The sequence below is a fragment of the Blautia sp. HCP3S3_H10_2 genome (assembly GCF_052122375.1).
Taxonomy (GTDB): domain Bacteria; phylum Bacillota; class Clostridia; order Lachnospirales; family Lachnospiraceae; genus Blautia_A.
Map to the genome: position 1 here is coordinate 1 of NZ_JBQKCL010000008.1, position 115,343 is coordinate 115,343.

A 115,343-nucleotide genomic window follows, 5' to 3' on the forward strand; every position below is an offset into this window, starting at 1 on the left:
GGTGGGCTTCCTCCGATCATCAAGCGCCAGAGATACTATCAATCTTTGGACCTGGCTGCATAGTCAGTGATATCTTTGAGATAAATGTGTCAACCAATATTGACAATATCACTCCTTCCGTAATTGCAGCCCTGTGAGCCGTACCAAAGGTCTGCCAAGGCACTCATGGTCTTTGGCTTTTTCTTGTTAATCTGCTCTAAAAACCTTGGGTCTACCGTTCTGCAATATCTGTCCAGTCGGTAATGGTCAAGGTCAAGTGCCTTTGCAATGAGGTCTTCGTGGCTCGCCATGATGTTTGCTAGGTTTCTCATGGTCTGTGGTGTATGCCCCTTTGCTCCAATGTGAATGTGTACCCCGCATCTTCTTGTTGCATCACTCTTTGCCCCGGCGTGTCGAAGCTGTCTAATTAACTCCTGCAAGGTTTCCATGTCTGCGTAGGTAAGAATCGGTGTTACCAGTTCGCATTTTTCGCTGTCGCATCCGGCAATGCTTACATCCCTTTGAAATTTCCATTCTCTTCCCTGTTCGTCCCAAGCTGACCAAGTGTAGTATCCGTTCCTTCCGGCTGTGTTTTCGTAGCGTCCTGTTCCGAAGAACTTTGCCGCAATTCTCGCTGCCTTTTCTCTTGTGATGCTGTTCATTTCGACCTCAACTCCGATGGTCTGCTTTTTCATTTCTGCAATCTGGTTTGTGATTTTCTCGTTCATTCTATGTACCTCCTGAAAAGTATTCGTTTTTCGTTGTGTACATATATCACTCTAAAGCACATAAATTGGAATACCACTACTGGACAAAGATACACACCTTTTATTGTGTATCTTTCCAGCGGTTTTCTACTCTTCCCCATCCGTGCAGACAGCCTTTCCCATCGCAAGTTCCGCCACAATCTTGGCATATCGTTCCTGCTCACTGCCTTCGGAACCCGCCATTGCTTTCATATAAAATTCCAAAGCATCCTCCCGGCTGTCCCATTCTTCCTCATCGTTATAGCAGATGACTTTCACGGTATTCAGTTTTCTACAGGAATCCTCTCCGTAAACAACCCCAAGGCTGCATCCATTATCCCAATGCACATGAATGGTACCTGTGTCATCCACTTCCTTAACAGTTCCCTTTGTGCCACTTGGAATATCTCTGTATGGGTCATTCATGGAAATGAGTTCTACCCTTGAACCCGCCGGGTACTGTTCCTTTACCTTATTTACAATATCTCTTGGTGGGAAAAACATTACTGCTCGCCCCCTTTCTTCGCCCCTGCTTTAAATGCTGCCGAGCCATCAAGTTTTGAAAGAAGGATTTTTCTGTCTGCCTTGAACTCATCACCGATGAACCCAAGCCTTAAAAGGAAACATCTGAATGCATATTTCTCATTCTCATTTTCCTTTGGCTTTGCAGTAACTCTCTTCTGCTTTTTACTCATCTCACAAATGGCTGATATGAATTTAGTGTAGGCAAGTGCCTCTTCCGGCTTTACCTCTTCAAACCAAGGGAAGTTTACAACCTCGTCTTTTTCTTCAATGTGAACATTCTCGATTCCCAAGGCTTTCTTTATCAGTTCGCCTTTTGCTTCAAGCAGGCTTATTAAGTTTCCCATGTCCACTTTTTCAAGTGGTATGGAAACCGTAAGTCCAAGGCTCTCGCCCGTTTCTGCCCCTTTATTCGGCTCACTGTGGGGTTGTTCTGCCCCCACTTCGTTGCTGTCCCATTCTGCCGGGCTGACCCCTGTTGCCAAAACACAGGCATCAACAATCGGTGCAACCTCATCAAGGTCATCAAAATCTCCGAATTCCAATTCGCCATTCTTTCCTACCGTAAAGTTCCCAATTTCGTAGGCGCAGGAAGGAACTCCGAGGTATTTTGCCTTGCCCCCGATTTCCTTCTCGATTGCTTGAACCATAGCCTTTCGTTTGTCCTTTGTTACATTGAAATGTAGTACCATGTTTTGTACCTCCTTATGATTTTTTGGTATGTACATATATCACTCTGAAGGCACATAATAGCAAGCAAAAAAATATATAAAATTTAATTACTGTGTGATATAATTTTTGTAGTTGTGTTTTTAAGGAGGAAGATATTATGTCTATTATCAATCAACCTTTCCAAGGTCAACTCGGTGACATTCTAATTTCGGAGTTAAAAAACGGTTATACAAATTTTACTATTTTCTCTGCATTTGCAAAGAATAGCGGAGTTTTAAGATTAAAAGAATCTATTGAGAACTTCAAGTCAAGTGGGGGATACGTCAAAGCATTTATCGGTATAGATCTAGATGGAACTTCGTATGAAGCATTGCTTAATCTATTTTCACTATGCAATGAACTGTACGTTATTCATTCTGAAAACTTTTCAACAACATACCATAGCAAGATTTATTTATTGGAAGACTCGTCTACCGCTTGGTGTGCTATTGGTTCAAACAACCTGACTGGTGGCGGTCTTTGGACCAACTTTGAAAGTTGTTCAATCCAATCATATGATTCATCGACTGGAAAAAACGAGTTAGAAAACATTTATTCAATAATAGAAAAATATTCTGATACAGACTATTCGTGCTCTACCAAAATAAATTCCATTGATGACATTAACACATTATTAGAGGCAAATTATATATCCAAAGAAGTATCTCAGAAAATTGAGAATATCAGCAAAAGAGTATCCCAGAAGAAAAGGCAAAAGAAAAACAGCTTATTCGGATCTGAGAAGGTTACTATTCCAACAATAATAACCACTCAAAAACCTCATAAGCCGCTTAATAAATCATCTACTCCTGATATCGACTACATAATTACTCCCACCACTGAAAATGTACCTGCTTTTACCAATGAACAATTTTGGTTTGAAATGCGAAAATCAACAGGGGGGTCAAGAAATATCCTAGATTTATCAAAACTTGGACAGATAGAATCCGGTTCTGTCAAAGGAACTCCTTATGAATATTCTGATCCAGCACGAATGTATGGTGGTATAAAATTCTTTGATATTGACCCAGAAGATACTTCAAGACAAAAAAATATCACCATCAACTATCTCGGAAAGGATTATTATCCATCAACAATCAAATTTGCTCCAGATAACGGAAGTTGGAGAATCCAATTAAAAGGTGCTCCAAATGATGATTCTGAAGAATTATCAAAATACGGAAATCGAGGTGATTTCGTTCATAAAATACTTGTATTCGAAAAAATCAACACCGATTATTATGTTCTCTCTCTTTTAGATGAAAGCGAACTTGATCGTGTAAAATCCCTTAGCCGTGTATGGGCACGTAATGGTAGTGGTGCTACTTCAAAAGCATATGGCATGCTCTAAGTTTATCCCAAGGAGGTTGATGCTTTAAAAAAAGCTTCAACTTCCTTTTCTGAATAGTACTTACTAAAAGTATGCAATATATTCTTAAATCTTTCTTCATTTAATCCATACAAAAGTGCTACTAATCTATCTATTTCTGCAATTATTTGTTTTCTAGTAATTTTTCTCTTTATCGGATAAATACTCACATCCGCAAAAAAGTTATCCAGTCTTTGGTCGCTTGCATATAACATTCTTATTCGAGAATTAATATGCTTTTCAATTGTTGCTTTTTCTCCCATATAGACCAACTCTTTTTCAAATGATTTTGTACCCGGAATAGGAATCTGTTTAATTATTGTCTGCGTCAAATCAAGCCCCGCCATTTTTAATCTTACAATATAATCAAATACTACTGAATTAAATAATGCTAGTATGTGTAGCATTTCCTTCTTAGGCAATTGCAAAATTTGAATAGACTGACATGTTGGAATCAACGGAAGAACAGTTGCAAGCATTGTTCTTCTATTGGTAGCTGATGTCAAACTTCTCCAAGCAATCACACCTTCATCATTAAAATTTCTAGATAAATTATTCCAAACTTCTTCTTTTATAAAATAACGAGATTCTGGATACTCTTTGCCCTCTATGTCACAAATCATTTTAGCTGAAGCTTTGTTTTTATACTTATCGCTTTCATTCATCCCTGAAAATGTAGCATATTTAGCGGTATATAGCTCAATAAACTTTCCCTCATATATAGGAATATAGCCATTATCATTCTGTTTAATTATACTCTCCGAATGATTTGTCAAATGAACCAGTCTACCAAATTTACATTCTGGATAACGCATTCCGAATGTATCATATTTTTCATAAATGCTAACTAGAAATTCTAATTCTTCGTTATGACATATATTTGGAATCATTCCCGTTTCAGGATTAAGTTTATTCAATAAATCATATGACAATTCTATTTTTTCTCTATCAACAAATTTTTCATATCGTTCAATATTTAATGCTATGCTAAGATTTTTTGTATTGTTCTTTTTCAAGAAAATGACTGAAAATTCTTCACGAGAATCAATATTGAAAATCTTATTCCGATTTGTAAACATGTATACTTCATACAAATCTTTATTTTTTGTCATATCCCTAAAAAAAGCACTGTACACGGGCATCTTGAGAAGTGACGATTTGACTATCAATCCAATAATACCGCTGTTGCAAACCACATTTCGACATAATTCTGTAAAAATCGCATATGTATTTAACTCACCACAGCTTGATTCGCAAAAGCATTCCTCTTTTTTTATTAATCGCTTTGCCTTTTCGTAATCATCAATAAAACAATTATAAAAAAACTTATTCGTTTCTGAAATGTTCTGAATATATTTTTCTCGCCCTGCTTTTGATCCAATTTCTTGATTTTCTACATAATGCATTAAAAACTTCTTTTCTTCAAATCTAATCTTTTCCCAAGGTGGATTTCCAAGGGCAATCATTACATTGTCGTGTGATACAACACCCATTTCCAATGAATAAAATCTTCCTACCTCTGCCCTCTTAAATTTTTCTAATGGCTCTATATCATTTTTTGTAATCAATAATGGATTTCCTAATAAAATTTTATATCCCGAACTTTCTTCAAAACGCAATCTGTGTCTAGTTATCATTATTGCAATCGGATCTACATCATATCCGTAAATATCTGCACTTATCCCTTTTTGTCTGCATATTCGACATGCTGCAACCAAAAATGCTCCACCACCACAAGAATAATCAGCTATCTTTAACTCATTTACTTCTTCTCTAATATTATTTTCAAGATATTCCTCAATTGCTTTTTGAGTAATCTCATATGCAAATTCTTCTTGAGTATAGTATGAACCCAATATATCTCTATTGTTCTTTCCACCCTCGAATTTCACTTCACCATCCATAATAGAAAAATCTGTTGCTATATAACTTTGGTATAAGCAGTTTATATCAAATGCGTCATAATCATTGATAATAGATAATACCTCAGAAATAAATTCATACGAACCCGGTATTTTCAAGACATAGCACAATATTGATTCTTCAATAATATCATTCATTCCAATAATATTTTCTATTTCATTTGCAGCACAATCAGATTTAATCTCATGTGCGCAAAGAGTCATAAATGCTAAATATGAATATTCAAAATATTTTTTTCTAATATCTTCCCATTCTTCTATATCAATTGTTTTATTCATATATTTAGCAACCAAATTATGCAACTTTGCTGTCATACTTATGAATCACCCCATTTTCATATTGTAGATAAGGAACACCTTTAAATATCTCACTGTGTACTTTATTAAACGATTCCTGTATCCATTTACTATAATCAAAGTCTTTCCCAAACCTATCCATCAAATCAGATACCAATTCAGTTATTGCACATTCAGAAATTAGCACACCATTATCTGTGTTATAATCCAGTTTATATAAAACCATATTATGCAAAATCATATCCATATATTTATTTAATACTCTTTTCATTTCAAACGGCTTTTCCTGTATTTTTTTTACAACCACTTCCGGATTAACTCCTAAATCTTTAGCAACATATTCAAGGACTCCATCGCTTCCTAATGAATTTTTTGATGCTCTTGTTCTCTTTAAGCAGCAAGCCGCATCTATTAGTTTTTCTAGATATTTATCAAGTTTATCGATATCTATTTCCTGCGTTCTATCAATCAAATATGCACATTCACCAACACTATCTTGAAGATGCTTTTCTTCCTCTTCAGAAAGCCCATACTCCTTAAAAATGAATTGGTCTATTTTACTTTCAACTTCTAATTTTAGAAGTTCATTTATCAGATCATCATTAAACATTCGCCAAGCATCATTAAGCAAGTTACCACTAATATTTTGTATATATGTGGACTCATACTCTATATTATTAGGTCTTGTCGATAACATTTTCCTTTTTAGCTCAATACATAATCGTGCTTCTTTTTCAAGAACAACTGAAGAATAAATATTATCATTAACAGGAATTTGTCCAATATATCCGGCCGCTATTGTAAGTTTTGGAGACATCATTCTCACATAATATGCCGCTATTCTTGAATTCAAGAAAGCTAAATGTGCATATTCGTTTCCTTTAACAACTCTAATTCCCGGACCAGACGCAATAAAAATCTGATTATCCAGCAAAACTCTAACATTTAACCCTGCTGTTCCTGTATCACTAAATACCATTTGAGTATCACCAAAATATTTTACATTTCGTAACGCAGACCCCTTTTGAGACTTAATGTACTCGCCTTCCTTTCCCCATTTGACTACACTATCATTTAATCCCTGCCATCTGCAGTAACCGCCCCCATTACTTACAGCAACCCAATCTGTTTCACCAAAATGTTCCCAAAAATAACCCACAAGTTCTTTAGCATTACCTGTCGATGTTCCTTGCATTGGAACTGCAACATTCCGATACGGTTGCTTATTTGCTCCCATTACATTTAAGGTTCCTTTACCAGAAAAATCGTAACCATTCGGTCCATCTAACATATCTTGCCCAATATACAATCTACCTTCATTACTAATTAGCTTATCAATTTTTTCTTTTAATAAAAATGAAGATAAATTTAGTATTTCAACTTTATTATCTGACCTATATTTATTCGAAAATACAATAAGAGAAACATTTGACTTTTCTCCACTAAGGTCAAAAAAAGCACCAGAACCTAGATTCGCTATTTTTTGAATATTGTATTGCGTTGAGAAATAATTTCTTATTTCTTTAAATGACTTCAAATGCATCCATGAATTTTGAGATACTATTCCACATACACCGGTTGGTTTCAACAGATTGTGTATTGCTACCATAAACGAAACGCATGTATCACAGTTTGCATCAGGATAATTTTTTTTCAAAAATTCTTTTTCTTCTTGACGCATTCCCTTTATGGTTGCAAATGGTGGATTAGTTATTATTGCATCTGCATTTGAAAGTGCATCATCCATCCCCAACTCATTTCCATTTACAAGATTAACCACAACACGATTATCTTTTGCTAGGGAACCACAAATCGTATCTTCACTTTTTGTAACAAAGATATTAGGACAAATCTGCTCCCATAATTCATTTGTAACATCGATATTAGCTCGTTTCATTATAGATATTGCTCTTAATCTAATATTCACAATTGCTATTCTGGCAATTGACTTATCAATATCATATCCGTACAATCTACTTGTATTTAAAATAATTTCATCAACATTTATTTTTTCGCCTAAACAGTCACACAAATAATCTAAACATTCCACTAAGAAATTTCCACCACCTGCACATGGATCAACAATCTTTTTAGTCCTTTCATAATCGACAACATTTCCAACAAGGTAATCTATCATGTATTTTTCAGTAAAAAATTGAGTTTGACTATATATATTCCCATCAATAATTTTATTAGTATATTGATACGCCCAAGATAGAATATTATTAATATCTGGAGCATCACAGAATTTCTCTATAAATTCAGCTACAATTTCCTTTAATGAAAAATCTAAAGAAATTTCTTTCTCTTTCCCAGAAATATCTTTATAAATTATTTTATACATTTCATCTGTTTCTTTATCACCCAAATAAAATTCGAACAATGAATAAGCTATTGTAGCCAAAACCACACTCTTTTTGTCATCCTCATTTATATAAAGTCTCTCCGTAATGTTATACAATTTCTTAAGTACTTTTTTTAATTCCCGGCGTACTTCAGACACACTCTCTGTATTAGACTTTATTGGTGATTTTGTTCTAGCATCATTCGGTCTTTTTGCATCTGCAGGAATTACCCACATATTACCAATCATCTTTGCTCCTTCTATTCGTCCTTCTTTACACAAAATCTGTATTCTTCTCTTACTTATATTCCATTTATTAGAAAACTCTTGTACTGGTAAATAGTCCATAATTGATTCTCCCTTCATTTATTTTATTTTAATCTCATTCACGAATATTATCAAGCATTTTCTCATCATTTTGTCATCCATTTTATATTCTCACCCCCCACCAATTATCCATAGTTGTTCTTCAACACCATCCCTCCAACAGGAACATCATTGAACATATATGTTCGGGGCAAGGCAAAAGAAAAAGACCAACAGCAGCACTTCAAATTACTACCATTGGTCTTAAACCCCTTAATTTCTAGACATTTCTGCCTTTGCCTATTTTACCCTTGACATCAACACCACAGTCTCGACATGAACCGTTTCACAAAACTGGTCCACACTACAGCTCCGCCTGATCTCATATCCAGCTGCCAGAAATGCCGGAAGGTCTCTTGCCAGGCTAGTTGGTTTGCAGGAAATATACACAATATTTTCCACTCCATATGCCAGAATCTTCGGCAGTGCCTTGGGATGGATTCCGTCACGTGGAGGGTCCAAAATGATCATATCCGGCTTCTCCGTAAGGTCATCCAGCACTTTTAGCACATCTCCCGCGATAAACCGGCAATTGTCCAGGCCGTTAAGTGCCGCATTTACTTTCGCTGCCTCTACCGCTTCTTCTACGATTTCCACACCGATCACTTCTTTCGCTACAGATGCAAGAAGCTGGGCAATCGTCCCAGTGCCGCTATAAAGATCGAACACTTCTTTCTCCTTAGTGTCTCCGATGTAATCACGTACAATGGAATACAGCACCTCTGCTGCCAGGGAATTCGGCTGGAAGAAAGAAAATGTACTGATCTTGAAGCGCAGGCCAAGCAGTGTTTCGTAGAAATAATCCTGGCCGTAAAGAAGTCTGGTCTCATCGCTTTGCACCACGTCTGACAGGGAATCGTTGATAATATGCAGGATTCCCACAATCTTACCTTCCAGTGGCAGCGCAAGCAGTCTGGAAACAAGAGGTGCATAGTCATACTCTGCCTGGCTGGTGGTGATCACATGTACCAGTATCTCCCCTGAGGTTACTCCTCTTCGAAGAAGCAGGTGGCGCAGATACCCGGTATGCTGCATTTTCTTATAATGCACAGCACCAAGTTCTGTAAAAAAATCCAGCACACAGGAAAGAATGGCTGTCATGTCCGGATGCACCAGCTTACAGTCAGAAGCAGTGAGAACATCATATGTGCTTCCCTTCTTATGAAGTCCAAGAGACAATGGACCATCCTTGTACTCATCCCCGAAGGAAAATTCCATCTTATTGCGGTATCCAAATTCAACAGGGCTTCCATGGATTCCCTCCCAGTGAAGGTCCACATCCTCCCCTACTGCACTCTGCAGCAGGCTTTTCACCTGATTTTCTTTCATCTTCAGCTGCTCTTCATAGGACATGGTCTGGTACATACAGCCGCCACAGGCCGGGAAAATATTGCATACAGGCTCCCGCACTTCCAACGGCGATTTTTCAAGAACCTCCAGAAGTCTTCCCTCTGCCCTGCCAGAACGCTTCTTGTTGATCATAAACCGTACCTTCTGTCCAGGTATTCCATTCTTTACAATTACTTTCTCTCCATCTATATTTACATATCCCTTATTGGGAAAATCGACTTTTTCTATAATTCCTTCGTAAATCTCACCTTTTTTCATTTTCCAGCTTTCTCCATTTTCTACATACTATGATTCCAACAGATTTTCCTATTATATAAGAAAGAATCCTGCTTTGCAGGATTCTCCGCCTGCGGCGGGTCGCTCCATGCGACATCTACCGCTCCGCCGCAGTGCGATCCTGCCCGGCAGGGCTTTTTATGTAATAGGAGATTCCGACGGAATTTCCTATTACATAAAAAATAAGGTATACGGGAGAGCATAACCGCTGCATGCCCGTATACCTTCACATCCATTATTTATTCACTTATTTCTCTTCTTCGTCCTCGAAATAGTCATCGTAATCATCATCGAAGTCTTCCTCGAAATCCTCGAGATAGTCCGGTGCAAAGAAGCGATATACTGCAAATGCGATTCCTGCAACAGCAGCTACAGCGCCAATGATAGCCAGTACCCAGAGGACTGTATTCTTCTGCTTCTCATCTTCTTTTTTCTTAAGTAATGATAATAATTCCTCGAGCTTATCCATTTTAATGTTCATATGATACCATCCTCTCTTTCATACAGATTGCAGATACACAGCTTCCTCTATGCTATAGAACTGTGTTCTGCCATCAACGTCACTGCTGCTTCCGGCTCAGTAACTTTGTGCATGACCGGCACTTTCAGTAGTACCCATCAAGTTTATTTATTATACCACTTTTACAAGTATTTTGCCATACCTATTATCTATATTTTATAGAAATATATGCAATTGATTGCCGTTCACTCCATAACCAGTAACTGCAATTGCTCGAAGCCAATCGACTTTCATTTATGGCAATGTCTGCGTAAGCAGATATGTCCGTTTAGAAAATTCTGCTTTTTAGATCAGATTTTTTTCAGCTTCGCAAAGCTTGCAAACATCTTCTTCACACCGACCTTATCGAATTCCACCGTAACCTCATAGTCACGGCCGCCTTCTACAATCTCCTTCACGATTCCCACGCCGAATTTGATATGACGTACCGTATCCCCTACTTCGTAATCCAGGGAACTCGCCTTTGTCACTTTAAATTCCTTTGGTTTATAGTTCCGGCTCTGAAGGATTTCTTTCATCCTGGAATACTTCGCTGGTGCCGGAATCAGATCCTCGGCCTTTGGCTTTTTCTCCTGGATCGTATGTCCTAAATCCACCAGTTCCCTTGGAATCTCTCTTACGAACCGGGAAACCTTGTTATACTGGGTCTCGCCGCGGATCATTCTCTGCTGTGCACAGGTCAGGGTAAGATCCTTCATCGCCCTGGTAATTCCCACGTAGCAAAGCCTTCTCTCCTCCTCCAATTCCCCGTCATCGCCATAACTGATGGTCATATGGCTGGGGAAAATGCCATCTTCCATTCCCACCATAAACACTTTTGGGAATTCCAGACCCTTGGCACTATGTAATGTCATAAGAAGTACATAATCCTGTTCCGGATCTACTGTGTCAATGTCAGCAACCAAAGCTACTTCCTCCAGAAAGCATGAAAGTGTAGCTGGCTGATTCTGCTCTTCCATGGCTTCCTGATAGGCCACTGTCTTGGAAATCAACTCGTCGATATTCTCAATTCTGGCTCGGGATTCCTCCGTGTCCTCTGCCTCTAACTCTGCCACATAACCAGTAGAGTCGATCACCTCCTGCAGGATTTCTTCAACTGTCAGCACAGCCGCCTTGCTCTTTAATGTCTGGATAAAAGTAACAAAACCATCGATCTTAGACAAACTTCTGCCAATGGAAGGAACCTCCTCTGCCACACGAAGCGCTTCATACAGACTGATTCCCATATTGTCTGCATAATCCTGTACACGTCCAAGTGTAGTAGCTCCGATGCCGCGTTTGGGCACATTGATGATTCTCTGTACCGCCAGGTCATCCCTTGCATTATCAATTGTCTTAAGATAGCACAGAAGGTCCTTGATCTCCTTGCGGGCGTAGAAGTTCACACCTCCTACAAGCTTATACGGGATATTTGCCGCGATAAATTTCTCCTCAAAAATACGGGACTGGGCATTGGTGCGGTAAAGGATCGCGCAATCCCGGTAACTTCCAAGCCCTTCCCTCTTCAGCTTACTGATCTCCCCGGCTACATATTCAGCCTCCTCATAAGCATTAAAAAACTGGCGGAAATGTACCTTATTTCCCTCTTCATTCTCCGTCCAGAGTGTTTTCGCCTTACGCTCTGTATTGTTGGCGATCACCTGGTTGGCAGCACTCAGAATATTCTTCGTAGACCGGTAATTCTGCTCCAGGCGGATAACCTTTGCATCTGGAAAAACACGCTCAAATCCAAGGATATTCCCGATATTCGCCCCGCGGAATTTATAAATGGACTGGTCATCATCACCTACTACACAAAGATTCTGATAGCGCTGTGCCAGAAGGCTGATAAACTTAAACTGGGCGGTATTGGTGTCCTGATATTCGTCCACCATGATATATTTAAAACGCTCCTGGTAATACTCCAGCACTGCGCCGCAGTTCTGAAAAAGCTCTACTGTTTTTACGATCAGGTCATCAAAATCCAGGGCGTTATTTTTACGCAAAGCAGCCTGGTATTCCCGGTAAACAGCTGCCACTTTCTTCATATTATAATCACCGGCAGCCTTCATTTCCATGTCATCCGGTGTCAGCAGCTCATCCTTGGCATGGGAAATCTGGGCAAGAAGGGAACGCTCTTTATAAACCTTGGTATCAATATTCAGCTTCCTGCACACATCCTTCATCACCGACTTCTGGTCATCCGTATCATAAATGGTAAAATTGGTATCATATCCCAGATTGTCAATGTGACGTCTCAGAATCCGTACACATGCTGAATGAAAGGTAGACACCCAGATACTCTCAGAACCAAATCCCACCAGCTTGTCCACACGTTCCCGCATCTCCTGGGCTGCCTTATTGGTAAAAGTAATGGCCAGGATATTCCATGGATTTACCCCCATCTCCTCCATCAGATAAGCGATTCTATGGGTCAGTACCCTGGTCTTACCTGACCCGGCACCTGCCAGTATCAGAACAGGACCCTCTGTCTGCGCTACAGCTTCCCTCTGGGGAGGATTTAACGTATCATATATGCTCATTTAGGTTCTCCTTTATTGATTCTGTCCTTCATTATACATGAAATCAGCGTCTGCCACAACCCCATACTGCTCAAAAAAGCAAACATAGATTCGATTATCCAGGAAACTTTTCCCACAAACTTTTTGCAAACTAAAAAAAAACAGTTTACAAGTAGTTTTAAAAACTATATAATAGGGAGCAGAGGTGATAAAATGACAGCTGATGATAAATCCGTATTAAAAGGCATTCTGGAGCATATTTCCGGAATGGATTATATAAAACCTGAAGATCTTCCCAATATCGACCTGTACATGGACCAGGTCACTACATTCATGGAAGACCAGCTTGCTTCTACCAAGCGCTATGAGAAAGATAAGATCCTGACGAAGACCATGATCAACAATTATGCCAAGAACAACCTTCTCCCATCCCCTGAGAAGAAGCGTTATTCCAAGGATCATCTTCTCATGCTGATCTTTATCTATTATTTTAAGAATATTTTGTCTATCACAGACATCCAGAAGCTTCTTGGCCCTATCACGGAGAAATATTTCAAGGGTGAACCAGGTAAAGATATGACTTATGTATATAATGAAGTTTTTGGCATGGAGAACCGTAAGATTGACCAGTTGATCAAGAATCTTCTGAAGGACTACCGTTTCTCCAGTGCCACCTTCCAGGATGCTGATGAAGAGGATCAGGAATTTCTGAAGCGATTCAGTTTCATCTGCCTGATGAGCTTTGACGTATATATCAAAAAGATGATCATTGAGAAAATGATCGATGACATTTCTCCTGAGGAGAATCCCCCCAGAAAAAATAAAGACAAATAAGATTGCACTACAAAACCCGCGGAATCTTTTTCTTCATGATTCCACGGGTTTTCTTTCGTACATGTAGATTCAATTTTCTCTGCCGGTTATCTGGCCAGCTTTATTCATCCTTCTGATCCAGTGGACGATTCTGCTCTTTCTTCTCTTCCATTCTCTTAAATACCATATCATAGCCGTCATTTCCATAATTCAGGGAACGGTTTACACGGCTGATGGTCGCTGTAGAAGCTCCGGTCTTCTCAGAGATGTCAAGATAAGTTCTCTTATCCATCAGCATCTTGGCAACCTCGAATCTCTGGGATAAGGAAAGAAGCTCGTTAATGGTACACACATCTTCAAAGAAAGTGTAGCACTCTTCTTTATCCTTCAGGCAAAGTATGGCCTCAAAAAGATGGTCAACTGCCTCAGTTCTGATATTTTTACTCATTTCGCTACTCCTTTTTCTATATTTAATTCTCGCTATGTTCTTTTTCAATGATTACTATTTTAACACGGTAATGTGTGATAAGCAAGCTATTTCTGGAAATATTTTTTGTGGAACATTTATACTTTTCCATTTTCAAATTGCTTTTTTTCCATAAATTCGTTATACTATGTGTTAAGTTTATAGACGGACGGATGTTCTTACGGCAGGCAGAACTGTTTACGCGCTCCTCCCCCCATACCGTCTCCAAGATCAAACAGAAAAGAGGAATTTTTAATGGATCGTTTCTTTAGCATGGACAACAAATTTTTCACTTTTATGAGCAGAATTGCAGATCTTATCATTCTGAATATCCTTTGCATCATCTGCTGCATTCCAGTAGTAACCATCGGACCTTCCATTGTTGCCATGTTCTATGTCACACTGAAGATGGTACGCAATGAAGAAGCTTACATCGTACGGGGATTTTTCAAATCCTTTAAGCAGAACCTGAAACAGGGTATTGTGATCAACCTGATCATGCTTGCAGCAGGACTCCTGTTATTTCTTGACATTAGCATCTGCCGCAATACACCAGGCACTTTGGGTAAAGTTCTTATGGTGCTGTTTATGATGATCCTGGTGGTTTACCTGATGATCTTCCTGTACATCTATCCGGTACTCGCTAAATTTTACAATACCATCAAGAACACCTTTACCAATGCTTTTTTAATGTCCATCCGTCATCTTCCCTATACAGCCCTTATGATTCTGGTGACCGCTGCACCGGTTCTTGTGTTTTTCATTCCAAGCGCCCAGGTACAGTCTATGGTGATCCTTCTTCTGGTGCTGATCGGATTTTCCGGAATTGCTTACATCAATTCCAATTTCTTTGTAAAAATTTTCGACAAATACATTCCAGAAGAGACTTCAGAGCCGGATCCGGAATGTGTGGTAGACCATACTCATGATAATGGTAGTTCCGCTTCATGATGACAAACTGGAATGGAAAGCCCTATCATTCCCTGGACTATATGTTAAGAGAACGCTTCGGGGAAAAAGTTTATAAAGTTACCTTAAACGGCGGCATGAGCTGTCCGAACCGTGATGGCACCATCGGACATGGAGGCTGTATTTTCTGCAGTGAGGGCGGCAGTGGGGATTTCGCAGCAAACGCAGCTCTCTCCATTACGGAGCAGATTGACAGTCAGATTGCCACACTGTCTGCCAAACGGCCAATCCACAAATATATCGCCTATTTTCAGGCATATACCAATACTTATGCCCCTGTTCCTTATCTGGAAAAAATTTTCCAGGAGGCTGTCTCCCACCCGTCTATCGTAGCTCTTTCCATTGGCACAAGGCCCGATTGTCTGGGAGATGATGTGGTAGAACTTCTCTCACGGTTAAATAAACAAAAGCCTGTCTGGATTGAACTTGGACTGCAGACCATCCACGAATCCACTGCTGCTTACATCCGGAGAGGATATCCCCTTACCTGCTTTGAAGATTCCCTTAAGAAACTACGCAGGGCAGGCATTGAAGTCGTAGTTCATACCATTCTTGGGCTTCCAGGAGAGAACACAGATGATATACTGGCTACTATGGATTACCTAAATCACCAGGATATTCAGGGAATCAAGCTGCAGCTACTCCATGTCCTTAAAGGCACAGATCTTGCATATGATTACCTCGCCGGGAAATTTAGGGTTCTGGAACGGGATGAATATATTGATCTTGTTGTCAACTGCCTGGAGCATCTGAACCCTTCTATCGTAATTCACCGGGTCACAGGCGATGGCCCCAAAGAGCTGCTTATCGCCCCTTTATGGGCCAGCAGAAAAAGAGAAGTTCTGAATCTTCTTCACCACAGACTGAAAGAGCGCCAGAGTTTTCAAGGCAAAGCACTCATTTAATTTCACCAGAAAGGAGGCTGGAAAATGTCTACACCATTTACTGTTTACAAACTGATCATCCTATATATGCTTCGCAATTCATCTTCTCCCATCACCAATTCAGAGATTTCCGAATTTATCCTGGATCGTGAATACACCAATTATTTCCATTTGCAGCAGGCTCTTTCCGAGCTTGAGGAAACAGAATTAATTGAGAAGCGTACCATTTCCAATACTTCCTATTATTATCTTACCGAGGATGGCAGAAATACACTCACCTATTTTGAAAATGATATCTCCCAGGATATCCGTTCAGAGGTTCTGCAATACCTTGCCAAAAGAGGGGCCTCTACAAAGAATCAGGTGAAAGCACCAGCCGACTATTACATCAACAATCAGGGCGAATATGTGGTTCATCTTCAGCTTTTACAGAAAGGCGCATCTGTGATTGATCTCTCCCTTTCTGCACCATCCCTTTCCGCAGCGAAAGCGATGTGTAAGCAATGGCCGAAGAAATACGAAGAAATTTATGCAAAAATAATGGAGGGGCTTTTATAAGCCTCTCCATTATTTTTGCATAAACTCCATATATTCTTTCAATTTCTTCTCATATCCCATATCAGACAGCTCATAAAATTTCTCTCCCTGGATTTCATCCGGCAGATATTGCTGCTTCACATAATGATTGGGATAATCATGGGCATACTTATAACCGATTCCATGCCCCAGTTTCTCATGACCTCCATAGTGCGCATCCTGAAGATGGACCGGAACCGTTGTCTTTGTCCTTTTTACACTGTCCATAGCTGCAAAAATGGCATTTACTGCTGCATTGCTCTTAGGGGCACATGCCATATAAGTAGCAGCCTGGGAAAGAATGATCTGGGATTCCGGCATACCCACCCGCTCTACAGCCTGTGCCGCGGCGGCAGCCACCATCAGCGCCTGAGGATCTGCATTTCCAATGTCCTCAGAAGCAAGGATCATAATACGTCTGGCAATGAATTTCACATCTTCCCCTGCATATAACATTTTCGCCAGGTAATAGACGGCAGCATCCGGGTCAGAACCGCGCATGCTCTTAATAAATGCAGAAATGATATCGTAATGGTTATCTCCATTCTTATCGTAACGCACAACACGCTTCTGAATGCACTCAGATGCCACATCCAGGGTAATATGGATCTTGCCATCAGAATCTCTGGGTGTGGTAAGAATGCCCAGTTCTATGGCATTTAAGGCGCTTCTCGCATCTCCTCCTGCCATATCTGCAAGAAACTCCAGTGCATCCTCGTCCAGAACTGCGTTATAGCTTCCCATGCCTTTTTCCTTATCATTTACTGCCCGCAGGATCAGTTCTTTGATTTCCGGAATCTCCAGTGCCTTCAATTCAAACACAATAGAGCGGGAAAGAAGCGCTCCATTTACCTCAAAATATGGGTTCTCTGTAGTCGCTCCAATAAGTATGATCGTGCCATCCTCCACAAATGGCAGCAGATAGTCCTGCTGGCCTTTGTTAAAACGGTGAATCTCATCAATAAACAGGATGGTCTTTTTCCCATACATGCCAAGGGCGTTCTGAGCCTGCTTAACCACTTCCTCCATATCCTTCTTACCTGCTACGGTGGCATTAATCTGGGTAAAATCAGCACTTGTGGTATTAGCGATCACCTTGGCAAGAGTAGTCTTACCAGTTCCAGGAGGACCATAAAAAATAACAGAGGTCAGTTTATCTGCCTTGATCGCCCTGTAAAGCAATTTATCCTTTCCAACTATATGCTGCTGTCCTACCACCTCTTCCAGCCTGGTAGGGCGAAGCCGGGATGCAAGTGGGGATTCATTTTCCATTGTTTTCGATTTCGCATATTCAAACAGATCCATGTAATATTCTCCAATTTCTGATTATAAATCACGGTACATTACTGTGAAAGTTGTCTGCCGTACATTTGTTCTAATTATAATCCATCTGGCCGGATTAAGCAAGTTAATATGTATATTGCATTACTGTTCACTGGTAGCATTCCGCGAGGTGTTTTTTGTGACCAAAGGTCACAGAAAACCCGAGAGTTGCGGCGCGAAATCATGCGAATGCATGATTTCTGTGCATCGCGAAGCGTGTTGCTGTGAACGGAGTAAACAGTAACTATATTGCCTTCACGGCAGTATCAGTTCATCCACTGTCACAAATTCGTACCCCTTTGCAGTCAGCAGATCCACGATCTGAAGTGCCGCCTCCACAGAGCTCTGATAAGCATCATGCATCAAAATCACAGCCCCATCTTTCACTTCTGCTTTTGCGATTTTCAAAATAGATTCCACATTCTTGCTTTTCCAGTCCAATGTGTCCACGTCCCACAAAACCGGGAACATCTCCACGCAAAAATCCAGGTTTTTCACCCATGCTCCATAAGGCGGTCGAAGCCACTGAGGGTACACACCTGTTATTTCGTAAATCTCCTGATTGGCAGCTTCAATTTCTTCCAGTGCTTTTTCCTTTGGGATTTTGTCCAATTCCACATGATTGTATGTGTGATTTCCGATCAGATGCCCCTCTTCCTGTATCTGCTTCACCAGTTCTTCGTTTCCTTCAATATTCTTTCCCATAAGGAAAAAAGTGGCGTGGACACCGCGTTCTCTCAGCCCTTCCAGAAGCTGTGGCGTATATTTACTGCTAGGACCATCATCAAAGGTCAGCGCTACTCGTTTTTTCTCTTTGAAGTTGTTCTCTTTACAATTTATTTCTTCAAGGTCCTCCTCTTCATTTTCTTTTCCCTCTATATCTTTCATTCCTATTCCTTTAATATCTATAATCTTCTTATTGTCCTTTTCATAATCTGATGTATTACTTATTTTATCAGTCTTCTCTTCTATCTGACTTTGCACTGTCACCCTCTGCGCATTTCCATTCTTCACAAGAGATATACACAATCCTATAAGAACAAGAACTTCCGCCCCAATAACCAGATGTCTTATTTTCTCTTTCATATCCTCGCCACCTGACATCTGTCCTTCCAGATAATATATGTCTCTGCCATAAAAAAAAGCACTGATGATCTCACATGAAATCACCAATGCTCATTTTATTTAGCCATTAATTCTGAACATGTTTGAGAAATGTTTTCCTCCAAACAGTCGGTTATTTTTTTAGCATATTCAGCTGATACTCAATCTCTTCAATACATTTATCATATCCAAGCTTACTGCTATCCAGGCACAGATCATACTGGGTGGCGTCTTTCCACTCCTGTCCTGTAAATCTGCGGCAGTACTCATCTTTACGCTTGTCATCCTTCTGAAGAAATTTCTCAATTTCCTTTGTGCTCATACTCAGCTTTTCTGCTGCTTTCTCCATTCTGAAATCCCAGTTAGCATGAATAAATACGCGAAGTACATTTGGATAATCCTTCAAAATATAGTTGGAACATCTTCCAATGATCACGCAGGATTCCTTCTCAGCCAACTGACGGATGATCTTAGCCTGGTAATTAAACAGATTCTCATCTGAGGTAAAATCCTTGCTCTGAGGCGGAATCAGCTCCCCATTATAAATACCATTTTTTCCAAAAAGCGGCTTCTTGACACTGGAATACTCGTCAACTCTTCCAAAAAGAGTTTCATGGATTCCACTTTCCTCTGACGCCATGCGGATAATATCCTTGTCGTAATATCCAATTCCTAATTTTTTCGCAAGCATTTCACCCACGGTACGTCCACCGCTTCCGTATTGTCTTGCAATTGTAATTACGAAATTATCCATATCTCTCCTCCTTATTACACTGGTCAGCTTCCAAACTCATTGTTGTTTTCCTCTGTAAACAGCAGGTTGAACGTCTCTGACCAGATTATTCTCCCAGATAAGCCTTCTGTACAGCCTCATCATTAAGCAGATCACTGGCTTTGCCGCTCATTGTGATCTTACCTGTTTCAAGCACATAAGCGCGGTCTGCAATGGAAAGTGCTTTCTTCGCATTCTGCTCTACCAGAAGTACGGTAGTACCACTCTCACTTACCACACGGATAATATCGAAAATTTCATTTACAAAGATCGGAGAAAGACCCATAGATGGCTCATCCATCACGATCAGTCTCGGTTTACTCATAAGGGCACGTCCCATGGCAAGCATCTGCTGCTCTCCACCGGAAAGTGTACCGGCACGCTGCCCCTTACGTTCTTCCAGACGCGGGAATCTCTTATATACTCCTGCAAGGCTTTCCTGAATCTCAGCCTTATCCTTCCTTGTATAGGCTCCCATGATCAGGTTTTCATATACGCTCAGATCTGCGAAAACACGACGTCCCTCCGGAACATGCGCAATTCCCATCTCAACGATCTTATGTGCCGGAACCTTGGTAATATTTTTTCCTTCGAATACAACAGAGCCCTCTTTTGCAGAAAGAAGTCCTGTAAGAGTCTGCAGCGTAGTGGTTTTTCCTGCACCGTTGGCGCCGATCAGAGCAATAACCTCGCCCTGGTTTACCTCAAAGGAGATTCCTTTTAAAGCCTGGATCACACCGTAATATACGTGTAAATCTTTTACTTCCAACATTGCCATTTCTAATTTCCTCCTTATTCGCCCAGATATGCAGTAACAACGGCCGGGTCTTTAAGAACCTTGGCTGTCTCGCCCTGACAGAGAACCTGTCCAAAATTCAATACAGTCAATTCCTCACAAATACCACCAACCAGCTTCATATCATGCTCGATCAGCAGGATCGTCATGTTAAAATGGTCTCTTACAAAGCGGATGGTATCCATCAATTCCTGTGTCTCATTAGGGTTCATGCCGGCTGCCGGCTCATCCAGAAGAAGGAGCTTCGGATCTGTGGCAAGAGCTCTGGCAATTTCCAGTTTACGCTGTTTACCATAAGGAAGATTGCCTGCAAGAAGATTTGCTTCCTGATCAAGATTAAATACTTTCAGGATCTCGGCTGCACGCTCATTCATCTCTTTTTCCACTTTAAAATATTTCGGAAGTCTTAAGATTCCGGTAAGAGTGGAATATTTATAATGGTTATGCAGACCTGCCTTAACATTATCCAGCACCGTCATGTCTTTAAACAAACGAATATTCTGGAATGTTCGTGCAATTCCTGCTTTATTGATGTCTATAATACTTTTGCCTGTAATATCCTGCCCATCCAGCCTGATAATTCCCTCTGTAGGTTTATAGACACCTGTGAGAAGGTTGAATACGGTTGTTTTACCGGCACCATTCGGTCCGATCAGTCCGTACAGCTCACCTTTTTCGATTTTCAAATGAAAATTATCTACAGCGTGAAGACCGCCAAACTGGATAGAAAGATTATTTACCTCTAACATTGCCATAATTAAGCCGCCTCCTTTTCTTTGCCATGACCTTTGATTTTTTCAGCAATACGGCTTCTGAAATCTCTTGCTGCCGGAGCCCAGTTGAAAAGCATCATTGCGATCATAACTATCGCATAGATCAGCATACGGTATGTGGAGAAGCCACGAAGCAGCTCAGGAAGTGCGTAAAGCACGATTGTTGCAAGAATGCTTCCGCGAAGATTTCCCATACCGCCAAGGATTACATAGACCAGAATGGTAATGGACATATTGTAATCGAAAATGGACACCTTCAGCATGGAAAGGTTATGGGCATAAAGCACACCTGCCACACCTGCGATTGCTGCAGAGATTGTAAATGCAAGCAGTTTATTCTTTGTTACATTGATACCGATGGATTCAGCAGCGATCCGGTTGTCACGGGTAGAAGTGATCGCACGGCCACTTCTGGAGTTTACCAGATTCTGGATAATAAACAGTACAATAAGGATCAGAACTACACCGATCAGGAAAAAGTAATCTTTAATATCTTTATACAATGTTGCAGTTCCCGCAACACCAAGAGCACCTTTAATGATCTGCTTTCCGCCTGGATCCAGATGAAGATTGGCAGCACTTGTTGCAACGTGGAGACCTTTGTCATCTACACCCACATACAGGATGTTGATCAGGTTCTTGATGATCTCTCCAAATGCCAGAGTTACGATAGCCAGGTAGTCGCCGCGAAGTCTCAGTACCGGAATACCAATGAGCACACCAAAGACAGCTGCAACAGCAGCTCCTACTACAAATGCCAGGATCAGTCTTGGCACAGAAGGAAGTATATCACTGGTAACATGGGAAAACAGAGCACTGGAATAAGCTCCAACACACATGAAGCCTGCATGTCCAAGACTCAGCTCTCCTGAATAACCAACTACAAGGTTCAGGGAAAGAGAGGCAATCGTATATACACAGATTGGTACCAGAAGGCCGGTAAGCAGTCTGGACAGGTTTCCAGTTGAGGAAAGCGCCTGCACTACTACAAAAATCGCGATCACCATCGCATAAGTAATAAAGTTGTTCTTTGTTGTTTTGTTCATATTCTTTTTCATATCGGCCACCTCATACTTTCTCCTGAATGTTCTTGCCGAACAATCCAGATGGTTTTACAAGCAGCACGACAATCAGGACTGCAAATACGATAGCATCTGCAACCTGGGAAGAAATATATGCCTTACTGAAAATTTCAATGATCCCCAGAAGAATTCCACCTACCATCGCTCCTGGAATAGAGCCGATACCACCAAATACTGCAGCTACGAATGCCTTAATACCAGGCATGGCACCTGTATAAGGAGTCAGGGTAGGATAAGCAGAGCAAAGAAGAAGTCCTGCAATTGCAGCAAGTCCGGAACCGATTGCGAAGGTAAGGGAAATGGTTGCATTTACATTGACACCCATTAGCTGTGCAGCGTCACGGTCCTCAGAAACAGCCTGCATGGCACGTCCCGGTTTGGTTTTCTTAACAAACAGCTGAAGTCCGACCATGATGATAACACAGGCAAGGATCGTCACAATGGTAACTCCTTTGATCGTAAGCTGACCGCCAAACAGTTCCAGGGATGGAACATTGATAACCGGCACGAAGCTCTTTGCGTCAGCACCGAAGATCAGAAGTGCCAGGTTCTGTAAAAGGTAACTGACACCAATGGCCGTAATCAGAACTGCCAGATTCGAAGAAGCTTTACGAAGAGGTCTGTAAGCAACCGCTTCGATCACAACACCAGCAACTGTACAGATCACAACGGAGAGTATGATTGCCAGGATTGGGGACATATTTGCTTTGGTAACTGCGGTAAGGATTACAAATGCTCCAACCATGATAACATCACCATGTGCAAAGTTCAGCATTTTAGCAATACCATATACCATTGTATAGCCAAGGGCGATGATCGCATAGATACTGCCCAGGCTGATACCATCTTTTAAATAGGATATAAAACTCATAATGCACCTCTTAACTGGATTTCTCTTTTTCCATGAGCGTGTTTGAAAATTCATTCCCGCCTTTTTCGCTGCAAAATTGACAAAAACAAATGCAGCTTGCAGGTTCAGGTTCATAACTGTTTTAAATCAGAAAAAGCGGAAGTAAATTTTCAGACACGCTCCAGTTATCTTGTAATTGCTTGCTGTCCATACTGGGAACAGCGATTATTTCTATAGTTGCAAAGAAGGAGACGGACCCACAGGTAACCGTCTCCCCTTTGCTAACGGCCATCCCCTGCGCAATCAGGGAAATGGTTAAGACCTTGCCGCTATCCCGGCATATTGTCCTATATTCGTAACTGTTCAAGGCTAACCTCTAAAACACCTCGTTCTGAACAATTACCTATATTCTTATAAGATTACTCCATAGAAGCGTAAACGCCATCTTTGATCACATAAGCTTTCGGAGCTTTATCGCACTCGCCGTCCTCTGTCCATTTTGCTTCTCCTGTAAGACCATCAAGAGTGATGTTCAGCATAGAAGCGGACATTGCTGCGCTGATGTCCTCATTGGACATATCCGGTGTGATACCAGCGTCATCTGCTGCTGCTTTCATAGCGTAAAGTACGTCATATGCATCTGCTGCGAACTGGTTTGGTGTCTCACCGTTGTTTGCATCGCCATATGCTTTTACGAAGTTTACAGTTGCCTCATCCTCACCTGTTGCAGAGAATGGTGTCAGAAGCATAACACCTTCTGCAAGAGAGGTATCGAAATTCTCAACGTTCAGGATACCATCCATACCGTCAACACCGAAGATCTTTATGTCAAGACCAAGGTCATGAGCCTGCTGAAGGATCAGAGCGTTGTCAGAGTAGTAGTTTGGAAGGAACAGAAGCTCTGCACCGCTGTCTTTAATCTTGCCAAGCTGTACGGAAAAGTCTGTGTTGTTGTCTGTGGTGTAAGCTTCATCAGCTACAACCTCAAGGCCGTAATCACCGCAAGCTGCAACGAATGCGTCATGTACACCTGAGTTGTAGTCTGCCATGGAATCGTAAAGAGTTGCTACTTTAGTAGCAAGTCCTTTCTCGGAAATGTACTCAGCAGATTTGGTTCCCTGCATTGGGTCTGTGAAGCACATACGGAACTCATTGTCACCAGCTGTGATGCTGTCTACTGCTGTTGCGGATGGTGTGAAGAGGAATGTGCTCTCTGCTGCCTCTGCACCTACTGCGATACAAGCACCGGAAGTAACGGTACCGCAAAGCATCTGCATTCCTTTGTCAAGAAGGTCGTTGTAAGCGTTAACTGCTTTTTCCGGATCTCCCTGATCATCACCAGCGTCAAGGATCTCTACCTGATATCCATTGAATCCGCCGTTTGCATTGATCTCATCTGCTGCGATCTTAGCTGCATTGTATACACCAGTACCATACTGTGCATAATCTCCTGTCATAGGTCCAATGACACCAATCTTGAAGGTTTCCTCGCTCTCTGCAAATACAGAAACAGGTGTTACTGTGGATACTGCCATTGCTGCGGCTGCAGTAATGCTGAGTACTTTTTTCAGATTTCTCATAATAAATCTCCTCCTTAATTTATGTAAGAGTTTCTGTCATCTCGCCCTCTCACCGTGTCTACCACACTGAGGTAATAGAAAAGCCCACTGGTGGTTTCCCAGCCGGCTTTGGCTTCCATAACTTCTTCTCTTTACTACTTTAATGTTAAGATTATAGCATCCTGTTTTTTTGATTGCAATAGAAAATTTTATAGTTTTTTAAGAATTACAGAAAAAATTTCCGTTACTATGTCCAAATTTTCCTGTTTTTGTTATTTCTGCGGCGTACAAGCGTGCGCTATAGGACGCACTGCAATTCTATTATCATATTTTATATTGTAAATAGAGTGTATTTCAATTTAGTCCAATAAGGCTCTAACCCCCCAAATGCAAGTTCCTGTTGAACGCTTTTATGTAAAAAAATAGGAGATGGTTTCCCATCTCCCATACTTTATCTCTTATTTCGCAAAAATTAAGCGATTGCTTTCTTAGCGATCTCAGCAAGTGCTGCGAATCCCTGAGCATCGTTTACAGCCATCTCAGCAAGCATCTTTCTGTTGATGTCGATGTTTGCAACTTTAAGGCCGTGCATCATTTTGCTGTAGGATAATCCGTTCATTCTTGCAGCAGCGTTGATACGTGCGATCCAAAGCTGTCTAAACTGACGTTTCTTCTGCTTTCTTCCAGCGTAGGAGCTGGTAAGTGCACGCATAACAGACTGTTTTGCTACTCTATACTGTTTGGAACGAGCTCCTCTGTAGCCCTTTGCCAGTTTTAATACACGATTATGTTTCTTCTTTGCGTTTAATCCGCCTTTAATTCTTGCCATTTCTTATTTTCCTCCTGTTCGTCTTCTTCTATGCTATATCTTATAAATACGGTAATGCTTTCTTCATGCTCTTAACATTAGTAGAATCAACAACAGTAGCTTTTCTAAGATTTCTCTTTCTCTTCTGAGATTTCTTTGTTAAGATATGGCTCTTGTAAGCTTTATTTCTTACTAATTTTCCTGTTCCTGTTTTTTTGAAGCGCTTTGCTGCTGCTCTACAAGTTTTAATTTTTGGCATTGTAATTTCCTCCTTAATATCGTATCTATTTAATGTCCCTCATCCAGCCTGACGCCCCCGCAGGGTGTCTCTCCAAATGAATGCAACATCCTAGTGTTTCTGTGCTAAAAACATTGTCATGCTTCTGCCTTCTACCTTAGGTGCCTTCTCAACTACGGCAATGTCCTTCAGCATGTCGGCAAAATCATCCAGAACGTGCTTGCTGCTTGACATATGCGCCATCTCTCTTCCGCGGAAACGAAGAGTAACCTTTACTCTGTCGCCCTTGGTAAGGAACTTACGCGCTGCCCCAGCCTTTGTGTTCAGGTCATTGGTATCAATATTTGGTGAAAGACGCACTTCTTTGACATCGATGGTCTTCTGCTTTTTCTTGGCTTCTTTTTCTTTTCTGGCAAGCTCATAACGGTATTTCCCATAATCAATGATCTTACATACCGGTGGCTTCGCCTGTGGGGCAATCTTTACTAAATCAAGCTCTGCCTCCTGAGCCTTGTCCATAGCTTCTCTTGCGGACATGATTCCAAGCTGTTCTCCGTCCGGACCAATTAAGCGTACCTCTTTGTCTCTGATTTGTTCGTTAATCATTAAATTGCTAATTGTCGTGCACCTCCATACCTGATAGATGATCTGTTCTGATCCAGCCTCAAACCGCCGGACTCTCATTCCCCTTCGCAGGAAATTCCCGCCTCATACATGACACCGCCATCCTGTAACATAAAAAAAGTGCGGACAGAATCCACACTTCTCCTATTACACCCGCGAACTAAATCACGCGCTGCTGTGCAATATGAACCCGAGCCGCATCCAAACGTGCGCTGAGGTGAGAGTGAACTCTGCTTTCTTTTCATCACGTACTGTTACATACTACCACTCCTTTTTCCAAAAGTCAATACACTTTTTTATTTTTTTATTCCCATCTCACTCATCCTTTCTCCTCCCGCCCTCCATCCCCAGAAACAGCGCAGCGCATTTCGTCCACTCCCCCATTTTTATTTTTTCCTCCCAGTTGCCACTCCCTGGCGTCCCCCTCAAAAAAAATTAAAATTCCCATACATATTTTTCATCCCCCCTGGAAACCCTAAAACTGTTTCATAACACGAAACGCCAACCGAAATTTCACAATCCCAGTCAGGAGGTAAAAAAAATGACAATCCTAAAATGTTCCGCAACAACCTGTCTCTACAACGAAGACATGCTCTGCTCCAGAGGTGAAATTGATGTAATGGGTGAAAGCGCACGAAAAGCTGACGAAACATCCTGTGGAAGTTTCCGTGAAAAAAGTGAAAGCGCCATGAACAGCGCCAAAAATGGATGCGGATGTGAAACCATCCAGATTGACTGTAAAGCCCACAACTGTACCTACAATGAACACTGCAAATGTACAGCTGCTGCCATTGATGTAGCCGGAAGCGGTGCCAAAGCTTGTTCCGAAACAAAATGCGACACCTTTGAATGCCAGTGTTAAAAAAGAATACGCCTTTTATGTAATAAGAAATTCCAACAAATTTCCTATTGCGCAAAACAGCCTCCGCATCATACCTGCGGAGGCTGTTAATTATTTCTTCATTATCTATTTCTTAAGAAATCCGGGATCTGGATATCTTTCTTCTGCACTGTACTGGATGGTGTCTTCGCTGTGAATGGTGTAGCATTCATAGTCGGCATGCTGAAAGATGGCATGTTCAGATTCACACCGCCAGTTGTTGTAGAAGCTGGTCTCTTATTTGCAAATACAGAATTGCTTGCCTTATTTCCAAACGGGTTCGCTGCCTGTGCATTGTCAGAAAGACCGGTAGCAATAACTGTGATTCTTGCATAATCAGCAACAGAATCGTCATACATAGCACCAAAGATGATGTTTGCATCCTCTCCGGTAAGCTCCTGTACATAGCTTGCAGCATCATTAGCATCCATAAGGGAAATATCACCAGAAATGTTAATGATAACATGTGTAGCACCCTTGATCGTAGTTTCAAGCAGCGGTGAGGATACAGCCTGCTGAACAGCTTCCATAGCCTTATCATCGCCTCTTGCTTCACCAATACCAATATGTGCAATACCTTTATCAGTCATGACAGTCTGTACATCAGCAAAGTCAAGGTTGATAAGAGCTGGCAGATTGATCAGGTCGGTAATACCCTGAACTGCCTGCTGAAGAACCTCGTCTGCCTTTCTCAGTGCCTCTGGCATAGTGGTACGACGGTCAACGATCTCCAGTAATTTATCATTCGGGATCACGATCAGTGTATCAACAGATTTCTTCAGATTCTCAATACCAGCAAGTGCATTATTCATACGTGTCTTAGCTTCAAAACGGAAAGGTTTGGTCACAACACCTACAGTGAGGATACCCATTTCCTTAGCAGCTGCTGCGATAACCGGTGCAGCACCTGTACCAGTTCCACCACCCATACCGCAGGTAACAAATACCATGTCAGCACCTTCAATGATCTGCTTAACTTCCTCAATGCTCTCTTCTGCTGCTTTCTGTCCAACCTCAGGCTGTGCTCCTGCACCAAGACCTTTGGTAATCTTCTCACCGATCTGAAGTACAGTTGGAGCTTTGCACAGAGTCAGAGCCTGCTTATCTGTATTAACTCCTACAAACTCTACCCCGCCGATGGCTTCTTCAACCATTCTGTTTACTGCGTTATTTCCGGCGCCGCCTACTCCGATTACAATAATCTTCGCAGAGGATTCCGCCTCATTTGACATTATCTCTAACAATGTACTTCCTCCTTTATTTCTACCTTATATCCTTTATCTTTAATTTCAGCAAATATATACCAAGCTGCATATAGCTATATCATATATTTTTTTTATGAATTTATCAACCACTAATTTTGTTTTTTTTAGACTTTTTTCTCGAAATCTGCGGTTATTTCCTTAATATTCCTCTTCATCACCGCTATAATCTTCTTCATTATAGTCTTCTTCCTGGGTATCGCTGTAATCTTCCGTATAATCTGTGGTATCTCCTTCGTCGCCCCCATCACTGTTTTCATTTGGATTTGGGCCTACATAGTTTCCATCTTTATCCAGCTGGCCATAGCCGGTGTAGCTTCCATCTTCCATGTAACCACCAAGCCAGCTGCCATTTGCAGCGATACTCTCCTCCGTAGGTTTCGGACCCACATAGTTCAGGTTCTCATCATATTCGCCCTCGCCTGTATAGTCCCCTTCCTCGTCATAACCGCCATGCCAGTTTGCAAGTGCATTCTCATAAGCCGCTGCCGTATCCACGCTCTGTATGATTCCATCTTCTCCAAGATCCTGCTCGAATGTAATGGTCTTGGAATTATCATTTACATTTTCCAGGTGAAGAATTCCTTTTTTGCCGGAAAGCTTGGGCAAAATAGCGCTGACACGTGTCATCTTATCCTCCAGATACTCGTCCTTGCCAAGCATAACCTTCACATCTCCATAAGTAAGCGTAATCTGATAATTGGCGTCAAATTCAATATGATCCGGTATGGCATTGTTTTTTTGGAAAATAGTAGACAACGCCACAGCCGTAGTAAGGACAGAGCTTCCCTTGATCGGAAGTTTCTCACCTTTGATCACGTGACTTACTTCAATGCCGTCAAAAAAAGGCACCAGCTCATCCCTGTTCTTAGAACTTTCAATAAATGTCCCATTCCGGTCAAAATAGACATAACTGTCCAGATAGGGAATACAGCCGACTGCTTTTTTCTCCCGCACGCTGACACAGATACTATTGTGAGAAAGGCTTGTGATATTGAATCCTTCCACAAAAGGCACATCCTGCACATCAACCCTGGAATGGAGCAAAACTGCAAGAACAGAATTATCCGTAAATGCCCCCTGCAAGGCCATTGTCTTTATTTCCTCATCCGAATAGCGGGTGGTTCCCATTACCTCCACATTCGTCACATGAAAATAAGAAAAGAAAAAGACCAGGCCTGCAAGCAGAACTGCCCCCAGGGCACCCCAGATTGCTTTCTTATGTTTTCTATAGATCAGCTTCATTTTCAGTGATTTCATATATTATTATTCCTGCATCCTTTTTACTGCTGCTCCCAGCATATTAAGATCCTGGCAGATATGTTCGTAGCCCCTTTGTACATAAGAATAGCCATCCAGTATGGTAACACCTCCTGCCGCAAGTCCCCCAAGAATAAGTGCTGCGCCGCCTCTTAATTCCCAGGCCTTTACAGTCGTTCCATGAAGTTCCTTTCCTCCATAAACCAAGGCTTTCCTTCCCTGAATCCGGATATCTGCCCCCATCTTTACCATCTGCTGTGCTGCCTTAAAACGGTCTTCAAAAACATTTTCACAGATACAGCTTCTCCCTTTTACCGTAGTAAGAACTGCCATCACGGGGGACTGAAGGTCTGTGGGAAATTCCGGATAGGCGCCAGTCTTTAGCATTGGGGCCGGGCTTTGAACATTTTCTCCATCGACTATTAGTTTACCACTGTTACCTTTATATTGTCCACCCATTTTCCGATATACTTCCAGAAAGGAATCCAATTCCCCATCCGGGAAATTTTCCAGGGTGATCCGGCTTCTGGTTATGGCGGCAGCACAAATATATGTGCCCGCTACAATACGGTCTGGCGGAACCTGCATGCAGCCTCCATTTAACCTTCCAACACCATGAATTTTTATTTTTCCGGTTCCATCTCCATGGATTTTTGCTCCCATAGACCTAAGATACCTGCAAAGCCATACAATTTCCGGCTCACGGGCACAATTTTCCAATACTGTTTTCCCATCTGCCAGTACAGCTCCAAGAATCCCCTGCTGGGTAGCTCCTACACTCTTTTTTGGAAAAGAAACAACGGTTCCTTTCATTTTGGAGCATTCTGCTGTCAAAATCCCCTCTTCCTCCGTAATCACAGCTCCCAGATTCCGAAGTACCAGAAGATGCAGGTCAATAGGTCTTTTTCCGATCACACAGCCACCAGGATAACCCAGGCTTCCTTTCCCATTTCTTGCAAGAAGTGCTCCCAATAAGATCACTGAAGAGCGCATTTTCCCTGTAAATAAAAAAGGGACTGACCATTTTGTGGCATTTGTACAATCCATGTACAGATCATGGTCTTCCCACCAGGTCACGGCTCCCAGATTCCGGAGGATTTCTTCCATGCAAAAAACGTCTGCGATCCGCGGACAGCCTTTGAGTACACTGACTCCCTCGTGTAAAAGAGATGCCGCCATCATGGGCAGTGCTGCATTCTTGGATCCCTGTATGGAGATACTTCCCTTCAGCTGGTGTCCCCCTTCAATGTATATCCGGTCATTCAAGCCATTCACTCCTAAAGGGCCTCTTACTTTTTATTATATGCATTTTTGCCCTTTGCTGTCATTCACTTCCCATTTTTTACTGCTCAGCTGCCAGGCACGAATTAAACAGCAACTGATCATTCCATTACCATCCTCCTGCTCACGCTAAGCGCCAGCCCCATTTCCCCAAGGAGAAAAACAACAGACGTTCCTCCATAGCTGATAAAAGGAAGGGTGATTCCTGTATTTGGAATGGTATTGGTTACCACTGCAATATTCAGAAGCACCTGGATTGCCATATGACTCATGATCCCGCTGCAGATCAGGGTTCCCGCCAGGTCCCTGCAATGCAGGGCGATCACCATCAGCCGCCAGATCAGAAGACCGAATATGAATATGAGCAAAAAAGCCCCTGTCATCCCAAGTTCCTCGCAGATAATAGAAAAAACCATATCATTCTGGGCTTCTGGAACAAATCCCAGCTTCTGTAAACTGCTGCCCAAACCTCTGCCAAATATTCCACCGCTTCCAATAGCATAAAGTCCCTGAATGGTCTGAAACCCTTTTTCATATTTTTCCGGATCACGCCAGATTGCCAGACGCTCGAGACGATAACTTTCTGCTGCCAGAAACACAGTGATCACAGCTACCGCAGCCGCTCCCATCCCGATAAATCTGGCATATCCGGGATCGGATACAAAAATCAAAACCACACCGATTCCAAGAATAATGATCGCAGTACTTAAATTATTGGAGCCAACCAGCCCTACCACAGGGAGCAGAGTCATCATCGTCCTGCACATAAACCAGAATCCGGCTGTCATTTTCCTGCTTTTTGTGATCTGCCAGGTGAGAAACAGAATCACGGCAGCCTTGGCAAATTCTGATGGCTGAAAAGACAACGGTCCAAAATTCAGCCATCTTTTGGAACCATTGATTTCCTGTCCCACAAATAAAACTGCTGTGGAAAGTCCCATGGACAAAAGATAGGCAGCTGGTGCCAGCCGTACAAAAAAATGATAGTCCGTCTCTCCAACAACATACATGGCAAGAAGCCCCAGTGATGTAGCAAACAACTGTTTCTTAAAATAATAGGCAGAGTCGCCGAAGCGTACCCTGCCATTATATTCACTGATGGAAAACAGCATGATCAGTCCAAATACTGCCAGAAGCAGCACAAGGATCAATAAAACCGTGTCTGTTTTCGTTTCTTTATTTTTCCCACGGATCATAAAGGTCTGCCCCTGACATTTCCTGCCTTGGTTAAAGCATATGCCCGATCTGGCGGTTCTATGAACAGAATCTACAGGGCCCTTACATACTCCTTAAACATCTCACCTCTCTGCTCATAGTTATCAAACTGTCCCCAGCTTGCGCATGCAGGAGATAAAAGAACGGCATCGCCAGAGTTTGCCTTCTGGGCGCACACCTGTACTGCCTCTTTCAGGTCTTCGCAGAGAATGATATCATGGAATCCGTTTTTCTCAGCTGCTGCCTTGATTTTTTCTTTTGTCTGACCAATCAGAACCAGGTATCTTACTTTACCGTCAAAAGCCTGGATCCACTCATCATAGCTGGATTCCTTATCATATCCTCCGCCAATAAGAAGAGTCGGACGGTTCATTGCCTGGATTCCCTTGATCGCAGCATCCGGATTGGTTCCTTTGGAATCGTTATAATATGCAACTCCATTTTTCTCTGTTACATATTCGATTCTGTGCTCCACAGCAGTAAATTCGCAAATGCTCTTACGGATGCTGTCCATACCAACACCTGCATAATAAGCCATGGCAACAGCAGCCATTACATTCTCAAAGTTATGGGTACCAAGAAGCTTCAGCTCCCCAGTCTTCACAACCGGAATCTCCTCTGTCTCTGTGCGGAGGATGATCTGGTCGCCTTCCAGGAAAATACCCTTTTCCAGTCTTCTTGCACTGGAAAAATAAACGACTTTTGGAACAATGTTCTTACCAAATTCCCGAAGCACCTCATCCTCATAATTCAATACACACACATCATCCGGGCCCTGGTTACTGGTGATCAGCTCTTTCACACGGATATATTCTGCCATTGTGTGATGGCGGTTCAGATGATCCTCTGTGATATTTAAGATCGCGCTTACCTTCGGTGCAAATTTCCAGATTGTCTCAAGCTGGAAGCTGCTGATCTCGGCAACTGTGATAGTCTCATCTGTCATCTCCAATGCCTTGGAGGTATAAGGAGTTCCAATATTTCCCACAACAAATACAGATGGACGAGCGTCCTTCATAATCTTACCCAGGAGAGCTGTTGTGGTAGTTTTTCCATTTGTTCCGGTAATTGCAAGAACTTCGCCCTTGCCAGTCTGATAAGCAAGCTCAACTTCTCCCCATACCGGAAGTCCCTGCTCATAAAAGCTCTTCACGATCGGAAGATCGGTAGGAACACCAGGACTTAACACTACCAGGTCAAGACTTTCCTGCACTTCCTGCGGCAGTTCTCCGGCATAAATCGGAAGTTCATAGTTTCCGTTAATTTTATGTAATACACTTTCTTTATCAAGATCTGCTTTTCCGTCGTAAAGCACCGGGCAGGCACCAACTGCATTCAGAAGGTCAGCAGCACCGATACCACTTTTCCCGGCTCCGAAAACCAGAACTTTCTTTCCATTTAATTCCATGATTTATTTCCTCCTTAATGCCTTACAGGGCCAAAAGGCCAACCAGGCACATAATTGCAGTTACAATGGTAAATACTGCAACCACACGGGCTTCTGACCATCCACAAAGCTCAAAATGATGATGGATGGGAGCCATTTTGAAAATACGTTTGCCATGTGTAGCTTTAAAGTATGTTACCTGGATCATAACGGACAGCACCTCAACCAGGTAGATCAGTCCTACGATCAGGATAAACAGCGGCATCTGCAGCATATAGGCCACACCAGCCACGAATCCGCCTAATGCCAGGGATCCTGTATCTCCCATAAATACACTTGCTGGATATACATTATAAAGTAAAAATCCCATCAGGCCACCGATAACCGCGCAGGTAACCGGCTCAATCCCAGACTGGGTTCCAATGGATACGACCGTGAAAAATACTGCTACGATCAATGTAACACTGGTGGCAAGACCGTCTACCCCATCGGTAAAGTTCACGCCATTGACTGTTCCGATCACGGCGAAAAACAGTACCGGTACTGCCAGCCAACCAAGGTTCAGATAATGTCCGCTCCAGAACGGGATGCGCATGGTCAGTGATACATCTGTGTATTTCAGCAGATAGAACGTAAAAATACCGGTTACCACTACCTGAAGCAGAAATTTCTGCCAGGGAAGAAGTCCGTCAGATCTGCGGAGCACTACCTTCAGATAATCATCCAGAAAACCGATCAGTCCGAATCCCAGTGTCAGAAACAGCACTGGAATGATCTTGGGGTAATCTTTTACATAAAACAATGATGTAATAATCGTGGATATCAGAAAGATCACGCCGCCCATGGTCGGGGTTCCGGCTTTTTTCAGATGGGACTGTACGCCCTCTGTCCTCTCTGTCTGTCCCATTTTTAGCTTACGCAAAAAAGGGATGATAACAGGTCCTAATACAGCACTGATTGCAAAAGAAATCAGCACCGGGATCACAATATGAAATTCCATCCTCACACCTCTTTAACTCTTTCGTTTTTTCTTTTTAGTATAAAGCTTTTCCCCTTATTTATCAACCCATAGGTTTGTTTTCGTCAGATTTCCCCGCTGGCAATGACCGCCTCAAAAATATTTTTTATAACTGGTGCGGCAATAGTCCCTCCATAATACACTCCCTGTGGATCGTGAATGATGCAAAGTCCAAGGATCTGTGGATTTTCTGCCGGCATAAAGCCTAAAAAAGAGGAAATATAGCGATTGGCACTTCTGGGCAAGGTCTGGGAAGTAGCAGTTTTTCCCCCAACGGTATGTCCCTCAATCTGCGCATTTCTACCGGAGCCTTCTGATACTACTTTTTCCAGAATTCCTCTTACCGTTTCCGATGTTTTTTCGGAAACAATGCCCTCTTCTACCGGATATTCCAGCTTTCTTGCGCTGGTACCATCGTGACTTAAAACAGACACCCCAAAATGAGGCGTGATCCTCCTGCCACCATTGATCAAAGAACTGACAGTGGCTGCCAGCTGGATTGGTGTGATCTGAAAAGACTGTCCAAATGCTACCGTTGCCAGCTCTACCTCGCCCATATTCTCCATCTTATGCATGATCGTCCCTGCCTCCCCGGGCAGATCCACACCGGTCTTTTTCAACAGCCCAAACTGTTGGAAATAGTGATAATATTTTTCCACGCCAAGACGTAATCCTACCTCGATAAAAACCGGATTGCATGAATTCTGTGCTCCCTCCACAAAGCTTTGGGATCCATGTCCCGTGCGCCTTGCGCAGTGAATCCTTCTGTCCTCCACCAGCTTATAGCCAGGACAATAAAACCGGTCATTTACAGTTACCACGCCAGCCTCCAGCCCTGCAGACATGGTTATGATCTTAAATGTGGAGCCCGGCTCATATGTATCATTCAGACAGGGATTTCTCCACATCTGATTCAGCAGATCCTGTTTTTCCTTTTCACTCATCTTTGCTGTATCCACATCTGTATTAAGGGTAAAGGGATCGTTCAGATCAAACTCCGGCACGTTCACACACACATAAATTTCCCCGTTCTGGGGATTCATAAGCAGAATGGAAACCCTCTTTGCCTGTTTTTCCTCCATCACTTTCAAGGCTGCCTGCTGGGCATACTGCTGCAGATCTGCATCCAGGCTTATTTTCAGATTTTCACCAGGTACAGGATCTTCTCTGGTTTCTCCGATCTGGTCAATTTCTACCCCTCTGGCATCTGTTGTGGTCAGAATTTTCCCTGCCTGCCCTTTCAGGATCTCCTCATATTTTACTTCCAGGCCAATAATCCCCTGGTTATCACCTCCTGTAAATCCAAGCACCTTGGAGGCCAGTGAACCATAGGGATAATACCTTTTATAGTCTTCATCTACTTTCACGCCATCCAATCCATATTCCCGTATCTCATCTCCCACAGATTTTTCCACATTTGTTTTAATTTTTTCAATAGAAGATACTTTTTCCACTCTTTTTCGGATTGTCGCGGTATCCATTCCCAATTCCTTAGCCAAAACCGCAATTACTTTTTCCGGATCTTTTATCTGGCTGTGTATGACAGAAATGGTACATACGGTTTTGTTGTCTGCCAGAACCCGTCCTTTTGCATCCAGAATCTGCCCTCTTGCAGCTTTGATCGCACGCTCTCTTTCATGGAGATCCTGCGCCTTCTGGTAATAGTAATCGGATTTGAAGCCCATAAGATAAACCAGTCTTCCTGCAAGTCCCAGAAGCATCAACGCACAGACCAGAAATACCAGCCAGATTTTTTTCCTGTGAAAAGTCATGGTTTTTTTCATAAAAAAATCCCCATCTGAAATTATCATAATAATATATGCGGATGCCAGGGACAAAAGGTCAAAAAACTGTTCGTACTTGCACGATAAAACTTTTGCCCCTGACATCCTATGATAATTTCAGGTAAGGTTATATGTTATATTATGTGGAACTGGCAGATTGTAAGAGTGCTTCCTGGCTTTTTAATCAAGCCCGGCCTCCTCATTTGTCAAACCTTCACTTTCCATATTGTTATCCTCGATCGGATTGGTATTGTCCTCTGGCGGTCCTGGAACATTCGTATCAGAAACTGCCTCCGGCAAAGTGTCCCCAGCTGATCCGCTGTAAGAATCACCTAATCCGTCCAGATTGGAGGATTTGACATAATTGCCATTTTCATCTACCTGATAACTTCCATCACTGTTCAGAAGATATCCGTTTTCATCAATTCGGTTTCCATCCCAGTCAATACGGTTGCCATCGCCATCCACCAGATTTCCATTCTCATCAATCTGGCTGTCGGACACAGTATTTACATGTCCATTGAAATTCTCCCACAGCTCTGTCGTCGGAATTGTTCCATCTGTAGATTCATCCGGCTGGATGTTCATATATGGAAGAAGCTCGGAAAGAATCGCCTGTGCCACATACTGGGGATAAATACTGCTGGCCTGATCCTCAACATGCGGCTCATCAATTACTACATAGATCAGAACCTGTGGATCCTCAACCGGCGCAAATCCGATAAAAGAAACTACATATTTTCCATTTCCACGTGGAAATTTCTCAGCTGTTCCTGTTTTACCGCCTGAGCTGTATCCCTGTACCTTGGATGTCATACTGGTACCCTGCTCCACACTGGCCTGCATATAGCTTCGGATATCTGCCGAAATGCTGGAAGAAATCGTCTGCTTCTGCAGCAATGGATTGATTGTCTTCACAGTTGCTCCACTTGCGTCTTTAATTTTTGTCACAAGATGAGGCTGATAGTAATACCCACCGTTGATGACCGAACACATGGCATTGATTTCCTGGATCATGGTGCAGCTGAAGCCCTGTCCAAATGCGGAACATGCAAGCTCTGTTTCTTTCATAGTCTCTTTGGTATGCATGATACCATAGCCTTCATTTGGAAGATCGATTCCTGTACGGCTACCGAAATTAAATGTACTCTGTGCTTTCAGGAAATTTTCCACTCCCATTTTCGCACCGATCTGCATCATGGCATCATTACAGGAATTGGCGATTACTTCTGCCAGTGTTTCTGTTCCATGTCCATAGATATTTGCACACTTAATGGTAGTCATGTTTCCTGGCACACCAAAGTTCTGGAAACCATCACAGTAGAAAGTATCGCTTGTGGAAATTTTCCCCTGCTCAAGTGCCGCTGCCATAACAATAGGCTTTACTACAGAACCTGGTTCATAAATATCCGTAACGCAGAAATTATTCCACATGGCACTCAGTGCATCCATCGTCTCGCTGTCATTCATTGCGGCGATCTCATCTGAAGAATATAAAGAAGAAAGATCACGGGGATCATTCAGATCGTACCGGTCTCCTCCATCCATTGCAAGAATTTCCCCGGTTGAAGGATCCTCTACGATTACTCCGATATTTTTTGCACCTGTAGATTCCTTAAAAGCATTTACCCATTTCTCCACGATCTGCTGGGTTCCAAGATCAAGACTTATCTCCAGGCTGTTTCCATCCGTCGCTTCAATGATGGTCTGTTCTACGTTGGAATCATCATTGAAATATCCATACTGGCGGCCGTCCGTTCCTGTCAGACTGCTGTTATAATAGCCTTCCAGTCCATAATCTGCGGTATCTCTGGAAAAGGTGAACCCAAGGGTATCGCAGGCCAGCTCATTGTACGGATAAACTCTGAGATAGTCCTCTTCAAACCAGATGCCTTGTATATTGTTCTTTTCTTTAATCTCTTCCGGTGTCATCATTGTATCTTCAGGTACACTGCAGTAATCCTCAAATGCCTTTTTTTCATCCATGGAAACCTGCTTCTTTACCACCTGGTACTGACTTTCTTTTGTTTTCTCAGAAGTGAGCCGTGTACGAAGGTCGCCTTCATCCAATCCAAATATTTCCACCAGTGCTTTTACCGTAGGATCAATGTAATCTTCATCCGAGTTTACTGCTTTACAATCCAGTACAACATTATACACCTTGTTGCTGGTTGCCAGAACATTTCCATTCCGGTCATAAATGGTGCCGCGTTTTGCTGGCATGGTGCGGTTCTCATATTTCTGCTGGGCCTGGCTCAGCACCTGTTTCTTGTATTTTTCACCGCTGTGCAGATTGTAATAGGTTACAACTGCCAATAAAACGACTAAAGCTCCCAATACTATCAGAAATAGTATTGACAGCTTGTTTTTCATAATGTGATTTATTTTTTTTATTGGTTTTCTTTTCTTTTTTCTCTCTGAAGTACTCAATCAAACACCTGCCTTCTCTGGAGTGTGTTTAAAAAAGGCTTTCTGCAAGATGTGCGTCATAATTTGTGAGAGATTTTGTCCGATTGAGGGAGGCGTAGTGGGCTACGCCGACTGAAAGAGGGCAAAAACTCCCGCAAAATAGGACGTGCAGATTGCAGGAATGATTTTTCAAACACGCTCTAACCTTACTTTCCGGTTACGTCCTGATACTGCCTTACATAGCTGCCGCCTTCTGTAGTATAGGTTTCCGTCTGCTGGTTGCTTGGATATTTCATGCCCAGACGTCCGATGGCAATCTTTCTGATTCTTTCAAGATCAATGTTTGAAGTCACCTGACTCTCGTAAGCGTCATTGTCTTCTTTTAATTCTGCCAGCTGGGTTTCAAGAGAAGCCAGCTGATTTCTTTTACTTGTGCATTCCGTCTTCAGTCTCAGATAATTAATACTGCAAAACACGATCACAATACCAAGTGCAGCCAGGAATATAGCAAAGTTACGGTTCATATTGCTGGCCTTGGCGCGGTTTCTGCGAGTTTCCCGGCTAAGAGGCTTACTCTGCCGTGTCACCTGCTGCCTGGGCGTAAATTCTGGTTTTGCATTTTTCTTCCGAGCCGAATGCTCTGGCTGACGATATTCACGTTTCTGTGGAACTTCCTGGATCTTCCGGACAGTATTACCGTCAACATACGTATTTTGTGAACGTCTTCCGGACGTAGTATGAGTATGTCTGCCTGTCTCCGCCATTTTTTACCCTTCTTTTAAAATTTTCGTAACTGTTCAGAGCCAACCTCCAAAATGCGACCCATTTCGTCAGTGTGGCGTATACGCCAAATGGATTTTTGTACAAAAGTATTCGTTCATGCAAGCATGACTCACACTTTTGTACGAAAATCCGCTTGGCTCTGAACAGTTACAAATTTTCTTTCAAATATTCTAAGTTTAGCGCTCTTAGAACGCGGGTTCTCTTCCATTTCTGCATCACTTGGAAGGATCGGCTTCCTTGTGATCACTCTCCCCTTGGATTTCTTCCCGCACACACACACCGGAAAATCCGGCGGACACGTACACGGGTTCTCATTCTTTCGGAAGATCGTCTTAACAATCCTGTCCTCCAAAGAATGGAACGTAATAATACACAGTCTTCCACCGTCATCTAAAAGATCAATCATCCCGTCAAGGGAATCACGAAGTACATCCAGTTCTTTGTTCAGCTCAATCCGGATAGCCTGGAAAGTACGCTTGGCAGGATGACCTCCTGCTGCCTGTATTTTCATGGGAATTGATTCCCGGATGATCTGTGTAAGCTGGCCTGTAGTCCTGATCGGTGCCTGCTGTCTTGCTGCTACAATATGCTTCGCAATATTTTTAGCAAATTTATCTTCACCGTAATCGCGGATAATGCGATACAGTTCTCTTTCTTCATAACCATTAACAATGTCACTGGCGGTCTGCGTCTGTCTCTGATCCATGCGCATATCAAGAGGTGCATCTACACGGTAAGTAAAGCCACGCTCTTCATTATCCAGCTGATATGAGGATACTCCCAGATCCAGAACAATGCCGTCAACCTTATGGATTCCCCTTGCGGCAAGCTCCTGCACCATGTAACAATAATTGCTGCGAATGATTGTCACCTGGTCAAAGGCGGCAAGCCGTTCACTCGCAGCAATTATCGCATCCTGGTCTTGATCTATACCAATAAATCTCCCCTTGGCAGAAAGTTTCCTGCATACCTCTATGGCATGTCCTGCGCCGCCCAAAGTGCCATCCACATAGATTCCATCCGGCTTGATATTAAGCCCGCCAACGGTCTCGTCCAGTAATACAGATTTGTGTTTGAATTCCATTTCCGTCTCCTGTTGGATTATCGCTTATTCTATGCTCAGATGACGATTCCCATGTTCTCCATGCTCTGGGCAATACTGTCCATATCGTCATAATCGCAATTCTCGCTCCATTTCTCTTTGCTCCAGACTTCTACTCTGTTCAGATTACCTGCCAGAATAACATCCTTCTCCAGACCAGCGAACTCACGTAACGTCTGTGGTACGAGAATTCTCCCCTGCTTATCCAGTTCACATGTTGTTGCGCCTGCAACAAAAAATCGCGAAAAGGCTCTAGCGTCTTTGTTTGTAAGTGGTAATGCACGGAGCTTCTCTTCAAAGGCTTCCCATTCATCCATAGGATAAAGATAGAGACAACCATCAAGCCCTCTGGTCAGAACGAATTCTTCTCCTAAGGGTTCCCTGAATTTCGCCGGGATGATCAGACGCCCCTTCGCGTCGATCGTATGATTGTACTCGCCCATGAACATAAAACTCACCTACTCTCGTGAGATACAAGTCTCCCCCTCGTATCTCATGATGGGAAACAAATGGAAGTTCTGCCACTTCGTCCCCATTTGTCACCACTTTTCTCCACTTCCTACCACTTATGAAATCATTCTAACCCATTTGCTCCTAAATTACAAGTGGGAAATTATGAATTAAGTTACATAATTCTGTTACAAACTCCTTACAGTCGCTTAGAAATAGGGGGCTGGAGCCAAAAAACATTTTTTATTCGAAAAGCTTTTATATTTTTTTAGTTTTGAAAGCGTCAAAAAAGCGTCACTTAGTGGGGACTGTTCCCACCGAAGTGACGCTTTTTGAATATTTTTCTTTTTAACAGTTTTTAGCCCAGTTTCACATATCTGGCAATCATAGAATCAATCTTCCTGCTGACCGGCAGGTTTTTTCGCAAATCGCCGCGGCTTGCTATACAGCCATTCATCATCTTCTGAAAATGATGGATTCTTTGCAGCAGAAGCTGTTTCTTCAGAAGCATGATCAATGCTTTCCACTGTTTTTTCAGACTCCTCATTTTCCGCCAGATTTTCATCCTGCGAAGCGTTTTCCAGACTTCCTTTTTCCAATTTTTCATCTGGTTCTTCTTTACTTGAAGGAGCAGCTTCGCTTTTTTCCTCTGGAATTTCCTCTGACCTATCCAGTTCTTCCAGATTGCTGTTTTCTTCAGCGGAAGAATCTTCACCTTCTTCTGAATTCTCTTCGGAATTTTCTCCCGGATTGTCTCCCGGATTGTCTCCCGGATTTTCTTCATAAAATGCTGCATTTCCGGAATATGCCTCTGGTACTTCGCCTGATTTTTCATCCGCAAAAGCCCTCTCCAGCCTGATTCTGTCTCTGTACTCTTCTGCTTCAGCCTCCCTGGCAGCTCTTTCCTGTGCTTCATAGTCCTGTTCTCTCCTGCGTCTGCGCCTTGCAGCCCGCTTTTTCGCCATCGTTCCCTCAACGGCAGCAACCAGTGCGCAAATCAGAAACAATGCTGCTGAGATCAACTGGGAAACTCCTACAGAAGTACCCGGAATCAGCAACTTATCAGTCCTGAGATACTCGATCACAAATCGTCCCAGTCCATATCCAGCCAGATATCTGAGAAATACTTCTCCCTGAAAACGCTTTTTGCGTTTCCACACAAGCATGAGCAGGAATAAAAGCAGACACCAGAGACTTTCATACAGAAATGCCGGATGCACCTGAATATAAGAGATACCTCCTATGGTCTCCAGATTTTCCCGCATGGCAGAAGTCACTTCACTGGAACGTACAGCGGATAACGGAAGCTGCATAGCAAATATACTGTTTGTATACTCTCCGAAAGATTCCCTGTTAAAGAAATCTCCCCACCTTCCTATTATCTGCGCAATGATGATTCCCATGCTGGCAGTATCTGCCATCTGCATAAAAGACTTCCTGCGCACGCCGCAGTAAATAGCAGCTCCCAGAATTCCACCAAACAATCCTCCATAAAAGGAAAGACCACCATTTCTGATATTAAAGATCTGGGCAATATTCCCTTTATAAAGATTCCAGGAACAAAAAACGTACAGCAATCTGGCTCCTGCTACACCAAAAAGCAAAGAAACGATCATCATTTCCAGATAGCTGTCTTTCTCCTCACCGCAGCGTTTCGCTTCCAGGATCACAAATCCCATCCCCAGAAGCATTCCCAGAGCTATTATAAGGCCAAAAAATGTAATTTCAAATCCAAAAATTTGAATGGATTTTCCCACATAATCCAGGTTTATTCCCAGATTTGGAAACTGAATTGACATTTATGTTCTCCTTTTTCTCTCCGATCCGTATCGTTGAGCAGTATCGTCATAGGTTATTATAGGTTGTAAAAAGTTATCAGACATTAAATCTGAACAGGATCACATCTCCATCCTGGACTACGTACTCCTTACCTTCCATTCTGACCAGTCCTTTTTCTCTTGCCCCTGCATAAGAGCCGCAATCCAGAAGATCCTGGTAATTCACTACCTCTGCTTTAATGAAACCACGCTCGAAATCAGAATGGATCTTACCGGCAGCCTGAGGTGCCTTCGTTCCAATCTTAATGGTCCATGCTCTTGTCTCATCTTCTCCGGATGTAAGGAAGCTCATAAGTCCAAGCAGATGATAGCTTGCCTTTACCAGTTTCTCAAGACCGGATTCCTTCAGTCCCAGATCCTCCAGGAACATTTTCCGCTCGTCCTCATCCAGTTCGGAAATCTCTTCCTCAATCTGTGCACAGATTACAAAAATCTCACTGTTCTGCTCTGCTGCATATTTTCTTACAGCCTGTACATGTGAATTGCTGGCGCCGTCATCAGCCAGATCATCCTCTGCTACATTGGCAGCATAAATTACCGGCTTCTGTGTCAGCAGATTATAGGTTCCCATCCAGGCTTCCTCATCCTCATTTTCCAGCTCCATTGTGATAGCCATCTTGCCATCTTCCAGCCATTTCTTAATTTTCTGAAGGAAATCAAGCTCTTTGGCTGCCTCTTTATCCATACGTGCAGTTTTGGTAACCTTGGCAATTCTTCTCTCAAGGATCTCCAGATCAGAGAAAATCAGCTCCAGGTTGATGGTCTCAATGTCACGGATCGGGTCAATGCTTCCATCTACATGGATAACATTGGTATCCTCGAAGCAACGCACTACGTGAACGATTGCATCTACCTCACGGATATTGGCAAGAAACTGGTTACCAAGGCCCTCACCTTTGGAAGCTCCCTTAACCAGTCCCGCAATATCAACAAACTCTATAACAGCCGGTGTCACTTTCTTGGAATGGTAGAAATCCCCAAGCAGTGCCAGTCTCTCATCCGGCACTGTAACAACTCCCACGTTCGGGTCAATCGTACAGAATGGGTAGTTTGCAGATTCTGCGCCAGCCTTTGTCAGAGAGTTGAAAAGTGTACTTTTTCCTACATTTGGTAAACCAACGATACCTAATTTCATTTTAAATATATCCTCCTTATGTTTCTTCCGAAACATGTATTTCTACAGTAATGGGCACTTGTCTCATTTTCACTTTGCCCCATACCTATAAATCATACCACACACCGTTTGAAAAGTAAATTCTTATGTTTCCGTAAATATTGTAGAGTTCGCATTCACAGCAGCACTACGAATTTCCTTCCATTAAATAATAACTTCTGTATAGATATTTCCAATTATAAAATCATTTCTTCCTTTTCGCTTTATTTTATAAAGCATCTCATCTGCCGCATGCAGAAAATCCCAGTTCTTATTGCCCTGCCTTGGAATATCATAACAGACACCCTGGGAAAGAGTAACACAATCAGCTGTTTGGGAATATTCATGCCTGATATTCAGTTTCATTACCTCCTGCCGGAGGCCTGCCACCTTTTTGCCTACTTCCTCAAGACTCATATCGTGGTATAAAATGATAAATTCATCCCCGCCATATCTTGCACAGAAAATATGCTCATCTTCCATGCCGCGGATCAGCTCAGCCACCCTGCAGATACATTCATCGCCTGCCAGATGTCCGTAATTATCATTAAATTCTTTGAAATAATCAACATCCAGGATTTCAAATGCCAGCGGCGCCTGTCTCTTTAGACAGTCCTCCAGAAGTTTTTCTGAATAATCATTCAGACGGTAACGGTTAGCCAGCTTCGTCAGCGGGTCTGTTTCAGATTTTATGCGAAGCTCCTGTTCAAGAAGCTCCATCTGTTTGCGCCGTTCATTCTCCCGCTCCAGGCAGTTTCTCACATAAAGCATGTTTGCGATCATACTCTGGCTGTCTTTTTCCATCAGCTCTGTCAATTCATAAAAATGGATTCCCTCTACAGCAGCTTCCTTTTCCATGCCGTTTTTCTCATAATACTTCATCTTCAAAGAACTAAGCTTTCTCTGAATATTGGCAATCTCTGTATTTTTTGCAGCAGACTCCAGACGACTGATAATTTCCGGCAGTACATCATTTCTGCCAATCGTCAGAAGAACATTACAAAAATGGTACAGATCATCAAAAATTTCCATTATCGGCATATCCGATTGAATCCGCTGTCTGATTTCCTCTATGTAATGATTCGTCAGTTTAACATCACCACAGGCATGAAAAAATTCCACTTTCATGCAATCCACATATACATAATCTTCATCGTCATAATGAGGCATACATTCAATATCCAGTTTTTCCATAAACATACGGGTCTTGTCAAGATTTCCCCGATGCATATAACAGGCCGCAAGATTGGTATAGATCATGGTTTTTCGCGGAGTGTACTGGCCTGGCTCATTTCCATATAGCTTAAGCGCCCTTTCAAAATAATCAAGGGCCTCAAAGTACAGACTGTTCTCCTGATATAAGACTCCCAGATTCACATAAAAGCTGCCGATGATATCATCCAGCTTATATTGTTTGCAGTAATTGATCCCGTTGAGATAATAATCCATTCCAACAGAAATATTTCCCTTGGCAATAGACATAATCGCCATAAGATTATAAGAACGGGCTACAAGGCTCCACTGTTTTGTCTCATTCAGATATCCAAGTGCTTCCGCAATATTATGGAACATCTCTTCCGATTTGTTCAAAATGTAGTAGGACAGTCCTATGTGAAAATAAACATATCCCAAAAGAGCTTTATCCTTTGTTTCTTCCGCAATTCTTTTCAGTTCTTCACAGTATTCCAGTGATTTTTCTGTATTCTTCATACGGGTCGCACCAATCTGCTCTTTTAGCTGTACAATTCTTAACTCCGCGTCCTCTTTTCCCATAAGCCCCTCCTGACTTCCGCCAATTTTTATCTGTAATCTATTTCAGATCCCGCGACATAATCATCATAAGACTGCCTTTTTCATAAATTATCTCTGCCTGCTCCTCTGAAATTTCATTGCTGACAGTAAGCCCGCAGTCCTCAATCCTCAGGCAATACTCATTTAACGGATACTTGAATCCTTTCAGTGTAAGTCCTTCTACCTGACCGCCCACTGGGAAAAAGGATACATATTTTCCGAATTGTTTCTCCCTTTGAAGCAGCTTGCCGCTTGGTACCAGACAGATATAGTTCTGCTCATCTGCAAGTGCAATCTGAACCCCTTTTAATTTACCGAGAGTCAGGATTCCAAGATTTCCCAGAAAATGATCCAGTCTTCCGCCAGTTGCACCAAGTATGAGAATATTTTTTGCCCCCTCTTTTATTGCCAGATTTACTGCTGACTGGGTATCTGTGTCATCCTTTTCGGGAACAAGCTGTACGATTCTGGTATCCGCAAGGCTCTCCAGATAGGTCTTTCCTTCTCTGGACATACTGTCGAAATCTCCATCCACAAGATCCGGAACCAGCCCAGTCTCCCTGAAAAAGTCCATTCCCCTATCGGCAGCCATTAAAAACAGGCTTTTCTCTTTTCTCTCTTCTTTTATCTTATTAATAAAATCGAGGGCAAAATCTTTCTGGATCATGCCCCCGCTTACGATTACTGTATCTATCATGCTATCTCTCACTCGATTCTGTCGCCGATCTCTTCGATTTTTTTCTCAATATGACGGACATTTGCTGCGATATCTCCTCCAAATACCCAGGATCCTGCAACAAAAATATTTGCTCCTGCTTTCATAACTGTTTCCAGGGTACTGTCATTGATTCCACCGTCAACCTCAATATCCACATTCAGATTCTCTTTCTCGATCAGTTCTCTCAGCTCCTGAATCTTCTCTGTACACTCATCCATATATTTCTGTCCGCCAAATCCAGGCTGAACAGTCATGATCAGGACCATATCCACATCTTCAAGCATATGGCTGATATCATTTACCGGAGTAGCCGGCTTAATGGAAACTCCAACCTTCACTCCTGCATCCTTGATACGATCTATGGTTCTTTCCAGGTCTTCACATGCTTCTGCATGAACAGTGATAGAATCTGCCCCGCAATTTACAAAGTCCTGGATGTATCTTTCTGGCTCTGTCACCATAAGATGAACATCGAAAAACATCTTGGATTCTTTACGGATTGATTTGATCACCGGCATTCCAAAAGAAATGCTTGGAACAAAATCACCATCCATAACATCAATATGGAGCCATTTAACACCTTCGTTTTCAAGAATTTTAATCTGTTCGCCCAGGCGGTTAAAATCCGCTGATAAAATGGAAGGGCATAGCTGATACATAATTTTAGTATCTCCTTTTCTCTTTTAATTCCTCATATAATGCCAGATAGTCATCATAACGCAGCTGGCTGATTTTACCTTCTGCCAGTGCTTCCTTCACAGCACAGTCCGGTTCATGGATATGCATACATCCCTGGAAGCGGCACTGTGGTTCATATTTCACAAATTCCGGGAAATAATCCCGAAGCTCTTCTTCCTCCATATCTGTAAGATATAGAGAAGAAAATCCCGGAGTATCCACCAGAAAAGTATCCTTTTCCACTGGAATCACCTGGGAATGTCTGGTGGTGTGCTTTCCCCGTTTCAGCTTCTTGCTGATCTCACCGGTCTCCATCTGCACTTCACCCTGCATACAGTTGGTAATGGATGATTTCCCCACACCGGAAGGTCCTGCAACTACCGTTGTCTTCCCTCTCAGGATCTGGCGTATCTCGTCCATTCCCTCTCCTTCATAGGTACTGGAAAGTACAACATGATATCCACAGCCTGTATAAATCCCATACAGCTTTTCCAGTTCTTCTTTCTCTCCAAGATCTTTCTTGTTAAAACAAATGACAACCGGAATCCCCTGCTGTTCCATCATAATCAGAAAACGATCCAGAAGAAGAAAATTCGGCTTGGGATTTTCCATGGCAAATATCACAAACGCCTGGTCTACATTGGCGACGGCTGGCCGGATCAGGGAATTCTGACGGGGAAGAATGGCAGTCACACTGCCTTCCTTCTCCTCCTCATCCAGAACTGTAATTTCCACATTATCTCCTACCAGCGGCTTGAAATTGTCCTTCCGGAAAATCCCCTTTGCCTTACATTCGTAAATATTGCCGTCTTCTGCATAAATGTAATAAAAACCAGCAATTCCTTTAATGATCTTTCCCTGCATGGATCACTCTGCTTTCTCAAAAGTAAGCGGATAATGCCCAAGCTCCTGATAGCTTCCATCAGACTGCTGCTCGGACAGATATAAAGTTCCCTCTGCAACTCCAGGTGCTCCTGTAATATCCAGCTGATATGGGAATGTAAGCTGCTGTCCTTCCACGATTGAACTTGCCTTTGGCTCACCGTTTACTTCCTGGACCAGTTCCAGTCTGATAAGTCCACCGGTATATCCGGTAGGTGTATTCAGTCTCTGTGTACATTTCCATACTTCACCATTCGCTGCTGCCACAGAAGTATCTGCAGCAGAACTCTGTACCTGTGACTCATCTGTACTTTCTGACACGGAAGGATCCTGGTTACCACTACTTACGGTAAGTGTGATGGTATCCTGGTCCGGATCCCCATATACCGGATTGTCATCTGTAAATCCAACCGGATCCTGGGAAATAACAGTGCCTTCCGCTACATCTGTGCTCATCTGCATTTCCACATTGATATTAATGAATTTGCCAAGTTTGGCAATAGCCTCATTTTTCTCTAATCCGGTTACATCCGGGATCTGTACACTGTCACCATAGTTAATGCCACGGCTGATTGTAAGAGTAACCGTATCTCCAGCTTTTACAGTGCTTCCTGCAACCGGATCTGTATCCAGTACACAGCCGATATCTACTAAAGAACTATCATCCGGATATATTTTATTAATCTGAACGGTCACACCCTGACTTTCCAGTGTTTCCTGTGCTGTTGCACCATTTTGTCCAAACAGATCTGGCATCGTGATCTGCTCAGAGCCTTTACTTACATAATAATTGATTGTAGAATTTTTCGCGATCTGTGTTCCCTTTACAGGATCCTGGGAAGAAATCTTACCTTTTTCCTGTGTGGAAGCTTCTTCGCCTTTATAGCTCATTCCAATATTTAAGGAAGCACAAAGTTCCTGAGCCTCTGCCTCAGTTTTACCGATCAGGTCTGGTGCAGATACCATACTGTCGTCCTCACTGCTCTGTGTGGTATCTGTATTCTGTGCCTGCTGTTCCTGCTGATCCGAAGTTGTATCTTTCGATCCGCCGATCAGGCCTGCAGCTCTTCCCACTACCAGAATCACTGCGATCAGAACGACTGCTCCAACGATCAGTGCCACAATACTTCCAGCTACACTGACGCCTCTTTTCTGTTTCCTGATACGTCTCTCCCTGTCTTCGCGCTCTCTGTCACGTTCCCGGCTCTTTCGTGAACGCTCAGGCTTCTCATCCTCGTCATCATAGCCGTAATCGTCATCATCATAATTTGTCTCATTCAGTTCTTTTTCAAGAGCCTCAATGTCCGGCTTGATGGTCTGCTTTGGAGTATGTTTGATCTCCCCAAGCTCTTCATCCGAAATGACAACTGTCTTGGCATCTGTATCTACAGAATTAAGTTTTACGAAATCTCCCTGAGGGTCAATGAGAGAATGCTTCAGATCTGCGATCACATCCTCCATCTTATTGTATCTGCGGTCTACACTCTTCTGGGTACATTTCAGAATGATCTGCTCCAGGCTGTATGGAAGATCCGGAGAATATACACTCGGTGGTACCATCTCTTCCTGGAGATGTTTGATTGCGATGGCAACCGTGGTATCTCCATCAAATGGAACACGTCCTGTTACCATCTCATATAAAGTAATACCAAGTGAATAGATATCACTCTTTTCATCGCTGTATCCGCCTCTTACCTGCTCTGGTGAGCTGTAATGCACAGATCCCATAACATTGGAACTGATCGTATTAGAAGAAGCAGCTCTGGCAATTCCAAAATCGGTCACTTTTACCTTTCCATCTGTGGAAATGATAATATTCTGAGGCTTCACATCGCGGTGCACAATCCCATGGCTATGTGCAGCTTCCAGTCCCATGGATACCTGAATGGCAATGCTGGTAGCCTCCTTCACGGAAAGCTTACCTTTCTTGGAGATATACTCTTTCAGAGTGATTCCCTCGATCAGCTCCATTACAATGTAATAGACACCTTCATCATCCCCTACATCAAATACATTTACAATATTCGGATGGGTAAGGCCGGCTGCCGCCTGCGCTTCACTTCTGAATTTCTTTACAAAAGTTGCATCTTCCCTGAATTCCGGCTTCAGAACCTTAACCGCCACAAAACGATTCAGTTTATGGTCCATTGCCTTATATACGTCCGCCATTCCGCCGGTACCGATTTTACTTACAATTTCATAGCGCTCTGCTATGATCATACCTGTCTTTAACATGTTTCCACCTCATTCGTGAATGGTTCTATCAATATGATCGCAATGTTATCCTTGCCGCCGTTATTGTTGGCTTCCTGTATGAGAGTATCTCCCTTCCAGGTGATATCCTCATCAGAATTCAATATGATTTCTTCCATTTTTTTATCTTCCACCATATTACTGAGACCGTCAGAACACATCAGGATCGTACTGCCTGGTTCCAGACGCATATCAAAGAAATCCACATCTACAGTTTTCTCCGCCCCCAGAGCTCTGGTGATAATGTTCTTATCCGGATGGTTTCTCGCCTGCTCAGCAGTGATCTCACCCATTCTTACCATTTCCTGAACCAGTGAATGATCTCTGGTAACCTGCCGCAGTTGTTTATCAACCACATATAATCTGCTGTCTCCCACATTGGCAACATAAGCATACTGGCCTACAATAGTGGCTACCACCATGGTAGTTCCCATTCCACGAAGCTTCTCATCCTTCTGTGCCTGTTCTATGATCTCTGTGTTCGCAGTCTCAATGGCATGACGGATTACCTTTACAGGATTATAATCCGTATCCTCCCGTATTTCATCTACCAGTATCCTGACAGCATGAGAGGAGGCGTAATCGCCGGCATTGTGTCCTCCCATTCCATCGGCAACAGCAAAAAGATTCGGGAGATTTCCAACCGGGTCCTGGGAAGCGAACACATAATCCTGGTTCATCTTCCGCTTCATTCCTATATTCGTAGCTGAATATACCCTCATGTCACTTCTCGCTTTCTGTCCTCTTCGTGATGCTGTTTTCCTAAGCAGCATCCTTTTCGTTACTGCGGATCGTAACTTTTTTCCATATAGCTTTTTCTCAATTGTCCACAGGCACCGTCTATATCACTGCCCATTTCCCTTCTAATAGTAACATTAATTCCGCATTTTTCAAGTTTTATTTTAAAATTCTCCACTGCCTGGTGTGTCGAACGCCTGTAAGAACGCTCCTTGATTGGATTTACGGGAATCAGATTTACATGGCAGTTAATATCGTGTATCCTGCTGCTAAGCTCCTTTGCATCTTCATCACTGTCATTCACACCAGCCACAAGACTATATTCAAAAGTAATTCTTCTGCCAGTTTCCCGGAAATACTCTCGGCATGCATCCAGAACTTCATCCATACTGTACCGCTGTGCAATTGGCATAAGTTCCCGCCGCTTTTCATCATTTGGCGCATGCAGGGATAATGCAAGGGTGATCTGCAGCTTTTCCTTTGCAAGCTGGTAAATTTTCGGAACGATTCCGCAGGTCGAAACGGTGATATTCCTCTGGCTGATATTAAGGCCGCCTTCATCTGAAAGGAGATGCACAAAACGTACAATATTATCATAGTTATCCATAGGCTCACCGGTTCCCATTACCACAACATTGGATACTCTCTCTCCTGTTATGCTCTGGATCCGGTAAATCTGATCCAGCATTTCAGAAGGAAGAAGATTTCTGGTCCAGCCCCCAATTGTGGAAGCACAGAAGCGGCACCCCATTTTACATCCCACCTGTGAGGAAATACACACGGAATTTCCGTGTTTATAACGCATCAGCACGCTTTCTATCACGTTTCCATCCGAGAGACGAAACAGATATTTTCTTGTGCCATCAATGGCGGAAATCTGTTCATCTACCATTTCCAGGGCTGTGGTGGGATAATCCTTCAGTTTTTCCTTTAATTTTCCTGGTATATTTCCCATCTCATCGTAAGATGTTACCAGATGTTCATGAAGCCAGCTGTAAATCTGCTTTGCGCGGAAAGGCTTTTCCCCTAATCCGGTCATCAGTTCTTTCAGCTCTTCTTTATTCATTGACTTAATATCTGTCATATTTTTATTTCCTATTTTTCTGAAATTTCCTATTTTCTTCTGAATTTTGCAATAAAGAATCCGTCTGTCTTATGTACTCCCGGAAGAAGCTGCAGATATCCAAGTGCTGTAGTCTCTGAATGAAGCTCTTCTGGAAGATAAGGATCCAGACTTTCCAGCTTAAACGGATAATTATTCAGAAACCACATCATATTCTCTTCATTTTCCTCTTTTGCGATCGTACAGGTGCTGAATACAAGCTCGCCTCTTGGCTTCACATAATTGGCTGCACGATCCAAGATCGTCCTCTGTAAGATCACAATTTCGTCCTGCTTCTGGGGTGTCACGCGATATTTGATCTCCGGTTTCTTACCGATCACTCCATACCCGGAACAGGGCACATCTGCGATCACAATATCTGCCAGCAGCTCTGAATCCTGGTCAAAAACAGTTGCATCCTGAACTCTGGCCTGTACATTAATCGAATTGGTACGCTGGATATTCTCCTCAATAAGATTCACCTTATACTGGCTTACATCTCTTGCATCTACAGTGCCAAAGCCTTCCATCTTGTCTCCCATATGAAGGCTTTTCCCACCAGGTGCTGCACACACATCAATGACATAATCCCCTTTTTTCGGATTCGCCACTTCCGCAACCAGCATGGAGCTCACATCCTGAACCACAATCTGGCCTTTGATAAATGCATCCAGGGCAAGAATATGGTTAAAATCTGAAATGCTGTATGCATAAGGAAGATATGGTGCAGGTTCCACCTGGACCCCCTGGCTTTCAAGGCTCTTCACAATGTCTTCTTTGGAATTCAGATAGGTACGGCAGCGGATAGTAAGAGGATGCTCCGTAAGAAAATCTGCAAGGATTTTCTCTGTGGTTTCCTCACCATATGCCTCCAGCCATCTATTCACCAGCACCTCAGGCATGGAATATTTTACAGAAAGATACTTCAGCAGGTCATCCTCTTTTTTTGGGAATTGTACCTTGTCCATTTCCCGCACAATTGTCCTAAGGACACCATTTACAAATGGCTTAAGATTATAAAAGCCCTTTCTTTGTGCCAGCTTCACGGCCTCATTACACACCGCACTGTCCGGCACGCTATCCATATATTTCAGCTGGTACACAGCACTTCTTAATATTTCCCGGATCGCAGGCTTCATTTTATCCACCGTTACCTTGGAAAAAGAATTGATGATATAATCAATCTGAATCCGGTATTCCAATGTTCCCTCACACACACGGGTAATAAATGCCCGATCCTGTTTCGGAAGGAACTGGTATTTGGAAAGGGCATTCCGGATAGCCACATGGCTATGCTCCCCCTCTTCAATTTCAAGCAAAATTTCCAGGATCATCTCCCTGGAATTAATTCCATTAATCATCCCGTCTTCTACCTCCGGAAAGTATGATCAGTCTCAAAAGCTGTAAAATAGAGGACGCCAGGGCAGCTACATAAGTAAGGGCAGCTGCTGTAAGGACTTTCTTCGCCCCTGCATTTTCTTCATGACTTAAGATTCCGGTGCTTTCCAGCATTTTTAAGGCTCTGGAAGAAGCATTAAATTCCACCGGAAGTGTTACCAGCTGAAACAGAACTGCAAGTGAAAACAACACAATTCCTGCAGTCGTAAGTGCTGGAATGGACATGATCAGCCCCAGTATAAAAATAGGCCAGGAAAGAGAAGAACCGATATTTGCCAGCGGAACGATCGCAGAACGGATATTCAGCGGTGCATAGTTTATATTGTGCTGGATCGCATGCCCGCATTCATGGGCTGCCACACACACAGCAGCCACTGAAGTTCTTCCGTACACATCCTGGGAAAGTGCCAGTTTTTTAGTTCTTGGATCATAGTGGTCTGTAAGACTTCCGGAAATCGGAACAATTGTCACATCATAAATTCCGGTAGCACTTAAAATCCTCTGGGCGGTCTGCGCTCCTGTAAGTCCGGAATGACTGCGTACCTGCTGGTAACGGGCAAAAGTGCTTTTCATCTTTCCAGATGCCGCAAGGGCCAGCAACATTCCAATAATCAGCAAAACATAAGTAGGATCAAAATAAAATCCATAAGGATATCCATACCCGTATCCGTACATACGATCACTCCTTTTTGTCCGTAAATCTGCTTCCGGTTTCTATATGGCATCCGCGAAGGAATGCATCTGCATCCATTCTCTTCTTTCCCTCCAGCTGTACCTGGGAAAGTACCAGAATACCCTCACTGCAAGCCACATAAATTCCTTTTTTGTCTGTTTTCACAACCGTTCCGGGCTCTGCTGACTGCACCTCCAGATTTTCCAGGTCTTCGCTGCCAGCTACAAAGCTCTCCCACACCTTCAGTGTCTTCCCATTCCAGAAAGTAAAAGCGCTTGGCCACGGATTTAATCCCCGTACCAGTCTTTCCAGCTCCACTGCTGATTTCTGGAAATTCATAAGTCCCATCTGTTTGGTGATCATGCCAGCATAAGGAGTCGGACTTTCTTCCGGCTGCTTTTCATAAACAGCTGTACCGTCAAAAATACGGGGCAGAGTCTCAATGAGAAGCTTCGCTCCAGCCTCCGCCAGTTTATCAAAAAGACTTCCCCCTGTCTCATCTGCTGCAAGAGGTACCACGATTTTGGAAATCATATCTCCAGTATCAAGGCCTGTGCCCATCCTCATGATCGTTACCCCGGATTCCTTTTCCCCGTCAATAACAGCCTGCTGGATAGGAGCCGCACCGCGGTATTTCGGAAGCAGAGAGGCATGGATATTAATACAGCCATACTTTGGAAGCTCCAGAATACTCTTCGGGATGATCTGGCCAAAAGCGGCCACAACAATAATATCCGGATTCAATGCTTTCAGGGTTTCCTGAAATTCCGGCTCCCGCACCTTCACCGGCTGATAAACGTCAAAGCCATGCCGGATAGCCTCTTCCTTTACAGGCGTCGGCAGCATGGTTTTTCCACGGCCCTTTGGTTTATCCGGCTGTGTCACAACGCCTGCGACTTCATACCCGGCTTCTGCCAGGGCTCGAAGAGGGTTTACCGCAAAATCCGGTGTTCCCATATAAACAATTTTCATTTAATCTTCTTCCTCCTCGTTATCGTAGCTTACATGATGTAATTCCCCCTCAACCAGGCGGGTATACATTTTTCCATCCAGATGATCGATCTCATGGCAGAATGCGCGGGCAAGAAGACCCTCTCCTTCATAGATCTGCTCTTTCATATCCATATCAAGAGCTTTCACTTTTACATAATTGGGACGGGTAACCTGACCGGACATTCCCGGAACACTTAAGCATCCCTCTTCACCAGTCTGCTCTCCGGAGGTCATAAGGATTTCCGGATTGATCAGGATCAGCGGACCATCTCCGACATCAATCACTACGATTCTCTTTAAAATACCAACCTGAGGAGCTGCAAGACCAACTCCGCATGCATCATACATAGTTTCCAGCATATCTCCTACCAGATCCTTGGTACGCTTATCGATTTTCTCTACTGGTCTGCAGACCTTCTCCAAAACGGAATCTCCCTCTGTTCTGATTGTTCTAAGTGCCATTTTTTCGTTATCTCCTTTTATCTTTTCTCTTTGATGATGTCAGGGGCAAAAGCTTTATCCCGCAAACAGGAACAGCTTTCTGACTTTTTGCCCTGTCATCATTTTGATCATGAAAAATCAAATTGTATATTTACCTTTCTGAAGCCGGAATTAATCTCAATGTATTTCTCCATCCTGTCCTTGATCCAGACAAGCAAGTCATAGTTCCCATGCTTCAAGTAGATTACTCTTCTGTATACGTCCTTTACTTTTCCCACAGACGCCGGGGCCGGACCGATCATGTGAAGATCTTTCCCCCCATAAAGCTTACCTGTAAACAGACTAAGGTAATGCATCGCCGTCTCAAGAAGCTTCTCATCTTCTGACGCCCCAAGTACTGCCATCATATGAGCTGCCGGTGGATAATCCATCAGAAGACGGTATCCCATTTCCTCTTCGTAAAATGCTTCGTAATCCTGCTTTGCTGCAGTCTGGATGCTGTAATGCTCCGGATTGTAGGTCTGGATCAGAGCATGACCTTTCTTTCTTCCTCTTCCGGAACGACCTACCGCCTGTGTAAGCAGCTGGAAAGTCCGCTCCCCGCTGTGGTAATCATCGGCATTCAGGGATAAATCTGCCGCAATAACTCCCACAAGGGTTACATCTGGAAAATCATGTCCCTTAACGATCATCTGGGTTCCAATAAGAATATCTGCCTCATGTCTGGAAAAAGCGGACAAAATCTTTTCATAGCTTCCTTTTGCCCTGGTAGTGTCATAATCCATCCTAAGGATCTTCGCCCCTGGAAATTCTTTCTCCACCACCTGCTGGATCTGCTGGGTTCCTGCTTTGAATCCTCCAATATAAGGGGAGGAGCAGACAGGGCATTTATCTGGCTTCACAGTTTCATATCCGCAGTAATGACAGATTAGTCTCCTGCCGTTATGCTCACTTAAAGACACATCACAATGCGGGCATTTCATCACATGTCCGCAGGACCGGCAGGATACAAATCCTGCATAACCGCGACGGTTCAGAAACAGCATAGCCTGCTCTCCCTTTTCCAGACATTTTCCCATATCCGCTTTCAGTTCCAGGCTTAGGGCCAGGCGGTTCCCTTTCTTTAATTGTTCCCTCATATCAATAATTGATACTTCTGGAAGAGGCCGTTCTTCAAACCGCGCTTCTAGTTTCACCAGCGCATATTCTCCTTCTTTCGCCCGGTAATAGGCTTCCATGGAAGGTGTAGCAGAACCAAGCACTACCTTCGCACCTTCCATCCTGGCTCTGTGAATGGCCGTCTCCCTTGCGTGGTACCTGGGACTGTTTTCGCTTTTATAAGAAGCTTCATGTTCCTCATCAATAATGATCAGTCCCAGCTTTCCAAAGGGCGTAAAAAGTGCTGAACGGGGACCTACCATCACCTGAAGTTCCCCCTGCTTTGCCCTTTTGAACTGGTCATACCGTTCTCCCTGGGAAAGCCTGGAATTGATCACAGATACCTTGTCTCCAAAGCGGCCATAAAACCGCCTTACCATCTGGTAAGTCAGGGCAATTTCCGGAATCAGCACGATTGCCTGTTTTCCTTCCTTTATTACCCTGTCGATCAATTCCATGTATACCTGGGTTTTTCCGCTGCCCGTAACTCCATGGAGAAGAACCGGTCTAGGATCATTCCTTTCCCATTCTGATAAGATCTGTACTACCGCTTCCTGCTGCGGCTGGCTTAAAGTGTCCAAAGCCGCATGGGGAATGCTCTCCGCATCCTGTATCGCACTTCTGTATATCACATCCGTATCAACAGAAGCAATCTTCTGTTCTTCAAAATATTTCAGGACAGAAGCCGTAGTCCCAAGCTCTTTTCCCGCCCAGGCTGTCTCCAGTTTCCCATCTTCTTTCTGCAAAAGCGCTTCCAAAAGACGGATACGTGCCTTATAACGGGTCTGTTTCATATCTTGCAGAAGTTTTTCCCCATCCTCCCTGGAAATAAGAAGGGTTATCCACCGTTTCTCCTGGGCTTTCATCTTTTTTTGGATGGGAAGCACTGTTCTCAGCGCCTGGATCATGGTGGAACCATAGTGCTCTTTCATCCACCCCGCCAGGGCGATCAATCGGGATTCTGTAGTTTCCTGGTCATTTTCAATTCCTGCAATGGATTTTATCTGAATTCCTGTCACCTTGGGTTCCCCGGAAATCCCAGTCACATACCCCTTGCGCAAATGATTTCCACGCCCAAACGGAATGGAAACCACCATTCCCACCTGAATCTGATCCTTCAGATTTTCCGGAACCAGATACTGGAAACTTTTGTCCAGCTTCTCGTGGGAAATATCTACAATAATATCTGCATATGTCATGTTTTACTTTCCAGCAAGAATATCTGCGATCAGCACACGCTCATCCATGGGATATTTCCTGCCTTTGATTTCCTGGTAATCCTCATGACCCTTTCCGGCAAGCACTACAATATCCCCAGGCTCTCCATGGTGAATCGCATAGGCGATTGCTTCCTTGCGGTCTGGAATTTCCACATATTTGCCCTCTGTTTTTGCCATGCCCACTTTAATATCATCAATGATTGCCTGTGGCTCCTCATCTCGCGGATTATCAGATGTAATGATCGTAAGATCCGCCAGACGTCCGGAAACTTCTCCCATCTCATAACGGCGGAGTCTGGAACGGTTTCCGCCGCAGCCAAACAGACATACCAATCTGTGTGGATGATACTCCCGCAAAGTGGTAAGAAGGCTCTCCAGTGCCATTGCATTATGTGCATAGTCAATCATCAAAGTAAACTCATCGGATACCTTCACCATCTCAATACGGCCTTTCACTTTCGCCACCTTTAAAGCTTTCAGGATATTCTCCTGGGAAACCTTGAAGTGGCGGCAGATTGCAATTGCTGTAAGAGAGTTATAGATACTGAATTTGCCTGGAATGTCGATTTCCACAGGGAAATCCATAAGACCCTTCAAATGATAGGAAATTCCAAGATAGCCCTTTCCACCTATCAGCTTAGCATCCTCTGCACGAAGATCTGCTTCTTTGGAAAAGCCATAAGTCTCAAGAGTACAGGTATGTCCTTCAATAATTCTGTCAAAATGCTCATCATCCCGGTTTACAATGCCCACACGGCACTGTTTCAACAGCATGGATTTGCAGGCCAGATAATGGTCAAAATCCTTATGTTCATTAGGACCGATGTGATCTGGCTCAATATTTGTAAAAATTCCAAAATCAAATACAAATCCCTGGGTACGGTAAAGCATCAGTCCCTGGGAAGAAACCTCCATCACCACGCAGTCACAGCCAGCTTCCACCATTTCGTGGAAATACTCCTGTACCACATAGGATTCCGGAGTCGTATTAGAAGCCGGAATCACCTTATCTCCAATGATCGCCTCGATGGTTCCGATCAGTCCAACCTTGTATCCGGCATTTTCCAAAATGGATTTTACCATATAAGTGGTCGTGGTCTTACCTTTGGTTCCTGTAATTCCAATGGTTTTCAGCTTCTCTGCCGGATGTCCGAACCATGCTGCTGCAATAAATGCCATGGCATATCTGGTATCTGCAACTTTAATCACAGTAACATCAGAAGGTGCAGAAGCATCCTCCTCTACAACCAGAACTTTTGCCCCCTTGGCTACCACATCCGGAATAAATTTATGACCATCTACAACAGCGCCTCTGATACAAATGAACAGCGAACCTTCTGTTACTTTTCTGGAATCATAAACAACACCAGTGACTTCCTGCTCTGTGCTACCCTGTACGCAGGTGTATTCTAACTTCTCTAATAAGGATGATAATTTCATAAATATATGCCTCCTTTTACAACAACGCATACTCTTTTATAGAATAGCACACACAGAATTTCTTTTCAATCTTTCCTTCTAAAAAACATACGTCTGGCTGACAGTGCAGAAAGGAAAAAGGAAAGCAGGATCAGCACCTGAAACACCTCTTTATGTGAACAGTCTCCTGTTTTCACGGATGTAACAGAGGTGCCTATGCTGCCATCACTGCCGGATTTTCCTGTACCGTCTCCCACATTTTCTGTCTTTTGGGATTCGACCCTGACAGTTGCCTGATCCCGCACTGCACTTTCTTCTCCGGTCTCATCTGTCACTACGATAATCTGATTAACCAGATCCTGGTCTTCAAGTTCCTTTGGAAGTACAACCTTTGCTTTTAAATTCACACAACCGCCTGGAACGATTTCCGGAATCTTCGCCTGGGTCTTACTCCTATTCAGAGTGACCCCCTCCTGTTCCAGAAAAGTGGCAGTTACACCTGCAAGTCCGAAACGTTCTGTAGTGATCACAGAATGAAGGGTCTGTTCCCCGGTATTGTGAATGCTGATCTGATAGGTTATGGTATCTCCCGGGCTGGCACTTTCACAGTCCGCCGTTTTCTTCACGGAAAAAGAGGCTTTAAGCGGATGGATCACCAGCTGTGTACTGGATGATTTTTCGATTAAAACGGGATTTTCCGTTTGGGCCGCAACTGCCAGTTTCAGGTCACCGTTCTTCGTTACTGCCGGGTCCAGATAAAAAGTAACCTTTCTTTTTTCTCCTGCTGACAGACTTTCTAACACCGCACTATCCCCGGAAATTTCCAGACCAGGCTCTTTTTCCCACACAGGTACTGCTTCCATTTCTTCTGTTTCTTCAACCTCTTCCACTTGTGCTTTCAGGGAAATCCCATAAACCGGGACTTGTCCACAGTTTATCAGATCTACATCCATATAGATCCGTTCTCCAGCTCGGTGTGTCTCTTCCCGCGGATTCATCTCAACATTAAAATCCATATCAGCCGCTGGTATTTCCAATGTCTTCGAAGATGATCTGCATAAAATCTCCTTTTCATTTCCACACTTTTTCACAATATAGATGCCGCCTCCATTTTCCTCGTTCCAGGCATCATTAACATGCAGGATATCCTGGCAGACCGGGACCGTTCTGTTTTGAGCCGGAAACCGGTATTCTTCCCGCAATGTAACTGGAATAACCAGCTGTTTTCCCGCCTCACCAGGATTGATCTTCCATCTGAATCCGGTAATCGTGCTCGATCGTCCATCTGCAGTATTTACAGGAAGCTCCTCTTTCAGACAACCCTCTGGCATTACCAGTGTAGCATCTGGCTGGAAATATTCCGAAAGCCACACTACTAATTCATAGGATATGGGAACCGATATATTTCCCCCCTCAGGCGCTTCCAGGGAAGCAATTTCCTCTATATAATCAGAAAATCCATTCTGTAAATCTACCGCATCTCCAGCTGTGTTTCCAATGCTTTCTCTTTCTGTATTGGAGGGTTCACTTTCCCATACAAGTGTCTCCAGTCCATATGCATTTACCGAAACCTCTGCCTTAAATTGCTCCATTTCTTTCCATGCCGCCTCATGAGCGACCTCTACTGACCCATTTCCAGCTTGTGCCCCATACGCCACCACAGGCTGTGCTGTACATCCAGCCAGAATCCCAGCCTGGGCAAGCAGTCCTGTGCCTGCCGCCAGTATCTTTTTCCATATTCTGTTTTTCATCCTTCTTCTCCTTTCTGACACAATTATCCAAATGAACATGTCTGCTGATGCAGAACTCGCCATAAATGAAAGTCGATTGCTCCTGGCTTCCCATCCATTAGCGCTTGTAAAAAATCACTGGCATTCCATAGGCACCACACCTTTCTTTCTGAAGCGGTTCTGTTTCAGACAGTGCCTTTCAGGCCAGATTCTTTTCCATAATCCGCAACAATCGTCAAAAAACGCATAATACGCCTGGTTATGTAGTTACTTCCAAAACGGACATGTCTGCTTACGCAGACATCACCATGAATGAAAGTCGATTGCGACCCGCCATTGACGCTCCCGCAATCGCCACCTGTATTCGTAATCCGGGCTATCGCCCTACTTACTCATACAGTCTAGCCTGTGCGATATCCATAAATCCACCATGCAAGCATGGTGAATTCATGGCTGCCGCACAGGACTTTCATAGTAAAAAATGGGTTATCTTGCGTCGAACCGACGCTGTAGAAATTCTTTCCTGCAGAACGCAGAAATAAGATAGGCTTACTTTACCATATCCTGACTTTAAATGCAAGAAACTGTCGGATTTTATTTTCATTTCATATTTTTTCGATTTCTTTAAGATTCTGGACACAGTTCCCTCACAAATTACCGATATAATGATTCTCGGATAGATGAAAAACCACTCTCTATCTCCCCCCTCAAAAAATATAGGAAATAAGCCATCTGCCCACGCAGGTGGCTTTTCCTGTTTGAATCCAAAGAATCTATTGCAATTCCAGCTTTTACCTTTTATAATGAAAGATATTACTTAAGGATGTCCGGGGGAAGCCAATTATCTCTGATATCCCACATTATATTTGACAGAAACGAGGTATCTCCTATGAGTGAAAAAATCGTAGTAGTTGCATTAGGCCACAAAGCTCTCGGTACCACACTCCCAGAGCAGAAGGTAGCCACTAAAGCCGCAGCAAAGGCAATCGCGGATCTTGTTGAAGATGGTGCCAAGGTGGTGATCTCCCACAGCAATGGTCCACAGATTGGCATGATCCACACTGCAATGAATGAATTTGGAAAGGCACACCCGGATTACACATTCGCCCCTATGTCCGTCTGCTCTGCAATGAGCCAGGGTTACATTGGTTATGACCTTCAGAATTCCATCCGCGCCGAATTCATCAGCCGCGGAATTTACAAGCCGGTTGCTACTGTTCTGACACAGTCAGTTATTGATCCCTATGATGACGCATTTGCAGATCCTGAGAAAATCATCGGACGTGTCCTTACTGAAGAAGAAGCCGAAGCAGAAGAAGAGAAAGGTAACTTTGTTACCAAGCTTCCAGAAGGTGGTTACAGACGTATCGTGGCAGCGCCTAAACCTCAGAAAATCGTAGAACTTGAAACTGTACGTGCGCTTCTTAATGCAGACCAGGTTGTAATCGCAGCTGGCGGCGGCGGAATCCCGGTGCTTGAACAGGGCATTAACCTGCACGGTGCCAGTGCCATCATCGAGAAGGATCTTGCAGCAGGACTTCTTGCAGAGGAGCTGAATGCAGATACTCTTCTGATCCTTACAAGTGTAGAAAATGTATGCCTGAATCTTGGCACAGCCGATGAGCAGAAGCTTAGCACCCTTACCACTGCTGATGCGAAGAAATACATTGCTGAGAATCAGTTTGCTTCCGGATCCATGCTTCCGAAGATCGAAGCAGGTATCTCATTTGTAGAAAAAGGCGAGGGACGCACCACTGTTATCACAGATATCGCCCACGCGAAACAGGGTTATGAAGGAAAGACAGGAACCGTTCTCTGCTAATCTTTCTCTCATATAACTTCATACACCTTTTATCTGCAGTAAACAAGTCTGCCCTTGCAGACATTGCGATAAACAAGAAAAGGAACCTTAGACGGGGCGGCTTTTCCCAGCTCGCTCCATCTGGTTCCTTTTTCTTATATCCTGTAATGTTCTTTTCTTTTTCCAATACGGAATTTCCCGTACAGTTTCCAGATTCCCCACACGATTCCATAACAAATGGAAAACTGTATCACATACATGATAAAAATAACCGGAGGGGAGATATTCTCTTCTTTAATCTGGACATCTGCTGTATCTGCAAGAGCCTGTATCTGCGTCTCATCTGACACTGAACTCTTCAGGGAATACCACTGGCTGCCCTGCTCCTGCTCATCATAGATCAGCACTACATAGGAGCCGTTTATGCATTCCATATCATCTACCAGCTTATCCTGTACATACTTTTCCAGTTCTTCCATGGTCACCACGTCAGACGGGTGCATGGATTTCCAGGAAATCCAGGTAAATACAATGGCAATAACAGCGATCGTCCCTGCCACCAATATCCACTTTTTGCTTTTTCCAGATTTTTTCTTCTCTTCTGTCATATCCAGGCTGTATCCTTTCTAAAATGAAAGTCGATTGCGACCCGCCTATGGCGCTCCCGCAATCAACCACTGTATTCGTAATCCGGGCTGCCGCCCTACTTACTCATACAGTCTAGCCTGTGCAATATCCATAAATCCATCATGCAAGCATGCTGGATTCATGGCTGCTTCACAGGACTTTCATAGTAATTTAGGCTGTTTAAATGGGCTTTTTGCAAAATAAGACGTACAGATTGCAGGAATGTTTTTTCAAACAGTCTATAGTTAATCCTATCTTGTAATAAGCTGTAAAACACAGTCCTCGGACTGCGCATCAATCACTCCGATAAAGTCTCCATCCTTTAAGGTGACCTTGCGTTCATCTCCCGCTGTTACAGTAATACTTCCACTTTCCCCATTATCTCCCACGATCATGAAGCTTACATAGCCATCTTCACAAGAGGCAACATAATGTCCAGGCTGAATCGTTCCTGAACCGTCTGTACTAACTTCCAGCACTTCTCCTATTTTCATTTCGTAAGCAGCCGAAGATGCAGCAGAATCTTCAATTCCCTGCTGGATCGCAGGCAGGATATCATACTCTAACGAATCGCGGATCTCAGGCAGGCTTGTACCGATAAATCCAAGTAGAATGAGCCAGATCAGCCAGGATTTCTTCTTTTTCGCCTTTTTCTGGGTATAAACACCGCCATTACTGGTTAACTGCTTATACCCACTGCTTGTCTTCTGCGTCTTGGCGCTCTGACCAGCATAGCTTCCACTCTTCACATTTCCCTTATTATAAGCACTTTCACCAGCAGCGCTCTTTGCCTTGCTACCCGTCTTAGATCCGCTGCCTGCATTTCCCACCTTTTTATCTCCAAGCGGGATCTCTTCCTGCCGCATGATTGCCCTGGCTTTACTGGTAGCATGACGGTAATGGTCACTTCTGTTCTCATTCAGATGATACAAGGTTTCGTCATTTCTGTATGGCATTCCGCACAGCTTACATCTGCCATTTACAACAGGCCCGTCACAGACCTGGCAACGTTTTCTCTCCATAGACTTCCTCCTGGTTATCTGTTTTCCCTTCTTTACACACGCACTGAGGGGAAAAGCCCCTGCTTTCTTTATATTTCATTGTAACTTTTTTATATATTTCTTGCAAGGTGTAAATTGCCAACTTGGAAAATACCTGTTATAATAAACCGAGATTACCAAAATCAACAAGGAGGATTCCCATGGAACAATTAAAAATTCCGATGGGCTATCATGCAGACCTTAATCTCCATGATACTCAGGTAGCAATTAAAACTGTTAAAGACTTTTTCCAGCAGACACTTGCACAGAAGCTGAACCTTCTGCGTGTTTCCGCTCCTATATTTGTAGACCCAAGTTCCGGCCTCAATGATAACTTAAACGGCGTGGAGCGTCCGGTAAGCTTTGACATCAAAGGCATGGAAGGCGATGCTGAGATCGTACACTCCCTTGCCAAATGGAAGCGTTATGCACTGAAGAAATACGGTTTTTCCGAAGGGGAAGGCTTATATACCGATATGGTTGCCATCCGCCGCGACGAGGACGTGGATAACATCCACTCCATTTATGTGGACCAGTGGGACTGGGAGAAGATCATCTCCAAGGAAGACCGCAATGTAGAGACTCTTATCAATACAGTCCGTGCCATCTACAGCGTTCTTCGCAAGACTGAGAAATACATGGCAGTCCAGTACGACTACATAGAAGAAATTCTTCCAAGAGAGATCGCATTTGTTTCCACAGAAGAACTTGTAGACATGTATCCAGACCTTACTCCTAAGGAAAGAGAATACAAAATTGTCAAAGAAAAAGGTGCCGTTTTCCTTATGCAGGTCGGTAAAATGCTTTCAAACGGAGAGCGCCACGACGGACGTGCCCCGGACTATGATGACTGGGAATTAAACGGTGATATCCTGGTATACTATCCGGTACTGGATATTGCTCTTGAGCTTTCCTCCATGGGTATCCGTGTAGACGAGACAGCACTTGACAAACAGCTGACAGAGGCTGGCTGTGATGACAGAAGAGATCTGCCATTCCAGAAGGCCATCCTGAACAAAGAGCTTCCATACACCATCGGCGGTGGTATCGGACAGTCCCGTATCTGTATGTTCTTCCTCAGAAAAGCCCACATCGGAGAGGTACACGTTTCTCTCTGGCCAAAGGAAATGCAGGAAGAAGCTGCCAAAGGCGGTATTCCGCTTCTGTAAAAAAGAAACGAGGGATCAAATTGAATATACTTTTTTTCTTAACACCGAAAAGCGATATTGCTTACATTTTCGAGAATGACACCTTAAGACAGACCCTTGAGAAAATGGAACACCGGAAATTTTCCTGCATTCCCATGCTGAATCCGGATGGAAAATATGTGGGCACTATTTCCGAGGGTGACCTTCTCTGGGGAATGAAGAACCTGAATATTACCGATATGAAAGCAGCCGAGGAAGTTCCCATTATGGCAATCACCCGCAGAGCCACCTACAAGCCAGTCCATGTAGACTGCGATATGGAGGATCTTCTGGACCGTGCCATCAATCAGAACTTTGTGCCGGTCATTGATGACCAGGATCACTTTATCGGAATCGTCACAAGAAAAGAAATCATCAAATACTGCTATAAAGAAATGAAGAAAAACGGATAAAAACAGCAGCTGGAAGTAATCTTACCCAGATTCATTCCAGCTGCTTTTATCTTTGTACAAAACATGACAGCTTATAACTGTTTACTGCAAAAGTCCTCTTCAGATATAAGCTGTCATTATACATTTTACAGAACCTTGGATAAGAATTCTTTCAGTCTTGGGTTCTGTGGATTTCCGAAAAATTCCTCCGGCGCATTCTCTTCCTGAATTTTGCCGTCATCGATAAATAATACTCGCGTAGCGACCTCTCTTGCAAATCCCATCTCATGGGTAACTACCACCATGGTCATGCCGCTCTGTGCCAGTTCCTTCATCAGCTCCAGAACCTCTCCAACCATCTCCGGATCCAGTGCAGAAGTAGGCTCATCAAAAAGCATCACATCCGGATTCATGGCAAGTGATCTTGCGATAGCAATACGCTGCTTCTGGCCACCGGAAAGCATATCCGGATAAGCATTTGCCTTGTCTGGCAGACCTACACGGGTAAGAAGCTCATCCGCACGCTTGGATGCCTCTTCCTTTGTCATTAGCTTCAGGGCAACCGGAGCCATCATAATATTCTGCTTCACAGTCTTATGAGGAAACAGATTAAACTGCTGGAAAACCATCCCGATTTTCTGACGATGCCGGTTAATGTCAACCTTAGGATCTGTAATATCCGTTCCCTCAAACAGGATTCTGCCCCCTGTCGGCTCCTCCAGAAGATTCAGGGAACGGAGAAAAGTAGATTTACCGGAACCAGATGGTCCGATAATGGCAACCACCTCGCCCTGGCAGATATCGGTGGAAATCCCGTCCAATACCTGGTTCGCTCCAAACGCTTTCTTCAGATCCTGTACCTGGATCAAAACTTTGCTCTTATCAACGCTCACTGGTTCTCAGTCTCCTCTCCAGTTTATTCATAAAGAATGTCAGTACCATAACTACGATCAGGTAAATTGCTGCTGCTGCCAGAAGCGGCATAAATGCATTGTAAGTACGGCTCTGGATCAACATTGCACCCTTGGTCAGGTCCATCATTCCGATGTAACCGATAATGGAAGTCTCTTTGATCAGCACGATAAATTCATTTACCAGTGCAGGAAGTACATTCTTAAATGCCTGTGGAATAATGATCAGACGCATGGTCTGGGTAAAATTAAGGCCCAGGCTTCTGCCAGCCTCGGTCTGTCCCTGATCAATGGACATGATTCCGGAACGGACGATTTCTGCAACATAAGCACCTGAGTTAATACCAAACGCCAAACTTCCTACCAGAATCTCATTGACACTTACAGAACCGAACACAACAAAGTTCATGATCAGAAGCTGGATCACAGTAGGTGTTCCACGGATTACAGTCAGATAAACCTTGCAGATGGCATTTGCAATCTTGAAATTCCCGGATTTATCATGGGAAGAACGGATGATAGCCACAAGAAAACCAATACAGATACCGATGAGCAATGCAAAAACGGTAATGATCATAGTATTTTTCAGACCGTCCAGCAGCCATGTGTATCTGTCATCTTTTATAAAATTGATATAAAAATCGTGTCCAAATTTTTCAAACATATTTTTTCCCTTTTTATCTGTTTATCAAATGGTGCAGTGCCCATTTCTTTTTTTCGGCACCATTCCATATAGGAAAAGCTGCCAGAACTGTATGCTGGCTGTTTTCTTTCAGTCAGTAACATTAGTATGAGTCACCTTGATCTGCATGTATCCAAAGCTTGTACACTCCCAGCTTTTTCTAAACAGCATTCATCTAGGTGACCCATACTTCTCTGACAGCTTAAGCTGTATTCTTTCTATCAGTCAGCTTTTACAATAATAACCTGGCTTGCATTTGCGTATGTATCTGTGAAATCAACGCTCTCAAGACGGTCCTCTGTAACAGTCATTCCGGCAGCACCGAAATCTGCTTTACCAGACTGTACAGCAGCAAGGATCGCATCAAATTCCATATCATCAATCTCAAGCTCATAACCAAGCTTATCACAGATTGCCTGTGCGATATCAGCATCGATACCAACGATCTCGTCACCGTCACGGTACTCATATGGCTCGAACTCAGCGTTTGTAGCCATTACAAGAGTTCCATTGGAACGGTCTACATCTTCCGGAGACTCATATGGTGTCTCACCGATGTTATCACCGATGTAGTTATTCATGATATTATCAACAGTTCCATCCTCTTTCAGCTCTTTTAAAGCTCCGTTGATCTTGTCAAGGAGATCGTCATTGCCTTTCTTCAGGCAGATCGCATACTCTTCTTCTACGAATGGCTCGTCCAGGATCTTCAGTCCGTCTGCATTTTCTACGAATTTCTCAGCCGGCTGGGAATCGATGATCACACAGTCGATCTGACCAGCCATAAGTGCCTGGATTGCTTCGCTTCCTTTGCTGTAACGCTTAACAGTAGCGCCATCAGCCTCATATTCGCTTGCGTCAATATCACCAGTGGTACCAAGCTGTACACCGATGGTTGCATTCTTCAGATCATCCTTTGACTCAACAGTTGCAGCAGATACGCTGGCTGCCATAGAAACTGTCATCACAGAGCAAAGTGTAAGAGCTACTAATTTCTTCATATTCTCTTCCTCCTCTTAATTTCATATGCGAAAACCGTTCTCATATTGCCCTGCTGGAAAATGCTCATCCAAAAGGCAACATAATTATTCATGTTTCCTGCATATTCATTCATCTATCTTTTCCCCATTTTATCAGCTTTTGGGAAAAATGCAAGACTTTCCATAAGATTCCTTATTTTTTGATCTTGATTTTCTTCACTGAGCTATAGGAACCATACACCTTCTGACCTTTTGAATCTTTTTTATAAGCTCTTACCTTTACATAATATGTCTTGTTCTTAGTAAGACCACTGATGGTCAGAGAGGTTTTGGAAGTTGTTTTTGTCTTGGCGCCGGTAAATTGGGAGTTTGCCGCATAAAGGATCTGGTAACCTGATACACCACTGATTTTTTTCAGGCTTACGGTCATTTTTTTACCTTTTCCATTTGTCAGCTTACTTACTGCACCCTTAGAAACCGTCACTTTCTTCCAATGTGCATAGTAGGTGCATGCTTTGGTGACCTTGGTAGAAGCTTTAATCTTCGTTCCACCGGATTTCTTCGTGTACCAGCCTGCAAAGGTATATTTCGCTCTGGTAGCTTTCGGCAGAGTTCCTACAGAAGCTTTTGCCTTTACGGTTCTGGGGCCTGCTGATGCAGTTCCACCGTTGGCATTAAAGGTAACTTTATAGGATTTCACAGCAGGCTTACTGGTGGTCTGACTGGATTTTGTTACTGTCACTTTCTGGGTAACTGCTTTTTCTTTATATCCCGGATAATACATGGTGATCGTGGCAGTTCCGGCACCTTTGGCTGTGATTTTTCCATTGCTTACCGTGCAGACTGCAGTATTAGAGGATTCTGCTGTAGCTCCGGACTGACCAAGGTCATAGCCATTCCAAAGGTTCTGGATCTGGGTACTTTCTCCTACCTTCAGGCTGGCCTTGGTAACTTTGAAGGAACCACTATAGTATGGGGCATCTTTTTTCACAAGTACACTTCTGGTCTTTGCTCTGTCGGAATAAGAAGAGGCACTGACAGTTCCACTTCCTTCTTCTCCAAAACACTGCACCCAGTAAGTAACTCCGTTAAAAGTAACACAACCAATTCCAATTGTTTTAAATCTGGCAGTTAAAATATTTTCCCTGTGACCTTCAGAATTCATCCAGGAATTCATAACACCAGACGGTGTCGTCTGTCCTACTGCAATGTTTTCACCAGACATCTGCTCATTTGCTGTGAAACAATCTGTTCCGTCTGGCCTTGTGTGAGACCAGTAAAGCACCGTTTCAGCAGCACGGAACATTGCAGTTTCCAGAAGACTGGTGTCCATCGTCAATGCTGCAAGCCCCTGTTTTGCTCTCTCCTGGTTCACTTTCTTCAATACTTCAAAAGCGTAGGCATACTTCTCCTGTACTGTCACATTTACCCGGATGCCGTCAATATAACTGCCATCCTCTTTCCATTCTCCTGACAGATTGTCACCTGTTACTTTCGTATTGGAGCCAAAGGAATCAGATTCAACACTTGTAATCGTATCTGGCATTTTTATGCTTGTAAGCTTAGGACAGTTAGCAAACGCTTCGCTTTCAATTGTTTTGACACCTCGTGGAATAACCACATTGGTCAGGTTTTTCACTCCATAGCAACACCATTTTGGAATTGTGGAAATCTTAGATGAAAATGTAAGATTCACCAGATCTTCACTATAAATGAATGTAGAATCCCCAAGCTCCGTCACATTATCTGGAATAATTACCGTATCCAGTGCCGTGTAAGCAAAAGCAGAATCCGCTATTTTCGTTACATTTCCAGGTATTGTATAGGAACCTTTGCGTGCTGCCGGGAACTGGAACAGGGTCTTTCCTCCGTCGGAATAAAGAACACCATCTTTTGAACTATAGGTGCTGCTTCCCTGAATTTCTATATTTTCAAGATTCCACATTCCCGTAAGGGCAGTACCCTCTTCCAGATATTTCAGGCTGGACGGAAGCTTCAGAGTTTTGATCCCGGTTCCCCAGAAAACATCGGAATAGATATTTTCCACACTTTTTCCGAAAACCACTTCTGTCAGTGATTCATCATTGGCAAATGTATTGTAAAGAATATTCTTTACGGAATCCCCGATCACTACTTTGGTAAGATTTTTACAGTTGATGAAGGAACAATAGCCGATTTCCGTAATTCCATCTCCTATGTAAACCTCTTTGATTTCATCCAGATAGTCTTTCCACGGCTGTTCTGTTTTCTCGATTATTTCACCAGTCCACCAATCCTTAAGCGTATGATAACCGTCCATTACTCCGGTTCCGGAGACTCTCAGAATTCCGTTTTCCAAAGTCCAGCTGGCGCTTTCTCCACAGGTTCCGCTGATTACATCAGAAGGATTCAGTTCCGCTGTCTCTCCTTCTTCTGAAACAAAAGCGTCTATCTCATTTTCGTTTTCTTCCCCAGAGGAAAATCCCTCTTCTTCCAGTACTTCCCCTTTTTTTCTTAATTCGGCTGCACCTTCTCCAGCCTGTGTTCCGTCCGGAGTTACCTCTTCTGTTGTCTTCTCCTCGCCTGGTTCTGCCGGCACTTGCTGGTTATTTCCAGAGTTATCATTCCCGTTCTGACCTTCTCCGGGATTTTCCGCTTGCTGCTGGCTGTTTTCCGGATTTTCTATTATCTCCTGGTTTTCTCCAGGGTTCTCTGTCAACTGCTGACTGCCTCCAATATTCCCGTTCGCCTGCTGGTTGCCTTCTAATTTTTCTTGCTGGTTTCCAACTGTTTCTATGGCTTCACTGTAAAATCCATCTGCAAAGTCCTCCGCATAAAGAACCGCAGGTTCTGCTGCCATAGTGGCGCAGAGAACTGCTGCCATTAATTTTGGAAGCCATAAGTGCTTCTTTCTCATAAGTCTTTTCCTCCTAATTTTTCCAAATTCTTATCATCCATTCATTATAAAACCATCAAAGGATCAGAAAAATCAAGCATCTAAATCTATCCATATGGCTGGACGGATATATTCTTTCATCCCAAGTGGGTCTGTAGAATCCACATAAATTTTTGGTTTTTGCTTAGCAAACATGCCAAAACACCCAGTACTCACCACTTCTATTGCTTTATTGTTCTTTCCAGGTGTCCTCAAACTCCATAAGCAGCTAGTAGGTCGTTTAATTTCTTTAAGGCTATGTGAATACTTAAGTTTATTTGCATAAGCAGTTCCACCATATAATTTTCTTTCTTTCTCTATATAGTATTCTCTGGCTTCACTATCACTAAGCAAAAATACATAGTCTTTTGTATCATTTCCAGGGTCTGAATCATATTCCGGATTTCGATCAGCCACTACCGTACTTAATAAAATCTCATCTCTCTCCCATCTTTCAAATACAGTATAAAAAAATGACTCATTTAGCCATTTTCTCAAACTGCAATTTTCCCAGGTAACAGGTTCAAATGTATCATGGTAAGGTTGATAATCTAATGCGTATTTACTGAGTAAAAATACTTTAGTACCTTCCATCTTTAAAATAACCCACTCAATTGGTTCAATTCCATTTCCTTGCTCGTAATGCCCAAATTTCATATGTCCATCTTTTATATTCAACTTTTCAAGAATGCTCTTTTTTCTCTTTTCTCTGACTTTTTCCGAATACCCTTCACTTTCCTTACCGGCTTCCACAGCTTTCTGCTGCGTCTCACTGACTTCTGTTATTTTTTGCGAAATTTCACTGCCTATTTCATTCCTTCTTTTTAATAATTCATCCAAAGCCCCTTGAGCCTGTTTTTTCTCAATTACTTTAAATATCCCGAGACTTCCAATATATTTTTCCTTTTCTTCTATCTTTTCACCGAGAAGGCGCTCTTCCTCTTTAAGTTTCTTAAGTTCAAGCTCTCTATTCTCTACTTCTTTACGTAATTTTTTAGCTTCTTCCGTAAGCCTATTCTGTTCTTCTTTCTCATCCTCTGTCAGCTCAATCGGCTCACAGCATACCTGCTTATACTGACTTACCACAGGTTTTCTTTTTTCTCTTATTTTCTTTGCCGCGGCTTCCTCCGCTTCCAGTTTTGCCTGTTCCGCTGCTTCTTCTTGTCTTAATTTTTCCGCTTTTTGTTCCTTCCAGCCATTAAGTTCTGTCAGCAACTCTCCAGCAGCAAACTGATTTGCACGCACCCAGAAACGTTCCTGTTCATAATTTCCCTCTACATACATCTTTTTGGCATTATCCCTGTTTTGTGCCTTAATCTGCGTCATAAAAAGTCCCAGATACGCCTCGGCATTTTCGGCATCTCCATTAAGAACATTGTCAAAACATTTTTGTGCCTCATCAAAAGCACTGTCTTCCAGACTTATAAAGCCTCTTTTCAAAAGAGCTTCTATGTTTCCCCCTCCAGTCACAATCTGCTGAACCACAGGCTGACTGGTATTTTCACTTTCTTCTTTCGCGCTTCCCACCAATTTTTCTATTCCACGGATCAGATCCTGAACAGCACCTACTTTTCCCATATCCTGGGATTGCAGTTTCACAAATTCCTTAGGCATATCATAAGCATCTATATCCTTATAACACGGAATCAGATATTTATTTTTATCCTGCGCCATCAGTTTCAGATAACGGCTCCATTCATTTTTCACCCAGACAGAATTGTAATACTCATAATCCGTACCAAATGCCAGCATAACTTTGGCACTATTTAAAGCTGCAAAAATATAAGGCTCATATTCCTGTCCAAGCTTATCCTCCAACGTAATCCTGGAAAAGAACACCCGGTATCCTTTATCCGTTAACGCCTCATAAACATCCTGTGCAATTACGCTGTCAATGGTACGCTCTCCCTTTTCATCTGTTTCTTTATAACAAATGAAAATATCGTAGGGCTGTTCTTTTCCTGATACCTCAATAATGCCTTTCCGAAGCTCTTCAATTGCCTTGGCTTCCTCGCGGTAAACCTTTCTTGCATAAGTATCTGCATTCTCCATTGCCTGTTCGAAATCCACATCATCCATTACAGAATCAAATGAGCTTCTATGACAGGTCGGAACCTTCTTCCCTGTTACCGGGTCATCAACATACTCAATACCATATTTACAAAGTACAAGTCCCCAATAAGCCTCAGCCTCCTCTGGGAACTCAGCAACAATTGATTCGTAAACTCCTGCTGCTTTATCAAACTCACACGCAAACCGCAATCGGTTCGCGCGTCCAAATAGTGTGATTTTCTTTTCATTATCTACAGATGGAACGGTTTGCTTTGTACCACAGTATTCACACTCGCATACTGTCATCCCTTCTTGTATTTCCAGGCTTCCGCCACACATTTTACACTTTAATTCAGCCATCTTTTTCCCTCACTCTACTCTGTAATGTCCCAGTCAACATGTAAACTGCTGGAAATATAATTTTCCTGATAGGCAGCAACTGGTGATTTATAAACCTGTCCACCAGCCTCTCCTTTTCCTGTTTTAATCTCACCTGTCGATATTTTTACAAACAGTTTTTTCCCAGGATATCTCCTGATGCAGTCTTTGTATTCTCCCTTTAACATTACAATCATACGTGTCTCTTTTTCGTAGCTCCATGCATAATCCTTTAAATATCCTGTCAATTCATTATACACCTGCTTATCTATGCAGCTATGTTCTTCTGCCCTGGTTATCAGATACTTTTCTTCTTTTCCATTATCTATTTTTTCTTTATTGACAGTCTTACTTTTCACCTTGCTATAATAAAGAATATCTCTAATCTCTATATCAAATCCCACTTTAGGAATGGTCTGTAAATGCACAAACATCCCATTTTCTGTTTTTGCCAGCAGTTCTATTGTTTCAGTTTCCAGAATATTATGCATCTGCTTTTTTGAAAAGGAAACCATAGCTCCTGTTTTCCCGCCGTTCCCTCCATAAAGCATCCAAAGTGCTATATTTTCTGTAATTGCATAGCTAAAGCAGGTAGAAAACACTACACCTCTTCTGGTTCTGTCATCTTCATCATTCCAGTCACTTCCATCTGAAAGATATAAAGCTCTTTCTTTTATGTTTGACTTAATATGATCCAGTTTACTATATTTCCGGTACTGTACGTGATTCTTTCCTTTAAGTCCGAGGTATTCCAATATTTCCGCACTGTTCCTGCAATTACAAAGTCTGGAAATTTCTTTTTTTATTTCCATAGCTTCTTCCTTTATCCTATCTTCGTTCCGCATTCCAGGCAGAATTTACCACCTTGGGGGACCTCAGCTCCGCAGTTTGGACAACGACTTACCAGAGGCTGTCCGCATTCCATACAGAACTTCCCCTTCAGCGTTTTCTTTCCGCATGCAGGGCAGATGACCTCATTCTCTGCAAGTACCTCTATTTTGTTCCCACATTCCATACAGAATTTTGCATTTTCCGGCAGTTCATTTCCACACTTAGGACATTTTATGGTCTTATTTTGCTGTCCCCCAATGATATCCGAAGCTCCCTTAGGAGAAAAACCTTTCATCATTTCTCCCACTTGTGGAGCCATGGCGCCCATTGCCGCCATCCCAACTCCCATACCAAGCATATCCCCCATGATCGAAGAACCACCGCCTGCAGAAATCGCAGGTCCCATATTTCCAATTCCTTCCGCATATGCTTTTTGGACATCTGCCTGCAGGACATCCTTCTGATTATATCCTTTTGCCTGCATAACAGCAGCTTCTGCCATTCCTTTCATCTGAGCAGTCTGTGCCTCAGTCTGTGCCTGAATGATTTTTCTCTCTGCCTCTCGTCTGGCGATTTCTGTTTCTGTTGTCTGGGCTTCAAGAATGGCACCTCTCTGGGCCGCTTTAATTCGGGCTTCCGCATCCGCTTCTGCGGTCATATAAAGTGCCTTACTTTCCGCCTGGGATGTTTTCATCTCTGCTTCTGCAAATGCCATTCTTTTCTGAAGTGTAATCGTATGTAGCTCTTTTAACCTTCTGAAACTTGGATCTGCCTCTGGTAAAACAATATTCGTCAAATAAAACTCTGGAATTGTGAGCCCATATTCCTCGAAACCTGGAAGGATTTTAATACGAAGCTCATCTCCTAATTCCATCAAGTGCTCATCTACTTCAACAATATCAATATTACGTTGCTTGATTGCTGTCGGGAGGTTTGATTTCACAGCAGTGGAAATCAATGGACGAAATGCTTTCTGGAGGGATTTGGTAAACTCGTTTCCTTCCGCTTCCCAGGAAATCCCCTGCATGGTACCTACTAACTTAAATAATAATTTTCTTGCGTCTGCCACAGCAAGATTCATTTCACCAGATGCCCCCAGTTCTACTGGTACACCTAATGTTGGTTCTACGAATCTGACCTTCGAATCAGTTCCCCATTTCACAGCCATCTGCACTGTTTTATTAATGAAATATACCTCACAGTGGAAAACGCTTACACCCGTTACCCAGTTGATCATTTTGGTAAGAATTGGAATATTCTCCGCATCCAGTTTATATCGGCCTGGTCCAAATGTATCTGCTGCAACACCATTTGCAACAAAAACAGCCTCCTGACTTTCATGAACAATCAGTTCTGTCATATTATTAAAATCTTCATTTGGATATTTCCAGATAAATGTCGAATTATCACCTTCGTACTTGATCAGTTCTGATAATGCCATATACAGCAGTTCCTCCAGTTTTTCGTTTTCTTATTCAACCATAATAAACAATTAAAGCACAAAATTTTCGTTTTTTTTATTATAATTCAATAATTGTTATCTGTCTATCACTTAATTTACCAGCCACAATTTTTCCTAACAAATTATTAAAAAATCTAATTTTGCAAAAATTCACCCTTTCCTAACAAATCTATGCTATGATAAAAAAAACGAGGAGGTAATTTATTATGAAATTTACGAAAATGCATGGTATTGGCAACGATTATGTATATGTAAACTGTTTTAAAGAAACGGTGAAAGATCCTTCCGCGGTTGCAAAATTCGTAAGTGACCGCCATTTTGGAATTGGTTCAGATGGGTTGATTCTGATCAAGCCTTCAGATATCGCAGACTGCGAAATGGATATGTATAATCTGGACGGCTCCCAGGGAGCCATGTGCGGAAATGGTATCCGCTGCGTGGCAAAATATGCTTATGATTACGGTATTGTAAATAAGACAAGTATCAGCGTGGCGACAAAAAGCGGCGTGAAATACCTGGATCTCTCTATCCGCGATGGTAAAGTCAGCATGGTGAAGGTCAATATGGGAGCCCCAATTCTTCAGGCTCCACTGATTCCGGTTGTATCTGAGTCCGAGCAAGTTCTAAATGCTCCTATCGAAGTAGATGGACAGACTTATCATTTCACAGCTGTTTCCATGGGAAATCCTCATGCCATTGTGTACATGGATGATGTAGACGGGCTGGAAATCGAAAAGATCGGACCATCCTTCGAAAATCACATAAATTTCCCAGACCGTGTAAATACGGAATTTGTAAAAGTGATCGACCGCCACACTGTCCAGATGAGAGTCTGGGAGCGCGGCTCTGGCGAGACTCTGGCATGTGGAACCGGTGCTTGTGCCGTTGCTGTTGCTTCTATTCTGAATGACCTTGTTGACCGTGACCAGCCGGTTACTGTAAAGCTTCTCGGCGGAGACCTGAATATTTTCTGGGATGAAAATGACGATCAAGTTTATATGACTGGTCCTGCAACCACTGTATTTGATGGGGAAATTGATCTGGCATTTCTCGGAGAATGAGGCAAAACGCTATAACCTTCCGGATAAATGTGGCAACACTCCTTCTTAACAAACAAACACCGGATATTCAGGTTCCCTCCCAGCCCTGAATATCCGGTGTATTTATTTGCGCTGATAACCATTCCATCAGGTCACAGTTACACGCTTTGTGATATACCAAAAGCAAACCATCTTGTGCAATGCGCAGGAAAAATGTTTGCGATTGATATTTTCACTCTTTTTATGTTTACTCTTTTTATGTTTACTTTTTTTACTTTCCCAGAACCGCTTAATTTCCCAGAATCGCAGAGATTTTAATCTCCTTTTCTGTCTCACTGAGATCATATTCCCCGCCATCTTCTACGGTCATATGAACCTCATACAGCGTGTCTGCTGTCAGAGATTCTGGCGTTTCACCCTCTTCTGTCTGAATGTGCCACAATTCTGCAGGAACTTCTGTCAGTATTCCTTCCATGTTATACGCATAGATCCGGAAAGCAGCTGCATCCCCTGAAATTCCTTTCATACGCAATGCCACCGTCGTATTCGGATGAACATTTTCCACCGTTACTGTATTCAGCCATCCAGCCACATTTCCCTGGCCGCCATCTGTCTCAAATGCTTCCTGGCCAAGTACATTCCGCATTGCCTGATCCAGATTCACCTTGCGGTAAGGCATCTCCGGCAGATAAACAAATCTGTCCTGAAGTCTTAGTAGTTCCAGATAACCAGTCGGGCAATAAAGTGTATTTCCACTGCTTCCGGCATACATACCGATGACCATATTATTATATCCCGGCTTATTGGAAACATCCATTGTAAATACTGTCTCACCAGTTTCAAAATCCAGCATGATATACTGCCACATACCAGTTTCCAGATTCTGAACATAACCATAAACATATCCGGTAGCCGTGGAAAGCTTCATCATGGAAGTATCGGACAGATCTTCTCTGCACCAGATGCTCTTCATCTCATAGCCATTTTCTGTCTTCACCGTATCCACACGTTCTACCCCAGGCATAATCATCCGGTTTCCCTGTCTCAGCCAGTTTACATCATAAATATTTTCGTAACTCTGAACAGAAGAATCACTGTCTGCATTTCCAAGGTTTGCACTTCCTGCGCCAAACCAGTTGCATACAATTGTGCTTACCGTTCCTTCTTTGTTGTCATAAACGATTGCGGAATTTTCAACAGATACCTGGATATCCTCTGGAAATTCATCCATTACAGGTGTACTCGCAACAACTTCCCCTGTTTTCATATCCAACGCAAGAAAATTCACCGGGCTCTGATTATCCGTAAACATTACCAGATTCGGGGTAAGTGACGGCGAACAACCGCTTCCCCATGCAAGACCGCCGCCTGTGGTCGCATCCCCTTCTTTACTTTCCTTGGCGCCCACACTCTCGTAAGGAGTTTTCCACACAGCCTTTACTCCATTGTCTGCCTGAAGCAGATAACAGTTCTGATTGGTCAGAATCACCGCCCCGTCCTTTGAGGCTGCAATTCCGTTTTCCGCGCCTTCCCCTGGTGTCAGTTCGTATACAAATACAGAATCCGAGAGATTGATATCTTCTCCATTTAAGATTCCATCAATTGCCTCTCGGGAAATATATCCCATTGCTCCCTGCTGCTGGCGATCTGGATAAATACGGAAGCCACCGGTTGCAAACCAGAGATTTCCTTCATAATCAAACACCACTGACAACAGATTCTGATCCAGTGTTTTTCCAAGAGCCTCTTCAGCGGCTGCCTTAACATCTATATCCAGCACTTTTTCAAACTGGGGAAGCACATTTCCTTCCTCATCGGTTGCTTTCAGCATCAGTACATGATTGTTGCTGGTAGGGCAGACCAGACGGTTGCTTTCATCCACAAATGAATAAGAGCTCTGGATCATATAACCGCCTCCATCCTGCTCTTTCGGGGAAAAATACCCTTCCGTCTGTGTTTCTTCTGCATTAATATCCCGGATTGCCAGTCCCCCTAAATAAGGAACTACAGCATGTCCATAGCTGTCAAAAAAAATTGCCGGAGATGCATTTGCATTTGTTTTCTCATAAGAAACATTGATTTCCGGATAAATGTCTACCGGCAGAACTTCATCTGTGGAATCTGTATTGTAACAATCATGGTGAATATTTGAATCCCCCTTTGCCATATATGGGTTCTTCTCCACTACCTTCGCTGTAAGCGGTTTTATTAGAAGTTCTCCTGACTCCGCTGCCTGAACTATTTTTCCCATTCCACCAGTTGTGGTAACCATACATGCAAGCACGGCAAGAATTAACGCTCTCTTCTTCATTTTGTTTTCCTCCTGAATGTTTCATGATAAGTATTTGTAAATACCTGGAAGCCAGTTTTTTCAGATGATTCTTAAAGAACCCTGTTGCGTTCCATCCATGCCAAAAGGCCTTCCTGAATTTTTTCTTCCTCAGCCGGTTCCAGAAAAAAATACTCTATCCTAAGCCTGAATGCGTGAATTGAAAAATCAAGGTCACTGCACCAGATAATCCCGCATTTGGGATATAACGAGCGGAGATGTTCTACCGCATTCAGCCCGGATACTTCCGGCAGTACAAGAAATACAAGGTCTGGTACTGCACTGCATATTTGCTGAAAAAACATTTCCACATCCTGGTAAATTTCCACCAGAGGGAATACACCTTTACCTGCACAATAATTTTTGATACATTCTGCATAGCCGGAGCCATTATGTTCTTTGTCTGTTAAAACAGTGATGCAGTACACAAGGTCCCTCCTTTTCCCGAAACCATTTGGCTCTGAACCATTCCATTTTGTTATTGTTGAGCCCATTATAAATAAACCAGAAAACTTTTCAAGCCTTCTGTCACGAAGTGTGGGAAAATAGCACGAATGGTAACTGTAATTCGTAGCTGGCATGATTTTTTTATGGTATACTACAATTAAAAGATACCAGAGTTAAAAGGTCAGAAAGCAGTTCATGCTTGCACGATAAAGCTTTTGACCTTGGCACATTCGGAAATCACAAAGGAAAACATTATGAGAATTGCAATTGTCGATGATATAAAAGAAGAACGGAAGCTGCTCCTGGACAGACTTGAAAAACAGCTTTCCAGACGTGGAATCCACGAAGATCTATTTGAATATGAAACGGGAGAGGATTTTCTTCTGGCCGCAAAGGAGCGCCCTTTCACGGTTGTTTTTCTGGACATTTATATGAACGGTGCCAATGGAATTGAAACAGCCCGGGCACTCCGGAAATTTGACTCCGACGCCCTTTTGATTTTCACTACTACCTCCACGGATCATGCTCTGGACGGTTTCAAGGTCCGGGCCATGCATTACCTTGTGAAGCCATACCACGAAAATGAAATCTCCAGTCTGATAGATGAGATTCTCTCACGGATACCAGATTCTGGAAAATACATAGATGTAAAAGTAAACGGAAGCAATGTCCAGGTTCCATTTCGGAATCTTGTATATGCCGAGCATTTTTCTCATATGATCCACATTCACACTACCGCAGACAGGGAATTGATCACCCGTCAGTCCTTTGAAGATTTTACTGCATCTTTAAAAATGGATTCAAGATTTTATCTTTGTAGCAGAGGAGTGGTAATCAACCTGGAACATGCCGTTGACTTTGATGGTACCTTGTTTATTCTGGATGATGAAACCAGGATTTCGGTCAGCCGGAAGCTGGTCAAAAATGCAAGACAGACTTTTATGGATTTTCTATTTCAAAGGGGACATTGAACATGAATACGATATTAAGACCGGTGCTGGAACTTACTCCAATGGTTTCCGGCTTATTTCTTGCATACCTGCCTGTACAGACATACCTGAAACAGCCGCCTCTTAAACTGGCTGCATGGCTTACGCCGCTTCTTACAGCAGTATGCCTTTTCGAAGGAGGGCTTTGTTATTTGCTGGATCTTTCCACCTGCCCAGTGCTTTTTCTTACCTTGCCCTTTCTCATGGTAATCTACCACAAAAGCCTGAATATCTCTATCTGGAAATCTACCAGTATTTTTCTGGCTGTATGTGCCGTCTTTGCCTGTGTAAACAGTCTTTCACGGGCTGTGAATGCCATTGCCGCTGCCAGACTTGGACTCTCAGAAACAGAAATATGGTTTCACACAAGTGCCGCAGTCTTTTACAATGTAATCTGCCTGCTGTTTGTTCTTGCGGCCTGGTATCCTGCTTCCCATTGTGTCCGCACCATGATTGATGACGAGAATTTTGCCCAGACCTGGTACATTTTCTGGATATTGCCACTCATCTTTATCGGATTAAATCTGTTTATGGTTCCCAGATATAAAGGCACATTATACACCGGACGTATTTTGCAGGGATACATTGTGATCAGCCTGGTTCTTCTTGTAATTCTGGTTCTCTTTTACGCCATGTTTCTTATGATGGCAGAAAGCCTGAATAAAAACGCAAGACTTCAGCAGGAAAATCAATTTCTTTTTCTTCAGCAGGCGCGATACGAAAACCTTTGCAACGCTATAGAAGAAGCACGGCAAGCCCGCCATGACATCCGGCATCACTTTTTGCAGTTCTCCTCTCTTGCTGAAAAAGGAAATCTGGAAGAAATAAAGGAATATCTTTCAAATGCGAACACCAAGATTCCAGACTATAATCTGCATTTTTGTGAAAACCGGGCCGCAGACAGCGTAATCAGCCATTATGCAGCCCTTGCCAAACGGGAAAACATTCCATTCCACGCCAAAGTGGATCTGCCCGCACACGTTTCCACAGATGAAATAGACATGTGTCTGGTTCTCTCCAATCTGCTGGAAAATGCTATCGAAGCCAGCTTGAGAACCCTCCCTTCAAGGCAAAAAATTAACGCAGAGGTCTATCTTCATCACAAACACCTTCTCCTGATCCAGGTAGAAAATACTTTTGATGGTAAAATACAAGAGAAAAATCATATTTTTCAGTCATCCAAACGTTCTGGAAACGGCGTCGGAATCCAGTCCGTCCGTCACATTGCTGCCAAAAATGGCGGAGATAGCAGCTTCACCTATGAAAATGGTATTTTTACTGCAAAAATCATGCTGCGTATATGAAAAAGTTCAAGAAAGAATCCCGCCCGGCAGGGCTTTTTATGTTATAGGGAATTCCAACGGAATTTCCTATAGCATAAAAAAGGCCCTTGCGGGCATAAGCACTATACTATATAGTACTTACGCCGCAAAGGCCATAATTCTCTCTACGATAAACACTGCCCCGCAGGCAAACAACGCCACCGTCAAAAGGCTCTTCTCTTTGTACGCAGCGATCAGCGCCACTACAAATCCCACCACAGCAGAAATCACACTTGCCGTTGCCGACAAAATCGCCGGAAACGTCATCGCCGCCAGACAGGCATAAGGAACATAGAACAGGAACGATTTTATAAATGGATTGGTAATTTCCTTCTTCGCCAGTGCAAGCGGCAGCATACGGATCAGATAAGTAACTCCTGCCATCACCAGGATATAAATATAAACATTAGGCTTCATGTGCTTCCTCCTTGGCATTTTCATCTGCAACCGGGCAAAGCCATGCTGCCAGTCCAGCCACCAGAATGGTTGTAATAATGATCACAAACCCGGATGATACCTTTGATAAAACCGGAACCCAGGCAAATAAAGCGCTTACCGCCATCGCCCCAAGTACCACCAGAAGAACTGCCCTGTTTTTCTTGGACGGTGGAATGATTACTGCCAGGAACATTCCATAAATAGCCACTCCCAGTGCACTCATAATAAAATCAGGCAGCAGACTTCCGGAAATCGCGCCAAGCAGGGTGCCAATGGTCCAGCCTGGAATTGCCACGCTCATCACGCCATAGTTATAAAAGGCACTGACCTTCCCCGGCTTGCTGGCGCTGACTCCGAATATCTCATCTGTCACACCAAATGCCACGCCATACCGGTGTCCCCATGGTTCATCCCTCCGCAGCTTCTGGGAAAGAGAAAAGGACATCAGGCAGTATCGCAGATTAATGATCAGCTGGGTAAGTGCCATCTCCCACAGGGAACCTCCTGCTATGATGATATCCAGACCTGCAAACTGCCCCGCTGACGTAAGATTGGTCAGAGATATAAGTACTGCCTGCCAGATGGTAAGTCCGCCCTGCACTGCCATCATACCAAATGTAAAGGAAACCGCCAGATACCCCAGGGCAATGGGGATTCCATCTGTGATTCCCTGTTTAAAACTCTCTTTTTTCATAAGAGATCCCCTCCGGTTTCTTATGTAATTTTATAACTGTTCCGAGCCGTTACATAATTCTATGTGTGCTCATATAAACAGCCCGAAAAACACCTCTATGCTTTCCAGGCTCACTTATTGTAGCACTTTGCTGTGGTAAATACAATCCCAGCTGCCCGCGTCAGATAATACACTGCATCTGCTGCCACACAGACCACATTCTCTTCATGCATAAATTCTGTAATTTCCGAATCAAAAAGCATGTTCGCCTGGGCGTCAAATTCCTCATCCTTATCCCAGAATAATACTGCAATATTCAAAAACGGAAACACCGGAAGCACATATCCCACATCTCCCTGCGGAAGCGGAGTTCCGCCAAGAGCCTCACAGGCTTTTCTTAATGCATCCGTCTTTCCCGAAAAAGTATCCTGTAATCTGGAAATAATGGTTCTTCTATATGCAGCCTCAAAAGGATAGACTCTTTTTACCTGACGGAAAGCTACCAGATTCCCGGAAGCCACCGGATGACTGGAAGAATAATAAAAAGTATTATAAATATTCATCACTGTATCAAATCCAGGACGCTTTCCTTCATCTGTAATCTCCCCTGATTCCCGATTGATCCGGAGTTTTCTGAAAAAATAAACAACATAAAGGAACTCTTCATCCGCTTCCAGCTGAAATTTGCGAATCAGTTCCTCCTGATCCATTTCCAGGAATTTCCGTCTCCAGTTTTCAATCACCTGATCATAATTTGATATTTTATTTTCCGGATTATACATGTGCCTCCCGCCTTTCCCTGCGCATTACTTTTCCAGCCTTTTTCACCCGGTACATCTGCGCATCCGCTTCTTTTATGGCACTTTCCACATCTGTTTTCTCCGGATTAAAGAAAATATAACCAATCGACACATACGGAATCCGCTTATCGTTCTTCCGAAGCTCATCCAGCTTATCTTTCAATTTCTGATTCAACTCGTCCACAGAGTTCAGCTTCTTCTCAAGAAGGACACAAAACTCATCCCCGCCGATCCGGTAACAGTGTCCATAGGACGCATACACCTCCTGCAGGCATTTTCCAACTGTCTGAAGACAAAAATCCCCCACATGATGACCATATCTGTCATTTATACTTTTAAAATCATCAACATCAAAATAAAGGATCACTGCCGGTACATTCATATGTTCCAGATAACTTTCATAACTGCGTCTGTTCAGAAGATTGGTGATGCTGTCTGTCTTCTCCACGATTTCAGTATAATAAATATACAGAATGATTGCATCGATTGCCACGCAGAGATAATCTACATGTATTTCTGAATTTGCCAGTCTGAGGATCATCCCCGCAACGAGGAAAAGGAATACCATTTCCAGGATAAACCGGTTGGCACTCTGATATTTTTTACTGAATCTGGCAGCCTCTATGAGAAGATTAATGGTGCAATAGAGGTAAACTGCAATATAAATCCAGTAATAAGGTCCATGATAGTACACATTTTTATCATCAATATAATAAATAAATCCAAAGTATCCGGACGCAGCCTCAAGAATCCCGTGAATTACCAGGATTGGTATCAGTTTTTCTGCTTTTTCCCTGGTTGACAGAATATTCATAAAGATAATGGCAATGACTGGTGCCACTGAATGATCCAGACATTTCATTGCGATATGCAGGATTCTCAAAGATTCTGACTTACCGTCCAGAAAATTTCCGAACCACTCACTCGCTGCAGACACCATGATCATCGCAAAAATAGCAATAAACTCCGCTTTCTTCTGCTCCCCAAGCAATTCGTTATTGCGCACCACCAGTATCATGATAAACAGCGCAAATAATATAAGAAAAATCGTTGCCGTGTACTGTGCATTCATAATTTCACATCTTTCCGTCTGTCTTTGGCAGACTAGCCTCTACTCACTCAAAAGGACTTTACAACATTTTTTGTTACAGGTAATTCCATATTTTAATATCCTATGAATTCCCTCATATTCTAATTCTTCTGCATAATGCCTGCTTTCAATCTGCTTCAGGGCTTTTTGGCATTCTTCGGTCATCTTTTCTTCCTGGGCATACTTTACCTCAATCACAATTCCGATATCTGCGTCGTCAATTCTTATCATAATATCGCTAAAGCCTTCCCCAGCCTCTTGATTTGATTTTACTGACCAGCCTTCTTTAAAGCCTAAGATTCCAAGTAAAATCCCATGATAAAAATTTTCCTTTAACGCATTTCTCGCAAAAGTATCTCTCACACTTATTGTTTTCTTCAGATATTGTGTTAAAAGCTTTTCAACCTCACCCGCTTTTCCTTCTACCAAAGCAGTACAGAATTTTCCAAGCGTCTCCCCATCATGTTCAATATTTGCCTGAAATAATTCTAAAATATGATCCGTTATGATATTCCGAATCTCCAGGTTCGGAATTGCCAGATTATACCTTTTTCCCTCTGCTTTTCCGCGACTAGTCAGATATCCAGTCATCAATAAAGCACTCCAGATATTTCCCGGCGACGCATACAATTCCTTATACGTCAATTCCTGGCAGATTTCTTTTTGGACCGTGCCTCCGTTTACCAGATTCTCTAATTCCATCTTGGTAGGCTGCTGACGACTTCCTATTTCTTCAATAAATGTCTTAATAATTTCATTTCCACTGGTATTCAGCCAGTAATTTTCTGCTTCTTTTTCAGGATTTTCTATATGATCTGCACAATAGCATATTACATCCCATGGACAATACACTTCCACATTTCCGAATTGGTAACCATCATACCACTCTTTAATCGTGTTGTAATGTTCCATCTGGTCATAATATTCAACAAGCGCTTTTACTTCCTGATTCGTAAATCCAAAATATTCATCAAAGTTCACATCTGTAAGCGGATATACCTTAAAATTATTCATTCCGGTAAAAATGCTTTCTTTTGCTACACGAAGGCATCCAGTAAGAACTGCAAAATACAGATTATCATTTGTTTTTAATGCATTACCAAAAAAATTACGGATAAGATCTGTCATCTCATCATAATAGCCACGTTCATTCGCCTTCGCCAGAGGAACATCATATTCATCAATCAGAACGATCACTTCACGTCCATATTGCTTCCGCAAAAGCTCTGTGAGCTCACGGATACTGTAAACAAGCACAGATTCCTTCATTTCCGGATTCATCAGGTCTTCAAACAGTCTTTTGTCAATTTCTGTAAGCTTTTCACTTTGAAGCAAAAATTGGAAGCGTCTTGCTTCCTCGTTGACCAGTCTGATCAATAAATCCCTGGCTTCTTCATATGTTCTGGCTTCAACACCTTTCAGACTAATGAAAATAACTGGAAATTTCCCCATATATTTTTCACATAGCCCGGTATTTTCTTTTATATAAAGTCCATCGAACAGACTTTTATCACAATCAATTTCGAAAAAATATCTGAGCATGCTCATATTTAACGACTTACCGAAACGTCTTGGTCTGGTAAAAAGATTAACACTTCCGCCATTATTTATAATTTTCTCTATCAAACCTGTCTTATCCACATAATAACAGTTCCGCTGTCTGACTCTTCGAAAATTATCTTCTCCAACTGGCAGTTTTTTTAGTTTCTCTTGCATCTTCTCACACTCCCTTCGCTCCGTTCTTCTTTTTATTATTCTATCAAACTTTCCCTTGATATGCAAAACCTTTCCGAACTTATTATTAAAAAAGAGAACTGCTCTGGACTGATACCAAAATCTGATAGTAAAGTCCATCACTAGTTCTCTTTCTTTTCTAACTATGCCATATAACCTGAAACCTTCCGTTTCCAAGTATTTTTGCCAGCTGCTCCAGTTCATCCGAATGCCAGTTTTCTGCGGTTTCTGCCATTCCTGTAAACTTTACGCAGGTTCCACAGGAAGAGCTTAAATTCCTTGGCACTGGCATGATCACAGCCGGATACCCTTCTTTGTCACACTTTTTCTTAAAAGCCATGGCCCCAAAATGGGAAAAAAATGTGGCAATATATTCTTCCATTATTTTTCCAGGGTAAGAACAAAGTCTTCCCCGTCCTCTTTTACAGACACCTGATAACCCTGGTGGATTGCAAAACGGGATACGTTTTCTTTTGCAGTTACATTATCTACCATTATCGTGTATGCTTTTTCACCGGATGCCAGTGCATTTTTTGTGCGGATCACAGGTTCCGGGCAGGAAAGCCCTCTTGCATCTATTGTTTTCATATACTCAATCTCCTTTCACGGAATTTCTCAACTTAGATTCACGCTTCGCTCTTACGCATGGAATTGACTGTAGCAATCACGATCAATACCACAAAACCGATCACAACTGCAATCTTACCATTTGCTGTCGGACCTTCTCCTGAAGAAGCCAGTCCAAAGTTATGTGCTACAGCAGCGCCAGCCATCAGACCGAATACCGTGATCGCAGAATCAGTGTTTCCCTCTCCTGCCAGTACCAGCTGACGAAGCGGGCAGCCACCCAGAAGTACACAGCCAAATCCGGCAAGAGCCATTCCAAGTGCATTCCACAGACCATCCGTATGTGCGATCGGCTGACCTGCAAATCCAGGATTGAAATAGCCAAGGATTATATTTCCGATCAGTGCACTTACCAGAATCGCAACAAATCCAAGTAAAAGCTTCCACTCGCCAAACAGAACCACATCACGGATACCGCCAACCATGCAAAGACGGGTCCTCTGAGCCAGTGCTCCAACCAGAAGACCTGCGATCAGGGAAATGGCGATTGCCGCATGTTTTGCACCAGGGCCGCCGTCTGCTTCTGTAAAATGAATAAATGCAGGTGCCGCGATAAGAAGCACCAGAATTCCGATTTCCACAACTGGGAAAATACCACCTTCAATGGGCTGCATCTTGTAAGAGCGTTTCAGTGTGTAACCTTTTTTCAGGAAAAATACGCCGGCAAGAATTCCCACAATAAATCCGATCAGACCAAAAATCGCGTTAAAGTCACCACCGGCAAGACGCAGAATCATACGGAACGGACATCCAAGAAACATCAGGCATCCGATCATAACGAACATTCCGATCACGAAACGGGTAACAGGGGCTGAACCGCCTCTTGGCTTAAATTCCCTGGTTGCCAGTGCCAGAATACAGGAACCAAGAACCAGGCCCACGATCTCAGGACGTATGTACTGTACCGCTGCTGCGGAATGAAATCCCAGTGCACCAGTGGTATCACGCAGAAAGCATGCGATACAAAATCCCATGTTTGCAGGATTTCCAAAATAAACCAGTGCTACCGCAATGATTCCTATGATAATACCCGCGCCAATGATCATAGGCGTCTCTTTCTTTGACAATGTTTCTTTCATACTCTTTCCTCCTTGTACAAATGTCAAATCTTTTCTCTATTTTAGCATGTTTTTTCAGAATACTCTAATTGATTATATGGGACTTTTTTATAGTTCTATAGATTTTTTCTATAAATTATGTTATTATAATTTCAATATTTCACAGACGAAAGGACCATCCACCATGAACCGAATCTACCTCGACCAGGCCAGCACCTCTTTTCCAAAAGCCCCAGGCGTCGCCCAGGCTATGATGGACTACCTGACCCAAAATGGAACCAATATAAACCGGGGCTGCTACTCAGATGCTTATTCTGCTGAAGAAGTGGTCTACGAAACCCGCCAGCTGCTGGCAGAGCTTTTCCACTTTTCCAAATGCAAAAATGTAATTTTTACACCAAATATCACTACCAGCTTAAATTTTATATTAAAAGGACTTCTGAAACCCGGCGATCACATCCTGGTATCTGCCATGGAACACAATGCAGTTATGCGCCCGGTCGTCCAGCTGGCCTCCCGTGGAGTCTGCTTTGACCGTATCCCATGCAAAGAAGATGGCTCTATGATCCTGGAACAGATAGAACCTCTGATAAAGCCTGAAACCAAAGCCATTGTCACACTCCACGCTTCCAATGTATGTGGAACTATAATGCCCCTTACCGCAATAGGTGAAATCTGCCAGAAGCACCATCTTTATTTTATTGTAGACTCAGCCCAGACAGCCGGAATTCTTCCTATTGATATGGAAGAAGCACATATTGACGCGCTGGCTTTTACCGGACACAAGGGACTTCGGGGGCCACAAGGTACAGGTGGTTTCCTGGTATCCCAGGAGCTTGCAGAGCAGATGGAACCACTGATTTCCGGCGGCACCGGAAGTATTTCCCACACAGAAGAGGTTCCGGATTTCCTGCCGGACAGGTTTGAACCCGGAACCCCGAATCTGCCTGGAATTTATGGCCTCCATGAAGCACTTTTGTTTCTAAAAACACAGCCTTTGCAGACGATATATAAAAAAGAATTGGCACTTACCAGTTATTTTCTGGAACAGCTGCAGGCGCTGGACGATACTGGCAGACACATTCGCATTGTTGGGAAAAAAGACCTTTCTGACCGAAGTGCGGTGGTTTCGATTCAGACACCAGAAATCGACATGTCCCAGGTAGCATGGCAGCTGGACAGTGCATATGACGTTATGACCAGAGTCGGACTCCACTGCGCTCCCAATGCCCACAAGACACTTGGCACTTACCCGGCCGGAACCATTCGTTTCTCCTTCGGGCCGGAAAATACAAAAAGTGAGCTGGATTTTGCCCTCCAGGGATTAAGGAAGATTTTGGATTTATAAACTCAGATATAAATTAGCAACACTTAGCTAGTCTTTGAGAAAGGAACCAGTGTTTTTACTGCGTATATACCTCTATGGAATTTAAACAATTAGAAGCCTTTGTGGCTGTTGTAGAAAATAAAAGCTTCTCCGAAGCAGCCAGGCAGCTGAATCTGACTCAGCCCACCATCAGCGCCCACATCAATTCCCTGGAACAGGAATTGAACTCCCGTTTATTGATCCGCACCACTAAGAAGCTGACCATCACCCAGCGGGGACTTCAGCTTTACGACTGTGCCTCCAATATGCTGAACATGCGCAGCAATATCATCGCAGAATTTACCGGAGAGAACAAAAAGATCATCGATCTTGCAGTTTCCACCATTCCTTCTTCCTATCTGCTGCCCGGAATCTTAAGTGACTTTAACAGCCAGGTACCAGACGTATATTTCCACTCCTGGCAATCTGACAGCCTCGGTGCCATCTCAAGGGTTCTGGATGGCAGTGTGGATATGGCTCTTGTGGGAAATACCTTTGACGAGCCAGACTGCTTTTTTATCCCCTTTTGTAAAGACAAACTGGTGATTGCCACCCCTGTGAATGAACATTATCTTCAATATGAACAGAAATCTAATTCCGGAAATCTGGATATTTCTGACTTTCTCAAAGAACCTTTTATTATGCGCGAAACCGGTTCCGGAACCAAAAAAGAAATCGACCGTTACCTGGAAGCACACAATATCCCAGATTCCTCCCTTCACATTGTTGCCCGCATGAATGACCTGGAAGCAATCCGTAAGTCTGTAGCCGGAGGCCTTGGCATCTCCATCCTTTCTGCCTGCTCCGCAAAGGACCTTGCCGATACCCATCAGATTCTGATGTTCCCATTAAACCACGAAGAAGCAACCCGGACCTTTTATATCGTCTACAGCAAGAACCGGATATTGAAGCCACATGTTAAGCAGTTTCTGAAATTTGTGAAATCCTTTTATCACTAAAACAGGCCCGGCTCTAGTTATCACAGTATAAAAAGAAGCTGCCTGCCAATTTCTTAGCAAACAGCTTCTTACATCACTACATATTCAATCAGGCACCACACTTGGTTCAAAATAAAACCTATGCATTAAACCTGCTTATTTCTCTTCAGCAGCCTCAGCATCCTCAGTCTCGGTCTCCGGAACTACATTGTGTACCGGAGTAACGGTTGCGATAACAGCTTCCAGATCGGTTGTAATATGGATATTTTTATTCTTAGCGATCTCAAGGTCTTTCACACGGAGAGTATCACCAATCTTCATACCTGCAACATCCACTTTAATCTTGTCAACCAGATCAGCCGGAAGTGCTTTGTATGCAACTTCTTTCAACTCATCCTGCAGAACACCGGACATAACCTTCTCTTCATTTTCCAGAATGATCTCAGCAGTGGAATGAACCATCTCATTGCTTACCAGTGCCTGGAAATCTACCTCTTCTACTGTATGTGCAAGGGGATTATAATCAACTTCCTTGATCAGCGCATCGTAGGTCTTACCATCCAGCTCCAGCATTACCTGGCTTCCTTTGTTGTTGTTCTTTAACAGAACTTCAATCTCTTTTTTGGTGAACTTAAGGGGAATGGAACCTTCGATTTCTCTGCCGAACAGGTTACCTGTTACAAATCCTTCTCTTCTTAATTTCTTTGCTTTGACGTCCATGCTTCTTTTTTCAGCTTTTAAAGTATTCATTTATCTTTTCCTCCAAAATTCTGAAACGCTTAGCAGCCTTCAACAAAGAGGTTTTGTTAAGTACTTCTTTTTTCTTTTTACGTCCCTTATTATAGCCACCTGTTTCAATTATGATTAACCAAACATATTTTTTTTCGTGATGTTTTTTTGTGGAATTTACTTCTTGATTTTTGGTTCACCCGGGTTTATAAATAGATTGGGTTCGCCACTTATATCTGATATTTTCACTGAAATTATTGTTCTTTAATTTCCCCGGAATCATAGATTACTTTCTTTCCGATTCACATTTTTCCGCATATAATTTCCAATCTCAGTCAGACACAATAAGGTCACGATCAGAAACGCGCCTGGGATCACAATAATCCACCAGGAGTTTGTCATCAAAGCCTTTTCCGACAGAGACAGCATACTTCCCCAGGAGATTACCTCCACTGGCAGACCTATTCCCATAAAACTGAGCGTAGATTCTGAAATGATCGCACTTCTTACATTCATCACCACCATGAACATGATCGAGGAAACGAAATTCGGTGCCAGATGGCGCCAGAGTATATGGAAAAATCCCCCACCCATACATCTGGATGCGAGGACATACTCACTGCTTTTGATCTGCCGTACTTCCGTACGGATTACTTTGGCAATACTTGTCCAGCTGGTCAGTCCGATCACAACAGACAGACTCAGTATATTCGCTTTTCCAAGAATCGCCTGCAGCAAAACCACCAGCAGCAGGGAGGGAATACTTAGAAAAATCTCCGTAAAACGCATGATCAGATTATCCAGCCATTGTGGGGATATTCCACTGAAAGAACCTATCACGACAGCAATAAAGACAGAAATAACCGTAGATAAAATTCCGATCAGCAAAGAAATTCTTCCTCCATACCAGATCATGGAAAAAATATCCCGTCCCATCGTGTCTGTTCCAAACAAAAACTCCCGTCCAGGTGCCTTATTATAATTGAGCAGATCCATATAAACAGGGTCTTTTGTCATCACAATTTCAGCACATATGCAGCCGGAAAAGATCACCAGAAGAACAATCATTGACAGAAGTGGTTTTCCCTGCTACCACTTCTTTTTTACAGCAGCTTTTCCACAATCTGTTTCATGCGCACCTACAATTTCAAAAGATGTCCCCGTCATACTTTTTTACCTCCGACATCTCCGTCACTTCATTTGCCTTTATCCTGGGATCAATATGTTCATTGATAATCTGGCTCAGCATATTGCAGAAAATCACAAAAATACCAGATATTATACATAAAAGCATGAGGAGATTGTAATCGTGATATCTGGTACTTTCATAAGACAATGCCCCGATTCCCGGATAAGAAAATACACTTTCCACTACGAAGGTACCCCCAAGCACATGTGGAACCGCAATCGCCATAATGCTAAGATATGCAGGCATCACATTTCTCAGACAGTGTTTCAAAAGAATATCCCTTTTCCCCAATCCCTTGGACTTTGCCAGAAGCACATACTCTGCCCGCACCTCTTCCAGAAGCTTGTTGCGTATCATATAAGCGTAATACCAGAGATGTTCCAGTATCACAACTGTAAGAGGTAAAATAAGATGTATGGTTCTGTCCCCTATATCCTTCGCCTTTCCAGTGGAATAAGCACCACTGCTTGGCAAAACCCGTAAAGTCACTGCAAAGATCAGGATCAGTACAAGTGACAGCCAGAATTCCGGAATGCAGCTTGAGATGGTTCCGATCCTGCACAGGATCCGGTCTATCCACCGTTCTTCCTGCCATGCACAAAATATACCAAGCAACAATGAGCCAGCGAAAATAAACAGAAATCCAATTCCGCCAAGAAGCAGGGTATTTACGATTCTTCCCTGGATCACCTCCAGAACATCCTGTTTGTACTTGAACGAAATTCCAAAATCACCCTGAACTGCATTTTTGATCCATTTTATATATTGTACATAGATAGGCTCATTCAGTCCCAGCTTTTCCATTGCCCATTCCCGCTCTGCAGGACTCATTTTCTCCGTCCGGTCCCCGTAATAGGACACCAATGGATCTCCCGGGGCAAGACGTGCCACATAAAATACCACAACTGCCAGAACCAGAACACTGAACAAAAAAGCAAGAATTTTCTTTCCGTAATACCACAGACGGTTACGCTTCGGCATTTTGGTTTCCTCCTTTCTTTTCCAGAACATAATGTCCAGGAGAAATCTCCTGCATTTCTCCTGCTGTCCAGTCGTTTTCTTCGTATATCTGTATCTTTCGTTTTCTTTCCCTTATGGGATCCGGGATTGGAATTGCAGATAAAAGTGTTTTGGTATATCCGTGTCCTGGATTAGAAAATACCTCCTTTGCCGGACCGATCTCCACTAATTGTCCGTGATACATCACCCCGACCCTGTCACATAGATACTCTACCATGGCAAGATCATGGGCAATAAACAAAAAGGTAAATCCATGCTCTTTCTGCAAATGTCTGAAAAGATTGATCACCTGGGCCTGAATTGATACATCAAGGGATGCAACCGGCTCATCTGCTACCAGAAATTCCGGTTCCATGCTAAGAGCCCTGGCGATTGCTACTCTCTGTCTCTGTCCACCTGACAGCTCTGAAGGATAACGCTCCAGAAAGCTTCTGTCCAGACCTACATATTCCATCTGGAACTCTGCCTCTTTACTGATACTGCCTCTTGGCGGAACAACATGATTGATTTTCATAGGCTCCTGAATAATATCTGCCACCTTCATTCTGGGATTCAGGCTGGATGCTGAATCCTGAAATACCATCTGCCTTTTCGCCTGAAGTATTTTTTTGTTTTTTCTGAATTGTTTTTTGTCGCAGATATTGATTCCGTCATAACAGATTTCCCCTGCAGACGGCTGATAAATATTCATAAGACATCTGGCAGCTGTCGATTTCCCAGAACCGGATTCTCCTACCAGTCCGAAAACTTCACCTTTATAAATCTGAAAGGAAACATCATCCAGTGCAGAGATCACCAGCTTTTTGGTCAGATGAAACTGGTGGGTCAGATGTTTCACATCCACTAAGACTTCCCTGTTCAATGCATTTTTCCTCCTACAGGCGGAATGATCCCAGGTGCCCGTTCATCCAGAAGCCAGGTAGCCGCATAGTGGGTATCTGTAATCCGGAACATTGGTGGCATCTCTTCATAGTCAATTCCAAGTGCATATTCATTTCTGCAGGCATAGGCATCTCCTTTCGGCGGGTCAAGCAGAGACGGCGGCATTCCCGGAATTGTATAAAGAGTCTCTTTTCCTTTTGAAAAATAAGGCAAGGACTTCATAAGCCCCCAGGTATATGGATGTCTGGGATCATAATAGATTTCTTCTGCTGTTCCGATTTCTACGATTTTCCCGGCATACATGACCGCCACCCGGTCTGCAGCCCTGGCTACCACCCCCAGATCATGGGACACCAGAATCGTGGCTGTTCCCATTTTTTCCTGTATTTCCCTGAGGAGATCCAATATCTGGGCCTGAATCGTCACATCCAGAGCCGTAGTCGGCTCATCTGCCAGAAGGATTTTGGGATCTGCTGCCAGTGCGATTGCCATCACACTTCTCTGTCTCATTCCACCTGAGAAATTATAAGGATACGAATGATACCTTTCCTTTGCCTGCTGGATTCCAACCAGTTCCATCAGTTCTATTACCTTTTTATAAACCTGCTCTTTTGTTTTTCTTTTGTCATGGAGCAGAATCGCCTCAGCGATCTGCTCACCAATTTTTATAGTTGGATTCAAAGATGTCATTGGATCCTGAAAGATCATGGAAAAGACCTTGCCTCTGATTCTCTGCATGTCCCGTTCCCTGTAGTCTGTAATGTCCATTCCGTTGACCAGAATCGTTCCCGCTTTTATCCTTGCGCTTTTGGGAAGCAGCTTCATAATGCTTTTGCATAAAACACTTTTTCCGCATCCGGATTCTCCCACGATTGCCAGCACTTCTCCTTTGTCCAGGGAAAAAGACACATTTCTGACTGCCTGTACCTCTCCTTTGGTGCTTTCAAAGGATACAGACAGGTTTCTGACTTCCAGTAATTTCTCCATTTCACTGATCAGCCTGTTCTGTAATCGTCCAATCTGCCACATTCCAGAAAATACCCACACCATGGTGTCCCATAACAGTATCCGGATCGATTCCCTGAATATCTGCATCTGCCACGTAATTGGCATCAATATAGCAGATAAATGCATATGCCGGATCCTTTGCCAGTTCTTCCTGGAATTTATCGTATGCCTCTGCACGGACTTCCGGATCATCAGACTGACGCGCTTCTGTCAGATATTTATCCACCAGTTCATTGGAATATCCGGAATAATTTGCACCTTTATCTGTGCCAAATACTTTGTAGGTGTGGTCATCTGCATCAAATGGGCTTCCCCATCCGATCAGATATGCCATCTGTCCGCCCCAGTCAACCTGTGCGGGAATTTCAACAGTAACGTCCATGCCGATCTGCTGCAGCTGCTGTGCTGCAATCTGGGCAATATCCACACGCACCTGATCTCCGGCTCCCACACTGATAACAAAGCCTACCTTTTCTCCATCACGGTAATAGAAGCCGTCGTCCCCCATTTCACATCCAGCTTCTTCCAGGACTGCTTTTGCCTTTTGAGGATCATAATCGTAATGCTCCACCTCCTCATTGTTATAAATATTTCTCTGAAGAGGACCATATGCAGTCATCCCCTGTCCCAGAAGCACCGCATCAATGATTGCCTGTCTGTCGATTCCGTAGCAGACTGCCGGAATAAGATCTCTGTTTTTCTGCCAGTATTCATTCCAGAAATTGAACAGGATTCCACGGTAATCTGAGGTTTTCATATCATAACAGGTATATGCTTCCTCACCTGCAAATGAAGCTGCATCCTTAGGTGTCAGAAGCGCCAGATCCAGCTCACCGGATTTCAGCTGCAATGCTTTTGCATTATCATCCGGTACGATCTTAAATACAACCGTATCAATATTCGGCGCACCTTTAAAATAATCTTCATTCTTTACCAGCGTGATTGCCTGTCCTTCATCCCAGCTCTCCAGCTTATAAGGACCTGTACCTACAGGATTACAGAAGAAATCAGAAGTCTGCATATCTTCGCCCTCCAGAAGGTGCTTCGGAAGAACAGCCATCGTCATATAGTCAAGAAATGCTACATTGGGCGCATCCAGCTTAAAAGAAACCGTATGTTCATCCACAACTGTAATTTCCTCTACCTCCTCATAATTTGGCGCATTTTCAGAACCGTTTTCCGGATTCATGATCGCCTCAATGGTAAACTTCACATCCTCTGCTGTAAATGGTTCTCCATCATGCCATTTCACATCCTCTGCAAGATGGAACGTATATGTATAGGTCTCTTCATCATAATCCCAGCTCTTGGCCAGTCCAGGAACCACCTGGTTCTCCCCGTCGTGGGCAGTCAGTCCGTTAAAAATCAGTATATTGATTTCCCCATGCTCATCCATTGCCGGATTGATTCTGGTATAATCTCCGCTTCCATACACCAGTGTTTCATTACTTTCTTCTGCAAATACTGCTGTTGGCAAAGTTGCAGCCATTACTCCTGCCAGTAACACACCCATTAATCTCCTGTTTTTCATCCTTTTCTCCTTCTCCTTTTATTTTCGCCCATACCCGGGCAGGCAGCAAACACCTTATACGCTCCATAACTTTTCTACAAAAGAAAAGCAGTTATAAGTTACAGGCTTACAACTGTTTTTCAGGGAAAATCTTACATGTAATTTTAGAGCGTGTTTGAAAAAGGCTCCAGTGGAGGTCTTACATGCAACTATGTATAAGAGTTGGCATTGTGGCATTTTCTCTGCCTTGCTACAAGACTATTTTAACAGATATACAAGCTGTCACAAGCCCCCACAGGGGATGTGCTGCCATTCCTATTTTGCATAAAACTTTCATTTTATGGAATACCTCATTTAATGCTTTCCCAGAACGTGTTTGTATACAAAAAAGCCAGTGGACACAGTTAAAAAACTGCATCCACCAGCTTCCTGGTGTACGCCTCTTTGGGCTCATTGATAATGTCATCCGGTATTCCGTGTTCCACTACCTGACCTTCATAAAGAACCAGCACTTTGTCACAGAACATCTGCACCAGTGCCAGATTATGACAGATAAAAATGAAAGAGAAGCCATGCTTTTCTTTTAATTCTTCCAGAAGTTCCATGATCTGCTTCTGAATCGTCACATCCAGAGCACTGGTGGCTTCATCACAGATCAGCAGCTTTGGCTGTACCGCCAGTGCCCTGGCGATTGCCGCTCTCTGACACTGTCCCCCACTTACCTCATGAGGATAGCGCTTTGCAAATCCTGCATCCAGCCCGCATTGCTCCAACAGCTCCGTAACTTTTTTCTCCACATCTGCTTTTTTCAACCCCTGATTGCGAAGACTCTCTCCAATTCCGTCCCCTAATGTTCTTCTTGGATCAAAGGAACCGACAGGATTCTGGAAAACCATCTGGATATTTCCATATATCTCCCGGAGTTTCCGCCCTTTCAGCTTTGTAATATCCTTTCCTTCAAATCTCAGGGTACCAGCAGTTATATCAGTCAGACGGGTAAGCATTTTGGCAAGCGTACTTTTTCCGGAACCGGATTCCCCTACAATTCCAAGAGCCTCCCCCGACTGCAGGGAAAAACTTACATCGTTCACTGCAGTTAAGGAAGTTTTTCCTACATGAAAAACTTTTGTCAAATGCTCTGCTTCCAAAAGTACACTCATTCTTTCGCCTGCCTCCGTAACTTTGGTACTGCTGATAATAATTTCTTTGTGTAAGGATTCTGTGGATTTTCAAGCACCTCTTTTGCCGGGCCGTATTCCATCTCTTTCCCATCCTTTAGAACCAACACCGTGTCCGCCATGGCACTGACCACACCAATATCATGGGTTACGATCACAATCGCAGTTCCGAACAATTCTCTTAAATGAAGCATCTGTGCAACTACCTGTCTCTGAACTGATACATCCAGGGCACTGGTAGGCTCATCCGCAAACAATACAGGGGGATTCATCAGCATGGCAATGGCTATTCCGGCTCTCTGATTCATTCCTCCGGATAATTCAAAGGGATAACTTTCCCACACCCTCTGGCAATCCTTAAAATCCAGCTTTTCAAACAATTCCATTGCCCGGCCTTTTGCCTGGCTCCGTGTTACTTTTTCATGTGCCCGCATGCTCTCATAAATCTGTTCCCCAATGGTACGTATCGGACAAAGAGAAGCTCCGGCATCCTGGAAGATCATTCCAAGCTGCGCCCCCCTAAGCTTTCTTTTTTCCTTTTCCGGAATGTCCAGAATATTCTGCCCTTTATAACAGATATCACCTCTTGTCACAAGTCCATCTGCACCAAGTAATCCCATTGCGGCTTTGATCAGAGTACTTTTTCCACTGCCTGACTCTCCCACAAGACCCAGGATCTCGCCTGGCTGTAAAGAGAAATTCACATCATGGACCACTGCTTTCCCCGAAAATGATATTTCCACAGATTCATAGGTCAGTATTTTGTTTTCATCCATTTTGTAATTTTTATCTTCAGGCATACAGCTTCTCCTTCTGTTTAATTTATATCCAGATCGGCAGTCAATTCATAGTAATCACATGGATGAGCCACCAGTCCGGTTACATTTGACTGCATGATCATACTCATTCTCAGATGGGAACAAAATACATACGCATTGTCATCCAAAATAGTCTGCTGCATCTGAATTCCCAGTTCTGCACGCTTCTCTGTATCAAATTCATTTTCCATCTCTTTTGCCAGTTCCTCCAGCTTATCGCTGTGATAATGACCATTATTGGAAACAGATGCATCTAATGCACAGGAGGTGAAGAAATACTGTGGATCCCCTGTAGGCGCTGTTACCATCGCACTTGCATATACATCCCATAAAGTAGGATCTTTACGGATCGTATTGTTATCGGATGTACAATTTACCTGAACATCCATACCGATATCCTTTAAGGTTGCCTGTGCAGATTCTGCAAGAAGGGGAAGTTCCTGACGGCTTGGATAGGTAAGCCAGCGAATCACAAGCTTCTGACCGTCTTTCTCCCGGATTCCGTCACCATCGGAATCAACCCATCCCGCTTCCTCCAGAACTGCCTTGGCGCCATCTGGATCATAGCTCTGGGTATCCACATTCTGTCCGCCAAAGGAAAAAGTATCCGGGAATGCACCGACTGCCGGATACCCATATCCGTTCAGCAGTACCGATACGAAACTTTCTTTATCGATTCCCATGGCAATTGCCTTACGTACTGCCGGATCAGAGGTTACCGGGCTTTCAAAGTTCATCCACGCGTAGAAAGCACGGCTTGTTGCTGTACTGGAAAATGTATAATCATCATTTTCAAATAAAGGATAGCTTGCATACGCCATTCCATAAGCAGCATTGATCTCACCAGCCTGAAGTGCAAACGCCAGTGTGTCCCCATCAGAAATAGTCCGTACGGTGATCTCATCCACATTTACATCCCCATTCCAGTAATTTTCATTTTTCACAAGATTAAGATGGTCATCTGTCACCAGATCAGTTGCCACATATGGGCCTGTGCCGATCACAATTCCATTATCTGTAATTCCAGCCTGTACATCAATGATGCAGCCATATGGATCACTTAAATAATTGATCAGAGCAGGCTTCGGCTCTGTGGTCTTGATCGTAACTGTATTCCCATCCGTTTCAATAGTGTCAATACAAAGATCTCCTGCTGCACGCTCATGATTTGCAACCAAAGACTCCAGGCACTCTTTTACAGCCTCTCCATCACAGGCACGTCCATTGGAAAATACCACATTATCATTCAGTGTGATCTTCCAGGTCAGCTCATCCACATTTTCGTATTCCTTTGCGATCCATGGCTCAATCTCCATAGTATCGGAATAGCGGAACAGTGTCTCCCCTACTCCATAGCGGATGCACGCCCATCCGGCATAGGTATTCTGTGGATTGATATCAGCCTCCTCATTCTCGGCATTAAAGGTAGTATCTCCAAATACAAATGTTTTCTTTTCCTCTGCCAGTGCAGGCATTGCCGTTAAACTGACACTTACTCCCAGCGTTAATAAGGCAGTCAGAATTTTCCGTGTTTTCACTTACCTTCTCCTTTTTCCTCTTTATTATTTTTTTGTAACTTTCAAAGCCAACCTCCAAAACGCTTCGCATTTCGTCGGTGTAACGTATCCGCAAAATGGTTTTTCGTTTCTTCGGTTACCTGACACATTTATTCTTCGGATCCAGGTAATCCCGGACTGTATCACCAAGCAGATTAAAAATAGCCACAGAGATAAAAATTGCGATTCCTGGTGATAAAACCACCCATGGATAAGTCTGGATCATACTTCTGCCACTGCTCATCATGCTGCCCCATTCTGCCATTGGAATCTGTGCCCCAAGCCCCAGAAAGGAAAGCCCGGCCAGTTCCATCATCATCGTTCCAATATCCAGCATTGCCGTTACAAGAACAGGCCCTAGCATATTTGGAAATACATGCCGACACATGATCTGGACTGAACTGTCACCGGAAAGTATAGCAGCATGGATATAGGGCTCATTTTTCAAAGCCAGTGTCTGGCTTCTGGCAATCCGAGAATATTTCGGCCAGCTGATCACTGCCAGTGCAATGATCGCATTCTGAATACCACCTCCAAGAATGGCAGCAATTGCCATAGCAAACACCAGCCCTGGAAATGCAAGGCAGATATCCGAAATTCTCATCATGATTCCATCCAGGAATCCACCATAATAGCCACAGCATACGCCTACCAACGTTCCGAAAACAGAGATCACTGCAACCAGAATAAATGTGGAAAAAATACTGGCTCGCGCTCCACTGATCACTCTGGACAGCATATCCCTTCCATATGTATCCGTTCCCATAGGGTGCGCAAGGCTTGGTGCCTGCAGCGCACTGGAAAGATCCTGTTCGTAGGGATCATAGGGACACAGACGGTCTGAAAAAACAGCAAGCACTACCAGCCCGGTCGCCAGTATCAGAAAGAAGATCAGTTTTTGTTTCATATGACTTTTTTTTAGCTTCTGGACACGCACGGTTACTTTTTTATTTTTTTCCTCACTCACTGTTTCACACCTCCCAGACGGATTCTCGGATCCAGGAACCGGTAGGACAGATCCGTGAGCAGATTCACGACTACATAGATGATTGCCATCCACATCACATATGCCTGGATGATCGGATAATCACGCATGGAAATAGCATCTACTGCCATTTTTCCAACTCCGTCCCACATAAATATGGACTCCACAATAGCCGTTCCACCAAGAAGATTTCCTACAGACAACATCAGCAGGGTAATGATCGTAACCATGGAAGCCTTCATGATGCTTTTCCATAAGGTAACGGAAAACCGGATTCCCCGCGCTTTTGCACCAGCAACATAATCCTTGCCAAGTTCATCCAGCACAGTTGCCCGGACCTGCCGCAGATATTTCGCTGACATGGCGATTGCCAGGGTAATGGCTGGCATAGCCACGCTTTTCAGGCTTACATCCTTGGCTATGACAGGATAGATTCTCAGGCGGATAGCCAGAAAATACATTAATAAAAGAGAAACAAAGAAATTCGGCAGACTGTTTCCAATAAAGCTGCAAAAACGGATCACATAATCGATCACCGAATTCTGCTTCACTGCTGACAAAATCCCCAAAGGTATGGATATCAGGATCGTAAGCAGTATGGACGTCACAGTCAGAAGCAATGTAGCCGGAAGTTTTGACAAGAATGTATCAAAAACTGAAAAACCGGATACATAGCTGTTTCCCATGTCTCCATGAAGCAGCTTTCCAAGCCATACAAAATACTGGGTTAAAAAAGGTTTATCAAGCCCCAGCTGCTCCCTTGCCGCATCCAGTGTGGCTTCTGAAACCACTCCTCCTGTGTTTTCCATCTTTTGTGTGACAACATCGCTTCCGGCAATTCTCATCATGCCATAGGACAAAAATGTAATGGCAAACAAAATGGGAATCAACTGAAGCAGACGTTTGATTACGTATTTTTTCATATATTCTCCAAAAAAATCACCTGCCTGCGCAGGTGTCATAAACAAAAAAATCATATGATACCAATGCCAATAGCAATAATGTACTCCGTGGCATCTGGCTTACCTGTAAGCTTTTATCAGTTTAACAGAAATAAAAAAAGCCTACAACCCACCCAGGGGGTTATAAGCCATTCCTATTTCGCATGTTTTTTTCTATTTTGGGAATATCACTTATCTTCCGTATCCTTTAATTTATCCTGCTTCAGCTTCTCATCCAAAAATTCCAGAAGCTCATCTATCATCTCATTTTGCTCATCGTTTTTTCTTCTGATATATCCGAAATAAATCTTGTTTTTCTTAAATTCCAGCGGGATTCCTTTGTTTGCAGCTTTCTTATCATCAGAAAGATAGCTTCCACTTATATTGGAAAGATCCGTTTCCCGAAGCATTTTTTCCATAATATAGTCGCTGTTTGTAATGACCGCAACATCCAGCTCCTCCCAGCTGAACACACCACGCTTCTCCCTGTCACCTAATTCCAGGAATTCATCCCTGTAGTTCTGAATAAAACGCAGCTGCTTCATCTCGTCCATACTAACTTTCCATTTCTGGTCAGGCTTTTGCAGATCTGTCTTTTTCTCCATGGGTATCTCCTGGCCTGGCTGATCTGCCTGTCCTTGCTGCTCTGCTTGTCCTTGCTGGTTAACTTGTCCCGTCTGGTACAGCTTGTTTCGTCTTCCCGGATAAAAAGTCGCCGTACTTTCCTGCATCGTATAAAAAGACAGACGGTTCTTCGATAATTCATACTGAAATTCCTTAATCTGCTGCTCCATCACATACACAAAGCCAATATCAGACAGATAATCCCGGACTCGTTCCATCACTGTGCGCACACCTGCGGTGTAAATCTCAAAATGATAGTCTTTTTCATAATTATCCTTATAAAATTCCACAAACTGATTGGTAAACCAGGAACTTGGATTCAATGAGATACGCAGATATCTTGCCATATTTTTCCTGCTCATTTTCTCCAGCATTCTGGAATCATTCACAATTCTGCACGCATAACGGTATGCCTCACGGCCCTTTGCCGTAAGCGTGATTCCCCGGGGCATCCGGTCGAACAGCACTGTCCCCATATCGTTTTCCAGCGCTTTGATTGCCTTACTCACACTGGGCTGTGTCGTATAGAGAAGCTTCGCAGCTTCGCTGATAGAACCAGTTTCTGCACATGTAATAAAGTAGTTTAATTGTTTTAAATCCAGCATATCCTTCCCTTTCTCACATCATCTTTCTTCCACTTTACCATATCTTCCTATTTAGTCAAGCTATGGATTTTTGTAATATATAAAACACAAGCAGTCACAGTGCGTTATAGGCATTCCCTATAGCCTGTTATTCCCATTCTGTAATTGACAACCACACTTTTCTATGTTACCATTCTAAACATATTAAACCTAGTGCATAACTAGAGAACAAATACGAGGAGGAAACAATTATGAGAAAGAGCATCTTAACCTTAGGAATTGCAGCAGTATTAACAGGAGTTCTGGCAACATGCAGTATGGCTTACGCAGCTGATGATGAACTTTCCCAGATTCAGGAATCCGGAAAGCTGAAAGTCGGTGTGGAAGGAACCTATCCTCCATATACCTATCATGATGATAACGGCGATCTTACCGGATTTGATGTAGAAGTTGCAAAGGCAATCGCAGACAAACTTGGCGTAGAAGCAGATTTCACAGAATCTGACTGGGATTCCCTTCTTGCCGGAATCGACAGCGGACGTCTCGACACAGTTATCAATGCAGTAAGTATCACCGATGAGCGTAAAGAGAAATACGATTTCGCAGGACCATACTTCTACATTACACAGCAGATCGTTGTTGCCAAAGATAACGACGATATCGTAGATATGGCTTCCCTTGATGGCAAAAAAGTTGCAAACACAGCAACAACCGCTTACCTTGACATCCTGGAAGACGCAGGTGCTTCCCTGGTACAGATCAGCACAGCAGACGAGGCAGTATCCCTGATTGAATCTGGCCGTGCAGATTTTACAACCTTTAACTCAGTTGTATTTAACGAGTATCTTCAGCAGCACCCGGATGCAAATCTGAAAGTCGCATTTGTGATTCCAGATGTAGTAGATACCTATGCAGTACCGATCAAGAAAGGTGAAACCGCTTTATATGACGCAGTTCAGAAGGCAATCGACGAGCTGAAAGAAGACGGCACCTTAAGCAAGCTCTCTGAGGATTATTTCGGTACAGACTTTACTCAGCCACAGGATGAAACAGCTGATGCAGACTCCACTGATGCCGCTTCTGCAGACAGCGCAGAGGATTCAGCGGCAGATACTACAGAAGAAAATGCAGACGCGAACTAAAATACTGGCAAAACCAATGCCAATCGTTAGCATTACTTAATTTACCCAAAACCCTCACAAAATTTACAGTGTGGATATGTTACCATTTCGTAGCATATCCACAGTTACTACAAGGAGAAGTTACATGCCCGTAACACCTCTCCAATTTAATCTAATATATCCCCAATCAAACTCAGGAGGAAATAAAATGTCCTGGATTGAACCAGTTACTTATGAAACAGCCCCCAGTGCAGTCAAAGAATATCTGGATAAAAACGGTCGTGAGAATCTGACTCGTTCCCGTAAAATTGCCTGGCAGCTGAAGAATTATATTGTCTATGACACAGTAGAGGAAAGTGCCTGGCGAATGGATGCCGAAGTTCAAAAGCTGGTTGGCAAGCGCTACGGTGACCTTTTGGAATATACCATTGCAGCCTTAAGCCACTCCTCCATTTGTACCGAATACTATACCAAATGTCTGACCGACCAGGGCATTAACCCGGACAAACCAGATTACGATGAAAAAGATCAGGCCGTGATCGACTTTGCCACAGCCGTTGTCCAAAATAACGGACAGATCCCGGAAACAGTGCGAGTTGCTCTTCATAAAAATTTCAACGATGAGCAGATTGCTGTTCTCGCCGGAATGGCAGTTGCCTGTTCAGGGGACATCCTCTATGAGAGGATCTTTGATCTGAAATAACTTAAATAACCGTAACCATTCAAAACCAATTTGCAAAACATCTGATGCAAAATAGTTACAAATAACCGAAAGTAAAAGGAAACAATTATGAGTGAACGTTTAGCAGGAATCCTGGTATCTTCTTTCACCAGAATTCTCATTCCCGGAATTAAAGTTACAATCCCGCTTACCTTATTATCCTTTGTATTTGGCTGTATCATAGCTCTATTTCTTGCCTTGGTACAAATTGCTAATGTAAAGGGACTGAAACAGTTTGCACGTTTTTACATATGGGTATTCAGAGGAACCCCTTTGATTGTTCAGCTGTTTATCATTTTCTTCGGTCTGCCGTCTGTAGGCATCATCCTGGATGCCTTTCCTTCAGCAGTCATTGCATTCGCGTTAAACCTTGGTGCTTACAATGCTGAGATTTTCCGTTCTGCAATACAGGCCGTACCAGAAGGCCAGACAGAAGCCGCTTACATGATTGGACTGAACTACCGTCAGACTATGACCCGGATTGTAATGCCACAGGCATTCCGCATTGCTTTTCCACCACTGTTCAATTCCCTGATCGGACTGACCAAGGACACTTCCCTGGCATCCAGCATCACAGTTGTGGAACTGTTCACCACTGCCCAGCAGATTGCAGCAAGAACCTATGAACCATTTGCACTGTACTGCGAAGCAGCTGTCATCTATCTGATGATTTGTACCGTTTTAACATGGATACAAAACTACTTTGAGAAAAAGCTGATATGGAATACACCGGTATCAGTGAAAGGAGAATAATCATGTCTTATATTTCAAAAATCAATCTGGAAACAGCCGGAGAAAAAGAGAAAAAAGTAATCGAGGATCATCTTGCACAGGGATACAAGCTCTCCAACGAGAAGCTTACCCTTCTTCACAATATCGAAGCATTCAAAGCAATCGAGGACAGCTCTTACACCCTTGACCGCGAGCTCCAGAGACTGATCGGGAAAAGAGCCGGTGACTTCTTCGAATACGCCATTTCCGAAGAAAATGAGTGCCTGGTGTGCAGCACCTATTTCCATAAGCTTCTGAAAGAGAACGGAATCGACTTTGATACTTTTGAGTTTACAGAGAAAGAAGAACTTCTGATTGCCTTTGGCCGTGCTCTTGCAAAAGATCCTAAAAATATTCCGGATGAGATTTATACAAAGCTGAAAGAGGAATTTACAGAAGAGCAGATTGTCGTTATCACAGCTATGGGTGTGTTGATGGTTGCTAATAACTATTTCAACGATATTTTGAAAGTCGAGCCGTAATATTGTTCTTTCTATAACAGGATTAACATTTTCAGATATCTGAAATCATTATTTGTAACAGTTCAGAGCCAAGCGGAATTTCGTACAAAAGTGTGAGTCATGCTTGCATGAACGAACACTTTTGTACAAAATTCCATTTGGCGGATACGCCACACCTTCAAAATGCGAAGCATTTTGAAGGTTGGCTCTGAACAGTTACTATTATTTTAAATTTTATTAAATAGAATGTGAGAAAAAAGTATGCTGGAAGTTAAAAATATCCATAAAAAATTCGGACCAAACGAAGTGTTAAAGGGCGTTGATTTCAAAGTGGAAAAAGGTTCTGTTATCGCTGTTCTTGGAAACAGCGGTTCCGGAAAAACCACTCTTCTGCGCTGTATCAGCTTTCTGGAACAGGCAGATAAAGGAGAAATTACCTTTGATGATTTCCATAAGGATATCACAGCTGTCACCAAGAAAGAAATCCGTCAGCTGCGAATGAAAATGGGTTTTGTTTTCCAGGGATACAACCTTTTCCGCAACAAAACGGCTCTCGATAATGTTCTGGAAGGACTTACCGTTGCCCGCAAGATTTCCCCAGAAGAGGCAAAGAAAAAAGCAATGTCCATGCTGGAAAAGGTAGGCATGGCAGACCGGGCAGGCTTCTATCCGGATCAGCTTTCCGGCGGCCAGCAGCAGCGTGTAGCCATTGCCAGAGCCATTGCTTACAACCCTGAAGTTGTCCTGTTCGATGAGCCAACTTCAGCTCTTGACCCAAGACTTACCGGTGAAGTTCTGGACGTTATGCGCAAGCTTGCAGATGAAGGAACTACCATGGTTGTAGTTACCCACGAAATGGACTTCGCCCGGAAGGTAGCCAACTGGGTGGTATACATGGAGGACGGCGTTATCGTAGAAGAAGGCCCATCCAAAGAGTTCTTCTCCCATCCCAAAAGCGAGAAAACAATGGCATTTTTACATATGACCAATTCGGATTTTGTAATCTAAAAGAAAATATTTTCCAGAAAAGAAGCAGAAGACATGCAAAAACAGCCTTGTCCTCTGCTTCTTTTTGTATATATGTAAAACACTGACTACCTCATCAGAATCTGGTTCAATGGTATCATATTTCTTTAATCCGCTTTATACGCCGCAATAGTAAACAGCGGTGTTGGATTATAAAATTCATCCTTCTCTTTATATACTCTCTGGCTTACCCCCAGATCAAGTGAAAACCGTTCCATTCCCACCTTTCCAAGCTCTTCCACATCCCATGCAGGACGGATATAAGAGCTGATTGGCAGCTGACGCTTAATGTCTTCGCACTCCTGCATAAGTGCATTTCCAAGCTGATTATGGGCATGATTTTCCGGCAGATCAGAGGTTTCTGCGAAATTGACAGCACCATAATTGGCATCAAAATTCAGCAGAAGTCCACCTGGTTTCAACACTCTTGACCACTCCTTATAAGCCTGCGCAGCCTCTGGCAATGTCCAGGTCAGATTCCGGGAAATTACCACATCAAAACTTCCATCTGGAAAACTTAAATACTCTGCATCCATAACCTGGAAATCGCATTTTACCCCTTCTTCTTTTGCAAGAATCCGGGAATTTGTGATCATATCCGGAGTAAGATCTGTACCGATCACTTCATGTCCCTGTTTTGCAAGAAGAATGGTAAAAAAGCCGGTTCCACACCCTACATCCAGGATTTTAAGCTTATCCTTCGCCTCTTTTTCAGGAAGATATTTCCATATTTCCGCAAGCCACCGCTCTGCCAGCGGACTATGAAGTTCCGCCCTTCTTTGCTCCAGGAAGCTGTCACTTCTCTTTGTCCAGTATGCTGCAATTTTCTCTTTCCGGTCATCTTCCTCGTAACTGATCCGGCCGTAAGCCACCATCGGCCCGTCCTTTAATACCTGCAGGGATCCTGTCTGATAAAGGATTACACCATCCCCATAAGAGGTACAGGTTTCCAGAATACGACCCTCGTAGTCCTTTACATAACCAAGAATTTCCCCTTCTGTAAACAGGTCTCCTGCTTTTTTCTGAGGATACCATAAACCTGTATAGGAAGCGGACTGATACTGTACGTCTGTCACATTTAACGGATAGTATTTTCTTATACTTCTATGTCCATCATAGATTCCCAGGAACCGGAGAATGCTACGCACATCCCTTTTCATGGAGCGCACTTCTTCTGTATCCCAACCACCCATCTGACCTCTCTCCAGAAGTACAGACGGAATCCCAATGGATGACGCATAATTATAACTTCCTCCAGATGCCACCTCTGATTTCACCATATATGGTACATCCACCTGCTCCGCCATCTGACGGGAAATTTTTGTAACCTCCGGTTCTGCTTTTCCTGCATAATACACATAAGGAGTCAGCTTTTCATAGTCATCTCCACTATGCAGATCTATGTAATAATCCACTTTTTTCTGCAGCTCTTCCACTACTGCATAAGCCAGTTTTTCGTACTTTGTACCCTCTTTTTTTCCAGGAAAAACACGGTTCAGGTTCTCTTCTGTTTCCCTGCAAAGAGAACCGTGACGCTGCTCAAATTCCTCTTTTGCCACCACCTTAACGATAATCACTGTGCCTGCCAGCTTCTCAATTTTCAAGTCTCTTCCCAGCTCTACCGCACTCTGGATTCCCACATATTCACCTGCATGGATACCAGCTGTGACCAGCACAGTTTTGCCCTCTTTTTCGCCTCTGATAATCGTTGCCGGAAGGGAAAATTCACCATTTCCTATAGTGATATAACCGTGAACACGCTGTCCCGGGGCGGCACTTAAACCACCTATATTTATAATATCGTTCATTATTATTCGTACCTTTTCTATTTTTTCAAGTCTATATACAGTTGTACTATTTCATACAGTTTACTTCGTAACCTCCACCATAAACATCGGTGTAGACCCATAATTCAGCTTCTCTTCCTCACTCCACACCTGCTGCCAGATATTCTCATTAATCTCAATTTTCCCTGCTCCCAGGCCTTCCAGAATCTTTCTGTCCCACTCTGGACGTTTTATCTCAGAAAGGGGAACCTGCAAGGCGATCTTCTCCATACGGTCAATATCCGTGCACAGATAATGGTCATCCAGACTTACTTTTTCCACATTTTTGCGATCATTTTCGTAAGCCTCACGCTTCTCCTCATCATAAAGATAACCGTACCAGTTTGCGTCAAAATTAAGCAGCTTTCCACCCTTTTTCAGTACCCTGAGCCATTCCTTGTAGGCAGCTTCCGGCTGTGGCAGATTCCAGGTCAGATTCCTGGAAATGATCACATCAAAGCTCTCATCTGCAAACTCAAGCGCCTGGGCATCCATCCTCTTAAATTCAATATTTTTACTCTTCTCTCCAATAAATTTTGAAGCATTCTGGGCAGCTTTTTCCAACATTCCAGGCGTATAATCTACCGCTGTTACATGATAGCCCGCCTCTGCCAGAATCATTGGGAAGAAGCCAGGGCCTGTGCCGATATCCAGAATGCGAAGCTGCTCTTTTACTTTGTTAGTAATTCCATTTTTCTCCACAGACTTACCAGTCATTATCACTTCTAAAGCTTCTGCCTTTCCTGCTTCACTTACTTCAAAACCTGCCTCCAGCGTTTCCAGCCATGCCTTCTTCTGAGTCCCCTTCAGCTCTTTTTCATTCACCTCTGAGTACCCCTCCGTCCGGGTGCTCCAATAGCTTTCGATTTCATCCAGTAATTTATCCAACTATATTTCCTCCGCGCAAAATAACTATAGAATTCTCATAATGTCAAAATTTTATCAAAATCACTCTGTTTTCACAAGCCCCCAGGGGGGATGAATTCTATATCTACTGAGTATGTTCAAAAAGAGTTTGTAAAATATTCAAAAAAGCCAGTCTTTTTTCAAGACCAGCTTTTCCTAACTCTAATAACCTCATACACTCCCCATAGCAAAACATTCACAACGCAGAAATGTTTTTCCAAACACGTTTTAAACCTTCACCTCTTCTATCACACAGCTATGATGCTTATCCCCTGCTCCATTTGCATCATAGCTTATTCCAACCAGAAGTATTTTTTCACTATATCCCGATAATGCTCCATGATATCTTTTTTCCTTTATCTGTTTTATTGCTGTATCTGCTGATTTATTATATTTTAGTTCAATTACCATAGCTGGTCTGAATCCAGCATTAGCTCTCGGAATAAATGCAAAATCTGCAAAACCTTTTCCAGCTGGCATTTCACGAATAATATTATAATACCCAGGTGCAGTAAAATATGCCATCGTAAGAACACAGCTTAAGGAATTTTCATCATTGTATTTCAAAACCGATGTATATGCATCATGAGCAAGCTCGATTAGTTCTGCCACTCTCTCAGCATTTCCATCTATTGTTTCATACAATAATTCATCACAACAGGAGATTGTTTTTGCAATCTCCTTCCATTCTCCAGTCTGCAATGCGGACTCAAACGTAGTTGCCACCTCATAATTTGGCACATAGCTTTCTTTTCTTTCTGCATCATATCCTAAATAACCCAAATGAATCAAAGCTGTCAGAGCATCATCTCTGGATGTTATAATAGACAGATCGTTTTGAAATGTGTTTGTATTTACTTTTACCTTACCACCTGCGAGCATTGTCAGCACATCATCTTTAAGCCCTGCATAATTCATTGTAATAAATGTATTAATTGATGCAAAGGATGATGTATTTTTCCAATACGAATCAAAATCATTTCTGAGCATTGCCATAGATACTGAATTTGGATTATACATATGAATCCCATCAATCAGATATCCATTATACCATGCCTTTGTACTTTCAAAATCCATGTCAAACTTCTTACATAATACTTTGACTTCATCCTCTGTAAATCCATAATACTGTGTAATTGGCTTAGACTTCACCATTGTATATTCACTGAAATTATTCAGAGCAGATTCATCCTTTATTTTCTTGATTGGCAAAATTCCCGTTATATATGCCAAGGCCAAATAAGCTTTTGATTCTTCTGATTTGAACAAAGAATGAAGAAACTGCAAATAACTGTGTACTAATTTTGAATCATTACTATTTCTGATCACACAGTCCCACTCATCAATAATGATCACAAACTGAATATTCGTTTTCTTATAGATTCGTATTAAATTGTAATTCAGGCTGTCATCATAATCTAATTCATTTCCAAAATCATGTTTAAAATCTTTATATATATATTCGGTTATTTTTTCCAGGAGATTATCTTTATAATTATCCCAAAACGATGAAATATCCAGATGAATCACATTGTATTTATTCATATATTTCTTATAGTTGTTATGTTTCGTCTCATCTGCTATCTTCGTATCTCCAAAAAGTTCCGTAGAATCACATCCCAAACTATAATAAGCGTCTATCATACCTGCTGCATGCGATTTACCAAATCGTCTGGCATGACTTACTGCGATACACTTGTTTTCCGTTGACAATACTCTGTTCAAATAATCAAGAAGTTCTGTCTTATCAACATATATCATACTATTTCTTGCCTGTCTGAAGCTTGCATTTCCCGGATTGAAATATATACCCATGTCAAATTCATCTCCTCTCCTGTTTTTTATCATCTTACCACACTTCTCTTATCTTATGCAACGAAAGAGCCAAAATATCCATTCAGGTTATTATAAACAGAAAAAAGCCAGTCTCTTTTCAAGACCAGCTTTCGCTCCCTTTCAGATTTTTATTATCTCCCAACATCCTTACGCACTGTATAGGCATTTTTCCCATTCTTTTTCGTCTCATATAATGCTTTATCCGCTTCTTCATAATACTGTTCATAAGTATGTCTGCGGTCTGTCACATAAACTCCTACGCTGATACTAAGGAACGGAAAATCCTTCTGTGCCTCCCCGATCTGCTCCTTAAAGCGCTCCATAATTGCCTCAATACAAGTGGAAGAATCATGCAAATCTTCTGCAAAAACTGCAAATTCATCCCCGCCAAGGCGATAAATAATATCCTGAAACCGGAAAGTATCGTTAAGTACAGAAGCAAATTTCTTAAGGGTATCGTCCCCTGTCATATGACCATTTGTATCATTAATGCTTTTAAAATCATCCACATCCATTAAGAAAAATGCATTGCAGATCTGCTGATCTTTCGTCTGATTCCGAAGAATCTCACATATCTTTTTCTTCGCTGTTCCCATGTTGTAAAGACCTGTAAGAGAATCTCTCTGAGCTGCTTTTTCCAGCCTTTCCCTGTCTGACATATCAAGATTAATGTTCTGGAGATACCCAAGAACCTTTCGTTCGTGCGTAGCCTCATCCTGGTAATCAAACAGAGTAACCTTATACCACACCCAGTCCTGTGTCAGGTTTTTCCGCGCCTTTATCGTACAGGAAAGTCTGTGTTCTCCATTCCTGATCTGTTCTATACATTCCTCCAGGGTTTCCACATACTGCTCTTCCAGGTATCCTTTTTCTGCCAGCTTCCTTAGCATATCCTCCTCAGAAAGGAACGGATGATAATCCTCTTCTTCCGCTTTATGAAGGAGAACAGCTCCATTTTCCGGATCGTACTTAAACATCAGGTCTGTAGTTGTCTCCAGAATCCGCTGCATTTCCAGCTGGCTTTTCTGAAGCTCCTGGGTCAGATAAAGTTCTTTTTCCAGATAAGCAACTCGCTTTTTTTCTTCCTCCTGACGAAGCATTCTCTCTTTCACAACGTCACTTACATCCGTTCTGGTAAGAAGGATCTCATGCTTGGAAGCGTCCGCATAGCAGAACCGGAACTTTTTATAAGTAAGCCCGTTTTTGTCTCTGGAAGTAGCATACAGAATGTATTCGTCCTGTTCTTCCAATCTGGCTTTAATATTATTCAAACGCATGTTTTCATTCAGCGCTTCTGCCTCTTCCGGCACAATATACTCCAGGTTAAACGCTCCGATTGACTGTTCAAAATTTCCGGCAGAATGCTGGGGAACCACTGTTTTTTCATCAGCGGAATAGTAAAGAATGTACCCCTGGGTTTCCACATCAATACGACATACATAATCGAATTCAGGAAGTACGGCATGGGCAATTGAAGCATTTCTCTGCTCATCCTTGATATCCCTGATCGCGATCAGAATGCGGTTGTCATCCAGTTTATTCATATAAGCCGCATGCCATTCCAACCCGATTCTGGTATGCTCCATGCGAAATTCAAAGTCGCCTTCTTCCTTGTCTCCCTGTAGAAATTTATTCAGATTTTCAGATGACATGTATCTTTCCCAGACAGCAAGATCTTCTTTGTATACATACTCTTCGGTGTACAGCTTATACATCTCATCATATAACACCCGGGTATTGCAGTATTCGGGCAGAGCACTATCGTAATGTACATATAACTGATTACTGTCCTTATGATATTCCCATACTGTATCAAATATTTTCTTAAAAAACGTGATTTTCTCTAGCATGATTCCATACCTTTTTTTCTAAACGCACATGTCTGTTCACGCAGACATCACCATGATTGAAAGTAGATTGCGCCCCACCATTGGCGCTCTCGCATTCACTCCGAAAAGCACCTCACAGAATGCTTCCAGTAAGCCAT

General features: G+C 43.0%; 102 protein-coding genes and 1 pseudogene. 20 read left to right on the forward strand and 83 right to left on the reverse strand.

Annotated elements, in window-relative coordinates; translation table 11 throughout:
- Positions 1-89: 89 nt before the first annotated feature.
- The 3 genes from ACTQWB_RS10090 to ACTQWB_RS10100 all read right to left on the reverse strand — a co-directional run bounded on the left by ACTQWB_RS10090 (position 90) and on the right by ACTQWB_RS10100 (position 1,975).
- Positions 90-707 carry an amidoligase family protein gene (locus tag ACTQWB_RS10090; RefSeq protein WP_441501725.1) on the reverse strand — a complete coding sequence of 206 codons (618 nt, stop codon included), beginning with the start codon at positions 705-707 and terminating at the stop codon, positions 90-92.
- A 126-nt stretch (positions 708-833) separates the two neighbouring features.
- Positions 834-1,229, reverse strand: coding sequence for a DUF4314 domain-containing protein (locus ACTQWB_RS10095; RefSeq protein ID WP_441501724.1), 396 nt, complete (start codon positions 1,227-1,229; stop codon positions 834-836).
- Positions 1,229-1,975, reverse strand: coding sequence for a virulence protein (locus tag ACTQWB_RS10100; RefSeq protein ID WP_441501723.1), 747 nt, complete (start codon positions 1,973-1,975; stop codon positions 1,229-1,231). The genes ACTQWB_RS10095 and ACTQWB_RS10100 overlap by 1 nt, the downstream gene beginning before the upstream one ends.
- A 101-nt stretch (positions 1,976-2,076) precedes the next feature.
- On the opposite strand from ACTQWB_RS10100, the gene ACTQWB_RS10105 reads away from it, so the two are divergent.
- Complete coding sequence (locus ACTQWB_RS10105; RefSeq protein WP_441501722.1) at positions 2,077-3,309, forward strand: hypothetical protein; 1,233 nt, start codon at positions 2,077-2,079, stop codon at positions 3,307-3,309.
- 2 nt (positions 3,310-3,311) lie between these two features.
- On the opposite strand, the gene ACTQWB_RS10110 is transcribed toward ACTQWB_RS10105, so the two are convergent.
- The 5 genes from ACTQWB_RS10110 to pcrA form a co-directional block, all read right to left on the reverse strand.
- Complete coding sequence (locus tag ACTQWB_RS10110; RefSeq protein WP_441501721.1) at positions 3,312-5,564, reverse strand: hypothetical protein; 2,253 nt, start codon at positions 5,562-5,564, stop codon at positions 3,312-3,314.
- Positions 5,545-8,238 (reverse strand): HsdM family class I SAM-dependent methyltransferase, encoded by a 2,694-nt coding sequence (locus tag ACTQWB_RS10115; RefSeq protein WP_441501720.1) that lies wholly within the window; start codon positions 8,236-8,238, stop codon positions 5,545-5,547. The genes ACTQWB_RS10110 and ACTQWB_RS10115 overlap by 20 nt, the downstream gene beginning before the upstream one ends.
- A gap of 258 nt (positions 8,239-8,496) precedes the next feature.
- Complete coding sequence (gene rlmD, locus ACTQWB_RS10120) at positions 8,497-9,864, reverse strand: 23S rRNA (uracil(1939)-C(5))-methyltransferase RlmD (protein ID WP_441501719.1); 1,368 nt, start codon at positions 9,862-9,864, stop codon at positions 8,497-8,499.
- A gap of 265 nt (positions 9,865-10,129) precedes the next feature.
- Complete coding sequence (locus ACTQWB_RS10125) at positions 10,130-10,363, reverse strand: hypothetical protein (RefSeq protein ID WP_441501718.1); 234 nt, start codon at positions 10,361-10,363, stop codon at positions 10,130-10,132.
- Between the two features lie 329 nt (positions 10,364-10,692).
- Positions 10,693-12,924 (reverse strand): DNA helicase PcrA, encoded by a 2,232-nt coding sequence (gene pcrA, locus ACTQWB_RS10130; protein WP_441501717.1) that lies wholly within the window; start codon positions 12,922-12,924, stop codon positions 10,693-10,695.
- Between the two features lie 192 nt (positions 12,925-13,116).
- Between pcrA and ACTQWB_RS10135 the strand changes: the two genes are divergently transcribed.
- Positions 13,117-13,737 (forward strand): DUF1836 domain-containing protein, encoded by a 621-nt coding sequence (locus ACTQWB_RS10135; RefSeq protein WP_441501716.1) that lies wholly within the window; start codon positions 13,117-13,119, stop codon positions 13,735-13,737.
- Positions 13,738-13,837: 100 nt separating this feature from the next.
- Here the strand turns inward: ACTQWB_RS10135 and ACTQWB_RS10140 are convergent, their stop codons facing one another.
- Positions 13,838-14,164, reverse strand: a complete 327-nt coding sequence (locus tag ACTQWB_RS10140) for a YerC/YecD family TrpR-related protein (protein WP_021926156.1) — start codon at positions 14,162-14,164, stop codon at positions 13,838-13,840.
- A gap of 273 nt (positions 14,165-14,437) precedes the next feature.
- On the opposite strand from ACTQWB_RS10140, the gene ACTQWB_RS10145 reads away from it, so the two are divergent.
- Genes ACTQWB_RS10145 through ACTQWB_RS10155 form a run of 3 tightly spaced genes read left to right on the forward strand, consistent with a single transcriptional unit; the run spans position 14,438 to position 16,593 of the window.
- Positions 14,438-15,133, forward strand: coding sequence for a YesL family protein (locus tag ACTQWB_RS10145; RefSeq protein ID WP_441501715.1), 696 nt, complete (start codon positions 14,438-14,440; stop codon positions 15,131-15,133).
- Positions 15,133-16,056 (forward strand): TIGR01212 family radical SAM protein, encoded by a 924-nt coding sequence (locus tag ACTQWB_RS10150; protein ID WP_441501729.1) that lies wholly within the window; start codon positions 15,133-15,135, stop codon positions 16,054-16,056. Before ACTQWB_RS10145 ends, ACTQWB_RS10150 begins: the two co-directional genes overlap by 1 nt.
- 24 nt (positions 16,057-16,080) lie before the next feature.
- On the forward strand, positions 16,081-16,593 hold the full coding sequence (locus tag ACTQWB_RS10155) for a DUF4364 family protein (protein WP_441501714.1): 513 nt from the start codon (positions 16,081-16,083) through the stop codon (positions 16,591-16,593).
- A 9-nt stretch (positions 16,594-16,602) separates the two neighbouring features.
- Here the strand turns inward: ACTQWB_RS10155 and ACTQWB_RS10160 are convergent, their stop codons facing one another.
- The 11 genes from ACTQWB_RS10160 to infC all read right to left on the reverse strand — a co-directional run bounded on the left by ACTQWB_RS10160 (position 16,603) and on the right by infC (position 26,522).
- Positions 16,603-17,916, reverse strand: a complete 1,314-nt coding sequence (locus ACTQWB_RS10160) for a replication-associated recombination protein A (RefSeq protein WP_441501713.1) — start codon at positions 17,914-17,916, stop codon at positions 16,603-16,605.
- Between the two features lie 273 nt (positions 17,917-18,189).
- Positions 18,190-19,020, reverse strand: a complete 831-nt coding sequence (locus ACTQWB_RS10165; RefSeq protein ID WP_441501712.1) for a polysaccharide deacetylase family protein — start codon at positions 19,018-19,020, stop codon at positions 18,190-18,192.
- A 151-nt stretch (positions 19,021-19,171) separates the two neighbouring features.
- Complete coding sequence (locus tag ACTQWB_RS10170) at positions 19,172-19,792, reverse strand: AAA family ATPase (protein ID WP_441501711.1); 621 nt, start codon at positions 19,790-19,792, stop codon at positions 19,172-19,174.
- An 85-nt stretch (positions 19,793-19,877) separates the two neighbouring features.
- On the reverse strand, positions 19,878-20,588 hold the full coding sequence (locus tag ACTQWB_RS10175; RefSeq protein ID WP_441501710.1) for an ABC transporter ATP-binding protein: 711 nt from the start codon (positions 20,586-20,588) through the stop codon (positions 19,878-19,880).
- 14 nt (positions 20,589-20,602) lie between these two features.
- On the reverse strand, positions 20,603-21,361 hold the full coding sequence (locus tag ACTQWB_RS10180) for an ABC transporter ATP-binding protein (RefSeq protein WP_441501709.1): 759 nt from the start codon (positions 21,359-21,361) through the stop codon (positions 20,603-20,605).
- Between the two features lie 2 nt (positions 21,362-21,363).
- Positions 21,364-22,437 carry a branched-chain amino acid ABC transporter permease gene (locus ACTQWB_RS10185; protein ID WP_441501708.1) on the reverse strand — a complete coding sequence of 358 codons (1,074 nt, stop codon included), beginning with the start codon at positions 22,435-22,437 and terminating at the stop codon, positions 21,364-21,366.
- Positions 22,438-22,447: 10 nt separating this feature from the next.
- Positions 22,448-23,332, reverse strand: a complete 885-nt coding sequence (locus ACTQWB_RS10190; protein ID WP_441501707.1) for a branched-chain amino acid ABC transporter permease — start codon at positions 23,330-23,332, stop codon at positions 22,448-22,450.
- Positions 23,333-23,730: 398 nt separating this feature from the next.
- Entirely contained in the window at positions 23,731-24,891 is a 1,161-nt protein-coding gene (locus ACTQWB_RS10195) for an ABC transporter substrate-binding protein (RefSeq protein WP_441501706.1), read from the reverse strand.
- Positions 24,892-25,342: 451 nt separating this feature from the next.
- Complete coding sequence (gene rplT / locus ACTQWB_RS10200) at positions 25,343-25,699, reverse strand: 50S ribosomal protein L20 (RefSeq protein ID WP_117850812.1); 357 nt, start codon at positions 25,697-25,699, stop codon at positions 25,343-25,345.
- 40 nt (positions 25,700-25,739) lie between these two features.
- Positions 25,740-25,937 (reverse strand): 50S ribosomal protein L35, encoded by a 198-nt coding sequence (rpmI, locus tag ACTQWB_RS10205; protein ID WP_117850817.1) that lies wholly within the window; start codon positions 25,935-25,937, stop codon positions 25,740-25,742.
- 90 nt (positions 25,938-26,027) lie between these two features.
- Complete coding sequence (gene infC / locus ACTQWB_RS10210; RefSeq protein WP_441501705.1) at positions 26,028-26,522, reverse strand: translation initiation factor IF-3; 495 nt, start codon at positions 26,520-26,522, stop codon at positions 26,028-26,030.
- Positions 26,523-27,081: 559 nt separating this feature from the next.
- Between infC and ACTQWB_RS10215 the strand changes: the two genes are divergently transcribed.
- Positions 27,082-27,402, forward strand: a complete 321-nt coding sequence (locus ACTQWB_RS10215) for a DUF1540 domain-containing protein (RefSeq protein ID WP_441501704.1) — start codon at positions 27,082-27,084, stop codon at positions 27,400-27,402.
- 101 nt (positions 27,403-27,503) lie between these two features.
- On the opposite strand, the gene ftsZ is transcribed toward ACTQWB_RS10215, so the two are convergent.
- From ftsZ to ACTQWB_RS10255, 8 genes are all read right to left on the reverse strand, one after another.
- Complete coding sequence (gene ftsZ, locus ACTQWB_RS10220) at positions 27,504-28,652, reverse strand: cell division protein FtsZ (protein WP_441501728.1); 1,149 nt, start codon at positions 28,650-28,652, stop codon at positions 27,504-27,506.
- A gap of 171 nt (positions 28,653-28,823) precedes the next feature.
- The gene (locus ACTQWB_RS10225) at positions 28,824-29,942 is read right to left on the reverse strand and encodes a cell division protein FtsQ/DivIB (RefSeq protein WP_441501703.1); all 1,119 of its coding nucleotides are present in this window, start codon (positions 29,940-29,942) and stop codon (positions 28,824-28,826) included.
- Positions 29,943-29,948: 6 nt separating this feature from the next.
- Positions 29,949-31,217 carry a UDP-N-acetylglucosamine 1-carboxyvinyltransferase gene (murA, locus tag ACTQWB_RS10230; RefSeq protein ID WP_441501702.1) on the reverse strand — a complete coding sequence of 423 codons (1,269 nt, stop codon included), beginning with the start codon at positions 31,215-31,217 and terminating at the stop codon, positions 29,949-29,951.
- Positions 31,218-31,324: 107 nt separating this feature from the next.
- On the reverse strand, positions 31,325-32,419 hold the full coding sequence (locus ACTQWB_RS10235; protein WP_441501701.1) for an FtsW/RodA/SpoVE family cell cycle protein: 1,095 nt from the start codon (positions 32,417-32,419) through the stop codon (positions 31,325-31,327).
- Positions 32,420-32,490: 71 nt separating this feature from the next.
- Entirely contained in the window at positions 32,491-33,846 is a 1,356-nt protein-coding gene (gene murD / locus ACTQWB_RS10240) for a UDP-N-acetylmuramoyl-L-alanine--D-glutamate ligase (protein ID WP_441501700.1), read from the reverse strand.
- Between the two features lie 22 nt (positions 33,847-33,868).
- Positions 33,869-34,825, reverse strand: coding sequence for a phospho-N-acetylmuramoyl-pentapeptide-transferase (gene mraY / locus ACTQWB_RS10245; protein ID WP_441501699.1), 957 nt, complete (start codon positions 34,823-34,825; stop codon positions 33,869-33,871).
- Between the two features lie 83 nt (positions 34,826-34,908).
- Entirely contained in the window at positions 34,909-36,627 is a 1,719-nt protein-coding gene (locus tag ACTQWB_RS10250) for a peptidoglycan D,D-transpeptidase FtsI family protein (RefSeq protein WP_441501698.1), read from the reverse strand.
- Positions 36,628-36,807: 180 nt separating this feature from the next.
- Entirely contained in the window at positions 36,808-38,943 is a 2,136-nt protein-coding gene (locus tag ACTQWB_RS10255) for a peptidoglycan D,D-transpeptidase FtsI family protein (RefSeq protein ID WP_441501697.1), read from the reverse strand.
- A gap of 163 nt (positions 38,944-39,106) precedes the next feature.
- Between ACTQWB_RS10255 and ACTQWB_RS10260 the strand changes: the two genes are divergently transcribed.
- Complete coding sequence (locus ACTQWB_RS10260; protein ID WP_441501727.1) at positions 39,107-39,172, forward strand: DUF6783 domain-containing protein; 66 nt, start codon at positions 39,107-39,109, stop codon at positions 39,170-39,172.
- Here ACTQWB_RS10260 and ACTQWB_RS10265 read toward each other — a convergent pair.
- The 20 genes and pseudogenes from ACTQWB_RS10265 to ACTQWB_RS10360 all read right to left on the reverse strand — a co-directional run.
- Positions 39,149-39,229, reverse strand: a pseudogene (locus ACTQWB_RS10265) (DUF6783 domain-containing protein); the annotation flags it as partial. The gene ACTQWB_RS10260 and the pseudogene ACTQWB_RS10265 overlap by 24 nt on opposite strands.
- A gap of 13 nt (positions 39,230-39,242) precedes the next feature.
- Positions 39,243-39,800: a septum formation initiator family protein gene (locus ACTQWB_RS10270; protein ID WP_441501696.1), complete on the reverse strand. Its 558-nt coding sequence runs from the start codon at positions 39,798-39,800 to the stop codon at positions 39,243-39,245.
- A 128-nt stretch (positions 39,801-39,928) separates the two neighbouring features.
- Positions 39,929-40,903, reverse strand: a complete 975-nt coding sequence (rsmH, locus tag ACTQWB_RS10275) for a 16S rRNA (cytosine(1402)-N(4))-methyltransferase RsmH (RefSeq protein ID WP_441501695.1) — start codon at positions 40,901-40,903, stop codon at positions 39,929-39,931.
- A gap of 35 nt (positions 40,904-40,938) precedes the next feature.
- Positions 40,939-41,370: a division/cell wall cluster transcriptional repressor MraZ gene (mraZ, locus tag ACTQWB_RS10280; protein ID WP_441501694.1), complete on the reverse strand. Its 432-nt coding sequence runs from the start codon at positions 41,368-41,370 to the stop codon at positions 40,939-40,941.
- A gap of 393 nt (positions 41,371-41,763) precedes the next feature.
- Positions 41,764-43,170, reverse strand: coding sequence for a prolipoprotein diacylglyceryl transferase (gene lgt / locus ACTQWB_RS10285; RefSeq protein WP_441501693.1), 1,407 nt, complete (start codon positions 43,168-43,170; stop codon positions 41,764-41,766).
- A 76-nt stretch (positions 43,171-43,246) separates the two neighbouring features.
- On the reverse strand, positions 43,247-44,344 hold the full coding sequence (gene ychF / locus ACTQWB_RS10290; protein WP_441501692.1) for a redox-regulated ATPase YchF: 1,098 nt from the start codon (positions 44,342-44,344) through the stop codon (positions 43,247-43,249).
- A 183-nt stretch (positions 44,345-44,527) separates the two neighbouring features.
- Entirely contained in the window at positions 44,528-46,135 is a 1,608-nt protein-coding gene (locus ACTQWB_RS10295) for a tetratricopeptide repeat-containing diguanylate cyclase (protein ID WP_441501691.1), read from the reverse strand.
- Positions 46,136-46,172: 37 nt separating this feature from the next.
- Positions 46,173-46,850: a thiamine diphosphokinase gene (locus ACTQWB_RS10300; protein WP_441501690.1), complete on the reverse strand. Its 678-nt coding sequence runs from the start codon at positions 46,848-46,850 to the stop codon at positions 46,173-46,175.
- An 8-nt stretch (positions 46,851-46,858) separates the two neighbouring features.
- Positions 46,859-47,530: a ribulose-phosphate 3-epimerase gene (gene rpe / locus ACTQWB_RS10305; RefSeq protein WP_441501689.1), complete on the reverse strand. Its 672-nt coding sequence runs from the start codon at positions 47,528-47,530 to the stop codon at positions 46,859-46,861.
- Positions 47,531-47,534: 4 nt separating this feature from the next.
- Positions 47,535-48,413 carry a ribosome small subunit-dependent GTPase A gene (gene rsgA / locus ACTQWB_RS10310; protein ID WP_441501688.1) on the reverse strand — a complete coding sequence of 293 codons (879 nt, stop codon included), beginning with the start codon at positions 48,411-48,413 and terminating at the stop codon, positions 47,535-47,537.
- A gap of 3 nt (positions 48,414-48,416) precedes the next feature.
- Positions 48,417-50,666: a Stk1 family PASTA domain-containing Ser/Thr kinase gene (gene pknB / locus ACTQWB_RS10315; RefSeq protein ID WP_441501687.1), complete on the reverse strand. Its 2,250-nt coding sequence runs from the start codon at positions 50,664-50,666 to the stop codon at positions 48,417-48,419.
- Complete coding sequence (locus ACTQWB_RS10320) at positions 50,660-51,406, reverse strand: Stp1/IreP family PP2C-type Ser/Thr phosphatase (RefSeq protein ID WP_441501686.1); 747 nt, start codon at positions 51,404-51,406, stop codon at positions 50,660-50,662. Before ACTQWB_RS10320 ends, pknB begins: the two co-directional genes overlap by 7 nt.
- A gap of 59 nt (positions 51,407-51,465) precedes the next feature.
- Positions 51,466-52,506 (reverse strand): 23S rRNA (adenine(2503)-C(2))-methyltransferase RlmN, encoded by a 1,041-nt coding sequence (gene rlmN, locus ACTQWB_RS10325; protein ID WP_441501685.1) that lies wholly within the window; start codon positions 52,504-52,506, stop codon positions 51,466-51,468.
- A 29-nt stretch (positions 52,507-52,535) separates the two neighbouring features.
- Positions 52,536-53,885: a 16S rRNA (cytosine(967)-C(5))-methyltransferase RsmB gene (gene rsmB / locus ACTQWB_RS10330; protein ID WP_441501684.1), complete on the reverse strand. Its 1,350-nt coding sequence runs from the start codon at positions 53,883-53,885 to the stop codon at positions 52,536-52,538.
- On the reverse strand, positions 53,878-54,597 hold the full coding sequence (locus tag ACTQWB_RS10335) for a zinc metallopeptidase (RefSeq protein ID WP_441501683.1): 720 nt from the start codon (positions 54,595-54,597) through the stop codon (positions 53,878-53,880). The genes rsmB and ACTQWB_RS10335 overlap by 8 nt, the downstream gene beginning before the upstream one ends.
- A 4-nt stretch (positions 54,598-54,601) precedes the next feature.
- On the reverse strand, positions 54,602-55,567 hold the full coding sequence (gene fmt, locus ACTQWB_RS10340; RefSeq protein ID WP_441501682.1) for a methionyl-tRNA formyltransferase: 966 nt from the start codon (positions 55,565-55,567) through the stop codon (positions 54,602-54,604).
- Complete coding sequence (gene def, locus ACTQWB_RS10345) at positions 55,568-56,050, reverse strand: peptide deformylase (RefSeq protein WP_441501681.1); 483 nt, start codon at positions 56,048-56,050, stop codon at positions 55,568-55,570.
- Between the two features lie 107 nt (positions 56,051-56,157).
- On the reverse strand, positions 56,158-58,386 hold the full coding sequence (priA, locus tag ACTQWB_RS10350) for a replication restart helicase PriA (protein ID WP_441501680.1): 2,229 nt from the start codon (positions 58,384-58,386) through the stop codon (positions 56,158-56,160).
- A gap of 3 nt (positions 58,387-58,389) precedes the next feature.
- The gene (locus tag ACTQWB_RS10355) at positions 58,390-59,847 is read right to left on the reverse strand and encodes a UDP-N-acetylmuramoyl-L-alanyl-D-glutamate--2,6-diaminopimelate ligase (RefSeq protein WP_441501679.1); all 1,458 of its coding nucleotides are present in this window, start codon (positions 59,845-59,847) and stop codon (positions 58,390-58,392) included.
- A gap of 65 nt (positions 59,848-59,912) precedes the next feature.
- Positions 59,913-61,577: a hypothetical protein gene (locus ACTQWB_RS10360; protein ID WP_441501678.1), complete on the reverse strand. Its 1,665-nt coding sequence runs from the start codon at positions 61,575-61,577 to the stop codon at positions 59,913-59,915.
- An 868-nt stretch (positions 61,578-62,445) separates the two neighbouring features.
- On the opposite strand from ACTQWB_RS10360, the gene arcC reads away from it, so the two are divergent.
- Entirely contained in the window at positions 62,446-63,378 is a 933-nt protein-coding gene (arcC, locus tag ACTQWB_RS10365; protein ID WP_441501677.1) for a carbamate kinase, read from the forward strand.
- 134 nt (positions 63,379-63,512) lie between these two features.
- Here arcC and ACTQWB_RS10370 read toward each other — a convergent pair whose 3' ends face one another.
- Together ACTQWB_RS10370 and ACTQWB_RS10375 are read right to left on the reverse strand one after the other, a co-directional pair.
- Positions 63,513-63,965 carry a hypothetical protein gene (locus tag ACTQWB_RS10370; protein WP_441501676.1) on the reverse strand — a complete coding sequence of 151 codons (453 nt, stop codon included), beginning with the start codon at positions 63,963-63,965 and terminating at the stop codon, positions 63,513-63,515.
- A gap of 270 nt (positions 63,966-64,235) precedes the next feature.
- Complete coding sequence (locus ACTQWB_RS10375; RefSeq protein WP_441501675.1) at positions 64,236-65,006, reverse strand: hypothetical protein; 771 nt, start codon at positions 65,004-65,006, stop codon at positions 64,236-64,238.
- 179 nt (positions 65,007-65,185) lie between these two features.
- Between ACTQWB_RS10375 and asnA the strand changes: the two genes are divergently transcribed.
- Together asnA and ACTQWB_RS10385 are read left to right on the forward strand one after the other, a co-directional pair.
- Complete coding sequence (gene asnA / locus ACTQWB_RS10380) at positions 65,186-66,193, forward strand: aspartate--ammonia ligase (RefSeq protein ID WP_441501674.1); 1,008 nt, start codon at positions 65,186-65,188, stop codon at positions 66,191-66,193.
- A gap of 20 nt (positions 66,194-66,213) precedes the next feature.
- Positions 66,214-66,624, forward strand: a complete 411-nt coding sequence (locus ACTQWB_RS10385) for a CBS domain-containing protein (protein WP_441501673.1) — start codon at positions 66,214-66,216, stop codon at positions 66,622-66,624.
- A 125-nt stretch (positions 66,625-66,749) separates the two neighbouring features.
- Here ACTQWB_RS10385 and ACTQWB_RS10390 read toward each other — a convergent pair whose 3' ends face one another.
- The 7 genes from ACTQWB_RS10390 to ACTQWB_RS10420 all read right to left on the reverse strand — a co-directional run bounded on the left by ACTQWB_RS10390 (position 66,750) and on the right by ACTQWB_RS10420 (position 76,792).
- Positions 66,750-67,496 (reverse strand): amino acid ABC transporter ATP-binding protein, encoded by a 747-nt coding sequence (locus ACTQWB_RS10390; RefSeq protein WP_441501672.1) that lies wholly within the window; start codon positions 67,494-67,496, stop codon positions 66,750-66,752.
- Positions 67,486-68,178, reverse strand: coding sequence for an amino acid ABC transporter permease (locus ACTQWB_RS10395; protein WP_021925337.1), 693 nt, complete (start codon positions 68,176-68,178; stop codon positions 67,486-67,488). Before ACTQWB_RS10395 ends, ACTQWB_RS10390 begins: the two co-directional genes overlap by 11 nt.
- A 239-nt stretch (positions 68,179-68,417) precedes the next feature.
- A complete protein-coding gene (locus ACTQWB_RS10400) occupies positions 68,418-69,197 on the reverse strand; it encodes a transporter substrate-binding domain-containing protein (RefSeq protein WP_441501671.1) in 780 nt (259 codons plus the stop codon).
- Between the two features lie 172 nt (positions 69,198-69,369).
- Entirely contained in the window at positions 69,370-72,072 is a 2,703-nt protein-coding gene (locus ACTQWB_RS10405) for a leucine-rich repeat protein (protein WP_441501670.1), read from the reverse strand.
- A 72-nt stretch (positions 72,073-72,144) separates the two neighbouring features.
- The gene (locus ACTQWB_RS10410) at positions 72,145-74,502 is read right to left on the reverse strand and encodes a DUF6273 domain-containing protein (protein WP_441501669.1); all 2,358 of its coding nucleotides are present in this window, start codon (positions 74,500-74,502) and stop codon (positions 72,145-72,147) included.
- Between the two features lie 14 nt (positions 74,503-74,516).
- On the reverse strand, positions 74,517-75,332 hold the full coding sequence (locus ACTQWB_RS10415; protein WP_441501668.1) for a DUF2971 domain-containing protein: 816 nt from the start codon (positions 75,330-75,332) through the stop codon (positions 74,517-74,519).
- Positions 75,333-75,343: 11 nt separating this feature from the next.
- Positions 75,344-76,792 carry an SPFH domain-containing protein gene (locus tag ACTQWB_RS10420; RefSeq protein ID WP_441501667.1) on the reverse strand — a complete coding sequence of 483 codons (1,449 nt, stop codon included), beginning with the start codon at positions 76,790-76,792 and terminating at the stop codon, positions 75,344-75,346.
- 227 nt (positions 76,793-77,019) lie between these two features.
- Here ACTQWB_RS10420 and dapF point away from each other — a divergent pair, with 227 nt between their 5' ends.
- On the forward strand, positions 77,020-77,874 hold the full coding sequence (dapF, locus tag ACTQWB_RS10425) for a diaminopimelate epimerase (RefSeq protein WP_441501666.1): 855 nt from the start codon (positions 77,020-77,022) through the stop codon (positions 77,872-77,874).
- 268 nt (positions 77,875-78,142) lie between these two features.
- Here the strand turns inward: dapF and ACTQWB_RS10430 are convergent, their stop codons facing one another.
- The gene (locus tag ACTQWB_RS10430) at positions 78,143-80,164 is read right to left on the reverse strand and encodes a hypothetical protein (protein WP_441501665.1); all 2,022 of its coding nucleotides are present in this window, start codon (positions 80,162-80,164) and stop codon (positions 78,143-78,145) included.
- A 71-nt stretch (positions 80,165-80,235) separates the two neighbouring features.
- Positions 80,236-80,610: a response regulator gene (locus tag ACTQWB_RS10435; RefSeq protein WP_441501664.1), complete on the reverse strand. Its 375-nt coding sequence runs from the start codon at positions 80,608-80,610 to the stop codon at positions 80,236-80,238.
- Positions 80,611-80,883: 273 nt separating this feature from the next.
- Here ACTQWB_RS10435 and ACTQWB_RS10440 point away from each other — a divergent pair, with 273 nt between their 5' ends.
- Both ACTQWB_RS10440 and ACTQWB_RS10445 read left to right on the forward strand, forming a co-directional pair.
- Positions 80,884-81,600 carry a LytR/AlgR family response regulator transcription factor gene (locus ACTQWB_RS10440; protein WP_441501663.1) on the forward strand — a complete coding sequence of 239 codons (717 nt, stop codon included), beginning with the start codon at positions 80,884-80,886 and terminating at the stop codon, positions 81,598-81,600.
- A 2-nt stretch (positions 81,601-81,602) separates the two neighbouring features.
- Positions 81,603-82,922, forward strand: coding sequence for a GHKL domain-containing protein (locus ACTQWB_RS10445; protein WP_441501662.1), 1,320 nt, complete (start codon positions 81,603-81,605; stop codon positions 82,920-82,922).
- Positions 82,923-83,039: 117 nt separating this feature from the next.
- On the opposite strand, the gene ACTQWB_RS10450 is transcribed toward ACTQWB_RS10445, so the two are convergent.
- From ACTQWB_RS10450 to yedE, 8 genes are all read right to left on the reverse strand, one after another.
- On the reverse strand, positions 83,040-83,357 hold the full coding sequence (locus tag ACTQWB_RS10450; RefSeq protein ID WP_441501661.1) for an AzlD domain-containing protein: 318 nt from the start codon (positions 83,355-83,357) through the stop codon (positions 83,040-83,042).
- The gene (locus tag ACTQWB_RS10455) at positions 83,347-84,072 is read right to left on the reverse strand and encodes an AzlC family ABC transporter permease (RefSeq protein ID WP_441501660.1); all 726 of its coding nucleotides are present in this window, start codon (positions 84,070-84,072) and stop codon (positions 83,347-83,349) included. Before ACTQWB_RS10455 ends, ACTQWB_RS10450 begins: the two co-directional genes overlap by 11 nt.
- Positions 84,073-84,182: 110 nt before the next feature.
- Entirely contained in the window at positions 84,183-84,833 is a 651-nt protein-coding gene (locus ACTQWB_RS10460) for a DUF3786 domain-containing protein (protein WP_441501659.1), read from the reverse strand.
- Entirely contained in the window at positions 84,826-85,923 is a 1,098-nt protein-coding gene (locus ACTQWB_RS10465; RefSeq protein WP_441501658.1) for a diguanylate cyclase domain-containing protein, read from the reverse strand. The genes ACTQWB_RS10460 and ACTQWB_RS10465 overlap by 8 nt, the downstream gene beginning before the upstream one ends.
- A 39-nt stretch (positions 85,924-85,962) precedes the next feature.
- The gene (locus ACTQWB_RS10470) at positions 85,963-87,657 is read right to left on the reverse strand and encodes an AAA family ATPase (RefSeq protein WP_441501657.1); all 1,695 of its coding nucleotides are present in this window, start codon (positions 87,655-87,657) and stop codon (positions 85,963-85,965) included.
- Between the two features lie 157 nt (positions 87,658-87,814).
- Positions 87,815-88,057 carry a DUF3343 domain-containing protein gene (locus ACTQWB_RS10475; RefSeq protein WP_441501656.1) on the reverse strand — a complete coding sequence of 81 codons (243 nt, stop codon included), beginning with the start codon at positions 88,055-88,057 and terminating at the stop codon, positions 87,815-87,817.
- A complete protein-coding gene (locus ACTQWB_RS10480) occupies positions 88,057-88,263 on the reverse strand; it encodes a sulfurtransferase TusA family protein (protein WP_441501655.1) in 207 nt (68 codons plus the stop codon). Before ACTQWB_RS10480 ends, ACTQWB_RS10475 begins: the two co-directional genes overlap by 1 nt.
- 38 nt (positions 88,264-88,301) lie before the next feature.
- Complete coding sequence (gene yedE / locus ACTQWB_RS10485) at positions 88,302-89,381, reverse strand: YedE family putative selenium transporter (RefSeq protein ID WP_441501654.1); 1,080 nt, start codon at positions 89,379-89,381, stop codon at positions 88,302-88,304.
- Between the two features lie 163 nt (positions 89,382-89,544).
- On the opposite strand from yedE, the gene ACTQWB_RS10490 reads away from it, so the two are divergent.
- Together ACTQWB_RS10490 and ACTQWB_RS10495 are read left to right on the forward strand one after the other, a co-directional pair.
- Positions 89,545-90,708 carry an aminotransferase class V-fold PLP-dependent enzyme gene (locus ACTQWB_RS10490; RefSeq protein WP_441501653.1) on the forward strand — a complete coding sequence of 388 codons (1,164 nt, stop codon included), beginning with the start codon at positions 89,545-89,547 and terminating at the stop codon, positions 90,706-90,708.
- A 74-nt stretch (positions 90,709-90,782) separates the two neighbouring features.
- A complete protein-coding gene (locus ACTQWB_RS10495) occupies positions 90,783-91,685 on the forward strand; it encodes a selenium metabolism-associated LysR family transcriptional regulator (protein WP_441501652.1) in 903 nt (300 codons plus the stop codon).
- Between the two features lie 135 nt (positions 91,686-91,820).
- On the opposite strand, the gene ACTQWB_RS10500 is transcribed toward ACTQWB_RS10495, so the two are convergent.
- The 12 genes from ACTQWB_RS10500 to ACTQWB_RS10555 form a co-directional block, all read right to left on the reverse strand.
- A complete protein-coding gene (locus ACTQWB_RS10500) occupies positions 91,821-92,414 on the reverse strand; it encodes a 50S ribosomal protein L25 (RefSeq protein WP_441501651.1) in 594 nt (197 codons plus the stop codon).
- Positions 92,415-92,672: 258 nt separating this feature from the next.
- Positions 92,673-93,461 (reverse strand): ABC transporter permease, encoded by a 789-nt coding sequence (locus tag ACTQWB_RS10505; protein ID WP_441501650.1) that lies wholly within the window; start codon positions 93,459-93,461, stop codon positions 92,673-92,675.
- A 79-nt stretch (positions 93,462-93,540) separates the two neighbouring features.
- Positions 93,541-94,563: an ABC transporter permease gene (locus tag ACTQWB_RS10510; protein WP_441501649.1), complete on the reverse strand. Its 1,023-nt coding sequence runs from the start codon at positions 94,561-94,563 to the stop codon at positions 93,541-93,543.
- A complete protein-coding gene (locus ACTQWB_RS10515; RefSeq protein ID WP_441501648.1) occupies positions 94,550-95,464 on the reverse strand; it encodes an ATP-binding cassette domain-containing protein in 915 nt (304 codons plus the stop codon). The genes ACTQWB_RS10510 and ACTQWB_RS10515 overlap by 14 nt, the downstream gene beginning before the upstream one ends.
- Complete coding sequence (locus ACTQWB_RS10520; protein ID WP_441501647.1) at positions 95,461-96,471, reverse strand: ABC transporter ATP-binding protein; 1,011 nt, start codon at positions 96,469-96,471, stop codon at positions 95,461-95,463. The genes ACTQWB_RS10515 and ACTQWB_RS10520 overlap by 4 nt, the downstream gene beginning before the upstream one ends.
- A 1-nt stretch (position 96,472) precedes the next feature.
- Positions 96,473-98,023, reverse strand: coding sequence for an ABC transporter substrate-binding protein (locus tag ACTQWB_RS10525; protein WP_441501646.1), 1,551 nt, complete (start codon positions 98,021-98,023; stop codon positions 96,473-96,475).
- A gap of 383 nt (positions 98,024-98,406) precedes the next feature.
- On the reverse strand, positions 98,407-99,162 hold the full coding sequence (locus ACTQWB_RS10530; protein ID WP_441501645.1) for an ABC transporter ATP-binding protein: 756 nt from the start codon (positions 99,160-99,162) through the stop codon (positions 98,407-98,409).
- Positions 99,159-99,980, reverse strand: a complete 822-nt coding sequence (locus tag ACTQWB_RS10535; RefSeq protein WP_441501644.1) for an ABC transporter ATP-binding protein — start codon at positions 99,978-99,980, stop codon at positions 99,159-99,161. Before ACTQWB_RS10535 ends, ACTQWB_RS10530 begins: the two co-directional genes overlap by 4 nt.
- Positions 99,981-99,997: 17 nt before the next feature.
- Positions 99,998-101,536, reverse strand: a complete 1,539-nt coding sequence (locus tag ACTQWB_RS10540; protein WP_441501643.1) for an ABC transporter substrate-binding protein — start codon at positions 101,534-101,536, stop codon at positions 99,998-100,000.
- Positions 101,537-101,651: 115 nt separating this feature from the next.
- Positions 101,652-102,461, reverse strand: coding sequence for a nickel transporter permease (gene nikC / locus ACTQWB_RS10545; RefSeq protein ID WP_441501726.1), 810 nt, complete (start codon positions 102,459-102,461; stop codon positions 101,652-101,654).
- 56 nt (positions 102,462-102,517) lie between these two features.
- Entirely contained in the window at positions 102,518-103,462 is a 945-nt protein-coding gene (locus ACTQWB_RS10550) for an ABC transporter permease (protein WP_441501642.1), read from the reverse strand.
- Positions 103,463-103,668: 206 nt separating this feature from the next.
- Positions 103,669-104,709: a LysR family transcriptional regulator gene (locus ACTQWB_RS10555; RefSeq protein WP_441501641.1), complete on the reverse strand. Its 1,041-nt coding sequence runs from the start codon at positions 104,707-104,709 to the stop codon at positions 103,669-103,671.
- Between the two features lie 230 nt (positions 104,710-104,939).
- Here ACTQWB_RS10555 and ACTQWB_RS10560 point away from each other — a divergent pair, with 230 nt between their 5' ends.
- From ACTQWB_RS10560 to ACTQWB_RS10580, 5 genes are all read left to right on the forward strand, one after another.
- Positions 104,940-105,830, forward strand: coding sequence for a transporter substrate-binding domain-containing protein (locus ACTQWB_RS10560; protein WP_441501640.1), 891 nt, complete (start codon positions 104,940-104,942; stop codon positions 105,828-105,830).
- Between the two features lie 187 nt (positions 105,831-106,017).
- The gene (locus ACTQWB_RS10565) at positions 106,018-106,512 is read left to right on the forward strand and encodes a hypothetical protein (RefSeq protein WP_441501639.1); all 495 of its coding nucleotides are present in this window, start codon (positions 106,018-106,020) and stop codon (positions 106,510-106,512) included.
- A gap of 87 nt (positions 106,513-106,599) precedes the next feature.
- Complete coding sequence (locus ACTQWB_RS10570; protein ID WP_441501638.1) at positions 106,600-107,283, forward strand: amino acid ABC transporter permease; 684 nt, start codon at positions 106,600-106,602, stop codon at positions 107,281-107,283.
- A gap of 2 nt (positions 107,284-107,285) precedes the next feature.
- Positions 107,286-107,783: a carboxymuconolactone decarboxylase family protein gene (locus ACTQWB_RS10575; RefSeq protein WP_441501637.1), complete on the forward strand. Its 498-nt coding sequence runs from the start codon at positions 107,286-107,288 to the stop codon at positions 107,781-107,783.
- 240 nt (positions 107,784-108,023) lie between these two features.
- The gene (locus tag ACTQWB_RS10580; protein ID WP_441501636.1) at positions 108,024-108,770 is read left to right on the forward strand and encodes an amino acid ABC transporter ATP-binding protein; all 747 of its coding nucleotides are present in this window, start codon (positions 108,024-108,026) and stop codon (positions 108,768-108,770) included.
- 125 nt (positions 108,771-108,895) lie between these two features.
- Here ACTQWB_RS10580 and ACTQWB_RS10585 read toward each other — a convergent pair whose 3' ends face one another.
- From ACTQWB_RS10585 to ACTQWB_RS10600, 4 genes are all read right to left on the reverse strand, one after another.
- Positions 108,896-110,596 (reverse strand): methyltransferase domain-containing protein, encoded by a 1,701-nt coding sequence (locus ACTQWB_RS10585; RefSeq protein WP_441501635.1) that lies wholly within the window; start codon positions 110,594-110,596, stop codon positions 108,896-108,898.
- 60 nt (positions 110,597-110,656) lie between these two features.
- Positions 110,657-111,502: a class I SAM-dependent methyltransferase gene (locus ACTQWB_RS10590; RefSeq protein WP_441501634.1), complete on the reverse strand. Its 846-nt coding sequence runs from the start codon at positions 111,500-111,502 to the stop codon at positions 110,657-110,659.
- Positions 111,503-111,748: 246 nt separating this feature from the next.
- Positions 111,749-113,368, reverse strand: a complete 1,620-nt coding sequence (locus ACTQWB_RS10595; RefSeq protein ID WP_441501633.1) for an AAA family ATPase — start codon at positions 113,366-113,368, stop codon at positions 111,749-111,751.
- 119 nt (positions 113,369-113,487) lie between these two features.
- Positions 113,488-115,206: a GGDEF domain-containing protein gene (locus ACTQWB_RS10600; RefSeq protein ID WP_441501632.1), complete on the reverse strand. Its 1,719-nt coding sequence runs from the start codon at positions 115,204-115,206 to the stop codon at positions 113,488-113,490.
- Positions 115,207-115,343 lie beyond the last annotated feature (137 nt).

Bases quoted from the DNA above. Each gene is read 5' to 3' on its own strand.
- nikC (WP_441501726.1), bottom strand. From the start codon at position 102,461: ATGAAACAAAAACTGATCTTCTTTCTGATACTGGCGACCGGGCTGGTA.
- ACTQWB_RS10560 (WP_441501640.1), top strand. From the start codon at position 104,940: ATGAGAAAGAGCATCTTAACCTTAGGAATTGCAGCAGTATTAACAGGA.
- ACTQWB_RS10555 (WP_441501641.1), bottom strand. From the start codon at position 104,709: ATGCTGGATTTAAAACAATTAAACTACTTTATTACATGTGCAGAAACT.
- ACTQWB_RS10510 (WP_441501649.1), bottom strand. From the start codon at position 94,563: ATGCCGAAGCGTAACCGTCTGTGGTATTACGGAAAGAAAATTCTTGCT.
- ACTQWB_RS10570 (WP_441501638.1), top strand. From the start codon at position 106,600: ATGAGTGAACGTTTAGCAGGAATCCTGGTATCTTCTTTCACCAGAATT.
- ACTQWB_RS10445 (WP_441501662.1), top strand. From the start codon at position 81,603: ATGAATACGATATTAAGACCGGTGCTGGAACTTACTCCAATGGTTTCC.
- dapF (WP_441501666.1), top strand. From the start codon at position 77,020: ATGAAATTTACGAAAATGCATGGTATTGGCAACGATTATGTATATGTA.
- rsmB (WP_441501684.1), bottom strand. From the start codon at position 53,885: ATGATTAATGGAATTAATTCCAGGGAGATGATCCTGGAAATTTTGCTT.
- rpe (WP_441501689.1), bottom strand. From the start codon at position 47,530: ATGTATCAGCTATGCCCTTCCATTTTATCAGCGGATTTTAACCGCCTG.
- fmt (WP_441501682.1), bottom strand. From the start codon at position 55,567: ATGAAAATTGTTTATATGGGAACACCGGATTTTGCGGTAAACCCTCTT.
- ACTQWB_RS10440 (WP_441501663.1), top strand. From the start codon at position 80,884: ATGAGAATTGCAATTGTCGATGATATAAAAGAAGAACGGAAGCTGCTC.
- ACTQWB_RS10580 (WP_441501636.1), top strand. From the start codon at position 108,024: ATGCTGGAAGTTAAAAATATCCATAAAAAATTCGGACCAAACGAAGTG.
- ACTQWB_RS10450 (WP_441501661.1), bottom strand. From the start codon at position 83,357: ATGAAGCCTAATGTTTATATTTATATCCTGGTGATGGCAGGAGTTACT.
- ACTQWB_RS10525 (WP_441501646.1), bottom strand. From the start codon at position 98,023: ATGAAAAACAGGAGATTAATGGGTGTGTTACTGGCAGGAGTAATGGCT.
- ACTQWB_RS10495 (WP_441501652.1), top strand. From the start codon at position 90,783: ATGGAATTTAAACAATTAGAAGCCTTTGTGGCTGTTGTAGAAAATAAA.
- ACTQWB_RS10100 (WP_441501723.1), bottom strand. From the start codon at position 1,975: ATGTACATACCAAAAAATCATAAGGAGGTACAAAACATGGTACTACAT.
- ACTQWB_RS10505 (WP_441501650.1), bottom strand. From the start codon at position 93,461: ATGATTGTTCTTCTGGTGATCTTTTCCGGCTGCATATGTGCTGAAATT.
- ACTQWB_RS10155 (WP_441501714.1), top strand. From the start codon at position 16,081: ATGTCTACACCATTTACTGTTTACAAACTGATCATCCTATATATGCTT.
- def (WP_441501681.1), bottom strand. From the start codon at position 56,050: ATGGCACTTAGAACAATCAGAACAGAGGGAGATTCCGTTTTGGAGAAG.
- murD (WP_441501700.1), bottom strand. From the start codon at position 33,846: ATGGAATTAAATGGAAAGAAAGTTCTGGTTTTCGGAGCCGGGAAAAGT.
- ACTQWB_RS10095 (WP_441501724.1), bottom strand. From the start codon at position 1,229: ATGTTTTTCCCACCAAGAGATATTGTAAATAAGGTAAAGGAACAGTAC.
- mraZ (WP_441501694.1), bottom strand. From the start codon at position 41,370: ATGTTCATGGGCGAGTACAATCATACGATCGACGCGAAGGGGCGTCTG.
- ACTQWB_RS10565 (WP_441501639.1), top strand. From the start codon at position 106,018: ATGTCCTGGATTGAACCAGTTACTTATGAAACAGCCCCCAGTGCAGTC.
- rsgA (WP_441501688.1), bottom strand. From the start codon at position 48,413: ATGCAGGGAAAGATCATTAAAGGAATTGCTGGTTTTTATTACATTTAT.
- ACTQWB_RS10575 (WP_441501637.1), top strand. From the start codon at position 107,286: ATGTCTTATATTTCAAAAATCAATCTGGAAACAGCCGGAGAAAAAGAG.
- rsmH (WP_441501695.1), bottom strand. From the start codon at position 40,903: ATGGAATTCAAACACAAATCTGTATTACTGGACGAGACCGTTGGCGGG.
- ACTQWB_RS10500 (WP_441501651.1), bottom strand. From the start codon at position 92,414: ATGAATACTTTAAAAGCTGAAAAAAGAAGCATGGACGTCAAAGCAAAG.
- ACTQWB_RS10335 (WP_441501683.1), bottom strand. From the start codon at position 54,597: ATGTACGGATACGGGTATGGATATCCTTATGGATTTTATTTTGATCCT.
- lgt (WP_441501693.1), bottom strand. From the start codon at position 43,170: ATGTCAATTCAGTTTCCAAATCTGGGAATAAACCTGGATTATGTGGGA.
- mraY (WP_441501699.1), bottom strand. From the start codon at position 34,825: ATGGAATTTCATATTGTGATCCCGGTGCTGATTTCTTTTGCAATCAGT.
- pcrA (WP_441501717.1), bottom strand. From the start codon at position 12,924: ATGAGCATATATGATACGTTAAATCCTCCCCAGAGGGAAGCTGTAGCG.
- rplT (WP_117850812.1), bottom strand. From the start codon at position 25,699: ATGGCAAGAATTAAAGGCGGATTAAACGCAAAGAAGAAACATAATCGT.
- ACTQWB_RS10180 (WP_441501709.1), bottom strand. From the start codon at position 21,361: ATGGCAATGTTAGAGGTAAATAATCTTTCTATCCAGTTTGGCGGTCTT.
- ACTQWB_RS10550 (WP_441501642.1), bottom strand. From the start codon at position 103,462: ATGAAAAAATACGTAATCAAACGTCTGCTTCAGTTGATTCCCATTTTG.
- ACTQWB_RS10170 (WP_441501711.1), bottom strand. From the start codon at position 19,792: ATGGATAATTTCGTAATTACAATTGCAAGACAATACGGAAGCGGTGGA.
- ychF (WP_441501692.1), bottom strand. From the start codon at position 44,344: ATGAAATTAGGTATCGTTGGTTTACCAAATGTAGGAAAAAGTACACTT.
- ACTQWB_RS10530 (WP_441501645.1), bottom strand. From the start codon at position 99,162: ATGAGTGTACTTTTGGAAGCAGAGCATTTGACAAAAGTTTTTCATGTA.
- ACTQWB_RS10480 (WP_441501655.1), bottom strand. From the start codon at position 88,263: ATGAAAACAATAGATGCAAGAGGGCTTTCCTGCCCGGAACCTGTGATC.
- ACTQWB_RS10490 (WP_441501653.1), top strand. From the start codon at position 89,545: ATGAACCGAATCTACCTCGACCAGGCCAGCACCTCTTTTCCAAAAGCC.
- infC (WP_441501705.1), bottom strand. From the start codon at position 26,522: ATGATTAACGAACAAATCAGAGACAAAGAGGTACGCTTAATTGGTCCG.
- ACTQWB_RS10595 (WP_441501633.1), bottom strand. From the start codon at position 113,368: ATGATAAAAAACAGGAGAGGAGATGAATTTGACATGGGTATATATTTC.
- ACTQWB_RS10460 (WP_441501659.1), bottom strand. From the start codon at position 84,833: ATGTATAATCCGGAAAATAAAATATCAAATTATGATCAGGTGATTGAA.
- ACTQWB_RS10465 (WP_441501658.1), bottom strand. From the start codon at position 85,923: ATGAATGCACAGTACACGGCAACGATTTTTCTTATATTATTTGCGCTG.
- rlmN (WP_441501685.1), bottom strand. From the start codon at position 52,506: ATGACAGATATTAAGTCAATGAATAAAGAAGAGCTGAAAGAACTGATG.
- ACTQWB_RS10360 (WP_441501678.1), bottom strand. From the start codon at position 61,577: ATGAAAAACAGAATATGGAAAAAGATACTGGCGGCAGGCACAGGACTG.
- ACTQWB_RS10175 (WP_441501710.1), bottom strand. From the start codon at position 20,588: ATGGCAATGTTGGAAGTAAAAGATTTACACGTATATTACGGTGTGATC.
- ACTQWB_RS10215 (WP_441501704.1), top strand. From the start codon at position 27,082: ATGACAATCCTAAAATGTTCCGCAACAACCTGTCTCTACAACGAAGAC.
- ACTQWB_RS10160 (WP_441501713.1), bottom strand. From the start codon at position 17,916: ATGGATCTGTTTGAATATGCGAAATCGAAAACAATGGAAAATGAATCC.
- ACTQWB_RS10535 (WP_441501644.1), bottom strand. From the start codon at position 99,980: ATGCCTGAAGATAAAAATTACAAAATGGATGAAAACAAAATACTGACC.
- ACTQWB_RS10300 (WP_441501690.1), bottom strand. From the start codon at position 46,850: ATGATAGATACAGTAATCGTAAGCGGGGGCATGATCCAGAAAGATTTT.
- ACTQWB_RS10375 (WP_441501675.1), bottom strand. From the start codon at position 65,006: ATGGAGAGAAAACGTTGCCAGGTCTGTGACGGGCCTGTTGTAAATGGC.
- ACTQWB_RS10585 (WP_441501635.1), bottom strand. From the start codon at position 110,596: ATGAACGATATTATAAATATAGGTGGTTTAAGTGCCGCCCCGGGACAG.
- ACTQWB_RS10165 (WP_441501712.1), bottom strand. From the start codon at position 19,020: ATGAAAGAGAAAATAAGACATCTGGTTATTGGGGCGGAAGTTCTTGTT.
- rlmD (WP_441501719.1), bottom strand. From the start codon at position 9,864: ATGAAAAAAGGTGAGATTTACGAAGGAATTATAGAAAAAGTCGATTTT.
- ACTQWB_RS10190 (WP_441501707.1), bottom strand. From the start codon at position 23,332: ATGAGTTTTATATCCTATTTAAAAGATGGTATCAGCCTGGGCAGTATC.
- ACTQWB_RS10195 (WP_441501706.1), bottom strand. From the start codon at position 24,891: ATGAGAAATCTGAAAAAAGTACTCAGCATTACTGCAGCCGCAGCAATG.
- yedE (WP_441501654.1), bottom strand. From the start codon at position 89,381: ATGAAAGAAACATTGTCAAAGAAAGAGACGCCTATGATCATTGGCGCG.
- ACTQWB_RS10420 (WP_441501667.1), bottom strand. From the start codon at position 76,792: ATGGCATTATCAGAACTGATCAAGTACGAAGGTGATAATTCGACATTT.
- ACTQWB_RS10090 (WP_441501725.1), bottom strand. From the start codon at position 707: ATGAACGAGAAAATCACAAACCAGATTGCAGAAATGAAAAAGCAGACC.
- ACTQWB_RS10475 (WP_441501656.1), bottom strand. From the start codon at position 88,057: ATGGAAGAATATATTGCCACATTTTTTTCCCATTTTGGGGCCATGGCT.
- ACTQWB_RS10115 (WP_441501720.1), bottom strand. From the start codon at position 8,238: ATGGACTATTTACCAGTACAAGAGTTTTCTAATAAATGGAATATAAGT.
- ACTQWB_RS10395 (WP_021925337.1), bottom strand. From the start codon at position 68,178: ATGTTTGAAAAATTTGGACACGATTTTTATATCAATTTTATAAAAGAT.
- ACTQWB_RS10225 (WP_441501703.1), bottom strand. From the start codon at position 29,942: ATGAAATCACTGAAAATGAAGCTGATCTATAGAAAACATAAGAAAGCA.
- ACTQWB_RS10600 (WP_441501632.1), bottom strand. From the start codon at position 115,206: ATGCTAGAGAAAATCACGTTTTTTAAGAAAATATTTGATACAGTATGG.
- ACTQWB_RS10185 (WP_441501708.1), bottom strand. From the start codon at position 22,437: ATGAAAAAGAATATGAACAAAACAACAAAGAACAACTTTATTACTTAT.
- ACTQWB_RS10415 (WP_441501668.1), bottom strand. From the start codon at position 75,332: ATGGAAATAAAAAAAGAAATTTCCAGACTTTGTAATTGCAGGAACAGT.
- ACTQWB_RS10455 (WP_441501660.1), bottom strand. From the start codon at position 84,072: ATGAAAAAAGAGAGTTTTAAACAGGGAATCACAGATGGAATCCCCATT.
- ACTQWB_RS10145 (WP_441501715.1), top strand. From the start codon at position 14,438: ATGGATCGTTTCTTTAGCATGGACAACAAATTTTTCACTTTTATGAGC.
- ACTQWB_RS10105 (WP_441501722.1), top strand. From the start codon at position 2,077: ATGTCTATTATCAATCAACCTTTCCAAGGTCAACTCGGTGACATTCTA.
- priA (WP_441501680.1), bottom strand. From the start codon at position 58,386: ATGACATATGCAGATATTATTGTAGATATTTCCCACGAGAAGCTGGAC.
- ACTQWB_RS10400 (WP_441501671.1), bottom strand. From the start codon at position 69,197: ATGAAGAAATTAGTAGCTCTTACACTTTGCTCTGTGATGACAGTTTCT.
- rpmI (WP_117850817.1), bottom strand. From the start codon at position 25,937: ATGCCAAAAATTAAAACTTGTAGAGCAGCAGCAAAGCGCTTCAAAAAA.
- ACTQWB_RS10410 (WP_441501669.1), bottom strand. From the start codon at position 74,502: ATGGCTGAATTAAAGTGTAAAATGTGTGGCGGAAGCCTGGAAATACAA.
- ACTQWB_RS10430 (WP_441501665.1), bottom strand. From the start codon at position 80,164: ATGAAGAAGAGAGCGTTAATTCTTGCCGTGCTTGCATGTATGGTTACC.
- ftsZ (WP_441501728.1), bottom strand. From the start codon at position 28,652: ATGTCAAATGAGGCGGAATCCTCTGCGAAGATTATTGTAATCGGAGTA.
- ACTQWB_RS10355 (WP_441501679.1), bottom strand. From the start codon at position 59,847: ATGAAATTATCATCCTTATTAGAGAAGTTAGAATACACCTGCGTACAG.
- ACTQWB_RS10135 (WP_441501716.1), top strand. From the start codon at position 13,117: ATGACAGCTGATGATAAATCCGTATTAAAAGGCATTCTGGAGCATATT.
- ACTQWB_RS10470 (WP_441501657.1), bottom strand. From the start codon at position 87,657: ATGCAAGAGAAACTAAAAAAACTGCCAGTTGGAGAAGATAATTTTCGA.
- ACTQWB_RS10295 (WP_441501691.1), bottom strand. From the start codon at position 46,135: ATGGGAAAAGAGGACGCGGAGTTAAGAATTGTACAGCTAAAAGAGCAG.
- ACTQWB_RS10320 (WP_441501686.1), bottom strand. From the start codon at position 51,406: ATGAGGGTATATTCAGCTACGAATATAGGAATGAAGCGGAAGATGAAC.
- ACTQWB_RS10270 (WP_441501696.1), bottom strand. From the start codon at position 39,800: ATGGCGGAGACAGGCAGACATACTCATACTACGTCCGGAAGACGTTCA.
- ACTQWB_RS10405 (WP_441501670.1), bottom strand. From the start codon at position 72,072: ATGAGAAAGAAGCACTTATGGCTTCCAAAATTAATGGCAGCAGTTCTC.
- ACTQWB_RS10140 (WP_021926156.1), bottom strand. From the start codon at position 14,164: ATGAGTAAAAATATCAGAACTGAGGCAGTTGACCATCTTTTTGAGGCC.
- arcC (WP_441501677.1), top strand. From the start codon at position 62,446: ATGAGTGAAAAAATCGTAGTAGTTGCATTAGGCCACAAAGCTCTCGGT.
- ACTQWB_RS10250 (WP_441501698.1), bottom strand. From the start codon at position 36,627: ATGAAAAAAACCATGACTTTTCACAGGAAAAAAATCTGGCTGGTATTT.
- ACTQWB_RS10110 (WP_441501721.1), bottom strand. From the start codon at position 5,564: ATGACAGCAAAGTTGCATAATTTGGTTGCTAAATATATGAATAAAACA.
- ACTQWB_RS10235 (WP_441501701.1), bottom strand. From the start codon at position 32,419: ATGATCCGTGGGAAAAATAAAGAAACGAAAACAGACACGGTTTTATTG.
- ACTQWB_RS10520 (WP_441501647.1), bottom strand. From the start codon at position 96,471: ATGGAGAAATTACTGGAAGTCAGAAACCTGTCTGTATCCTTTGAAAGC.
- ACTQWB_RS10150 (WP_441501729.1), top strand. From the start codon at position 15,133: ATGACAAACTGGAATGGAAAGCCCTATCATTCCCTGGACTATATGTTA.
- pknB (WP_441501687.1), bottom strand. From the start codon at position 50,666: ATGTTAAAGACAGGTATGATCATAGCAGAGCGCTATGAAATTGTAAGT.
- ACTQWB_RS10370 (WP_441501676.1), bottom strand. From the start codon at position 63,965: ATGACAGAAGAGAAGAAAAAATCTGGAAAAAGCAAAAAGTGGATATTG.
- asnA (WP_441501674.1), top strand. From the start codon at position 65,186: ATGGAACAATTAAAAATTCCGATGGGCTATCATGCAGACCTTAATCTC.
- ACTQWB_RS10125 (WP_441501718.1), bottom strand. From the start codon at position 10,363: ATGAACATTAAAATGGATAAGCTCGAGGAATTATTATCATTACTTAAG.